Genomic DNA, 115,343 nt, shown 5'->3' on the forward strand with positions numbered 1-115,343 from the left:
TCCATTTGCGACTGGATTAAATCCAGGGGATGTTCGTGTGACAACGAAGTATGATGAAAAAGACTTCCGTACAGCTATATTTGGTACGATACACGAAGCAGGACATGCATTATATGAACAGAATATTTCTCCCGCATTAATCGGAACTCCTTTATGTACAGGAACATCCATGGGGATTCATGAATCACAATCTTTATTTTATGAAAATTTTATTGGTAGAAGTCTATCTTTTTGGAAAGGTAATTTTGACTTGCTAAAAGAATACGCTCCTGCACAGTTTCAAGATGTTTCGATTGAACAATTTTACCGAGCGATCAATGAATCGAAGCCGTCGCTCATACGCATAGAAGCGGATGAACTAACTTATGCATTGCATATTATGATCAGGTACGAAATTGAAAAAGGGATTTTTAATGATGAAATTGAAGTAAAGGACTTGCCTAAAGTTTGGAATGAAAAATATGAACAATACCTAGGGATTACTCCAGATAATGATGCAAATGGTGTTCTTCAAGACGTTCATTGGTCGGATGGAAGCTTTGGGTACTTCCCGTCCTATGCGCTTGGTTATATTTATGCTGCTCAACTAAAACATGCCATGTTATGTGATATTCCCCACTATGAGCAACTACTTGAGGAGGGGAACCTTCTACCAATAAAAGAGTGGTTAACCAATAATATTCATCAGCATGGAAAAATGAAGCTACCTCTTGAATTGATTAAAGATATTACGGGAGAAGGCCTGAACGCTTCCTATTTAATTAACTATCTTTATAGTAAATACGAGAGAATTTATAAAATAAAAAAATAACTACGTAGGATGAAAATTAGTTCGCTTAAAGCAATATGAATTACCTGTTGAAACCACAAACAGCGCCCATTAATAGGCGCTGTTTGTTATTACCATAATTTATAACCTTTTGAACCAATTGGAGCATTCTGAATCATATCTATAAATGGTATGGTGTAAGCGAACAAGATTAATAAAGCAGTAATTCCTAGCCAAAGTTTCCAGTTTTCAAATACCATTGGTGATTTTTCAGCTTTATCACTAACTTCTCCAATTGGAAATTCTTCTTCTCCTTTTGGTGCAAAAAATGCTAAATTCACAAAAATGTAAAGCATTAGAATAATTGCAACGAAAAGGATTGTGCCACCTACAGCTTGAGCGATTTGATACGGTATCCATTCAGTCGCTTGCGCAGCTCCCCCATACTCTGAAAAAGAAGAACGTCGTGGTGCACCTAGTAATCCAGCTGCGTGCATCGCACCTGACATAAAGGTCATACCGATTGCCCAAAGAACACCTTGATAAATTGCAAGTTTATTCATTGCTTTTGTTAATACACGGCCTGTTACATGTGGAACCAGCCAGTAAGAAATACCGAAGAAAGTTAAAACAACGGCGGTTGCAAGTGTTAAATGGAAGTGTCCAGTAACCCAAATTGTATTATGAATTACTTGGTTCAATTGATGGGAAGCATTCACCAGTCCACCTGCACCTGCAGGTATAAATGAAAGCATTCCGATAAAAGGCACTGTAAATCTTGCATCTCCCCAAGGCAGCTTCTTAAACCATCCGAAGAGTCCGGTTGCTCCTTTCGAGCGACCATAGCTTTCGAAAGTGGCAAAGAGGGAGAAGGCGGTCATTAATGATGGAATGACAACTAAAAAGGTTAAGATAACCTGTAAAAACTTCCAAGCAGGATCAATACCAGGCTCCATTAACTGATGGTGAAAACCAACAGGGATAGAGAATAGTAAGAATAAGATAAAGGACAAACGAGCTAGTGAATCAGAGAAGATTTTTGCCCCAATTACTTTTGGAATGACTACATACCATGCCATATAGGCAGGCAATAACCAGAAATAAACAAGTGGATGTCCGAAATACCAGAATAGTGTACGGCTAACTAGAACGTCCACTCGATCAACAATCCCGAGTGACCAAGGAAGTAATTGGAATAAAACGGTTGCAGCAACACCGATTGTTGCGACAATCCATAACATGGTATTAACAACAGCCATAAACGTAATTAAAGGACTTGGCTGACCAGGGTTTTGCTTTCTCCAGCTAATATATTTACCTAGTACTGCAGCTCCATCTACCCAGCTACCTACCACAACAAGAGTTAGACCCAGGTAGTAAATAAAATGTGCTTGTAATGGCGCATAGAAGGTATATAATACAGAAGCTTTATTTAGTAGAATCATTGTGGCTGCCATTAGCGTGCCAGCAGTCATTAACCAAAAGCCGATCCAACCTAATTTTCTTTGAAGATTGGATAATGTACCTGATGTACGACTTGTGGCAGCAATTTGAAAGCCCATAATGAAAAATGTTGTTAAAACCAATCCGAGCACAACACCGTGAACTGTTAATATTTGATAATAGCCAATTCCTGCAGGTAATACAAATTTTCCAGAACGTACTAATGTTTGCAGAAGACCTGCCAGCCCACCCACAGCCAAAGCAATGAATGCCACATAAAAATGGGCCATAACTAATTTTCCATCACGAGGATCAATTTTCGCATTTAATGTATTCATTATTCCACCACCTTGATTTTAGACGTCATCATGTGGTGTCCAGAACCACAATATTCATTACATAAAATTAAGTATTCTCCAGCTTTGTCAAAGGTAGTGACATACTCGCTTATATAACCAGGCTCTAACATCATGTTAATATTTGTTCCAGCAACTTGAAATCCGTGAATGACGTCTTTTGTTGTTGCAATTACCTTTACTTTTGCTCCAAGTGGAACTTCAATCTCCCCTGGAGAATAAGCGAAAGCTTGAGCTACATATACTAATTCATAATCCCAGTCTTTGCCCTCAACTTTTTTAAGTCCTGGCTCGTTGAATGGTGCAGTTGTATCAACTTTTTCAGGATTTATTGTTGCTAAGCAGCTTGGTGGTTGATTTCCGAGATAAAAGGCACTAACACCTAAAACGGTTAGGAAAACTAGAAGTGTCCCAATCCCAAATATCAGCCAAATTTTTTCAAACTTATGCATGTGCATGGTAACTGTATCCCCTTTCTCTCTTAAAAACGATCTAAAAATAAGAAGTAAACGCTCACCCATGTTACTATTAGAAAGAATCCTAATAGGAAAACGGAAGCTAATGTGCCCTTTAAAGAAGAGCTATCCTCTATTTCCGTCTTTGTTTTTCGGTTGAGTTCCATTTTCGCCATAACCCTCACTCCCTCCCCAAGGTTTCACAATAAATAAATGATTACAATTTCATAATACAAGACAATTGTTCCAATTCCATTAGCTTTCATTGATTTCACAAATTGTTCAATTGTTATGTATTTACTATGATAGTAGTGAAAAGTTATTGTGACAGTGATTTAAATCACATTCAGCTTTCTTGAAATGTGAAACATTTGTGAAGAAGATAAATTTTAAAAATATATGATAACGGTTACGAATGTCGTTATAAAAGCATTTGTAGATGAGTGATATTTATTACACAATAAAACACACCCTAGAAACCTAGAGTGTGTTACACGATTGTACTATCCCACTTTGAATAAGATCCTGATCCTTCGCAGCCTTCACAATCAAAGATATGGTTATATGGGATGAATTCTCCTACTGGAGGATGCACATGATACCCTTTCCCGTGACATTGAGGGCACTTATCTTCCTCATACATGGCTTCCAGATGCTCCTGATACTTTCCTTCTCGCCAATTAAAGAAGGCTTGAATGATTCCCAAGATGATTCACCACCTAAAAAACTTTATTTGTTCCTATTATTTCTAATGGGGTTACCTCTATACATATTATTAAGGTAGAGGTGTTAAGGTGCTGTTGATAATTGGTATTTGGATATGGTTATGTTCACCATGGATTTTTCATATTTATTATTATTCTTGAAGCTTTTAGACTGCTTGTAGGAACCTCTTGTATGAAGAATAAATATACTGATAGTAATATTGGTCAGTAAGAAATAGTGAGGGATAATATATGGTGAAATACTATTGTGAACACTGCCGAACCCTTTATGATGGGAAGGTAGTTTGTCTGGTTTGCGGTGAATTGGTGTGTAAAGAGATTTATATAGAGGTGCAAAGACAACAAGACAAGAAGTAATATGATGAAAGGAAAAAGAAACCCTTTTTCCTTTTCTTTTTGCCTATCGTTTGATATGTTGATTCATATATGAATGTAAAGGGGGATCATTGTGTACTTACCATCATTTCAATTAGATAATAAACATGCGATAGTTACTGGTGCTGGAAGAGGAATTGGAAAAGCACTAGCCATTGGTCTTGCAGAAGCAGGGGCAGATGTTGCCTTACTTTCTCGTACCGAGAGCGATTTAAGGGAAACTGCTGAAATCATTCGTTCTCTTGGCAAGAGGGTCCTCGTTATACCAACAGATGTCACCTCAAAAGAGGAAGTGTTAAAAGCTGTTTCTACGGTGGAAAGTGAGTGGGGAGAAATACATATTCTTATCAATAATGCAGGAATGAATATTCGTTCTACAGCTTTTGAGGTTACAGAGGAAGAGTGGCAGACGATTATGGATACGAATTTAAAGTCAGCCTTTATGATGTCACAACAAGTTGGTAAAGTGATGCAGAAGTACGGAACAGCGGGGAGAATCATATCTATTTCATCTGTTGCTGGGCATGTTGCCTTACGAACAGGTGTCGTTTATGCGGCAACAAAAGCGGCCATGATTCAAATGACCAAGGTGCTTGCATTAGAATGGGGTCCTCATAATATTAATGTGAATAGCATAGGTCCATGGTATTTCAAAACACCTTTAACGGAAACCTTACTTTCTAACAAAGAGTATGTAGAAGATATTTTAGCCGTTACGCCTTTAAATCGTGTCGGAGAATTACCAGAACTAGTAGGTCCTGTCGTCATGCTAGCTTCTGAAGCAGGAAATTATATTAGTGGGCAAACCATTTTTGTTGATGGCGGTATGACCATTCACGGATTTTAAAAAAATGTAGAGAGGCAAATCCTCTCTACTTATTTTCTACCATAATAATTAGTTCAATCGTTCCTAAGTCTTGAATATTGATTGGTAAACGGAATGCCTTATCAAATCCGTAAACCTTTGTTTCTCCAACCAAAACTGTAGGTGGGGTAATATCCGTTTCATGACCTTTTTGTGAAATCGTTGTAGATAAATTCCCTGCAATCATATTTCCTAACTCTCCTGCAAAGGACTCTAGCATTTCTCCTTCTAAAGCCATACCGAACATTCCTTCTCCGATCTTACCAAACACCTGTTCATTTCCATCAATAATAATTCGACCTCTAACATCTCCGGTCATTCCAATCAAAACACCAATCGAATGCTGTGTAAAAGGCTGTGTAAAAAGAGATGGTTTTTCAACGGCTAGGTCAAATGGAAGAACGGATTTAACTGAATCGATAGTCCCGTTTAATATATCTGTTACTTGCTTTGATAAAGTCATTTATATTCCTCCAACTAGTCGAATATCTTTATATTATCATAGATACTAAAGAAAATAACATGGTTTTCTCATTTTCAATAGTAAAAAATAATGGGAATTAAAGTAGTTCTTTTGATTCATTTCTATGGTAAAAATTATCTAGTGATTTGAAGCGGAAATCAACTTATAATGAAAGAGCACAGCAACTCCTTCAAGACATGGATGGCTCTCTACTTACTCTAGTAGGGAGTTTTTTTCATGTATAAATCTCCTGTTTTTGGAAAAAGTATCCTTAATATGGTGATCATGGAAGGAGCAAAGCAATGCCAGCAATCCTATCAGTAGGTGAAGCACCCCCGCAATACGAAATAACACAAACTGAAGTGATGAATTTTTCTCGAAAACTTTTTACAGATGCATTTCACGATATTGAAAGATTGCTTCAGGCATTTCAGCACGGCCAAATTATAAAACGACATTTTGCTAGAAGTATTGAATGGTTTGCAAAAGAGAGGTCGTTTAAGGAAAAAAATGATGCATATATAGAAACAGCTATACAGTTAGGTACAAAAGCAATAGAAAATTGTCTGCAAAATAAAGATTATTTGAAGAAACCAATAGATTATGAAGACATAGACGCAATTTTTACTATATCAAGTACTGGTTTAGCAACCCCTAGTTTAGAAGCAAGGATTATGAATATCCTTCCATTTTCGATACATACGAAACGAATTCCTATCTGGGGTCTTGGCTGTGCAGGGGGAGCTTCTGGATTATCAAGAGCATACGAATACTGCCTCGCTTTTCCCACTGCCAAAGTACTTGTGCTTACAATTGAATTATGCAGTTTAACATTCCAAAAAAACGATCTGTCCAAAAGTAACTTGATTGGGTCATCCCTTTTTGCCGACGGAGTAGCATGTGCTCTTGTAGTAGGAGATCAAGTACAAAAGGAAAACATCAGTCAATTAACCGCCTATCCAACGATATTTGCAACAAGGTCAACAACCATGAAGGACTCGCTAGATGTAATGGGTTGGGAAGTAAAAGAAAATGGACTTTATGTTGTTTTTTCTAAGGATATTCCATCTATTATTGAAAAATGGTTAAAGCCCAATGTAAATAGCTTTCTTATGGAGAATGGCTGCCAACTTGAAGAGCTTCAGCATTTTATTGCACATCCAGGAGGAAAGAAGGTTCTAGACGCCTACGTAAAATCATTGCAGTTACCAGCAGAAATGTTAGAAATATCTGCAAATGTGTTAAAGAATTACGGGAATATGTCATCAGCAACCATTTTATATGTTTTGAATCGGACGATGAAAGTGGCAAAAAAACATGATTTGGGGCTTGCAACGGCATTAGGACCTGGTTTTAGCTCAGAATTACTTCTCTTACAATGGAGGGAAACATAATGTTCTTATTATTTCTTACATTCGTGATTTTTCAGCGAATTTGTGAATTAGCAGTCGCTAAAAGAAATGAGAAATGGATGAAAGAGCAGGGTGGGGTAGAATTCGGGAAAACACATTACGTATTTATTGTTCTTGTCCATGCATTATTTTTTATATCACTTTGTCTTGAGGTGTTAGTACAAGAACGTGTAATCTCTCCATATTGGCCAGCGCTGGTTAGCTTGTTTTTGGTCACACAAATAGGAAGAATTTGGGCGCTGTTGTCTTTAGGAAAGTATTGGAATACAAAAATAATCGTCGTACCACATGCTACAGTTATTAAAAAAGGTCCATATAAGTTTCTCAAGCACCCAAACTATTTAATTGTGACCGTAGAATTTTTCGTGATTCCACTTCTTTTTCAAGCATACGGAACACTTATAGCTTTTTCACTCCTTAATGCTCTTATCTTAATGATACGCATTCCAGCTGAGGAAAGGGCTCTTTGTGAACACACAAAATACAATGAGGTATTTCATAAAACAAACCGATTGCTCCCGTTACCGTTTATGAAAAAAATGTGAATGCTCAGAAAGTTTATTGATAGTGATTATCATTCGTGATATAGTGTTCATATGAAAATAATTATCACTCTCATTAAAGAGGACGGTGTTGGCAAATGGTAACGATTTTTATTGGCGGAACAGTTGTCGTTTATGGATTGTTAATGAAGCATGTGTTAAAGAATATAAGCAAACCGCAAGCTATTCAATTAAATAAATAATAAAAATCAGGTGATTGGTAACCTGATTTTTTTTTATTTGGGAAATGCGTGAAAAATCAGTTAAAATAAAGAGGAAAAAGTTTAAACAAGGGGTAGAACCATGTCAAATACAATCTTTCAACATGATACACAGAGTACACTATCACGTATTGCCAATCTACATACATATTTTCTTTCAAGGGGAAACGAAGAAACGGCACAAAAAGCAAAACAATTAGCTATTAAACTTCAAGAGAGAGAATATGCTATTGCATTTTGTGGTCACTTTTCAGCGGGAAAATCCACCATGATTAATACTTTAATTGGTGAAAATATTCTTCCTTCCAGCCCTATTCCAACGAGTGCGAATTTAGTAAAAGTGAAAGCAGGGGAGGACTACGCGAAGGTCTATTTCAACGAAGGAAGACCACTATACTATAAGGCACCTTACGACTATAGCATGGTTAAGACGTATTGCAAAAATGGAGACGAAATAACGTCAATTGAGATAAGCAAGAGTAACACGAAGCTAACATCTGGTACAGCGATATTGGATACACCAGGGATTGACTCAACAGATGATGCTCATCGAATCGCTACAGAGTCAGCTCTACATCTAGCGGATCTTGTGTTTTATTGCATGGACTATAATCATGTCCAATCTGAAGTTAACTTCATGTTCACAAAGGAACTAACCGAAGAAGGAAAGGAAGTTTTCTTAGTTGTTAATCAAATCGATAAACATCGTGAGGAAGAGCTGAGTTTTCTTCAGTTTCAACAAAGTGTAAAAGAATCTTTTGCTTCATGGGGAGTGAAACCAGGTCGTATATTTTATACGACGCTAAAGGAACCAACCCATCCCCACAATGAGTTAAAAGATCTACAATCGTTTATTGCTGAAAAAGTCCTTATGAAGGATCAGCTGTTGGAACTCTCAGTTACAAATTCTCTCAATAAGCTTATTCAAGAACAAATGGTATTCGAGTTCAATCAGAACAAAGATACAATGGAAAAGCTTGAACAAAAATTAAGTGCTGTACCAGAAGGGGAAAGAAATAATTTACAAGATAAAGTAGTAGAGCTACAACAGCAATTAGACATACAAGTGGAAGCACTGACTGAACAAAAGAGGAAGTTAGAGCTTATTATTATAGATATTTTAAAAAATGCTTATTTAATGCCGTTTCAAACGAGAGAACTGGCAGAAAAATTTCTTGAGTCGAGGCAGCGAGAATTTAAAGTTGGATTATTGTTTTCTAAGAATAAGACAGAACAAGAACGCCAGGAGAGATTACATGCATTTTTTTCTGATATGCAAGAGAAAGTAAAATCGCAACTTGAATGGCATTTGAAAGATGCGATTACTCGCTTTTTAAAGCAGGAAGACATCAATAGTGCTGATTTACTAACGAAAATCCAGGAATATTCTGTGCCGTTTACATCAGAGTTTCTATTAAAGGCGGAAAAGAAGGATGCACGACTGTCTGGAGAATACGTTTTGAACTATACAAACGATCTAGCAGAAAGCTTGAAAAACCTTGCCAGGAGAGAACTTGAACCATTTATGGAGGATTTCCTGAAAATTCAAGGTGATAAGATGAGCAGAAAGGCTTCAAAATGGGAGGAAGAGTTAAAAGTCATAAGAGATTTTAATCATACATGGTCAGAGTTAAAAACCATAATGAATGGCCAAAAAATGTCCAGAGATACAATGGAACAAATGGTAACTGAAAATATCAAGAGAGATGAAATAAGAGTTCATGAGATAGAAAAACTTCTTACTGTGAATGAAGAATTTGAAATCATGACTTCTACAGAAAAAGATGAAGCTGTAGATTCACCTAAAATGGTAGAAAAGACAATAGAAACACCTACAGAAGAGATTCAGACAACAGAGGCTGGACTCCAGGTGAGAGATGTCATAAGAAAGCTGAAGACAGCAGCGACCTTGTTAAACGATGTACCGGGATTTAAAACCACTTCAGAGGAACTGACATTAACATCCGATAGATTGGCTCATAGAGGATTTACAATTGCTCTTTTCGGTGCTTTTAGTGCAGGCAAATCTTCATTTGCGAATGCATTAATAGGCCAAAAGCTTTTACCGGTTTCTCCAAATCCAACTACTGCAGCAATAAATAAAATCATGCCTGTTACAGAAGAAAATAAGCACGGTTTAGTAAAAGTAAATTTTAAAAAGGCAGACAATTTACTTGAGGAAGTAAAAAGGTCTTTACACTTGTTTGAGCTTTCGGCGAGGTCATTAGACCATGCAGTTCAAGTAATCCAATCAATAGATCCTACAGATACGTTGTTAGATGTTCAAGGAAAGGTTCATTATTCTTTTCTAACGGCATTTTTACGGGGATACGAGTTTGCAAAAAATCACTTCGGAGAAACCCTTCAAACACAGTTAGAAGAATTTGCTGATTACGTTGCAAAGGAAGAAAAATCGTGTTTTGTAGAAAGCATTGAGTTGTATTATGATTGTGAACTAACTCGTAATGGAATTACACTGGTCGATACACCTGGAGCAGATTCTATAAATGCACGACATACAGGTGTCGCTTTTGACTATATTAAAAACTCAGATGCGATACTGTTTGTGACCTATTATAATCATGCCTTTTCAAAAGCTGACCGAGAGTTTTTAATACAGCTTGGTCGAGTGAAGGACACCTTTTCGATGGATAAGATGTTCTTTCTTGTAAATGCAATTGACTTGGCGCGTGATGAAGAAGAAGTCCAAGAAGTTCTTGGTTACGTAACAGAGCAATTAATTCAATATGGAATTCGTATGCCTCATGTGTATCCAGTCTCAAGCATGTTAGGCTTAAAAGAAAAAATAGAAGAGATACAAGAAGGTTCTCGTTTGGCGCAATTCGAAGAAAGATTCTATTCGTTTATTGAACACGATTTAACCGAGATTGCCCTAAACTCTGCCCTGTCAGATCTAAAACGAGTGAATACTGTACTTAATACTTTTATCCATAATGCGAAACTGAACCTGGAAGAAAAGGAATCTTACTTGTTAACTCTACAGGCTCAAGAGATAGCTATTGGAAATCTGCTTCGTAAAGATGATCAAGAAAAAAATTCTCAAAAAAGATTAAATTTAGAAACAGATGAGTTAGCCTTTTATATTAAGCAAAGAGTATTTTATCGATTTAATGATTTCTTTAAAGAGGCATTTAATCCATCTCTATTAAAGGATGATGGAAGAAGTATGAAACAGGCGCTACAAAGAGGACTTGAAGAATTTTTAACAAGTATTGGATATGATTTTGCTCAAGAATTACGAGCGACTTCATTAAGAATTGAGTCATTCATTGGAAAGCTAGTGGTAGAAGTTGAACAGCAACTAGAGGGCTCGATTGGTGAGATCAATAAAGATATATCCTTTCATTCTTATGAGAAACGTACGTGGAAGAGCATTGAGTTTCATAATGCTTTTGAGAATTTGGAGGCTTCCTTGTTTAAAAAGGCATTGAGCTATTTTAAAAATCCAAAATCATTTTTTGAGAGGAACGATAAACGACTAATGATGGAGGAACTAGAAGCCATTTTGTCTCCACTAGCGAACAGTTACGTGGAGGAAGGAAGTCAACGATTAAAGGAGCATTATCAAACAGTGATGAATTCTGAGATCGATCAACTAAAGGAACAAATTAGTAGAGAGTGCCTTGACTATTATAAAGGGTTACGGTCTGCACTTAACGATGAAACCTCTATTAATATGCTAGAGGAAACAGAAATTAAGCTAGAGGAACTATTAAGGAAATAACAACTGTCATAAATCCCTTTTTTGAAAAGGGATTTATTTTTTATTTTTTATCGCTATAATTAAAATTGTGAAAAAATTCTAATTTTTTGGGGGGTACATATGATTTCTAGTGGATATACTGTTACGAAAAAGAAAAAAACCGACTATACGCAAATGTTAGTTCCGATAGCTATTATTTTAATTCTTGGATCTATCTTTATTGCCTTGTTTTTTCTTCCTCCGATCCAATTTTTACTTTATAAACCAAGTGGGGAGTGGTTTTTTGAGCCTCCTAAAAATGCTTATTATGCCTTTATTGGGGGAATTCTTCTTGTAGCAACAATGTTAATAGGAACAGCAATTGCTATCTATAAAGATAAGATGACTAAAAGAATGAAGGGCTTAATAGCGGTGGGGTATATACTAAGTGTTTTGGTCTTTGTATTGAGTATCAATCAATATCATTATGCAAATCAATCAGGCATAGTCCTAAATCGCTTTTTGAGCTTTGATGATGAGAAATATTCATGGGAGGACATTACTTCCGCAGAAGAAAAAGCAATCGTCAAAAACGGAATGATGAGTAGCGGGACACTTACCCTTACTTTTTCAAACGATAAAAGTTATACTTTTTTGTTGAATGAAAATGTAAGGAAAGCAAAAATGGCTATGTACTATGAGTTAGAGAAACAAGGAATTGAAGTTAAGAGAACACAATAAAGAAAACAATACCATCTTTGATTATTAATTTTCATGATATAATGGGAATTATGCTCTAAGAGGAGGACCATGAATGACAAACCAGTCTACAGATCGTTCCCTTTTACTAGTTGATGGAATGGCACTATTATTTCGTGCATTTTTTGCAACAAGTGTATCGGGTCAATTTATGATAAATTCTAAAGGAATACCTACTAATGGTGTTCATGGTTTTGTAAAACATTTTTTAACTGCGATATCAACCTTTAAGCCAAGCCATGTAGCTGTTTGTTGGGATATGGGAAGCAAAACATTCCGAAACGAAATGTTTACAGATTATAAAGCAAATCGATCAGATGCACCAGTTGAATTGATCCCCCAGTTCGATTTAGTCAAGGAAGTAGTTAGTGCATTTGACATTCCTAATATCGGGTTAGAAGGATATGAAGCAGATGATTGTATTGGTACAATTGCCAAGTCTTCGATGAACGATTTTGAGGTTAGCATATTAACAGGAGATCGTGATATTCTGCAATTGTTAGATGAGCGAATTAAGGTCATATTGCTTCAAAAAGGGTATGGAAATTATGCCGTTCATACCCCTGACTCCTTCTATACAGAAAAGGGAATTCTCCCGAAGCAAATGATTGATGTAAAAGCATTAATGGGTGATCCTAGTGATAATTATCCAGGTGTAAAAGGAATTGGTGAAAAAACAGCCCTTAAGTTAGTTCAACAATTTGAGCATGTTGAGGGGATTGTCTCAAATTTACAATTGCTTACTAAAGGGCAAAAAACAAAAATAGAGCAGGATTTGGACATGCTTTATTTAAGTAGAAAGCTTGCTGAAATCAAATGTGACGTTCCGATTTCCTTCTCACACGAGGAAACTGTATTCCAATTCAACCAGGAAAAGGTTCTAACAAAGTTTAAAGAGGTTGAGTTTAGAGGGCTGGATCGTTTACTGCCAGACCAGCAAATATTAGCATAATCGAAAGCTGCCCGTTAATTAGGGCAGCTTTTTCAAATTAAATCTTAGTATTGCTTTTCTTTGCTCTATTTTCTAATTTACTTTTCGGATTCGGTGTAAATTCAGCATCCTGACCGTATCCTTGAGGATTCACACCAGGAGCTTTTGTACCACGGTTTGTATGTGAGTTTTTTCCTCCCATTTTCATTCCTCCTAATATAAAGTTGTTAAAGCTTTAACGATAATATTATTACCTAATTGCATAATCTCACTCTCCTTTCTTCACAATAAAAAGGAGGTGAGAAAATGTGAATAAAGGTGTCTATATAGCGCTTTCGAGTATAGCTTTAGCGCAGGGATTAAAAATTCCTATTCATTATTGGAGGAAGAAGGAGTTTAGACCGGATTTGTTTTTTCAAACGGGTGGGATGCCTAGCTCTCATTCCGCTGGTGTCGCTTCCTTAACAACATATATTGCCTTAAAGCGTGGCTTACCGACCATTGATTTTGCTTTGTCTCTTGTTTATGGATTAATTGTTATGTATGATGCACAGGGAATAAGAAGGCAAACGGGTGAGCTTACATTAAAAGTGAATGACTTGGATGATTTACTTGATAAAGTGAATCATGAACAACCCGTGCATTTTGAAGAAAAGGCCCCAGATAAATTGAAGGAAATGCTTGGTCATAAGCCAGAAGAAGTAGTGGGTGGAGCGCTTCTTGGGGTATTAACCGGGACTTTAGGCTATTTAATGGATAGAAAAAGATAGAAAAATGTCGATTGATGAGATAAAATCAAGAAGATGTGAAGCAATCATAGGGAGTGTAGAGAACCTTGAGTACGGAAGAGTACGTAAGTCATTTATTAGACAAAGGATTCCTTCTAAAGGATGATGCGATTGGCTTTATTTATTTTGGAAAAAATTATACCGGTGCTTCTGATGAACTAGCAAATGTGGCGATCGAAGTCACACTAAAGGCTCAAAAAAGCTTTGATGGTAGCTTTTATGTGTCTCTACTTGAATGGCTTATGTCAAATCAAATTAAAACGAAAAAAGAGGCTTATCAATTTATAAGAGAAGCCGAGCTGCTGACAATATAGAAAAAGCGTGTGAGATTCACACGCTTTTTCTATATCGCTTGCTTATTTTCGGTATATATGGAGTGCTTTTTTTCACTGGCAGTTCGGCAAAGATCATTCCAGCAAAGATACATATACAGCCAAATAACGCATTGGTTGTTAGTCTTTCATCAGCCCAAATATAAGCAGTAATGGCAGCGAACACAGGCTCCATGGCAAAAATTAAGGCAACTCTTGTTGGGGTCGTATATTTTTGAAAGCTTGTTTGAGCAAAAAAGGCTATAGCTGTTGCGAATATAGAAGTAATAAGTAAAGCAATTTGGACATCTTGTTGTCCAAGAATATCTAGACGAATTGCTAAAGAATAATCTTCAGTAAATAACGCTAATAAACCTGACAAAACAGACACTGTGAAAATTTGAATAACAGTCAGCAACAAAGTGGGGAATTTTTCACTGTACCTACCCGTGAAGATGATATGCATGGCAAAACCGATGGCACAAGCTAGGACAAATGCATCCCCCTTATTTAATGCTGTCATATCTGATAAAGTTAGAAGGTATAACCCAATCGTTGCAATTCCCACTCCGATTAAAGCATTTCTTGTTGGCTTTTGTTTCAGTAAAAATAAAGAAAAGAGCGGAACGAGTACAACGCTTAGTCCAGTGATGAAACCAGCTTTAGAGGATGATGTATAAAGCAACCCAACTGTTTGAAAAGCGTATCCCGCGAATAGGAATCCTCCGAGTAATATACCAGATGTAAGGATAAATCGATTTAGTTGTAGTAATTGTTTACGTTCAAATATCACTAGCCAACCGCCAAGGATAAGTGCAGCGATAAAAAAACGGATGGCATTAAATGCATTTGGTGGTAAGGATGCAATCGCATTTTGAACGAGCACAAAAGTTGAACCCCACACAAGGGCAACCAAAAGTAAACTAATGTCTGCAAATAACGACTTTTTCATATGTCCTCGTTCTCCTTGATGGTTTCATTTTTTCGAATAGCTGCTCGGGCGAGATCATCTGCTGATTTATTTTCTGAACTTGGAATCCATTTCATGAAAAATAAATCAAAATCTTTAGAAAGAGTTAAGGCTTCTTCAAGCAAAGGAGCAAATTGCTTGTTTTTCACAAATTCCTTTTCAACAGCTCGATTAACAAGTTCTGAGTCCGTCCGAAAGGAGACAACTTGATATCCATTCTTTTTACATATTTTTAATGCTTCAATAAAAGCATAATATTCAGCTTCATGGTTGCTCATTACACCCAATGGAATAGAATAGCGTTCTACTTTGCCATTCGCTTTAATGAAAATACCAGCCCCACTAGGACCTGGATTGCCAGCACTAGCGCCATCAATGTATACTTCAATCATTGATTTCCTCCAATAAACGTGATTTTTACATAGTATAAGCTAGTTTAACATATTTTTTGAATAAGCGTAGGAATTGTCAGATAAAGCGCTGTAATCAAAATACCAATCTTTTGTAACTTTTTCTTTAAAAAGGAAAAGATAAAAACATCGTATAAAGCAGCTATTTATAAAGAGAGGATGAAAAGTATGAAATATAAATTAGAGTATAAATATAAAATAAAAAATATTGATCCCCTAGCTTTAATTACTAATGATTTTTTGTCAGCTGAGGATGCAATAATTGCTGGTGAAGAACTTGAGAAAACGGGAAAAGTACTGGATTTAGAATTTCATGATGAAATGGGCTCAACGTGGACCTTTAAGGAATTGAAAAAGCTATCGGAAGAAATTGAGGAGGAACCCCATGATGTTATTGTCTACTTTGACGGGGGACATGACGTAACCAGCAATCGGGCAGGTATTGGTGCAGTCATTTATTATAAACAAGGAAAAAAGAAATTCCGCCTTCGTGCAAATGAAGTAATTGATGAGATGGAGACAAACAATGAAGCAGAATATGCAGCTTTGTACTTTGCTCTTGATCTGTTAGAAGAGCTCGGGGTAACAAAGCTCCCTTGTGATATTAAAGGAGATTCACAGGTGGTTCTGAAACAGCTAGAAGGAGAATGGCCGTGTTACGAGGAAAATTTAAATCGCTGGCTTGATCGGATAGAAGAAAAAATAAAAAAACTAGGCTTACTTCCTCGTTATGAAGCAATTTCAAGAAAAGATAATAAAGAAAGTGATAAATTGGCGACCCAAGCTTTAGAAGGTAAGTCTATTCATAGTAAGATGCAGGTGATTTAATAAAAGGTGGGGATTATGCTGAGTAGGCAACAAATATTACGAGAAGTAGAAGAATTAATGGGCCGTTATTGTAAGGAATGTTTCCTACATAAGCATCACAAAGATGAAAAGGGTAGAAGATACGCACATCGATTTTGTATTACTAGTTGTACCGTTGGGGAGAAAATAAAAGAGATGGGAAAAAGACTAACATAATTAATAAATAAAGGCTGGCAAAAAGCCAGCCTACTAATAGTATATTGGATTATAGCTTAACTACGTTAGAAGCTTGTGGTCCGCGGTTTCCTTCAACGATTTCAAAAGAAACTTCTTGACCTTCTTCTAATGACTTAAATCCTTCACCTTGGATTGCTGAGAAGTGTACGAATACGTCGTCTCCACCTTCAACTTCGATGAATCCAAAGCCTTTTTCATTGTTAAACCATTTTACTTTACCATTTTGCATATAAACTTTTCCTCCTAAGCCTTTCAAGACACATAAGGTCCCCAAGTATATATTACCATCAAGCCGAACATATTTAACTAAATGTAACAAGTAAGGAAATATATTCTGTTTAATGATGCTTCTAATATACACGAAATATATGTGAATAGTCAATAAATTATCGCTAGAAATTCTCTCATTTTGAAAGACTTTTCACCTATGAAAATCATCTTTGAAATGGAAAAAATACCTATTCTACTAAAAAGGAATTTGGTATGATTTAAATAGATACATATCCTTGATAGGAGAAGAGGGATAGCGATGGAGAAAGAGCATTTAACTGTGCAAGAGATAGATGATATACTTGAAAAATTCGGAAATGGTGAGGCAGAGAACCAGATACGATATGGCTACTCAAATAAAGCGGTAATAAAAAACATTACAGAAAAAATCAATCAAGCATCAAAGCAAGTGGAATTAATTTTTTCAAATATAATGCTAGGTGAAGAATTAAATATAAGTGCATTAGAAAAAGAAATCCTTCCTATAATTTCTCAAGCTTCAGAAATCCCTCATATATATCACTTATTTTATGAACTAAACAAATCGGAAGAATATACATACAAACATACCATTGGGGTAGGGATTATCTCCTTGATGATTGGTAAATGGTTAAAGCTCTCGGAAGGAGAACTAAGAGAGTTAGCAATGGGAGCAACATTGCACGATATAGGTAAAACGAGGATTAATCCATTTATTCTAAATAAAAAAGGAAAGCTTACAAAGGAAGAATACGAGGAAGTACAGCTTCATACTAGTTATGGATATGAAATTCTCCGTAAGATGGATCATTTAAGTGACCGAGTGGCTCTTGTGGCTCTTCATCATCATGAGCGTGAGGATGGAAGGGGATATCCTAAGGGACTTGAAGGTAATCAAATTGATCTGTATTCCAAAATTGTGGCGATAGCTGATATGTTTCATGCGATGTTATCTAGACGTGCATATCAAGAGCCGTTGACCTTTTATTCGGCGTTAAGACAACTTCAAGATCATGCATTCGGAAAGTTAGATGCTAAAATTACCCTTTTATTTCTGTATAAATTAATGGACAGTATTATTGGTCGATCCGTTATGTTAAGTGACGGAAGTATTGGGAAAATCCTGATGATTGATCGGTATGACCCTCTCCGGACTCTTGTGCAAATAAAAGATCAAATCATCGACCTCAAGTTGAATCGTGAGTTAAATATTGAGAAAGTAGTAAACGATGAATAAGGTGTAGGCTCTAGCATATATTTTTATAAGGAAAATTTGAAATGATAAGGGTGAGGACATGTACCGATTTTCCATTGATAAAGAGGATTGGATTTTACGATTCTCTCCCAATATCCAAGTTCCGAAAGACGTTCAGTTAACAATAGTGAATTGGATTATTCAGCTAGGAAATCTTCTCCCATCTTATGCGCATGGCCAGTCCTTTCTTATTAAAAGTGAAGAAGAAGGAATTATCGTTTTTAATGTAGAGAAAGTACCATCACTTATCCTTACCGTATCTAACATAATACCTAAAGAAAAATGTTTTCATCAAAAGGGAAAACTTATAAACCATTGGAAGTGGTAAACGGCCTCATATGGCCGTTTCTTTTTTTTCTCTGACATCTGTTTATTGGTTATTTTGACTAAAAGTGAATAAATATTTGGTTAAACTGCCAATGACTTGTTAGAATAATCAAATTATAATAAAAGGAAATGTGAAATGTGATGAAATCTGACATGGGAAGGAAAATCCTAAAGGAGGAAAGAGAAATGGATGACAAATGGAATGCGTTTATGAATGACCACCTAAATATCCAACAAACGGAGTCGGGACAATTAAAAGGGCTTTCCTTCGGTGTAAAGGATGTATTTGAGATTAAAGATTATCGAAATAGTGCGGGAAATCCTGATTGGTTACAGTCTCATCAAGCTTCTAAGCAATATGCACCTGTAATCAATCAACTATTAGAGCAAGGCGCTTGTCTTAAAGGTACGACCCATACGGATGAATTAATGTACAGTTTGAACGGCGAAAACTTTCATTATGGGACACCGGTTAATCCAAGAGCATCTGATCGAATACCTGGTGGATCTTCAAGTGGGTCAGCTGTGGCGGTTTCTGCTGGGATAGTGGATTTTGCACTTGGGACCGATACAGGAGGATCCATTCGTGTTCCTTCATCTTATTGTGGGATATATGGGTTTAGACCGACACATGGACTAGTAGATAGTAAGGGTGTAATCCCGCTAGCTAAAAGCTTTGATACGGTTGGTTGGATGACAAGAGATCCAAATGTATTGCTTGCAGTAGGAGAGGTTCTTATAAGTGAAGGGACGAATGATATGGAGGAGTTTTCCTCTCTGTTTTTTGTGAAGGAAGCATGGTCATATGTTGATAAATTAACAAAAAGTAGATATTTACAAAATATTGAAGTGTTAAAAGAAAATTATAATACTCAATATGTGAATGTTACAAAGGATGGACTTGTAAAGTGGGCAGAACTATTCAGGAATACCCAAGGCATTGAGATTTGGAATGAACATGGAGAGTGGATAAACCGTGTGAAGCCTGCCTTTGGTCCGGGAATTGCTGAACGCTTTCAATGGGCAAGTACACTGAATAAAGAGTACTTAAGTGAATATGAAGAGGAGAGGGAGGTAATCAAGGGTCAGCTGACTGCCTTATTAAAGAGTAATGGTCTATTAGTCATACCTACTACCCCAGGAGAAGCACCGCTGCTAAATTTAACGGTTGAAGAAATGGAACAATACCGTTCGAAGACGATGCAGCTAACATGTATTGCCGGGCTCTGTGGATTTCCACAAGTGACGATTCCTTTAATGAAAGAGAATGGAATACCGCTTGGATTATCTTTCATCGCCAATCATTATTCTGATTTGAAATTATTGCGGTGGGTCCAACAATTAACAAATCTGTATAGAGGGGTTTTCTAATGTATCAATCTTTACATTCGTCCTATCGTCCTACCACTATGGCACTGAATGGCATGATTACCACTCCTCACTATTTAGCCTCTCAAGCAGGTATGAAAGTGCTACAGGAGGGAGGAAATGCTATAGAAGCCGCCATTGCAGCTGCTTCCACCATTGGTGTTGTGTATCCGCATATGAATGGCATAGGTGGTGATAATTTTTGGTTAATATTTAATTCCCGTAACAAGGAACTGAGAGCGTTAAATAGCAGTGGTCGATCTGGTGAACTTGCAACGATTGAATTTTACAGGAAGCAAGGACTAGGAAAAATTCCACCTAGGGGTGCTCTAGCTGCCAATACAATTCCGGGGGCTATCGCGGGCTGGGAAAAGGCATTTCAGTATTCCGTCGAAAATATGAGCGGAAGTTTTCGGTGGAAAGAGTTGCTTCATTCTGCTATTGGCTATGCTAAAGACGGGTATCCAGTTACCCCTAGTCAGGAATATTGGACACGCGTAAATCTTGATGAAACCGATAATCAATTTAGGTGTTTGCAGAAATACTCTGAATTTAAAAAGATATTTACAAAATCAAGTGGCCTTTCCTATTGCACAGGAGATCAAATGAAGCAACCAGATTTAGCAGTTACATTAGAGGGAATAGCCGAAGAAGGTAGCGACTTGTTTTATAAAGGGATGTTGGCAAAGAATATCACCCAAGACCTTATCGCTAATGGGGGGATTTTAACTGCTAATGACTTTGCTTCACATCAATCCGATTGGGTTGAGCCTATTTCGGTAGATTATCGCGGACACACTGTTTATAATCTGCCTCCTAATACACAAGGTTTTGCTTCGTTGTCGATATTAAATATATTAAATCATTTTGATGTACCATCTTTGATAGAGGGTTCTGCCGATTATTATCACTTGCTAATTGAAGCTACTAAACTAGCTTTTGACGATCGTGATCGATATCTAACAGATCCTGACTTCTCCTATATCCCTCTAAAGGAGATTCTTTCCTCGAAAAGAGGAGAAGAACTAGCTCGTAAAATTAGCTTTAATAAATGTAACCAATTAGACAAAAGGTTGGATCCAAAGGGAGATACAGTTTGGCTTGGGGTGGTGGACCGCTACGGAAATTCTGTGTCACTTATACAGAGTATTTATCATGAGTACGGTTCTGGTTTTATCCCTAAAAATACAGGTATTGTCCTACAAAATCGAGGCAGCTTCTTTTCCTTAAATGAGAATGATGTTAATTGCCTTCAACCAAAAAAGCGAACCTATCATACTCTCAATCCTGCAATGCTGTTTAAAGGAGGGAAGCCTTACTTGGTGTATGGGACGATGGGAGGAGAAGGACAACCACAGACGCAGGCTGCATTAGTTACAAGGATCATTGATTATCGCTATCCTGTTCAAGCTGCCATTGAAGCTCCAAGATGGTTATACGGTCGTACGTGGGGAGCTGAATCCAACAGCGTAAAAGTAGAAGGAAGGATCTCTAGTGATATCTGTAGAGAGCTAAAAGAAAAAGGGCATGAGATTGAGAGGGTATCAGATTTTAGTGATAGTATGGGTCATGCTGGCGCGATATTAATCCACCCAGATACCAATATCAAGTATGGTGGTGCGGATCCACGTGGAGATGGTTCGGCACTTGGTTTCTAGCACACCAAAAGTGCGGTGTGATTACAGAAAGTTTTGGGGGATTTTATATGAGACTACAAAGGGATATTTTTGTCGCGTTCTTTAGGTCCGGAATGTTAGGGTTTGGTGGTGGCCCCTCTACAATCCCTCTTGTGCATAAAGAGGTGGTAGGTACATTTAAATGGATGAACGATCAGGAGTTTAGTGATGTATTGGCGTTAGGAAATACTCTACCGGGACCAATAGCAACGAAGATGGCTGGTTATATTGGTTACCGAGTGGGAGGAATCAGGGGTATGTTTAATGCTGTAATTGCTACTATACTACCGACCATTCTTTTAATGTTACTTTTATTAACTTCATTTTATAAAGTTAAAGATCATCCTAGAGTTGAAGGGATGACTAATGGAGTCGTCCCGATTGTTGGAGTTATGATGGCCACGCTAACTTGGGATTTTATCAAAAAAACAAAAGAAGGCTTTGGTTGGAAGAAGGGAGTTTTTCTTTTAATAGGCAGCTATATCGTGATGGAAATTCTAAATATTCATCCAGGTATTGTTATTGGAGGATTATTAGTTTTAGCAGCAACCATGTCTGATAGGAAGGGAAAAATAGATATACAAGTTAAAGGAAATAGTGAGAGCCTATGATCTATATACAAATTTTTATTGCATTTTTCATTCCTGGCATAATTGGATATGGAGGTGGACCGGCATCTATTCCCTTAATTGAACATGAAGTAGTTAGTCGTTATGGTTGGTTGACGACAAGTGAATTTAGTGAAGTATTAGCGTTGGGAAATGCGTTACCGGGACCGATCGCTACCAAAATGGCTGGTTATATTGGCTTTGAGGTAGGTGGAGTGCTTGGTGCGATCACTGGTGTGTTCGCTACAGTTGCCCCTTCATTAATGATTATGATTCTCCTATTAAGGTTACTATTCAAATACAAAGATTCACCGAAAGTGAAAAGATTATCAAAGATTGTCCTGCCAGCAGTTGCCGTTTTAATGGCTAGCCTTACGTTTGATTTTTTTCAAACCTCCTATTCTTCAAATGGTTTATGGTCAACTTTTGTAATATCTATTGTGAGTCTATTACTCATTGAAAGGTGGAAGATACACCCTGCATTTGTGATTGTTGAAGGTTAGCGGTCGGTGCGATTTTCTTAAGTTAATAGTTTGAACCAAGTATCTAAGCCCAGTGTGTATTCACTGGGCTTTATTATCGTCATTTAATCTCCCATAGCCTTTAATGATGATTTAAAACTTTGGTTAAAGTAACTAAAAAGAAATGATAAGTTTGTAAATGTTAGCTAATGTCAAATTAATCTGAAAATTATATAATGAGATTATGTTACATTAAGTGTTATATTTTATAACATTAATAGTTTTTAAGGAATGCAGATGAGTGATTTAAGAAAAATATTAAATATTGTTACATACCAAATAAGTTTTAGCTGTTGAAAGAAGAAGGAGGAGTTGTAATGGGGGCCATACAAAAAGAAGTAGTATCTTTTAAAGGTGTGGATAAGATCTACAACACAGGTACGGTTGCATTAAGTCAATTGGAATTGTCTATTAAAGAAGGAGAGTTTATTAGTTTCCTAGGTCCTTCCGGCTGTGGGAAGTCAACTGCTTTGAGAATGGTTGCGGGTTTAGGTGAAGCGACAAAAGGTAAGGTAGAGGTGTTCGGGCAAAAACCGAAGGACCTGATTCGTAATTCAAATGATATTGCGTACGTATTTCAGGATTCGAATTTATTACCATGGCGAACAGTCCTTGATAATGTGGTTCTTCCTCTTGAATTAAGGGGGTTTAATAAAAATACAAGAAAAGAAATAGCTTTGGGAGTTCTAGAAATGGTTGGTCTGAAAGATTATTTAACGTCCTACCCAAGACAGCTTTCAGGTGGAATGAAAACGAGAGTATCAATCGCACGTGCTCTAGCTGCTAAACCGAAGTTGCTTTTAATGGATGAACCATTTGCTGCGTTAGATGAAATGACAAGGCAATCTCTGCAAATGGATTTATTAGACATATGGAAAAAAGAACATACGACTATTTTGTTTGTTACTCATAATGTATACGAAGCGGTATATCTATCCTCTAAAATCGCTGTTATGTCAGCGCGTCCGGGAAGGTTGGCTTCCTTAATTGATGTAGGTCTGCCTTATCCAAGAGACAGGGTAAATAGTGAATTTACAGAGTATGTGGATTTAGCTTCTCAAAGTCTTGAACATAGCTTGAATCGAAAGGAGTTGGTGTAGGGATGACGAGTCAAACAGCAACAACGAATCGTAGTAAATTGGTAGTTGAATCAAGTATAACAGATAAAAAGAAGATTCGGGGGAAGGTCAAGGGAACGATACTTGGGCCAATTATTGCTTTAGTAATCTTCCTGTCTTTATGGCAGGCAATTCCAATCCTCTTTGATATTAAACCATTTATTCTACCGAAACCAACAGATGTTTTACAGGCGGCAATTGATGACTGGCATCTTCTCTGGCCGGCTATACAAATTACAGTTACAGAATCGATTATTGGATTTATCATTAGTGCAATCGTAGGAATCGGGATCTCGATTTTGTTAGCAAGTTCTAGAATATTAGAAGTAAGTCTTTATCCTTATGCGGTTATTTTGCAGACGATTCCGGTTGTAGCGATTGCTCCGATTATTGTTATTTGGTTTGGATCTGGATTTAACTCAATTGTGATTATTTCGTTCTTAATTGGATTTTTCCCGGTTGTATCAAACACATTGATGGGTTTGAATTCAGTTGATAAAAATATGGGAGATTTATTCACATTATATAATGCTTCGAAATGGCAGATGATGTGGAAACTTCGGATTCCAGCGGCTATGCCGTATATGATGTCTGGATTGAAAATCTCGTGTACGTTGGCGATTGTTGGTGCGATAACAGGTGAGTTTATCGCAGGAATTGGTGGAGGTAGAGGGGGGTTGGGATACGCCATCACTGTAGCGGCTGTACAATTAAAAACACCTTATCTATTTGCATGTGCCATTGCTGGTGCGATATTTGGAATTGGTTTTTACCTTCTAGTAAGCTCGATCTCGAGGTTCGTGCTTAAATCGTGGCACGAGTCAGCGATGAAGGTTGAAAAATAAAGAAAAAGAGAGAAGGGGAGAAGTCGAATGGGAGTGTTAATGAGAGTGAAGTATCTTTTAGTGGGGTTGTTGTTAGTGTTAGCTGCTTGTGGTAACACAGAGTCAAGTAGCTCTACGTCTGAGAATAGTGAGTCTTCTGAAGAGGGAGTAAAAGATGTTAAGGTGGTCCTCAACTGGTTTGCGAAAGCTCAGCACGGAGGAGTATATGCGGCTCGTGAGAATGGTTTGTTTGAAGAGACTGGTCTAAATGTGACCATTGAGCCGGGAGGACCTCAGGTTTCTTCTATTAATATGGTCGCTTCAGGAAAAGCTGAGTTTGGCTTAGCTCATGCAGATCAAATAGTAAATGCAAGAAATGAAGGAATTGAACTAATTGCTGTAGCATCTGCTATGCAAGGTAGCCCGCAAGCATTTATGTTTCATGAAGGAAAGGGAATTGAAGATTTTGATGAATTAAATGGAAGAAAGGTATTTGTACAGCCTGGGATTGTGTACTGGGAGTATTTAAAAACGCAATACGACTTGAGTAAAGTGGAAGAATTAGCACATACAGGTCAACATGGAAATTTTATAGCTGACGAGAATTCTGTAACTCAAGCATTTGTGACGTCTGAACCATATTTTATGAAATTAGATGGTATAGAAGTAGAAACGAAGCTAATTTCTGATGCTGGTTATGACCCTTACAATATAGTGTTATATGTAACGAAGGATTATTTAAAAGAAAATAAAGAAACGGTTAAAGCATTTACAACTGCGTTTGTTGAGGGTTGGAACCTTTATAAAGATTCATATGAAGATATTAACAAAGTCATTCAGGAAGATAATCCAGATATTGAGTTGGAATCATTGAAGTTTGAAGCAGAGGCTCAAGCTGAGTTTGTTTATGGTGGGGATGCAGCGGAACATGGAGTTGGTTATATGACAGAAGAGCGTTGGGCAACTTTGATTGACCAGTTAAACGAATTAAAAATTTTGGAAGAGACATTTGATGCAAAGGAAATTTTTACAACTGAGTTTTTAACTGAGTAAAAAATAAGGGAGTGAATATATTTGACGCTTGTTGTGGAAGGTAGATTACAAGATAAAGTGTTGGAAAATGAATGGCACCCGGTCTATATTTCTGGAGATTTAACTGATAAGCCAGTTGGTGTTATGGTCATGGGAGAAAGAGTATCAATCTATCGGTCACAAAAAGGTGTGCACGCCTTTAGGGATCTGTGTATTCATAGAGGGGCGATGCTTTCTGAGGGGTATGTGGTAGATGGTTGCCTTATATGTCCCTATCATGGTTGGAAATATGATGATGCAGGTAAGTGTGTAAGTATTCCTGCGCAAAGTAAGGATATGAAGATACCGGAGAGAGCAAAAGCGGAAGTGTATCATTGTCAAGAGAAATATGGGATTATATGGGTTTGTTTAGGTGAACCTACGATGGAATTACCTTACTTAGAAGAATTTGAAGACCCGTCACGTAAGCCGTTAGTTTGTGGTCCTTATGATGTTAAAGCAGCTGGGACGCGAGTGGTTGAAAACTTTACAGATTTTGCTCATTTGATGTATGTTCATGGTGGTTTATTAGGACATCCTGATTATGCGGAGTTACCTGATTTTACGATCACAAAAGAAAAAGATCGAATTTTCACTTCTGAAGTACCTATATTTCAGCCTGTAGCGCATTCAGGATCTGAGGCTCGAGAAGGAACAACTTATGTGTATGTAAAAGAAGTGTTTCGACCAATGTCTGCTCGGTTATCCAAACGAGATGCGGACACGGGACAAACTCTTTGGATTTTACTTACGGTACTACCGTTAAGTGAAAAAGAATGTAAGGTATATATGGTCGTATCCAGAAACTACGGTTTTGAAGTGTCAGATGAAGACTTTATTAATTTTCAGGACACTGTATTTCAACAGGATGCTTGGATCATCGAAACACAAAAACCAGAATTACTGCCGTTAGATTTACAAGCGGAACTGAACCACAAAGTTGACATCCTATCTGTGGCCTATCGGAGATGGTTGAAGGAACTCGGAGTTACGGTAGGTACGGTATAAAGTAAAAATGAGATACAAGTCCCTGAGTAGTGGAACTACTCGGGGATATTTGTTTGTGAAAGAAATAAGAAATCACCTACTATTATAGTAGATGATTAGTGGTGTTTAACTTCCTCTATAAACTTGGTAACCCCAAGGAGAGACTAGCAGTGGAACATGATAATGTACGGTTGTATCTACGATATTGAAGCGAACAGGTATCTTATCTAGGAAGGGTGGATCAGGTAAATCGATGTTTTTGCTACGAAAATAAGTACCGATGTGAAAAACTAACTCATAACAACCGGCTTTTATTTCTTTCTCAGATACGAGGGGAGAATCGAGTCTCCCGTCATCATTTGTTACATCGGTTTTTAGAAGGATCCATTCTGTTGAGTTTCCATCTTGGGAATACAATTCAATGGGTACATTACTGGCTGGCAGGCCGTGAGTTAAATCTAAAATATGTGTAGTTAAACCTGTCATTGTTTCTCCTTTTCTGTTTCTGTGTGTTTTGTTGTTGCAACTAATTCTTTTCCTTTGTTCCAGTTTCCTGTAAATTCTACTACTTTATAGTTAAAGAAATTTGTAAGTATTTCTTCCTGATCGTCTAAAAATAGTTGGTCGGCTACGGCTGAAACGAGTTTGGGGATCCCGTATTTCATACCAGAAAGTGCAGAGGCGGAAATTCCGCAACTAACTAATGCAGAGTAATTAAAGGCAAATAGTCCATGTAATAATTTTTTTCCATCCTCATCACGGCTTAAGAATGCGAAACCAGGACTTAAATAAGGATGTGCGTCGAGTATCGGGTTCGCTTCCTCCTCTGTAGGTTGATAGCGATCTTCCCATCTGGCAATATGCTTCTCAACAAGTTTTAATTCTGGACGAAAAGCTGGATCGGTTAGTAGACCTGTGCTGATAATTAAAAAATCAAAATGGAATATTCCTTCTGGTGTTGTGATTTTCGCTCTGTTGTTGCTTGGTTCGACATGAAGCCATGGAGAGCCGAGATGCAGATGAAAGCCTGGCCAGGATGATGCGCGAGCAAATGTATCATTCGTAGGTGGTTGGTTATGTTTAAAAAAGTGAGAGATGATTTTATATTTATTTGAGTCTGTTAAAGAGTGGAAGTGTTCAATTATGCCTGATGTTTCCATTTGTCGAATGGGATTGATTCTTGGAAGTTCCTTTCTCCGAACGAATACATGTGCTTCGGCTACACCTTCTGTAAGAGCAAAATTAGCATTATCAAAGGCTGAGGCGCCGCCACCTAAAATGGCAATTTTCTTCCCTTTTAATCCTTCGAAATCAATTGATTCTGATGTGTGCGCATAAAGATGCTTTGGTAAATTTTCTGAAATCATAGGTGGAACATGCCACTCTCCGCCGCCTTGTATCCCTGTGGCGAGTATGACTTTTCGAGTCAATATTTTTTTCGTTGATGCACCTTTTCCTTCTATATGAAGCTGGTGTATTCCTTCATGTGAAGGTTCGATTAAAGTTAGTTTGATTTCGTTAATAACAGGGAGTTGAAGTACTTGGCGGTACCATCGTAAATAATTCATCCAATCTCCTCTAGGGATTTTGTCGATGTTGTCCCAGCTTTTTGGTTCGAATTGTGCTTCCCACCAAGAGCGGAATGTGAGGGAGGGGATACCCAGGTCAACAGAGGTTAATTGCTTAGGTGTTCTCAATGTTATCATACGAGCATACGTTTCCCATGGGCCTTCGTAGCCTTCGGGATTTTCATCTAAAACAAGAATATTAGCTATCCGTTCTTTTAATAATGCAAAGGCGGCCCCTAAACCGCTTTGGCCACCCCCTACAATGACGACATCATAAACATGTCCATCGGGATGACTGAGAGGGTGGACCCAGTTAGTGCCGCCGAAATTGAGATAAGAGAGATCTCTTTTTACTTGAAGATTTAAAGCTTCCAAACTCATAAAATATCATCCTCTCATTTAATGATCTCTTCTAAGCGAAGAAGGGCAATTTTGAATATTTCAGTCAAAGCTGTTTCGAACTCCATCTCTTTATTAGAAGAAATTCGTATGTTCATAGCTTTGTATATTTCATGTTTGTTCTTTCCACGAACGGCTAAAATAAATGGAAAACCAAACTTCTCCATATACTCTTGATTGGTTTTAATGAATTGCTCGTACTCTTCGTTGGTGAGATTCTGTAACCCAGCACCTTTTTGTTCTTCGGTGGAATGATTTGTCATGGATATCCGTTCCCCTAAATTAGGGTGGGCTTTGATTAGTGCTAATTGCTGCTCCGTGGAAGCGCGTTTGACTATCTCTACCATACATTGGTGTAAATGATGTAAGGAAGAAAAAGGTTTTTCGCTGAAAGCTACCTGAGCAATCCATGGGGAATGTTCGAAAATTCCATGTGTTATGTTCATAAATTCATCCAGATTTGTATCGTTTATGTGGCTAATTGTGTGCATGAGGTTCTCTCCCTTTCTTTCTTGTGTAATATAAAATAACACTAAATGGTACGAATAGTTACATCTTAATCGATATTTTGTTCACTGTCATTGTTTAAAATAACTAAAAATTCAGTTTTAACCTATTCATTTTATATAAGAACAAAAAACTCAAGCCTAATCTTGAGTTTTATATAGAGTATTTAGTTTTGTAGTAAGGCTCTAATCCGTAAAGCTAGCCTTAATTGTAAGGTTGTTTCCGAATCCTTTAAACTTTTTCCTAGTATTTCTTCGCATTTTTCAATTCGGTAAACGACGGTATTTCTATGTATAAATAATCTTTTCGCGGTTTCAGAAATTTGGCAGTGTGTCTCAAGGTATACAGACAATGTATCTAGTAAAGTTTGTTCTTCTTCTATTTTAATATCTGTAAATTTACTAAATGCGAAAGAATAAAAATTTCTTAAGTCTTCTTGAGGTACCATACGTAGCAATTCGGTGATGTCTTTCGCCTGAAACGTTTGGATATAGCCAACCTGTTTTGAAAATTTTCCTTGTGATAATGCATCTAAAGCATCTTTGTAGGCGTTTTTAACATCCATAAATGTGTGGCACAAATTGCTGATTCCGAATGAAATGGTGTTTTCATAGTATTTGAATATTCTTTCCTGAAGCTGAACCAAAATAGACTCGCAGTACATACTAGGATGCAATACCTTTTCTTCAGATTCAAATAGAAGAATGCAAGACTCACCCTTTGTGAAAAAATGAACTTTTGGTGTCATTGTAGAGACTTCGCCTTCTATAAAATCATAAATGACATCTGCTTTTTCGTGACGCTCGGCATAGGAAGGTTGAAATTTATCTCCGTCGATTTTACCTACTACGCTTATATACTTTTGATCATTTTTTAATGAAAATTCAGCTGCTCTCCCGATGATTTCTTCTTGAGATGAAAAAGTACCGTCAATAAAGTGAAGAAAAAAATCGTTACGAATGCTTCGATCTTGTTGTCTTAGAGCACTTTCTTTCATAAGAGAAAAAGAAATCACATTTGTTGCTTGTTCAATAGTTAATGAAGTTAACTGATCTGTTTTTTTAACCTCTCCATAAATCATCAGAAACCCTTTTTTTCTTTCGCTAATATGTATAGGGAATAAAGTATACGTCTCTCTTGAGTCAGAAATAGAAAAAGAAATCGGTGATATTGGAGATTTAGGAAGTGTAATCTCATCTGGAAATATAGGGAATGTACCTTTTGATCCATGCTGGAAAATGGGCTTTAAATACTGATCAATTAAACGGACAGGTCGCTGGATCATTTGTGATAAATCTTGTAGTAACAGTCCAATTCCTTTGCCTTCCATAATGATTTTTGTGAACTGCTTATGTGTTTCGAGTGCAAATGTTAATTCTGATGCGCGTTGATCGAGAATGGCGCGAAGAGAATGATTTACGATTTCGCCTAAAGATAAATGTAAAGGAAGTTCAATCACAGGTAATGAAAGTTCGTTTGCTAGTTCAATTACTTCATCTGGAATTTTATCTAAAAATCGTTTGGTTTTTATTCCTAACCCGGCACAACCTTGTGTAGCCATGGCCTCGACTAATTTGGTTAGCATCTGAGGATGATCCTTAAAATGGTATGCTGTCGTCACAAGGAATTCATTTTTGTTTAAGAAGTGGATGATATCGGGAGCGTCCATCATATTAACAGACTTTACTTCACGTTCAATCCCAGATTGTCCGGCAATCATATTCATTCCTTCTAAATCTGGTACAGTTAAGAGTTGAATTACCTTCAATAGAAACATTCCTTTCGTTTATTATGCAGAAAATTTAGTATTTTTTGTTTAATATTATCATGATTTGGTCAATTTGCATAAAAATCTATCAAATATTTTACATTTGCGCTAATGAAGTACACGGGGAAAATAGGTAAACTAAAAATATAACGTGATGATGTTAAGAAAAATAACATGGTTTTAATTATAGGGAGTGAAGGGGATGGCCATTCAAGTTAATAAACAATTAATCAAAGAAGGACAAGTGGGAGCAGTGATTGAATGGCTTGCTTCTATAGGAGAAACAGAAAGTGGGGGTGTAACAAGACTTCTGTATTCACCTGCTTGGCTAGAGGCACAAGTTGCATTAAAAAATCTGATGGATCAATCGAAGTTATACACGTATTTTGATAGCGTGGGAAATTTATTTGGTAGATTACCAGGTACAGATGGAGATAAAAAAACGATTTTGACTGGTTCTCATATTGATACGGTAGTGGACGGTGGGAAGTACGATGGTTCATACGGTATTATTGCAAGCTTGTTAGCTACCGTAAGGCTGTTTCACAAATATGGATACCCGAAAAAAACGATAGAAGTGGTTTCACTATGTGAAGAAGAGGGAAGTCGCTTTCCATTAACCTTTTGGGGATCAAGGAATATAAGTGGTGCTTACAACCTTTCTAGAGTGGAGAATGTCATGGATGGAGAGGGTATTTCGTTTTTAGAAGCGATGAAGCAAGCGGGCTTTGATCCAAAGGCATATGTTTCACCGGTGCGTACAGATATAGAGAGATTTGTGGAAATTCATATAGAGCAAGGAATGATTCTTGAACGAAATCAAAACCAGATTGGTGTTGTTACTCATATCGTAGGTCAGCGTCGGTATACCATTCGTATTGAGGGTGAAAGTAATCATGCCGGAACAACTCCTATGCAGTTTCGGAAAGATGCCGTTAGCACTGCTTCGCATCTAATTTCCTTTTTAACAGAAAAAGCAAAGCTTACAGATCCTATGTTAGTTGCTACTGTTGGAAGATTATGCGTAAAGCCGAATGTACCTAACGTTGTAGCTGGCGAGGTAGAATTTACTTTAGATATACGGCATCATCAGGAAGAAATTATTGATCAATATTGTGAAAATATTTTTACAGAGTTTAAGCGGTTCTCTGATGTATTAAATACAGAAGTTGACATCGTGCAATGGATGGACGTGAAGCCTGTGAAAATGGATGAAGAAATGTGTGAGTGGGCAAGTGAGATTGCAGAAAGCAAACAATACCGTTATCAAAAAATAATCAGCGGGGCTGGGCATGACGCTCAAGTTTTTGGTGGAATTTGCCCGACTTCCCTGTTGTTTGTCCCTAGTCGAGGTGGAATTAGTCACTCACCACAGGAATTTACGAATTTGGAAGAATTGGAGACTGGTATAGAGTTATTAACGGATGTTTTATATAAATTAGCTTATTAAAGGAGGGAAACATGGTGGCTTTTTCAGAGTTGCATACGCCAATGCGTACCATTATGACGCCTGGACCGGTTGAAGTCGATCCTCGTGTGTTACGTGCAATGAGTACACCCATTTTAGGTCAGTTTGATCCTGCTTTTACAGCAATTATGAATGAAATCATGGTAATGCTTCGTCAAGTTTTTCAAACAAAGAACGCATGGGCTTTTCCAATTGATGGTACCTCAAGATCGGGAAATGAGGCCATTCTTTGTAGCATTATTGAACCTGGAGATCGAGTGTTAGTTCCGATATATGGGAGATTTGGACATTTGTTAGTTGAAATTTGTGAGCGGTACGGAGCAGATGTCTACTCAATAGAGTGCCCATTGGGTGAAGTATTTGATCCTAAAGTGGTCATTGAAGAAATTGAAAAGGTGTCACCTAAAATTGTAGCTATTGTTCATGGAGAAACATCAACTGGTAGACTGCAACCGCTTGAAGAGATTGGAAAGGCATGCCGAGAAAGAGAAGTGCTCCTCGTGGTGGATGCTGTTGCATCTATCGGAGGAGTTGAGGTAAAAACCGATGAATGGTGTATAGATGGAATTATTGGTGGTACTCAAAAATGCTTATCTGTTCCATCTGGGATGGCTCCTATCACGTATAACGACAGGATTGAAAGTATATTATACGCTCGGAAAAAGGTGGAGCGAGGAATTGCTACTGAGCAGGATTTGAATTTTAAGAGAAGCAGGATTTCTATTGCAAGTAATTATTTTGACTTAAGTATGCTTCAAGATTATTGGGGTCCGAGAAGACTCAATCATCATACAGAGGCAACCTCAATGATCTATGCTTTGCATGAGGGTTTAAGGCTTGTTTTGTTAGAAGGTTTAGAGGAACGCTTTACTCGCCATAAGTACCATGAAAGGGCATTAATAGCGGGGATAAAAGCGATGGGGTTGAAGCTTTTCGGTGATACAGCGAATAAACTGCCTTGTGTTACTTGTATAGAAATTCCAAATGGGATAGACGGCGAATCGGTTAGGAAAATGTTACTTGAAGCCTTTAGTATTGAAATTGCTTCCTCTTTTGGTTCTTTGCATGGGAAAATTTGGAGGATTGGAACGATGGGATACAGCTGTCGAAAAGAAAATGTTCTAGCTGTACTTGGCGCAATGGAGGCTGTTTTAATTCGCCATGGAGTAAATGTTCATCGAGGAGAGGCGATTCAGGCGTGCTTGGATGTTTATATGAGTGAGAATCAAAGTTTGCTAAAGTTATAGTAGAGGTGAGGACGGTATGGCTAAATATGATCTTTTAATACGTAATGGTTTGGTCGTATTTTCAGATGAAGTAACTCAAACAGATATAGCAGTAAAAGATGGTATCATTGTAAAACTGGAGGCCGGAATGGTCGCAACTGCACTAGATGAACGCGATGCAACCGGTATGTATATTTTTCCCGGTGTGATTGATGTACATGTTCATTTTAGTGAACCTGGAAGGGAACAGTGGGAAGGGTTTGAGACAGGCTCAAAAATGATGGCTGCCGGAGGATGTACGACCTTTTTTGACATGCCTTTAAATGGAATACCGTCAACTATTAATGATAGGGCCTTACTTGAAAAGGCGGAAATTGGAAAAAGGAAGTCTGTTGTTGATTTTGCCTTGTGGGGTGGGTTAGTCCCTAATCATGAAAAAGATATAAAAGGACTAGCGGAAAATGGAGCTATAGGCTTTAAAGCCTTTCTATCAGAAACGGGAAATGATGAATTCGATCGGGCCGATGATGATACATTATTAAATGGGATGAAGGAAATTGTTTCACTTGGTAAGATTTTGGCGTTACATGCTGAAAGTGCTCCGATTACTAACTGGCTGAAGAAGGAAAAACAGCAAAAAGGTTTAGTAAGCCCAGACGATTACCTGGAATCACGTCCAATCATCGCAGAAGCAGAGGCAGTTGATCGGGCCTTAGCCTATGCAAAGCTGACTGGATGTGCCTTACATTTTGTTCATATTAGTAGTGAAGCTGCGATCATAAAGATTGAAGCAGCTAAACTAGATGGGATGGATATAACGGTAGAGACATGTCCACACTATTTATTATTTTCACATCAGGATCTTGTGGAGAAGGGGCCAGTTGCTAAATGTGCTCCACCATTAAGGGAGAAGAAAGAACAAGAAAGACTCCTTCAATTGTTAATAGATGGAAAGTTTGATATGATCTCTTCTGACCATTCCCCATGTCCCTATTCTATGAAAGACCCATCTGTGTATAATTTGTTTGAAGCATGGGGTGGCATTAGCGGTGGGCAATTTACATTATTATCAATGATTGAGTTAGCACTCAATCATAATATTCCTTTTACACGGGTGGCAGAATGGACATCAGAAGCACCTGCCAAACGATTTCACCTTCAGTCAAAAGGCAGAATCCAAGTAGGAATGGATGCCGACTTTGCAATGGTATCAATGAAAGAATTTAAAGTAACAGAGGATAATTTCTTCGCCAAGCATAAACAAAGTCTTTACTTAGGTCATATCTTTCCGTGTCAAGTAACAGCAACATTCAATAGAGGGAAGTTAATTTATGATAATGGGGTTTTTATTGAGATTGGTAGCTTTGGAAAGTGGCTGCATGAAAGTGATATTAGTTAGTAAAATTATTTTACAAAAAAGCAAAGGAGAAAATCCTTTGCTTTTTTTGTTCACCAAATCTTAAGCCTTACGATCAAATATTGTGGTAAAATAGTATACTGTTCTAGTTTTAGAAAAGTGAAATCACATATGTATGAGGTTGATTTCTTTTTAATAAAGTAGGTGAATTTGTGAGTAAAGTGATTATTGCTGAAAAGCCATCTGTTGCTAAAAATATTGCAGATGCATTGAAAATTAAAGGCAGACAAGATGGATATTACGAAGGTAATGGATATATTATTACATGGGCGTTTGGACACCTTATGCAGCTTTACGATGCAAAGGATTATGATGAAAAAATGGCTAGATGGAATATGGAAAACTTCCCTTTTATTCCTCCTAATTTTCGGTACAAAGTAAAAAGTGATCCAAGAAATAAAGAGAAGGAAGATTTGGGTGCAAGAAAGCAACTAAAAATTATCTACAATCTAATCAAACGAAATGATGTAGAAATGGTTATATCTGCTTGCGACTATGACCGAGAAGGTCAAATTATCGGGGATACGATTATTTATAATCTAAAAACACAAAAGCAAGTGTACAGATTGTTACTAAATGAATGGACACCTGATGAAGTGTTAAAAGGGCTTCAACAAATGAAACCTAATACAGAGATGAAGCCTCTTCAAGATGCTGGGATCGGTCGTCAATGGGCTGATTGGGTAATCGGGATTAATTTGACTTCGGTTGCGACATTAAAGTTCCAAAAGGGGAAGGGAAAGGCACTTAATATTGGAAGAGTTCTTTTGCCAACCTTAAAAATTATTTATGATCGTGATCGAGCAATAGAAAATTTTAAACCGGAAGAATACTTCAAATTGGCTGCTACCTTTAAAACGCAAGCTGGGGAAGAGTATGAAGGTACTTATGTTGAAAACGAAGAAGATAAGTTTTCGAATAAAGAGGACTTAGATAAAGTTCAGCAAGCTTTGGAGGATCCGTCAGCAACCATTGCAGATAAACAAGTGGAGCGGAAGAGAGAGTATCCACCCTATTTATTCAATCTCTCTAATTTACAGGGGTTTATTACAAGTAAATTTAAAGGCTGGACATCAGATAAAGTCTTAAAAGTTGCCCAGTCATTGTATGAGAAAAAATATATTACGTACCCTAGAACCGCGAGTGTCGTGTTAGAGGAAAGCATTGTTGGAAAAACAGCAAAGGTTTTAGAAAATATAACAAAAGGTCTTCCATATGAGAATGAAGTCAAGTTTTCGAAGCTAAAGAGAGTGTTTGATAATTCAAAGGTTGAAAGCCATAGCGCGATTATTCCAACCTATTTACTCCCTAAATCGCTAACAAAAGATGAAGAAATTGTGTACCAGTCTATAAAAAATCGTTTAATCATGCAATTTATGCCGGTTGCTGAACATGAAGAAACCAAGATCATGACAAAAATGAATAACCCTGAAATCAAAGGTCTGTTTGTATCAAAAGGACGGGTCCAGCTGGTTGAAGGGTGGAGAAAGGTGGAAAAAATTGAATCGAAAGATAATCTTTTGCCACTTGTAAAAGTTTATGATCTGGTAGAGATGGTTGATCAAAAGCTTACTTCACATGCTACAAAACCACCAAAGCACCATACGGAAAAGACATTGCTTAAAGTAATGGAGACTTGTGGAAAAGGACAGGGCGATGAAGAAAGTGAAGAAATGATGGCTGCTATTTTAAGTGGTTATAGCATTGGTACTCCAGCTACAAGGGCTGAAACCATTAAGAAGCTTAAGGATATCGGATACATTGAGACGCAAAATAAGAGCCTGATTTGTTCCGAACTTGGTAAAAATCTAGTTGAGACTTTCCCAGTCAAAGAATTGTTTGACTTAGAATTTACAGGCCGTTTAGAAAAAACATTATCAGATATAGAAAAACAAAAGTTTACGAAAGAAAACTTCTTAAATTTAATATTTGATTTTACAACCAGTGCTGTTAACACCATTAAAAATGAAAAAGATATTATTATTAATGAAGTGACTTATGAAAAGAAATCAGTTGACGCATTAGGAAAATGCCCTGCTTGTAATCAGGGAAGTATTATAGAGGGACAAAAAGGTTTTGGTTGTAATAACTGGAAAAATGGCTGTAAATTTGTTATTTGGAAAAATGATAAATTCTTGGCTGCTCTAAAGAAAAAGCCGTCAAAAACGATGGTGAAAATGCTATTGAAGAATGGGACGGCAACGGTAAAAGGTTTAACGAGTAAAAAAGGAAATAAATTTGATGCAAATCTACGCTATGAAAAAAATCCTGACAATGAGTACTATAGTTGGAAGATGGAATTTTTGAAGTAAGAGTGGTTGATTGGAAGGGAATTCCCTTGTCTCCATTTTTTAACTATAGTAAACTTTTAATATTGATGATGCACGCGGGAGGGTCAATGGATGCCAACACCGAGTATGGAAGATTATATTGAACAGATATACAATTTAATTGAAGAAAAAGGCTATGCAAGAGTTTCGGACATTGCGGAAGGTTTATCTGTTCATCCCTCTTCAGTTACGAAAATGGTTCAAAAGCTAGATCGAGATGAGTACTTAGTGTACGAAAAATATAGAGGGCTTGTACTAACTCCAAAAGGTAAAAAAATAGGTAAAAGGCTCGTTTATCGTCATGAGCTACTGGAACAGCTTCTGCGAACAATTGGTGTAAAAGAAGAAAATATTTATGATGACGTGGAAGGAATTGAGCATCACTTAAGCTGGGATGCGATTGATCGGATAGGTGACCTTGTCCAATTTTTCGAAGAGGACGAAAGTCGAATGGAAGCATTAAGAGAAATTCAGAAGAAAAATGAAGAAGAAAACTAAGAAGGAGAGTGCAAAGGCACTCTCCTTCTTCTATTATTCCCATTCATATGGTGTCTGCTGATACACAAAGTAGTTAAGCCAATTTGAAAATAATAAATGGGCGTGGGAACGCCAACGATTTGCTGGATTTTTTTTTGGGTCATTGTTAGGAAAATAATTTTCCGGAACATGGATATCTAATCCCTTTTTTTGATCTCTAGAGTATTCTTCAGATAGGGTTGTCGATTCATATTCTAAATGTCCCGTAATCATGATTTGTTTGCCCTCATCAGCACTAATGATAAATGGGCCTGCTTCCTCTGAACTCGATAACAATCTGAGTGAAGGATGGTTCATGATTTCCTTAACTTCCACATCTGTGTATCTAGAGTGAGGAGCGAGATACTCATCATCAAATCCCCTTAATAATAAATCGACAGGATCATGCACGCGGTGAGTAAAAATGCCGTAACATTTTCTTGATAGTTCAAACTTTCCAATACCGAAATGGTGGTACAATGCCGCTTGTGCCCCCCAACAAATATGTAAGGTTGAAGTGACATTCGTTTTTGACCAGTCCATGATCATCTTTAACTCTTCCCAATAATCAACTTCTTCAAAGGATAATAGTTCTACTGGTGCTCCTGTGATAATCAGTCCATCATACTTGCGATGCTTAATCTCAGAGAATGATGTGTAAAATTGGTCAAGATGTAATTGGCTCGTATTTTTTGCTTGATGAGTAACAGTTTGTAAAAACGAAATATTAACTTGTAGAGGGGTATTCCCTAGAAGTCTAAGTAACTGAGCCTCTGTTTTTTGCTTTTCTGGCATTAAGTTCAGGATGAGAATATTTAACGGACGAATGTCCTGGTGGTTCGCTCTCTCGTCGTCCATAATAAAGATATTTTCAGATTCGAGTATTTCTCGAGCCGGTAAAAGCTTCGGAATTTTGATTGGCAATGAATTTCAACCCCTTTATTCAATATTCAGGCTATTTATATTATATACTGGATTTTTTTAGTATCAACAATAATGATCAAAGAAGTTAAAAAAAGAGTGGATACAGGAACATTCGCAAATGGTACAATATACATTGAAAAAATACGGGCATGGAGGTAACATCATTGAACATCAAGGTTAGCGTAAAAAGTGATATTGAAATTGCACAATCTGCAGAAATGAAACCGATCATTCAAATTGCTGAAAAAATTGGATTAACAGATGATGACCTCGAGTTATATGGGAAGTATAAGGCAAAACTTTCATCTGACACATTAAGTAAAATCCAAGGAAATCCAAATGGTAAAATCATTCTTGTAACAGCAATTAATCCGACTCCCGCAGGGGAAGGGAAGTCTACTGTAACTGTTGGATTAGGAGATGCTTTTTCTCAACTTGGAAAAAAGGTAATGATTGCTATGAGAGAACCATCCTTAGGGCCAACGATGGGAGTTAAGGGTGGAGCCGCTGGTGGTGGATATTCTCAAGTACTGCCGATGGACGAAATAAATTTACATTTTACAGGCGACCTACATGCCATTACGACGGCAAATAATGCATTAGCTGCATTAATTGACAATCATATCCAACAAGGAAACGAACTACAAATCGATCAACGTAGAATTGTTTGGAAGAGAGCACTCGATTTAAATGACCGTGCTTTAAGAAATGTAATTATTGGGTTAGGCGGGCCGATGCAGGGGGTACCTCGTGAGGATGGCTTTGATATTACAGTCGCCTCCGAAATAATGGCTGTACTTTGCTTAGCGAAAGACTTAAAGGATTTAAAGCGAAGACTATCTGAGATGGTAGTAGCTTACAATATAAACAAACAACCGGTAACTGTTTCGCATCTTGGTGTAGAGGGTGCTCTAGCGCTCATATTAAAAGATGCGGTCAAACCAAATCTTGTACAGACGATTGAGCATACTCCTGCGCTCGTCCATGGTGGACCATTCGCCAACATTGCCCATGGCTGTAACTCTGTCATTGCTACTACAGCAGCGTCTAAGCTTGCTGATTTCGTTATTACAGAGGCTGGATTTGGTGCTGATTTAGGAGCAGAAAAGTTTTTACATATTAAAGCAAGAAACGGGGATGTATTACCGGAGGCGGTTGTTGTTGTAGCTACGATTAGAGCCCTGAAGATGCATGGCGGTGTTGGAAAGCAGGATCTTAATAATGAAAATATTGAAGCTTTAATTGCTGGTCTTGATAACTTGAAAAAACATGTACAAACGATCAGAAGCTTCGGATTACCTGTCGTTGTTGCCATAAATAAATTTATTTCTGATACCAATCTTGAAGTGGACACCTTATTAGAATTGTGTGAAAAGGAAGGGGTACAAGTTGCCTTAACCGAAGTATGGGAAAAGGGTGGAAAAGGTGGTATTGCTCTTGCAGAAAAACTGTTAAAAGCCATTGAAGGTCATAATGAAGAATATGCTCCTTTATATAATGTAAGTGACTCAATTGAAGAGAAGATCCGTTCAATTGTTCAAAAGGTGTATGGGGGCAAGGATGTTGAGTTTTCATCAAAGGCGAAAAAGCAAATAAAGGACTTTGAGCAATATGGATGGGACGGCCTTCCAATTTGTATGGCCAAAACTCAATATTCCCTTTCAGATGACCCGAGTAAACTTGGTAGACCAACCGATTTTACTGTTGTAGTTAGAGAATTAAAACCTTCGATTGGTGCTGGTTTCCTTGTTGCTTTAACAGGGGATGTGATGACGATGCCAGGTTTACCGAAGCAACCTGCTGCTCTAAAAATGGATGTTGATGATAAAGGCAATGCAATAGGATTATTCTAATCGAATGATGATGGGTGAGGTATTTCTCCATGTTTGATCCTACGGCTTTTGATAATATAAAGTTTGTTTTAGAAGGTGCTCTTTATGATCTAGATTTAGATGGTCAAATATGCGTCATGGATCGGAACGACATGATAAATGTAGCAAAACTATCACGACAGTTAGAAATGACCATTAAGAAGAATAGGAATAGTAAGAGTAGCTGTACAGTTGTTTTACGGGCAGATATAACGAATTTAGCTGCAGAGTTACATCCAAAATTACAATCTGAAAAGGAAGCGGGCTGCCATATTAAAATGGTGTTCTTAATCCCAGAGCAACGTTCTTTTAATATGAAAATTTTAGAAGATCTTCAATCCATTTGGGGTAACGACAGAGAGTATCATTGTAAGATCATCTCTGACCCGCTTCAAGACCAGTCCCCCAATAAAATAGAGATAGAAGTTATTTTTAAAAGACTTATTTACGAGGAGCAAATAGAGGATCTAACGGTGCTTGCAGATGTTATATTACAATCCTTAGATAAACTTGAACTAGATGGGTAACAATAGGAGGAGTTAAGGGATGACGGTATATCAGTTTGAAGCGAAGAAAATTAATGGCCAAACAATTTCTCTTTCAGAATATAAGGGAGACGTTCTATTAATTGTAAACACAGCTAGTAATTGTGGGTTTACCTCACAATACAAAGAACTTCAAGAGCTTTATGAACAGTATAAAGAAAAAGGATTTACTGTGTTAGGCTTTCCGTGTAATCAATTTATGAATCAAGAGCCTGGTACCGAGTCTGATATCCAGTCTTTTTGTGAAATGAATTTTGGAGTAACGTTTCCATTGTTTTCGAAGGTGGATGTTAATGGGAAAAATGCTCACCCTCTTTTTCAATTTTTAACGGAAGAGGCACCAGGAGTACTAGGGATGAAGGCTGTTAAATGGAATTTCACTAAGTTTTTAGTTAACCGTTCGGGCGAGGTAGTGGAAAGATATGCCCCTAATACGAACCCAATAGAAATATCAGAAGATATTGAAAAGCTGATTTAATTTGAAACCCTTGCAAATAGCAAGGGTTCTTAATTAGATGTAATTTTCTGAATTATCTTTACATAATTAATAATTATTAATACTATAAAGTTTATAGGGGGGATTAAAATGAAGAAAATTGCATGGGTAACGGATAGTACCGCTTGCTTAGATGAAGAACTAACCAAACATCCTGACGTATACATTGTACCAATGACGATTGTTTTAGATGAAAAGGAATATAAGGATGGTATAGATTTAACAGCAGAAGAGCTCTATGAGAAATTGAAACATCTTCAAGTTCCGCCAAAAACATCACAACCATCTGTAGGTGAGTTTGTATCATTGTTTGAGAAGCTAGAAGGAGAGTATGATCACGTGTTCTCTGTTCTCGTATCAGCTAAATTAAGCGGTACGGTCTCTTCGAGTGTTCAGGCGGCCGAAATGGTGAAAATACCGGTTACAACCATCGATTCAAAGATACTTTCTTATCCTCTTTCTCGAATGATAAAGAAAGGAATGGAATGGACGGAAGCTGGTAATTCCGTTGAAGAGCTAAACCAAAAGTTATGTGAGCTTGCCAATACGAACGAGACATTTGTATTAATCGGAAGTTTGGAACAATTACACAGAAGTGGAAGGATGAACGGATTATCCTTTTTCCTAGGCAGCATGCTAAATATTAAACCGATCATTTCCATTGAAGACGGCGTATTACAGGCAAAAGAGAAAATTAGAAGTGAAAGCAAAGGAATGGAGAAAATCATCTCTTATCTTCAAGCTTCCATTGAGAATTATGATACAAAGGAAGCCTATATTTTATACGGACTTCATGATAAGGAAGCAAGAAAATGGCATGATGAATTGTGTGAACGTTTCCCTGATGTGACATTTGGGATATATCCTTTAGGTGCAACGATCGGTGTCCATGCAGGCGAAAATACTATCGGAATTAGCTGGTTTAATAGACTGTAAAGGGAGTGCGTCCTTTGTGCACTTCCTTTTCTTTTTCGAAAAAAAGAAGTTCATGGTAGAATATGAGTGGAAAGAATGAGGTGTTCTAATGAAGCAAGTAATAGCCAAGACAGAAGAGTTTGTCAAACGAGAAATGTACGCAGATTCAACTGGTCATGATTGGTTTCATATTGATAGAGTACGGAATATGGCTTTGCAAATTCATGAAAAGGAAAAGGTGGGAGATCCTTTCATTATTGAGTTAGCTGCTCTACTTCATGATATTTCTGACGAAAAACTACATATCTCGAAGGAAGAGGGAGAAAAGAAGCTTACTTCCTTTTTAAGTCAGTTACCTTTAGATGAATGGAAGAAAAACCATATTAAAGAAATCATTGAAACCATTTCATTTAAAGGTGGAAATAATCGAAACATCACTACCATTGAAGCTGCCATCGTCCAAGATGCTGATCGCTTAGATGCGATCGGTGCGATAGGGATAGCCAGGGCATTTGCTTATGGAGGGAAAAAAGGTCAACCCATTTATGATCCGACAATTACTGTCCGATCAAGCATGACAAACGAAGAGTACCGCAAAGGCCATTCTTCCTCTATTAATCATTTTTATGAAAAATTACTAAAGCTAAAAGAAAAAATGAATACAAAATCAGGAAGTGAAATAGCTGAGAGACGTCATGCATATATGGAAGATTTCTTACATGAATTTTACAATGATTGGAATGGAAAACGTCAATGATTAGTATCGAAAACGTGACAAAAACATATGGAGAAAAGGAATTATTCAATGAAATTTCTTTTACAATAAGTGCGAAAGAGAGAGTTGGACTTATTGGGGTAAATGGAACAGGAAAGTCCTCACTATTAAAAATAGTAGCAGGCGTTGATTTTCCAGATTCAGGAGAGGTAACGGCACCAAAAGATTATCGAGTTGCCTATTCTGAACAAAATCCGGATCTCAACCCAGATTTATCGGTCCTTGATCAAGTTTTTGCTGGCGAGGCACCTGTATTGAAGCTTCTAAAAGAGTACGAAGAAACTCTTCTAGTGCTTCATAGAGTCCCGGATGATAGTAAAGTTCAAGAGAAACTGTTTGACTTACAAAAGAAAATGGATGCTTTAGATGGATGGGATGCAAGTACGAACGCAAAAACGATTTTAAATAAGCTTGGAATTGAAGAGTATGAAAAAAAGATTGGAGAATTATCTGGTGGACAGAAAAAACGGGTAGCTCTTGCTCAAGTGTTAATTCAATCTCCAGATTTATTGATCCTAGATGAGCCTACCAATCATTTAGATTTCGAGTCGGTGAAATGGCTTGAAGATTATTTAAGTAGGTATACAGGTGCCTTATTGCTTGTGACGCATGATCGATATTTCTTAGACCGTGTGACGAACCGCGTGTTTGAACTGGATGGTGGCAGACTATACAGCTATAAAGGAAATTATGCAGATTTTCTGGAATCTAAGGCCATTCGTGAAGAGAATGAAGCGGCGACTCTTGAAAAACAAAAAAATCTTTTTAGACGAGAGTTAGAGTGGATTAGACGAGGGGCAAAGGCGCGAACAACAAAACAGAAAGCAAGAATACAACGTTTTGAAAAGCTGGATGAGAACTTAAGCTCTGTAAAAACCACGGAAAAGCTAGATTTATCTTTATCAGGTAGCCGTTTAGGTAAGCAAGTATTCGAATTAAAAGATGCAACAAAAACGTACGAATCAAAAGTGATCCTTAGGTCTTACGATTTACTAGTGAAACCTCATGACAGAATTGGAATTATTGGAAAAAATGGTACAGGTAAATCAACCTTATTAAATATTCTAGCTGGTAAAATCCCTCTAGATTCAGGTGAACGAATCATCGGCCAAACAGTGAAAGTTGCCTTTTATACTCAAGAAAATGAAGATATGGACGTTTCAAAACGGATGATTGAATACATCAAAGAAACGGCACAGGTAATTCATACATCTGATGGAAAAACCATTTCCGCGACACAAATGTTAGAAAGATTTCTTTTTCCTTCATACACACACGGTACCCCTATTAGAAAGTTATCGGGGGGAGAACGACGTCGCTTGTATTTATTAAAGCTTTTAATGACGGAACCGAATGTTTTGTTATTAGACGAACCAACGAATGATCTAGATACTCAAACATTAACGGTCTTAGAGGACTATTTAGAAGATTTTCCTGGAGTAGTGATTACAGTATCCCACGATCGTTATTTCTTAGACAAAGTGGTGGAACAATTGCTTGTGCTTGAAGGTAATGGAGCAATTGAATCTTATTATGGAAACTACAGTGAATTCCTTGAAAAGCAAGTAGAAAAGCCGGTGGTTCGAGCAAGTGTAGTAGAGAAACCAGTGGAAGAAGAAAAACCAAAGAAGAAACGAATGAGCTATAAGGAAAAGCTTGAATGGGAATCCATTGATTCTGACATTGAGAATGCGGAAAAAAGACTTGAAGAAATTGCTGTAGAGATGGGGAAAACAGGCAGTAATTTTGAAAGGGCTCAAGCTTTAATGGAAGAAGAAAATGCTTTAAATGAAAAGCTTGAATATTTGATTGAGCGTTGGAGCTATTTATCTGAAATTGCAGAGAATAGTTAAATATATGAACAAGGGAAGGATGAAGAGGTTTGAAAATACGATCCATTGAACCAACTCCTAGTCCGAATACGATGAAGGTTATTTTAAATGAAGAGCTTCCAATGGGAAAAAGTAATAACTATAAGAAAGAGACAAGTGCCGGTGCTCCAAAGGTTATTCAAGATATCTTGACCATTGAAGGAGTAAAGGGCGTGTATCATGTAGCTGATTTCCTAGCGGTGGAAAGAAATGCGAAATACGATTGGAAAGAAATTTTACCGAAAGTAAGGCTTGCATTCGGTGAAGAAACGGAAATAGTGGACCAAGAAGAAACGATTAATGAGCATTATGGAGAAATTCAGGTGCTTGTTCAGATGTATAAAGGCATTCCGATGCAAATTAAGCTAACGGATGGTACAGAAGAAAGACGATATGGATTACCAGAACAGTATAAAGAGGCGGTTTCAAAGGCTCAGGATCCAGAGGATAACGTTGTAATGGTTCGACGGTGGAAAGAGTTTGGTGTTCGATACGGAGATTTCGATCAAATTGGTCAGGAAGTATTAGAAGAACTTATGGCTGCTTATACATCAGACCGACTAGATGAACTCATTCAAGAGGCGACAAGTAAGGGAACATCCAAGGTTGTAAAAAGACAGAAACAAAAGCTAAATGTTCATTCTCTTAATGATCCAGATTGGAGAAAAAGATATCAGCTTCTAGAGCAAATGGACCATCCTGAAGTTGAAGATCTCCCAGTGCTAGAAACAGCATTGAACGACGAAAAGGCCTCCATTCGGAGATTAGCTACTGTTTATTTAGGGATGATTGAAGATAAAAAAGTATTACCTCTCCTCTATAAAGCATTAAAGGATAAAACAGTGACTGTTAGACGTACGGCAGGAGACTGCTTATCAGACCTAGGGTTTGAAGAGGCGATGGAAGAAATGATGAAGGCATTAAGTGATGGAAGTAAATTGGTGCGCTGGAGAGCGGCAATGTTTCTATATGAATTGGGAGATGACCGTGCACTTTCTGCCCTTAAGGCAGCAGAAGAAGATCCGGAATTTGAAGTAAGCTTACAAATTAAACTTGCTATCGAAAGAATTGAATTGGGTGAGGATGCAAAAGGATCAGTTTGGAAACAAATGACGGAAGCAAGAAAACAAAACTAAGAAAATTGCATCATTTGAAATAAATATAGTATGCTAACTATGGATATAGATAGTAGGAGGGATTTTTTATGTCAATGGCATATGAGGAATATATGAGACAAATGGTAAAGCCAATGCGTGAAGAACTGGTTCATGCGGGTTTTGAAGAGTTACAATCAGAAGTAGAAGTAGAAAATTTTATGGATCAAAACGATGACACTGCCTTAATTTTTGTTAACTCTGTATGTGGCTGCGCTGCAGGTTTAGCTCGTCCAGCTGCAACTCAAGCAGTTGTTAGAACGGACAAAAAACCTGCCAAGCTGGTTACTGTTTTTGCTGGTCAAGACAAAGAAGCAACGGCTAAAATGCGTGAGTATTTCGAAGGGTTCCCACCGTCATCTCCTTCCATGGTACTTGTAAAAGGGAAGCAAGTGGTTCACTTTATCCATCGCCACGATATCGAAGACCACACAATGGAAGAAATTATGGAGAATCTCCAATCAGCATTTGAACAAAATTGTTAAAGGAAAAGGGATGTCAGTTGACATTCCTTTTTTTCTGAAAGGAAAGAAACTATATGTTTGTCACAACAGCAGGACGAACTAATCCAGACATGATTGAAGAGGCAAAGACGATAGCGTTGGAACTCGAATGTCCCTATCAGGAAAGACGGAAAAAATCGGTTCAGACTCTGCAATCTTTGTATAAGGGAGATTGTATTGTCGTTGGAAAGGAAAGACTGGAGTTATTTTTAATGAATTCAGATGAGCCGTTTTTCTTCCATCCTAACTCCTCTATGTTCAGAATTAAAAGACTGCTAAAATACGAACACGATCCTTTTATTGATGCAACAGGTCTGGTGAAAGGAATGAGTCTCCTTGATTGTACATTAGGACTTGCCTCCGACAGTATTGTTGCTAGCTTTGTTGTTGGAGCATCAGGAAAAGTGGTTGGGACAGAAGAAAATAAATACCTTGCATATCTTGTAAGTCGAGGATTAAAGAGCTGGCAGTCTGGTTTAGCAGGAATGGATGAGGCTATGCGTGCCATTTCGGTACAACATTCAAGTGCATTATCATATATTAAGAAAATTCCTAGCAATGAGTTTGATTGCGTGTATATTGACCCAATGTTTGAAGAAACCATCTTGGAGTCGGACGGAATACGTGCATTAGCTGAGTTAGCGGTGTATTCAGAAGTAAGGGAAGAGTTCATTTCGGAGGCGAAAAGAGTGGCGAGGAGACGGCTCGTGTTAAAGGATCATTTTCGTAGCAAGCGCTTCGAGCAGTTTGGATTCTCAGTTATGAAAAGACCGTCAGCTAAATTTCATTTCGGGATTATTACAAAATGATGATATTTGTTATTTAATCTCCCACTTTCTACTGTAAAAAGAGTATAATATGAGAAAAGAGCCATTATTTTCTAAATATTCTTAAATGCTAGTAGAAAGGATTGGAGATCATGCCAAAATGGTTGCAAAAATCCTTCGTCGTGTTGGTTACAATATTAACTTTTGGTTTGGTAACACCATCCCAAACCTTTCTATATAATCAGGCTTCGGCGGATAAACCAACACGTGAAGATTCAGTTAAAGCGGAAACTACATATACTCAAATAGAAGAGATTACGGAAGAAGAGTTAGATAGTAGCGACCAGATCATACAAAGCTGGTTAAATGAAGCAGAAGAGTTATCATACCTGAAATTTGGAAGCAGAATCAAGCCTGTGATAGAAGACGAATTTAAACAGATTATTCTACCGAATATTCATAAAGCAATTGAAGAAGTTGCCGTACAGTACCCGGAAGAAAAACTATCATACCTAGAATTAAGCGAAGTCCCAACTGGAGGCAACGCTGAAAAAATATTTCACCTGTTTAGCAAAGAAAACAACAAAGACATCATCCGCTTCCACGTAAGAAAGGACCACCCACCCCAAAGTGGCTATTGGTTTAACTTTCACTACCACACAAGCGATGACAATTTCGAAGCCCACCACGACCTAGGATCAATCTATTGGGACACAAACACCCCACCTAAGTGGATGAGCTGACAAGAAATCCCCTTCGACTGGATGTCGGAGGGGATTTTTGTGTCTTGGCAGAAAGGAATATAGTTAGTTGCGCAATGGTAAGTGAACTCTATGACATAGGACAAGAGATTTCCAGAAACTAGTGAAATCGGAGGACCAAGTTGGGCTTTAGGACATGTAATTTCCAGAAACTAGTGGAATAGGTGTGGTAAGTTTGGCTTTAGGACATTTGATTTCCAGAACCTGCAACTCAAAAGAAATTTCACGCTCTTTTACAATCAAAATTTCACATCCCCTCTAGAAATAAAACAAATAGGAAAACCACCGACAATCACTTGAGCCAAAACTCAAATACCTCCAAAATTTTCACCTCCTAATTGACCTAGCCTCCAAAACATTATACCCTTGTAAAAGACTAGTATTTCGTAAAATTTGTGACAGTAGGTGGAAGAATGAAACAATATTTAGAGCTATGTAAGCATGTGTTAGAAAATGGTGTGAAAAAACAAGATCGTACAGGAACGGGCACCATAAGTACATTTGGTTATCAAATGCGTTTTGATTTACAAGAAGGTTTTCCTCTTGTGACAACAAAAAAATTACATTTGAAATCAATTATTCATGAACTACTTTGGTTCCTTCAAGGTGACACGAATATAAAGTATCTACAAGATAACGGCGTTCGCATTTGGAATGAATGGGCAGACGAAGAAGGAAATTTAGGTCCTGTGTACGGACACCAGTGGAGATCATGGACAACTTCGACAGGGGAAACAGTGGACCAAATTACTGAGCTGGTTAATCAAATTAAAACAAACCCTGATTCAAGGCGTTTAATTGTAAATGCATGGAATGTCGGTGATATTGATAAAATGGCACTTCCTCCTTGTCACTGTCTATTTCAATTTCATGTGGCAGACGGTAAGCTAAGCTGTCAGTTATATCAACGTTCGGCTGATGTGTTTTTAGGTGTTCCATTTAATATAGCGTCCTATGCGCTTTTAACAATGATGGTTGCACAAGTATGTGATCTTGAACCAGGTGAATTTATTCATACGTTTGGGGATGCGCATATTTACTTGAATCATATAGAGCAAGTAGAACTACAGCTTACTAGACAGCCACATCCATTACCTACTTTAAAAATAAACCCAGAGAAAAAAGACCTGTTTGGCTTTACGTATGACGATTTTGAGTTGGTTAACTACGAGGCACATCCTCATATTAAAGGGGCTGTTAGTGTATGATTTCCCTTCTTTGGGCAATGGACGAGAACCGGGCGATCGGTCGTAACAATCAACTTCCTTGGCATCTTCCTGAGGATTTAAAGTATTTTAAAAGAGTAACAATGGGAAAGCCCATTGCGATGGGCAGAAAAACATATGATTCTATTGGACGGCCACTACCTGGTCGAGAAAATATTGTTATAACACGTAGTCAAGGAATAACTATTGAAGGCTGTACAGTTATTCATGATGTAAAAGATTTATTAAAGCGTGACGATGAAGAGCTTTTTGTGATTGGTGGAGCTGAAATTTTTAGAGAGATTCTTCCTTTCGCAGATCGCCTTTATGTTACGGAAATTCGTGAAGAGTTCGAGGCAGATACGTTTTTCCCGGAATACAATTTATCCGACTGGGAGCTTATTGAATCCACTCCAGGTGTGAAAGACGAAAAAAACCCTTACGACTATGAATTTCTAGTGTACCAACGTAAGCAGTGAGTAATCACTGCTTATTTTTTATACATAAAATCTATTCAATCAAGTATAATTAGTGTGGTTACATAATGGAGGGATAACAGGATGATTAGGCTGATGGCCGTTTTTTTGTACATGAGTGGGTACTTGGTTTATAGCATACCTAAATTACAAAGAATGAAAAAATTAGACAAACGTTTATCAGTTTCAGAAAGAGATCAGTTAATTCATACGATTCCAAACAAATGGTCGAAAACAATTATGAAATTGACGGGTTCTAAGGTGAAGGTGGAGGGGATTGAGAATCTTCCTGAAGGTGCAGTTGTCATGATTAGCAATCACGAAGGAGACTTTGATATTCCTACATTGCTGGCTAGCATTGAAAAGCCCTTTGGGTTTATATCAAAAGTAGAAGTGAAAAAAGTCCCGATTCTTTCTACATGGATGGAAATCATGAATTGCGTGTTTATTGATCGAAGCGATCGTAGGAAATCGGTTCAATCGATACGGGAGGCTGTTAAGTTATTAAATGAGGGTCACTCCATTGCTATTTTTCCAGAAGGAACGAGAAGTAAAGGGGGACCGGTTGGTGAGTTTAAATCTGGCGGATTCCGACTTGCAAAGGATGCGAAGGTACCAATTGTGCCGATTAGTATTTCTGGTACATCTGACGTATTCGAAAAAAATGGCCGTTTGGTGAAACCAGCTTCCATTCAGGTGAGGATATTACCTAGTGTTCCTTCTACGATATTTGATCAAAAGGATATGAAGGAAGTTTCAGATTACGTCCGAGAGATCATTGTTAATTCTCAAAAGGATGAAAAAATCGCATCATGACATGCTAGGCTTTAGGAGTCTAGCTTTTTTTTCTTTTTCTGAGGATAGGCTAAACCAATTATAACCAGTTCTATAAATTGAAAAATACAAATTTTTTGATAATAAGCTTGAAATGATGGGTGAGAGTGGTATAATGTACTGATTATAACGGGAAAATGGAGGATGGTTATGGAACAGAAAGTGCTGAAAAAAAGATGGGTGCAGGTTGAAGATATTTTAATTGCGCACCACCAACTTAAAGACATCGTTGCCCATACACCGTTACAAAAAAACGAGCGTTTATCAGAAAAATATGATTGTAATGTGTATTTAAAAAGGGAAGATTTGCAGCACGTTCGCTCTTTTAAGTTAAGAGGTGCTTTTTATAAGATGAAAGCACTTGGTAAGGACAATCTCTCTAATGGGGTTGTTTGTGCAAGTGCGGGAAATCATGCTCAAGGTGTAGCATATGCTTGTCGTCATCTTGGTGTACAAGGGAAAATTTATATGCCAACGACTACACCGAAGCAAAAAGTTGGGCAAGTAGAGTTATTTGGTAGAGGGTTTATTGAAATTATTCTTGTTGGGGATACGTTCGATGATTCTTATGCTAAAGCGGTTGAGTGTGCGGAAAAAGAAGGAAGGACCTTCATTCATCCTTTTGATGATGAGCTTGTAATCGCAGGACAAGGAACGGTCGCTGTAGAAATACTGCAGGATTGTGAAGAATCCGTAGATTATGTGTTTGCTAGTATTGGTGGTGGAGGACTCATGGCGGGTGTGAGCACGTACGTAAAAAGCGTCTCTCCTCAAACAAAGCTAATAGGTGTGGAACCTTATGGTGCCCCAGCGATGAAGACCTCTTTTCATAACGAAGTGGTGACTCCTCTTGATGACATCGATAAGTTCGTTGATGGAGCTGCTGTAAAAAGTGTGGGTAGTAAAACATTTGATACTTGCTATGAATTGTTGGATGATATTCTACTGGTTCCAGAAGGGAAGGTTTGCACAAGTATTTTAGAATTATACAACGAGCATGCCATCGTGGCTGAGCCAGCTGGTGCATTACCAATTGCAGCTCTTGATCTTTATAAGGATGAAATTAAAGGGAAAAATATTGTTGTTATTATCAGCGGTGGAAATAACGATATTGGTCGTATGCAGGAAATTAAAGAGCGTTCATTGTTGTATGAAGGTCTACTTTATTATTTCATCGTTAACTTCCCTCAACGTGCGGGTGCACTTCGTGAGTTTTTAGATGAAGTATTGTCACCAACGGATGATATTACACAATTCGAATATACTAAGAAAAATAATAAAGAAAATGGACCAGCACTTGTAGGAATCGAAATACAGAAGAAGGAAGACTACAAAGGATTAATTGAAAGATTAAACAAAAAAGGTTTTGCTTTTACAGAGGTAAATAAAGATAGTAACTTATTTAATTTGCTCATTTAATGTATAATGATAAGAGGAAATGACATCTACTGAAATTGTGAACTTATTATGACAATGTGCTTCATATTGGCTCATTCTCTGTTAAAAGTACTATAATCGTAGTAGATTAGTTATTCTAATTAACCAAAGGGGATGTTCTACAGTGTTTTCAAACATCGGAGTTCCTGGATTGATCCTTATCCTTGTACTTGCTTTAATTATTTTCGGACCTAAAAAGCTCCCTGAGATTGGTCGTGCATTTGGTCAAACTCTTCGTGAATTTAAAAAATCTACTCGTGAGCTAACAAGTGATGTAATGGAAGAGCTCGATGAGGATAAAAAGAAGAATGCTACGAAATAAGGTGTAAGATATTTCTTACACTTTTTTTCTCGATTACATTTTGTTTATGGTAGGGGACTTACATGGAGGATAAAGAATTACAGCTTGTTGATCATCTTGACGAATTAAGAAAAAGACTTATTATCTCTATTGTAGCTTTTTTTGGCTTCTTTGTAGTTGGTTTTATTTATGTTGAAGAAATTTATCAATGGTTTGTACGGGACTTAGACGTTAAGTTGATTGCGTTAGGACCGAGCGATATCGTGTGGGTTTATTTCATGTTAGCTGGTCTAATTGCGATTGCAGGTACCATTCCAGTTCTTGCGTTGCAAATATGGTTGTTTGTCAGACCTGCATTAAAGCCTATGGAAAGAAAAATTACTTTGAGTTATATCCCAGCCTTGTTCATTTTATTTATTGTCGGCTTATGCTTTGGATATTTTGTTATTTTTCCGACCGTAATGGGATTTTTGATTGATCTAAGTGGAGATATGCTTGTTGCTAATTTTACAGCGGACAAGTACTTCCGTTTTATCATGAATATGTCGCTTCCATTTGGATTTTTGTTTGAACTACCTGTTGTCGTAATGTTTTTAACATCTATAGGAATTGTAAATCCGTATGTACTTCAAAAAATACGCAAATATGCATATTTTGTCTTAGTTGTAATATCTGTTGTCATCTCACCTCCTGATTTTATGAGTGATATTTTAGTAACCATTCCACTTCTTTTTTTATACGAAATAAGTATCAATCTTTCGAAAATTGTTTATAAAAGAAAGTTGAAAAAAGAGAAAGAATGGGGTATGGATGAGGATGAGAGAGTAGACTTAGGGTAAAAGATCAAACTCACTTTTTTATAAAAGTGGGTTTTTTGTTTTCAATTGGCCCTCATTTACATTAAAATTAGCTTAAATCGTTCTTGATTAAGAACTATAAAGGTGTAAATGAGGGTTAGTATGGATCAGAAATTATTAGGTTTTCTATTTATTTATCTCGCACTTCTGAACATATTTGACGCTATTGCGACCGCATATGGGTTATCCTTACATACAATAAGAGAAATGAACCCCTTTATGAATGGCATTTATCACATTCATCCGCTTTTATTTTTATCGGTAAAAATATCATTATCAGTACTTCTCATTAGTATGGGAGTTATTTGGGAAAGTTTGATACGAAAAAAAAGAATCATCTCGTTTCTTATTATTCTATCCTCTATCATTTATACACCGGTTTGTTTTACGCATATTTATTGGATGACTCAGTACTACTTATCATAATGATAAAATTTAAATTTTTTCACAACTAGTGTATATTCAGACACACTTCGACAAATAAATATTGTATAATATATACAAACGGGTGAAAAAGAGGATTGATATTTTGCTATTCAAAAGCCTAGAGTTCAAAAATGTTGTTGGACAGAAGGTAAAAGTCATGGAAATTCCAGTATTGGAGGAAGATAGCCCTTATTATTTTTTAATCCAAGTCCGTTTGCAATCATTTATTACGTCTCTATACCGGGACAAACAGCCGAAGAAATGCTATTCTTTTAGAGACTATTTGAAAAAAGCGTTGAAGTGGCCAGTGTACCAGGATGTATTCCAAGTGCCTGAGCTAAAGAATAACGCGTGATCGATGTGTTTGTTTTACTTTGACAGGAGTGTCTTTACATGAAGAGTATCGGTAAATGCCGATACTCTTTCTTTTTTCGACATTAACCTAGAATTCTGTATAATAGGTAGTGAGATTTTAGCATTAGGATGTGAAGGAATTTGAGTAAAATTAAAATAGTGACTGATTCAACGGTGGACATGTCCGATGAATTAATAAGAAAGTATGATATTGAGGTTGTTCCATTATCTATTCAAATTGAAGGTGAGACGTACCTTGATCGAATAGATTTAACTCCAAAGGATTTTTTGAATAAGATGAAGGCAGCAGAGGAGCTCCCTAAAAGTTCACAACCACCAGTTGGAGTATTTGCTGAACTGTATGATCGATTAGGTTCGGAAGGGTATGAAGTTCTTTCAATACATATGACTGGAGGAATGAGTGGTACGGTTCAGTCAGCTGAGACGGCAGCATCCATGTCAAAGGCAAATGTAAAGGTTGTTGACTCTCGCTTTATATCGAAAGCCCTTTCATTTCAGGTGATAGAAGCATCTAAAATGGCTAGAGAAGGGAAAAATATGGATGAGATCTTGGCTAGACTCGACGAAATTCGATCAAATACAAGATTGTTTGTAGTTGTTGATACTCTGGAGAATCTCGTAAAGGGTGGGAGAATCGGTAAGGGAAAGGCAATGATTGGATCCCTTCTTAATATCAAACCAATTGCCTCTCTAGAAGGTGGAGTATATACACCTGTATCGAAAGCTCGAAGCTACAGTCAAGTAGCTAACTATCTTGCAAAGCAATTTGCTGAAGACACCGCTGGTCATACGATCAAAGGTGTTGGACTCGTTCATGCAGAGGCTCCAGAGTTAAATCAAAAGTTGATCTCAGCCTTAAAAAATATAGCTGGTTTCGATTTAATAGATATTGAATATACCACTCCAATCGTTAGTACACATACTGGGCCAGGTGCCATCGGTTTTATGTACTATTTTGAGTAAGTTGCCTGAACAACACCTGTTCAGGTTTTTTTATTTGTTCGACAAATATGAAACGCTGTGTAAAGAATTTATAAAAATATGGAGGAAAGACAAGGATTTTGGATAGTGATGTCGAATAAAAAGGGAGTGAAACCCAATAAAAAGGGAACGGTGTATGTATGAAAAAATGGATCAGGCATCTTTCTTTATACAAGCAAGTTTTATTTTTTTCATTTTTTATTACGTTTGTAGTAATTTTCATGATTTCCAGTTTTAGTTATGCTCTACAGACAAAAAAGGAAATTAAACAATTGACGGATCGAGTTGAGGGTCTGTCAATGCTGTGGACAGCTGTTGTATCACCAGATGATGTAGAGAAAACCATTATGTTAAAGGACCCGAATGATCCTGCGGTAAAGAGATTGCAACAACAGGTTAACTTAATTAACGAGAGGAACTCGTCTTATTTTCATAGTGGAATCGTATCTACTTCTATAAACAAAGATAAAGAAATATATGCCACGGTTGTATCGAATAGTTACGACGGACTGAAGCCTTTTTCTTTTTATAAGTCGGTTGACATTCATATCAATGCTCTTAGGGAAGCTATTGAAGAAAAAAAAGTGGTTAGTACAAAGGTGTATACAGATGATCTTGGGACATGGTTATCTGCGTTTGCTCCAATACAGAACGAAGAAGGAAAAGTAGTCGGGGTATTAGTCATTGATGCAGAAGCATCTTTTATCAAGAATTCGCAGTTAGAAACAATATTATATTTAACGGTTGTCTTTGTCATTACGATTGTTATCGTATTTTTTACCCTTAAGTATGTGTTAAATAATGTGATGGAACCCGTTGATGAGATCCTGTATGGTTTACATGAGGTAAGTGTCGGAAACTTCAATATACATCTAAGTGGTAAGAAAAATTCAAATCTTGACCCATTATATGAACGGTTCAACTTTATGACCCAGCAATTATCCATATTGTTTGATCGATTATCCATTTCAAGTCCATTAAATGGCAAGCAAACTGTTTCGGAAGAACAATTACATACGTTTGAAGTGGCAATTGGGAAAATGGATACAATCATTAAAGAAACAAAATTACTTAAAGAGCTTCAACGAGCTGAGAAAATGAATGCCATTGGTCAATTAGCTGCTTCTGTAGCACACGAAATACGGAATCCAATGACGGTAGTAAAAGGGTTTTTGCAAATCTTTTTAGCAAAAGATGGATTGAGTGAAGAAGAGCATATGTACGTAAAATTAATGCTTGAAGAAATGAACCGTGCCGAGAAAATTATTAATGAATATTTATCTTTAGCGAAACCAGACCTGGAATTTTCAGAAAAGGTTAATGCCGGTGAACTTGCACACAAAGTGATGGATTTAATGAATTCGTATGCACTCATGTCAAAAAGCATTGGGATGCAAACAAAGGTGTCAGGCGATGTGTTTATTAAAGGAAATGTTAGTGAGTTAAAGCAGGTACTTATAAATATTTTAAAAAATGGGATAGAAGCAATGAAGGATGGGGGCACTCTCAGTTTATCTGTACGGGAAGAAGACCATTTTGGTATTTTTGAAATCTTTGATACAGGGATTGGGATGAGTGAGGATGAACTTCAAAGATTAGGAACGGCCTTTTATTCCTTGAAGGAAAAGGGCACGGGTATGGGATTAATGGTTTGTTATCAAATCATTGAAAGAATGAGAGGTTCTATAGAAGTAGAAAGTCAAAAAGGTGTAGGAACAACTTTTCGAATCATTCTTCCGTTATTTAAGGAATAGAGGAATTTTGGTTCTTTTCCCTTTCATCTTATTATTTCGTTTGCTAGAATAAACTTGAAAAGAATGATGAATGCAGGTGGCTAAATGAAGGTTAAGATGTTTAGGTGGGTAAGTATGCTGATGGTATTTATTCTTGCAGCATGTGGGAATAATGGAATACCAGATGCGAAAAATTGGCCAGTGGCTAATTTTACATATACAAATCAGGAAGGCAAGCCCTTTAGTCTAAAGGATCTGGAAGGGAAAATTTGGGTGGCTGATTTTATTTTTACTAATTGTGAGGACGTGTGTCTTCCAATGACGTATAATATGGAAAAGCTTCAACAGATGGTCAAAGATGAAGGAATCGAAAATGTTGAGTTTGTTTCCTTCTCCGTAGATCCTTATGTAGATACACCAGAAGTGTTAAAAGAATTTGGCGAGTATTTCAAGGTCGATTTTGCTAACTGGAATTTTCTAACTGGTTATGAACAAGCGCATATAGAAGAGTTTGCAATGGATTCATTTAAGACAATCGTTAAAAAACCAACAAATCAGGATCAAGTTATTCACGGAACTGACTTTTATCTTGTTAATCAAGATGGTAAAATTATGAAATACTATACTGGTCTTAATGAAATCCCATATGAGGAAATTATTAATGATATGAAAGCCCTTCAATAGACCTTTAAAAAGGTCTATTTTAGTTTATTTGACAAGCAGTTCACCATAGACTATACAAAAAACTATAAAGGCAGGTGTTTTTCTTGAGGTGGGCCTTTATTTTTGTTATTACTTTTGTACTTTCTTCTTGCAGTCAAATACAAAATCAAAAGATACATCAAATACAGCTAAGAGAGACCATGCTAGAAAACAAAGCTCCTATTCCTATCGATTTTATCTCCCAACCTTTTCAAATCGTTTCCATAGGAGATTCGTTAACACAGGGTGTGGGGGATAGTACAAACCGTGGAGGTTATGTGCCTTACCTTAAGGAGTATCTAGAAAAGGAGAAGGGGATAACAGAAGCAGAAATCATGAACTACGGTGTAAAAGGCAATCGAACATCCCAGCTGATTAGCAAACTAAAGACAGATGAAGTCAAGGATTCCTTAACAAAAGCTGATATGGTGCTTATCACCATTGGTGGAAATGATGTGATGAAAGTAGTAAGAGAAAATTTTTCTACTTTAGAGCTGAAGTTGTTTGAAACGGAGAAACAGCAATTCGAAAAAAATCTTCGTACCATAATAGAAATGATTCGTGAAGTGAATCCTTCAGGTACGATTGTCTTGATCGGATTGTATAATCCTTTTTACGAGTGGTTTCCCGATGTAGAAGAGATGGATATCATTATGAAAAATTGGAATTTGACGAGTCGGACGATATTAACCGACTATGAGCGGGCTTATTTTGTCGATATAGCTGATATATTTCAGGAAAGTGAAGAGAATCTTTTATATACAGATTATTTTCATCCTAATGATTTAGGTTACGAAAAAATTGCTGTGAGAATTTACGAAACTCTTGCATTAGGAATATTGACGGAACAATATGAGTTGAAATCGACTGCCAGAAATGAGGCAAACATTGATGAATAGTTGGAAAAAACTTTTTATTGCTTTGATCATGCTTAATATCATCGTTGTAGTTGGAGTGATTTTTTTAATCTTCCTACCTACAAAGGATGAAGAGATAGCTCTAAATGATATTAATCAAGATGATTATGTTCAATTTCATGTTCAATCAAACAAAGCCGATCTAAACAGATTGATCAATCATTATATTAAAGAACAAGGGCTTAATGAGAGAATTAAATACAACGTCACGTTGACTGATCAGGTAGAATTATATGGGACAATGAAGGTGTTTACTCAAGACGTGGAATTAAAACTTACCTTTGAACCAGAGTCTTTAGATAATGGTGATTTGATTCTCAGGCAGAAGACCATATCGATCGGGCATCTACAATTGCCCGTTCCAGTCGTCCTAAAATTCATTCGAGATAGTTATGATATACCTTCATGGATTACGATTCGACCGAATGATGAAGAGATGTACGTAAACCTTCATGATCTAAAACTGAAGAGCGATACAAAGGTAAGAGTAAATACTTTTGATTTAAAACGAGATAATATAGTGTTTACTCTTCTTGTTCCAATAAAATAGGTGGCGATATAGCCACCTATTTTATTCTCTCTCCGTTAAGATAATAGGTTCAATGGATGGTTCACCATTACTTAGCCCTACCGCTACAAGTGTGTACACTTGATTTCTTTGGAATGAAAGAGATGGTAACGGAAGAAGGACATCCTTTGTTCCTGTCGATCTTATTTCAAGATCGACGGTTAATGGAGACAGGGCTAGATAATCACTAGAGCGTCTGAACTCAATATTACGGAAAACTACATCACCGTTCTTTACGGCTACATCAACTGGTTGAGTATCAGGTGAGAGATGTACAAATCGGACTTTCGTTTCACCAGAAGGGATACTAGGGTTATCGTCAATCACTACAAGCTTAATCTTCTCAACCACATCAGCAGCGGCAAGTGTATATTGCTTCCCAGCCTCAACCGTTACCTTTCTACTTAGAACGGTTGATACCATGTCTCCTGCAGGGTATATGTCTACTTGATATTTTCCAGCAGGTAAAGATAAGTAATTACTAGTTTCTTTAAATGAAAAATCTCGTAAAATTCGATTTCCATTTATATATACATCTACCTTTGGTGCATCAGGTGAAGCATGTAGGACGCGAATTCTAGCGGGTGAATTGCTTTGATAATAATTTGCGACGGATTGGGCTCTTAGGGTACTCATTGCTTTAGTCATAGACCTGATGTGTTTTTGGTAATAGTGAATATGCATGGATGGATCTAAGTATTTATAATATTGTGCTAGTAAATCATACATAGCTGCTTTATGCATATAGTCATCATGGTTTCTATAATCTGACAAACCCCTCACTCCTTTAAGGATATTCAGTGTAACATATGCTTTGAAGATAGAAGAGGTGCCTATGTTTGTTTTATTGGTTTACAAATTCCTGAATATGGATTATAATACAAATATTATATAAAAGGTGGTGTTGTGTGATGATGAAATCAAGCATTGTTTATAGTGTTTCTTGTCAATTTCACACAGCCCAATCAGTGACTAGATAATGGTCGTTTATCTATTCCTATTCGTACGGTAAAAACCATGGGCTGTGTATGCCTATGGTTTTTTTAATATGTACTTTAGGAGGATAAAAGTTGAATTTACAAACAATCGGATATAATCAATTTTTTGAACAGGAATTTTCTGCTTTTGATACTAATCAAGTGATTGTAGGGAGAATTGCATTAGAACATAAGCATATGTATCGTGTGTTAACGGAGCATGGAGAATTGCTTTGTGAGATTTCAGGTAAATTTGTCTTTCAAGCTGAAAAAAGAGAGGATTTTCCTGCAGTTGGTGACTGGGTGGTTATTAAGCCTAGTGTTGATGAAGGAAAGGGAATAATCCAAGCCATTCTTCCGAGACAAAGCAAATTTTCACGAAAGACAGCAGGAAATGTAACGGAAGAACAAATTGTCGCTACGAATGTGGATACCGTTTTCTTGGTTAACTCTCTAAATGATGATTTAAACTTACGCAGAATGGAAAGATACTTGCTTTTAGCTTGGGAAAGTGGTGCAAGTCCGGTCATTGTTCTAACGAAAGCAGATTTATGCTCGGATGTTCAAGAGAAGGTAAAGCTAGTGGAAAGTGTTGCTCTAGGTGTACCAATTGTTGTGATAAGTGCGGTAACAGGTATCGGCTTTGAAAAACTAGAGATCCATTTGTTGCCAGGTAAAACGGTGGCTCTCTTAGGGTCGTCAGGAGTCGGTAAATCAACACTCACCAATTATTTATTTGGCGCAGAAAAGCAAAAAATTCAAAGTATAAGAGATGCTGATGATAAAGGACGTCATACAACAACCCATAGAGAACTTGTTGTTTTACCGAACGGATCATTATTAATAGATACACCGGGTATGAGAGAAATCCAGCTTTGGGAAGGAGAAGCTGGAATGGCTGAAAGCTTCTCTGATATTCATGAGCTTAGGAATCATTGCAAATTTAGAGACTGCAAGCATGAAGATGAGCCTGGTTGTGCAGTTGTCGCTTCTATCGAAGAAGGAGTAATGGATTTGGGGCGCTTACAAAGCTTTAAGAAGCTGGAAAAAGAACTGGCTTATCTGGATCGAAAGCTAGATAAAAGAGCTCAATCAGATGAAAAGAAAAAGTGGAAAAAGATTAATAAACAAATAAAACAAAAACGGTGATTCTTCCAAAAACCTCTTTTTATAAGGGGTTTTTTACTGTATGTAAGCTCCTTGTTTGCATTGAAAGTCTTAATGAAATACTCTATATATGTATGAGTTATTTGAAAAGAGGTGCCTTATGGAGAGACTTGCAACATTTGCTGGTGGATGCTTTTGGTGTATGGTAAAGCCGTTTGATGAACAGCCAGGGATTATTTCTGTCATCAGTGGCTATACAGGGGGACATAAGGAAAACCCTACTTATGAAGAAGTGTGCCGAGAAACAACGGGGCATTACGAGGCAGTACAAATTACGTATGATCCTGAAATATTTTCTTATGAAAAGCTTTTAAGCGTATACTGGCAACAAATTGATCCAACCGATCCTGGTGGCCAGTTTTATGACCGAGGGCAATCGTATGAAACGGCAATCTTTTATCATGACGAAGAACAAAGAGTATTAGCTGAACAATCTAAGTTAGAATTAGCGCAAAGTGGTCGTTTTTCAAGGCCTATCGCAACAAAAATTTTACCGGCAAAAGAGTTTTATGCCGCTGAAGATTATCATCAGCAATTTTATAAGAAGAACCCCGTACGATATGGAAGATATTCTGAGGGGTCTGGGCGTGCTGCCTTTATTAAGAAAGCTTGGGGGGATGACCAGTGACAAAGGATGGAGATTTGAAAGAAAGATTAACACCTATGCAATATGAAGTAACCCAAAGAAATGGGACGGAGCCGCCGTTTCGAAATGAATACTGGGATCAGTTTGGTGACGGTATTTATGTAGATATTGTTTCAGGTAAGCCACTCTTTAGTTCGAAGGATAAATATGACGCGGGATGTGGATGGCCGAGTTTTACAAAGCCTATCGACGAGGAAGAAATTATTGAAAAAACGGATCGCAGTCATTTTATGATTCGTACAGAAGTTCGTAGTAAATCTGCAGATTCTCATCTTGGGCATGTGTTTGATGATGGACCAGGGCCATCGAAGCTAAGGTACTGTATCAACTCAGCAGCACTTCAATTTATTCCCGTTGAGGAGCTAGATGAAAAGGGATACGGTAAGTACAAAGCTTTATTTTCATAAATCAAAAGGTAAAAGCCATATGCGGCTTTTACCTTTCTTTTTGAGCTTCTATTAATGTTGTTTTTTTCGAGGTCATGCCACCAGAAAGGATAAATTTCATCGCATCTTCCGGTTTCACATCGATAAATTCAACATCCTCTTTCTTGATTAAAAAGGTGAATCCAGCAACTTGAAAGGTTTGTGGGACATACACAGCGATAAAATCGCTTAACGGTTCGTAAAAAACTTGAAGATCCTCTGCTGTCACAAACCCAAGGCTCTTCATATTTGTACCAGGAACGGTTACAAGTGCCACCTTCGAGAAGGATTTTTTTTCACCTAAGAAGGAATGGACAGTATCTTTTATAACCGAATAAACAGTTTTCACGAAAGGAATTTTCTCTAATAACCTGTCAATGATTCGAAAGATAGTACCTGTTACAAACTTCGTAGACAAATAACCTAAAATGGTAATTAATACTAAGGTTGCCAAAATTCCGATACCTGGAACATATGACTCTTTAAAGTACTGCTTTAGGAATCCACCTAATAGTCCGTCTAAAAACATGAAGGTTTTATATGTTACATAAATCACGAGGATAATTGGTACGATTGTTAAAATACCATTCACAAAGCTCTTTAATATACTTTTCATTTTATTTAACTCCTAACCTCTTAATATAAAAACATTACAATGTTTAATCGCTTTTGACAAGAGATACACTGACCGCCTAAACTTTTTCGAGAAAAATGGGCATATACACATACGGGACAAGAACCTACTACATATCGTGGATAGTGTAAAAGGAAAGCTTAATTAGGAGGTATAAACTTATGCATTACGGACATGGATGTGACCCTTGTTACCCTGGTTACGGGTACCCTGCAGCAGTTGGACCAGTTGGATGTGGATATGGTGGCGGTTTTGCATTAATCGTTGTCCTTTTCATTCTACTCATCATCATCGGTGCGAGCTTCTACGGAAAAGGATGCTAATATAAACAAAAGCTCGAGCGATAGTTGCTCGAGCTTTTGTTTATATATCTATTAAAAATACGAACATTATTTTTATCCATTTTAAAAATGTTCGTATTTATTGTTGACTGAATAATCTATATTTGGTATATTTACACATGGTTAATGAAAATACGAATATAGATAGTAGCCTCGGAGGGAATACCTTGAAAACAAATTATGATGTTATCGTTGTTGGAGCAGGTCCAGCTGGGATTTTTACATGTTATGAACTTACATTGAAAATGCCGGAAGCATCCATTTTACTTATTGATAAAGGTCACGACATATATAAAAGAAACTGTCCGATTTTACAAAAAAAAATTGATAAATGTCCACCAGCTGCTGGTAGGAAGGAATTTGCTGGGTGTCTACCTGCCTGTTCCATTACCAATGGATTTGGAGGAGCTGGGGCATACTCAGATGGAAAGTTTAATATAACAAGTGAATTTGGTGGCTGGATGACGGATTATTTACCAGATTCACAGGTTGTTGATTTAATAAATTATGTGGACCGGATCAACCTCGACCATGGAGCAACAGAAAGTATCACTGACCCTTTAACTGATAAAGTTAGAGATATCGAGAGACGTGGATATGCTGCTGGTTTAAAGCTTCTACGTGCTCAAGTAAGACACTTAGGGACAGAACAAAATCTACAAATTCTTCAAAGCATTTACGAATACTTAAAAACAAAGATTGATATGGTCTACAAGGCAGAAGTTGAGGATTTAATTACTGAAAAAACGCCAGATGGTCATAAGGTAACTGGAATTAAATTAAAGTCTGGTGAGAGCTTATCTGCCGAAAAAGTAGTGGTTGCTCCAGGACGTGACGGTTCAGTATGGCTGGCTAAGTTGCTAAAATCAAGACGTTTAAAAATGATTAATAACCAAGTCGATATTGGTGTTCGTGTAGAAACATCAAATATTGTCATGGAAGAAATTAATGAGCATCTGTATGAAGGGAAATTTACGTTTAATACTTCGGTTGGTACGCGAGTAAGAACATTCTGTAGCAATCCTTCAGGACATGTTGTTGTTGAGAATCACTCTGGAATCATGTTAGCGAACGGTCATGCATACAAGGACCCGAAATTAGGTAGTCCAAATACGAACTTTGCTCTACTAGTATCTCATACATTCTCAGATCCTTTTGATAAGCCAAATGAGTACGCACACGAGATTTCTAGACTAGCCAATAGTTTATCTAACGGTGGATTAATTGTGCAAAAGTACGGAGATATTTTAAAAGGACGTCGTTCCACTGAAAAGCGTATTAAAGAGGGCTTTTTAGAGCCAACACTTAAAGAAGCGGTACCGGGAGATCTAGGGTTAGTGCTTCCATATAATACTCTGAAGAGTTTAATTGAAATGACAGAAGCGCTAAATCATGTATCGCCAGGACTTGCATCTGAGCACACATTATTCTACGGTGTGGAAGCGAAGTTTTACTCTGCACGTCCAAAGCTAAATGATCGTTTTGAAACGGAAATTAGCGGGCTTTATGTTGGTGGAGACGGAGCAGGGATCACTCGTGGACTGGCTCAAGCTAGTGCGTGTGGCGTTTGGATTGCTAGAGATATCGTTGCGAAATCAACTAAACAAACAAACACTGAACCAGTTTTGGTATAATAAGAAGAACCTGTCAATTCATGGCAGGTTCTATTTATCTATCAGAAAAGGGGAAGGATTCAATGGGGATTGTTCCACCACGTTTACAACCAGGTGATGAAGTTCGAGTCATTTCGCCTTCTAGAAGCATGGCAATTATTAAGGAAAAACAAGTTGAAATTGCTCGAAATCGACTAGAAGCATTAGGGTTTCATGTGACGTTTGGGAAACATGTACATACTCACGACGAGTTTTTTAGTACGTCAATTAAAGAGCGGATTGAAGATTTGCATGACGCATTTTTGGACCCTAATGTAAAAGGGGTATTTACAGCAATCGGCGGATATAACGCCAATCAACTGCTCAAATATATCGATTTTGATATCATTAAAAACAACCCTAAAGTATTTATTGGCTATAGTGATATTACCGCATTAAACCTTTCTATTTATCAAAAGACTGGATTGATCACTTACTCTGGTCCACATTTTTCTACTTTTGGGATGAAACATGGCTTGGAGTACACGATGACTTCCTTTATTGAAGCAATCACCAATGATGCACCATATGAAATTGTACCCTCCGAATTTTGGAGTGATGATCCTTGGTATTTAGACCAAGAAGATCGTACTTTCCATGAACAAAAGGATTATCTTATCCTTCAGGAAGGAAGGGCAGAGGGAACCATTATAGGGGGGAATCTGTGTACAATGAATCTTCTTCAAGGAACTGAGTTTATGCCGTCGCTAAAAGGGAGTGTCCTGTTTATTGAAGATGATGACGAATCACATGCACTCACCTTCGACAGGGACCTGCAATCTCTCCTTCACCTCCCAGATGCCTATGATATTCAAGCGATAGTGATTGGAAGATTTCAAAAGGATTCCCAAGTAACCGAAGAAGCTTTAAGGAAAATCATTTCATCTAAAAGAGAGCTTTCACATATACCGATTATAGCAAACGTGAACTTTGGACATGTTAGTCCAATTGCGACACTTCCCATCGGTGGAAAAGCAACCATTGAAGCGAAACAAGGTAGCTGCTTTATTCAGATTGAACAATCATAAGAATGGGCTAACGGTCTTCATATGCGCGATGAAGACCGTTAGTCTTTAAAAAATCAGAAGAAACGACCTTCATAAGACGGATGAAGACCGTTAGCCCTTAAAAAATCAGAGGAAACGTCCTTCATAAGTGCGATGAAGACCGTTAGCCCTTATGAAACCAGAAGAAACGTCCTTCATATGCCTCTTTTTTTGAAAAAGACATCTGTACCTTATCAGGGAAACTTTTTCAGCCCCCTACATTTTATTAGAACTCCATAAATAATTTTGAAAAGCAATAAATAGAAAGATTTCCCCTTCTTACTCATACAATCTTATAAAGCATTGCTTACGCTGGTATGAAACGGGGGAGTCAATTGGAGCATTCATATTTAATTAAACCGTTGCTTGATGCGGTCTATCCAACAATAGATTATGGGAAAGGCATTTATTTATATGACAAGGAAGGGAAGAAGTATATCGATGCTTCATCCGGTGCGGTAACAGCAAATATCGGTCACGGTGTAACTGATATTATCGATGCGATGGTTCAACAAGCAAAGCGGGTGTCCTTTGTCTACCGATCGCAGTTTACTAGTGAAGCAGCGGAAGCACTTGCTGAAAAAATAGCAGAACAATGTGTTGGGTCTTTGAACTGGAGTTTTTTTGTAAATAGTGGCTCAGAAGCTACAGAGACTGCTATGAAAATAGCGATACAGTATTGGCAGGAAAAAGGAGTTAAAACCAAAAATAAAGTCCTTTCTCGCTGGGTTAGCTATCATGGTATCACGCTTGGTGCGTTATCAATGTCAGGTCATACGTTAAGGAGAGCAAGGTTTGTGCCTCTACTTGAGGATTTTCCCTCTATACATCCTCCTTATTGTTACCGATGTCCATATAATTTAGAGCCCACCTCCTGTAAGTTTGCCTGTGCCACTGAACTGGAAAATGTGATTGAAAAAATAGGAGCAGACCAAATTGCTGCTTTTATTGCAGAGCCAGTGATTGGGGCAGCAGGTGGGGCCATCTCACCACCTGAAGGATATTACAAAGTAATAAAAGAAATATGTGAACATCATCAAATTCTGTTTATTGCAGATGAAGTCATGACTGGATTTGGACGGACAGGCAAAATGCTAGCTAGTGAGCATTGGGGAATCGAACCTGATATAGTGGCACTCGGTAAAGGAATGGGAGCAGGTTATGCACCAATTGCTGCTGCTTTGGTCAGTGACAAAGTGATGGAACCAATCTTAATTGGAACCAAAAGTATAATGAGTGGTCACACCCTAAGTGCTAATCCGCAGTCATGTGCGGTTGCGCTAGCGGTCATGGAATATTTACAAAATAATAGAATTATAGAGCAGGTTGAATTTAAGGGATTTTATCTGTTTCATCATCTGCAAGAACTAAAACGAGAATTCTCATTTATTGGAGATATTCGAGGAAAAGGATTGTTAATCGGGATTGAATTTGTTCAATCAGTTGAGGATAAAGAGCCTTTTCCAAGAGAAGATCAAGTTACAAATAAAATGATTCAGCTTGGGGCCAACAATGGCTTACTGCTTTACCCTTCAGCTGCTGGACTTGACGGAATTCATGGTGATGCCATCATCCTTGCTCCCCCACTAACGATTTCCAAGGGTGAGATTGACGAATTAATCATTCTTCTGCGTAAAACCTTCCTAGACTTTTCCAATGAAAGGTTAGAGGGGGGAGATAAATCATGAAAAATCAATTCAATAAAATTACGACGGTAGAAAAAGTATTAGATTTATTTCATGACGGTGGAACCATCATGTTTGGTGGTTTTGGAGGGGTTGGTTCTCCGCCATCTATTATTGAAGGAATGGTCAATAAAGGGATTAAGGATTTAACCCTTATTGGGAACGATACTGGATTTCCACATATAGGGATTGGGAGGCTTGTGGCAAACGGACGGGTAAAAAAAGTCATTGCTTCTCATATTGGATCCAATCCTGTTGCAGGACAACTAATGACTGAGGGAATTCTTGAAGTCGAATTTTCACCTCAAGGAACGTTAGTAGAGCGAATTAGAGCGGGTGGCGTAGGCATTCCAGCTTTTCTAACAGATATAGGAATGGACAGTGAATTTGTGTCAACCAATAAAGAGAAAGTTGTAATTAAGGGAAAAAGTTATTTATTAGAGACAGCATTAAGTGCGCCAATATCGATTGTCTATGCGAAAAAGGCAGATGAATACGGCAACCTTATTTATGATAAAAGTGCAAGAAATACCAATCCTTTGGTAGCGATGGCTGGAGATATTACCATCGCAGAGGTGGAAGAAATCGTTGAAGTGGGTGAACTTCATCCCGATGAAATCGTCACGCCTGGAGTGTTTGTCAATTATATTGTACCGACGGAAGGGGTGAACTGGAAATGGGTATGGGAATAAGTATCCGTGATCAAATGGCAAGAAGAGCTGCGGCAGAAATAAAAGAAGGCATGGTGGTCAACTTAGGGATTGGCATTCCCTCGCTTGTTCCGAATCACCTACCATCTGAAATAAATGTCATGTTTCATGCGGAGAATGGAATTGTAGGGATGGGACCTTCACCAGAACATGGGCAAGAGGATGAAAACCTTTGTAATGCTGGAGGATACCCTGTTAGCTTAGTTAGTGGTGGTTCTTACTGTGATAGTGTCATTGCATTTGGAATGATACGTAGGGGAATCGTGGATATCACCATTTTAGGAGCATTGCAGGTAAGTGAAAAAGGGGATTTAGCGAACTGGATTGTTCCGGGTAAAAAAATACCTGGTATGGGCGGTGCGATGGAGCTTGCACAGAAAGCGAAAAAAGTAATCGTATTAATGAACCATACGGATAAAGCGGGAAATAGCAAAATTGTAAAAGAATGCTCATTTCCATTAACCTCACGGGCATGTGTGGATATGATTATTACGGATATGGCCGTCTTTCATGTGACTGATAAAGGATTAGTTTTAAGTGAGGTTTTTAAACCATATACATTGGAACAAGTTCGAGAGTCTACCGATTGCACATTTTTATGTAAGTAACACAATAGATAAAGGGGCGAAGAGGGATGGATGAGGAGCTTCGCAAAGTTAGAAAGTGGATAAAACGAAATCGCGTACATGCAACTAGACTTCTTCAAAAGCTAGTACAAGAGGGAAGTGTAAGGGGGAAGGAAGCGGCTGCTCAAGCAATCATTATTGAAAAATGTAGAGAACTAGGTCTTCAGCTCGATATTTGGGAGATTGGTGATAAGAACCTTATGAACCATCCTACTTACTGCTCGGATCGAAAGGATTATACTGGGAATCCGAATGTGGTTGGCCTTTTGAAGGGTACAGGAAATGGCAAATCAATAATTCTAAACGGTCATATTGATGTGGTACCAGAAAATAACTTGGCTGAGTGGAAGAATGACCCTTTTAGCGGCTTTATTGAAGAGGGAAGATTATATGGTCGTGGTTCCACAGACATGAAGGGAGGAACGGTTGCCCTACTTCTTGCGATGGAATCGATTATTGCAGCGGACATTCAGTTGAAAGGTGATATTATCTTCCAGAGTGTGATAGAAGAAGAAAGTGGAGGTGCGGGAACCTTGGCTGCCGTGCTAAGGGGATATCGGGCGGATGGAGCGATTATTCCTGAGCCTACCAACCTAAAAATCTTTCCAAAGCAGCAAGGCTCAATGTGGTTTCGTGTGACAGTTAAAGGACGCTCAGCACATGGTGGTACTAGATACGAAGGAGTAAATGCAATTGAAAAAGGAATATTGGTAATCAATCAATTAAATGAGCTAGAAAGGGTTCGGAATAGTAGAATTGTAGATCCATTGTATAAAAATATACCGATTCCCATCCCGATAAATATTGGAAAAATTCATAGCGGGGATTGGCCATCCTCCGTTCCAGATATTTGTATAATTGAGGGGAGAATTGGTGTAGCACCCGACGAAAAAATGTCTTCCGTTCAGGCTGAACTAGAACATTCATTGCAGGAGCTCGAAACGAAGGACAGTTGGTTTAAAGACTATCCAACTACGGTGGAATGGTTTGGTGGAAGGTGGATCCCAGGTGATTTAGAAATAGAACATCCGTTACTTACAACTCTAGAGTCATCGTTTCGAGAAGTTATGGGATCCAATCCTGTTATTGAAGCTTCCCCATGGGGGACAGATGGAGGAGTTCTATCAAAAATTGGAGATATTCCAGTGGTAATTTTCGGTCCAGGTGTAACTGAAGTCGCTCATGACGCGAATGAATATATTATTTTAGAAGATTTATTTACCAGTGCGGATATCATTGCTACTACCATCCTGAATTGGTGTGAAGTAAGTAGACGTGATTAGATAACTTGTATGGAAAAAATGGAGAAAGTCTGACCAAGTATTTGGTTGGGCTTTCCCTTTAGGAGGAGATATGTTGAATCAATTGCCAGCTTTTCGTACCGTTGAGACAAGTGGGATTCGATTCGAAGTTTACATGGACGTTTTTAATAAGCGTGTACGAGTGGATCATTATGTTGGGGACCCCTATCTTGTCATCCAAACCTCCGAAGAAATTGCAAAACAGGAACAAAGTGAAAAAATCATAATTAAAGGGAAACTTGAGGACTACAAAATATTTTTAGAAAAAGGATATCGGAATGAAGCCATCATAGATGGGTATTTTTTAGGATCAGATGGATATTTTTTTTGTAAATATCTTCTGCAGGACAGAGCTTGTACCGCTCATCTCCAAGTAGAAGAAGATATCATTGCTTCTGTTCAGCATCTAAAAAGGTCATCACAAGTGATTATGCCGCCAGCAGATTACAAGATTATGAAAGTAGGTGAGAAGAAAGCGGAAATGCTTTCTGATTTGTATCGAGAGGTATTTCAAATTTATCCTACTCCCCTACATGATCCCGAATATGTGAAGAAGACAATGAAAGAAGGAACCATCTACTATGCCTTTATGTTTCAAAACGAAATAATTAGTGCCGCATCTGCAGAAGTGAATCACATGTTTCGAAACGCAGAATTAACGGATTGTGCGACTAAGAAGGAACACCGGAAATTTGGATTAATGAAAATCCTTTTGAAAAAGCTTGAAGAAGATTTATATCAACATCAAATCTATTGTTCTTACTCTATAGCAAGGTCGCTCTCCTTTGGAATGAATGCCGTTCTCCACCAATTAGGCTATCAATACCGAGGACGGTTAACGAACAATTGTTACATTTTTGATAAGCTGGAAGACATGAATGTTTGGGTGAAAAATTTATCCACCTACCAAGCTGCCGAAAATTAATTTATAGTGACAGTTTTTCGGCACTTAGGCATATATATGCTTTAGGTGGGTGATGATGATGTTTGAGACAAGCAGTATTTCCATCGAAGTAGTAACGGAAATCTTAAAGGGCGTTGATGAGGGTATTCACGTTGTAGATCTAAACGGCAAGACGATTTTTTATAACGAAGTGGCCGCGCAGCACGATGGATTAACCGTGGGTGAAGTAATAGGGAAGCCGTTATTGGAAGTGTTTCCATCGTTAACAGAAGAAACGAGCACGTTATTAAGAGTATTAAAGTCTCGAAAAGAAATTGTGAATGTGGCTCAATCATATTCCAATATTCATGGAAAAAAGATTGAAACGATTAATTCAACGATTCCTATTTGTGTACATGGCGATTTTTTTGGCGCGATGGAAATAGCAAAGGATTATTCCAGCATTAAAAGATTGTCTGAACAATTATTAGATTTACAAAAGGAAAAACAAGAGATACATCCGAAGAAAAAAAGCAAAAGCATTGTTAAGTATACTTTAGATGATTTACTTACAGAAAATAATGAGTTCCTTCAAATAAAAAGAGAAGCATATAAGCTAGCAAAATCGCAATCATCAATATTAGTTTATGGCGAAAGTGGAACGGGGAAAGAATTATTTGTTCAAGGGATACACGACGCCTCTGTTCGAAGAGATGCCCCTTTTATTGTTCAAAATTGCGCTGCCATTCCAGAAACTTTACTCGAGAGCATTCTCTTTGGCACAGCAAAAGGGAGTTATACGGGAGCAGTTGATCGACCTGGATTGTTTGAGCTTGCGGATGGGGGGACTCTGTTTTTGGATGAGCTTCATGCCATGCCGATTGATTTGCAGGCTAAGCTATTACGTGTTCTTGAAGACGGAATGATTCGGCGTATTGGCTCTTCGAAAAGTATCCAGGTAGACGTTCGGGTAATTGCTGCAATGAATGTGCATCCGAGTAAAGCACTGGAAGAAAAGCTGATAAGAACGGACATCTTTTACCGGTTAAATGTATTAACGTTTGAGCTATTGCCGCTTAGAAAAAGACCAGAAGACATTGCATTTTTATCAATTAAATTTCTCGATCATTATAATCACGTTCTTCATAAAAAAATACAAGGTGTGTCTACTGAAGTGATGAACATTTTTCAATCCTATGATTGGCCAGGGAATGTTCGTGAACTCAAGCATACCATCGAATATATGATGAATGTTTGTGAAGAAACAAGTTTGGGTATAGAACATCTACCTGCCATGATGAAAGGAAATACCTCTGCTAAAAGGAAAGTCCTCAGTGGGTATTCTCTAAAGGGGCAAATCGAGGAGTTTGAAAAGAATATGATTTGTGAAGCTCTCGAGCAAACGAGTGGAAACATTAAGCAAGCTGCCAAACTGCTGCAAATTCCAAGACAAACCCTTCAATACAAAATTCAAAAGTACGAGCTGCAAGGTGCCGAGTAATCGGCACCTTTTTGTATGTAGAAGTGCATTATTCTCTTCTGTTTCATTAATTTTAATCTTGGCACAAAACTTGCATGGTTTATGTAAAGCATGTTTGGGAGGAATGAAGAATGAAATATTCATTATATAAACCAGATCGTCATTGGTCTTCGATAGAGCTTTGGAAGGATGTTACGGAAGAGCAGTGGAATGATTGGATTTGGCAGCTGACAAACACGATTCGAACATTGGATGATTTACGCAAAGTGATTAACCTAACCCCTGAAGAAGAAGAAGGAGTAAAAATCTCAACAAAAACTATTCCACTTAATATTACTCCATATTATGCATCATTAATGAACCCGGATGATCCAAGATGTCCGATTAGAATGCAGTCTGTTCCTATTTCACAAGAGATTGTTAAAACAAGATACGATCTGGAGGATCCTCTCCACGAAGATGAAGATTCCCCAACACCAGGTTTGACACATCGTTATCCTGATCGAGTATTATTTCTCGTGACAAACCAATGCTCCATGTATTGTCGCTACTGTACGAGACGCCGCTTTTCCGGTCAAATCGGGATGGGAGTCCCGAAAAAGCAATTAGACGGTGCAATCAGTTATATAAGAAATACACCACAAATAAGAGATGTTCTCATTTCTGGTGGAGATGGACTTTTGATCAATGATAATGTACTTGAATATATCTTAAAGAATTTAAGAGAGATCGATCACGTTGAAATCATAAGAATAGGTACTAGAGCACCAGTTGTATTTCCACAGCGAATCACAGAAAATCTGTGTAATATTTTAAAAAAGTACCACCCAGTTTGGTTAAATACTCATTTTAATACGTCAATTGAAATTACAGAGGAATCTAAAAAGGCGTGCGAAATGCTTGCGAACGCAGGAGTACCTGTCGGAAACCAATCAGTGATCCTAGCAGGTATTAACGATTCAGTCCCAATCATGAAAAAGCTCATGCACGATTTAGTAAAGATAAGAGTTCGCCCCTATTATATATACCAATGTGACCTTTCAGAAGGCATCGGCCATTTCCGAGCACCTGTTTCAAAAGGGTTAGAAATCATTGAAGGGCTACGTGGCCACACATCTGGATACGCTGTACCGACCTTTGTGGTCGACGCTCCAGGTGGTGGAGGAAAGATTGCACTTCAACCGAATTATCTGATTTCACAAAGTGCGGATAAAGTGATCTTACGCAACTTTGAAGGGGTCATCACATCTTATCCGGAGCCTCAGAACTATGTTTCTGGTAGAGCAGAGGATTATTTCAAGAGTGTATATTCTGACTATGAAAAGTACAAATCAGAAGTAGGAATTTCTGCACTTATGAACGACAGCAAGTTCAACCTCGTCCCGGAAGATTTACAGCGGTTGGACAGAAGAGAAAAATATCAAGAAGACCAGAATCACTCTTCGTTAAAGGATAAACGTCAAAAGCGTGATGAATTGAAAGAGAAAAAATTCCAGGCACAGCAACAAAAATCTGGCGGACTCTCTACTCAAGAAACAGACAAAACGGTAAAGGAGTAGTGATTAGTGGATATGAAATGCGAGTGGTGTGAAGGGAAGGCAAAGGTCGGTGAAAGCTCTGTATATTGGGAACTACCAGATGGATCAAGGGCAATTGAAATTACTAAAACACCTGCCATTATCTGTATGGAATGTGAAATGGTCTATCAGGAAGAAAAGGTGATCAAGGAAATAGAGGATCAGTTGTTTTTAGTGGATACAAAAAATATTGGTAGTTCAATAAGTTTTAATGCACTATTTGAATTACCTAGATTGTTGAAGAGAAATTATTTTGATTTTTCTTCTTAGTTTTATTTATAAATGGCACTCAGAAGTGAGTGCCATTTATACTCTTAAAATAGGTCGGTAACATCCATTGAAGCGGTAACAGCCCCTATAATATCCTCCTTCTCATTTAAAAGTGGTTCACCGAAAACATAATAACAATGGGTACCATCGGACAATGGAAAGCAAATTTTCTTCTTTATTTTGATTCCTTCTTTTATCACGGTTCTTTTGAGATCCATTAATTCAAGAATACCTTGATTCATCGCAAGTTCATCATCTCTTTTTCCAATACTACTATTTGGGTTGAAATCTGGATGAGGATTAAATATCCATGTGTATTTTAGTTCTTTATTGCAGTGGGCAATAATCATAGGAGAATTTTTCATAGCTATTTGGAAAGGCTCACTAAACTCTTTTGTAAAGAAAGCTGAGGAACTAAAACCTAAAACTTTTCCAATACTTTTTGCAACTTCAAAGCTTGGATCACGATGTCCATTTTCAATTTGAGTATAAAAAGCTCTGTTAATAAAAGCTTTAGATGCAACTTCCTCTTGTGTAAAACCCCTTTCTTTTCTTATCTTCTTTAACCAATTTCTCATTTTAATATTCCTTTCTGAACTATAAAATGTGGCAATTAGCCACATTTTATAAAACCATAATATAGTAAGATTGTTTTATAAAAGGGAATTTATAGAAAAAATCTTCTTAAGTAGAAGGTATTGTCTCTTAATATCGTTAACATTTATTACAATCCTTTTATTGGGAGTGAGAGATTTTTGATTAGTAACTATTCTAAAGAAATTATAAACGATATTATATTTGCCTTAGATTCTACCACAATCATAGCCTTTATAGACAGCAGTGGGTATATTAAATATGCTAATCACAAATTTTGTGAGATATCCAAATATAACTATGGAGAATTAATTGGAGAAAAATATCAAATCTTTGACTCTACTTTTCTCTATGGAGATTTTTTTTATGGGTTAGAGGATTCTATTAGTAGTGGTAATGTATTGAAAGGTGATATAAAAACTAGAGCAAAAGATGGTACTTTTTATTGGGTTAATACAACTATCATCCCTTTATTTAATGAACAGAGAAAAGCTTATCAATATGTATTCGTTCAAACTGATATAACAGACCGAAAGAAAACGGAAGAAACGTTACAGGAAACTCTTAAAGAATTGGAAAATTCAAATAAAGAATTACAGGATATTAAAAATGCCTTAGATGATTCATCAATTATTGCTATTACAGATATTACAGGAAGTATCACTTATGTAAATGATACATTTTGTGAAATCTCAAAGTATGATCGGGATGAATTTATTGGTAAGGACCTTAGAAAAATAAACTCAAATCATCATTCAAAAGATTTTTTTAAATGTTTATGGAAAACAGTTAAACGTGGGGAAGTTTGGAAAGGTGAAATTAAAAACAAAGCAAAAGATGGTACCTTTTACTGGGTACAATCAACCATAGTTCCCTTTTTTAATAAACAGGGGAGTCCCTACCAATATGTTTCTATACAACATGATATAACTGACAAAAAAAAGGCCGAAGTTATGTTGCTAAGGTCTGAAAAGCTTTCAGCAATTGGTGAACTGGCAGCAGGTATTGCACATGAGATTAGAAATCCGTTAACTACACTAAAGGGATTTACTATATTCTTAAATAGTATGGAAAGTGATGTTAAGAAGAAGGAATATTACACTCTTTTACTAGAAGAAATTGAACGAATCAATTTTATCGTAGGAGAATTTATGGTTTTAGCAAAGCCGCAAACAATTCATTTGAAACGAACGTCTTTGATCCCTATCATTACAAAGGTATGTAAATTTCTTGAATCTGAACTTAATTTAAATAATGTAGTGATCGAGTTGGTTTGTGAAAATGAGGATGTATATGTAGAATGTGAAGAACACATGATTAAGCAAGTATTTCTTAATTTTATTAAAAATGCCATCGAGGCAATGCCTGATGGAGGTACCATAAAAATAAAGGTATTTATTAATAATAATAAAGTGCAAATCACCTTCATAGATGAGGGAAAAGGGATACCAGAAGATCAAGTCAAAAAGCTTGGAGAACCATTTTTTACAACAAAAGAAAAAGGAAATGGATTAGGGCTAATGGTCTGCTTTAAAATTATTCAAATGCATAACGGTAAAATATTTATTCAAAGTAAAGAAAATAAAGGTACTATGATTGATGTATCTTTACCATATAAAGGTCTTACCTGTAAGTAGATTTTGGTGTGCAATAGCTGTGGGACTCAGCTGAACATGTAAAAGACTTGCCTTTTCCAAAATACCTATAGTAAGGTTACAGGGAAACCATTTGTGAAAGGCGTGTCCTAAATTTTGAGAAAATCGTTCTATCACTTCCTAATGAAATATAGACATCCAGCACCAAAGGATGCCATTAGTCGATTTGCTAATGATGCCTATGTAGATCATAGCTTTCCGAAGACATCAACGGATTACAGTGAATTATCCTCCTATTTGGAGTTAAATGGCCCTTACTTAGAGAGCATGGCTGTATTTGATGATGCATGGGATTTATATATAAATGACTAGGTCATAAGCATATTAAAATAAAAAGGGTTGACACGTCTCTTCTATAAAGAGACGTTTTTTTATTGCTTGCATATACTATTGTAATCAAAACTTTAGACAAACATTTGAGGTGAACCATTGACATGAGTGAAAGAAAAAAACCAAAGTTTAAAATCGGTGATACTGTCGTGGTCACCATGTATGGTACGGTAGGCAAAGTAACAAATCTTAAGTGGCTTGATGGCATGTATGTATATGAAATAAATAAGAGTGAAGGTTTATACATGGAATCAAGTCTCCAAATGCTTTCCGATTATGAAGGTGATCCGATCGAAAGAGAAGAGATTGATATAGAATACAAGTTTTTTATTGGTGATCTTGTCCAGGTGAAAGGTTATGGGGCAGATTTGTTTAAGGTAGTTGGTTTTCGAACAGAAATCTGGCGTTATAAAGAGGATGCATGGGAGGACGTCATTTATGAGCTCTCACGTATCAGTGATGGGGAATGGCTAGAAGTGAATGAAGATGAGTTAACGCTGATTGCCGATGCCGATAGCGCAGATACGTTTATAAAAAAACTTGGACTATTGTATTCACTAGATAAGAAGAAAAAGACTCTTAAACTACCTGAACCAAAAAATGTCTATAGAAAAGCGGAAAGAGAAATATTAAATGAAAAAAAACAATCAAGTGAAATGATTGATGCTTTATTAGACTTGTATAATGACTATCGTATTTTGTATGAAATGTTTCATGACGACGAATATGTAAAAGTCATGAAACTAGTATTAAAAAAACTTCAACAATTAAAGACGAACGATGGAAAAAGCAATGTGTAATCATTTTGAAAAAAAGAAGAAGAAATAAATAAAAAGCGGAATTCCTGTCCAAATAGCTCCTTGATAAAAGAAAGACGTAATCTTCTCAAATGAATTCATTACAACACTTTCTTCACTATTAATATCCTCACTAAATGATTGAAGCAGCTTTGTAAAGTTTGTCATAAGAACTCCTCCTATAATCTTTGTTTGTATTTCATCTTTATGCTTGTCCAACGTAGAACATTCCAAACATAGGAAAAGAAAATTTGAACAAAGGTACCGTATTTTTAAGGGAATTAGCATGAAAAGACTTTATGCATCATACATTTTGAACAAAAGGGGGGCGAGTCAATGAAGGAGATTGAGGTATTCATCGACACAGATGAAATAGCAGAGTTTTTCTTTCAAGAGTTGATGAAGAGGGGCTATGTACCCTCAGAAGGCGAAGTGGAAGAACTCGCTGATATTACTTTCGAATACTTAATCGAAAAATGCATTATAGATGAAGAAATCGAAGATGAATAGCTTATGAAAATCATTGTATAACCCCAATAGAAAGGACGAAGTGATTAGCTTCGTCCTTTCACTATGATTCAGAAATATTGTCGAGGGCAGAATACAAAAGATAATGACGCAACGCGACTAACGTTAAATCATAGTTGGTCACCTCTGGAAGATCATTGAAAAACGATAAAACATCTACCTTTTGCTGAAACCAGTCAACTTTATTGGGATACTTATGTGCTACATCATCCCAAACACTTTCAAGGGTAGGACTAAACAGCTTTTCATTGGCATTCTTAAGCTTCGTAAAGAGGAAATCCCAATAGTCGCTTCTAGAACCTGTGTGCGGGTGATTGTGAGCAAATCTAATGGTTTCTGAAATATATCGTTCTTCGAATAATATTTGATAAAGCTCCTTCCCTAGTTCAACTCGCTTTTTCACAAGTTCAAAATCCTTTACCTTCTTTCCGCTTAGGCGATACCGGTATTTTTTTGAAAGTTTGTAAGGAATAAAGATCGTTGTAAATCCAAGATTTTCTTGTAATTTGTAGGGGAGCTCCTGAAGAAGAGAAGTTGAATCATAAATTCCTTTAATTACTCGTTCCTCTAACATAAATTGTTCATTAATAATCATGGCTACGGTTATTCCCTTTGAGTTCTTTTTTAGATAGAATTCGTTCCAAAAGGGTTGCATAAATGTTGATACATGAAATGCAGATAGAAGGTGAAAAAGTGGTTTTCCTATTCTCTTACTGTGTTCATAAAGAAGTAATTGTGGAAAGGCATCTTGAAAAATGAATGCATTTGATCGTTCGAGGAATAAAAAGTAGCGATTTAATTGAGACTCTGATAGGAAGTCCTTTAAATAATCACTCTTTAAGTCGGTCATGTAATATCCTCCATTACGGGACACGATATGTGCCAGAAAGGACCAGTGAACTTCTTGATTTCTGGTGAAAAACTCATAATATGCTTGGGTTCTCGTGATGTTATTTTTGTTGCACATAAGGGTTTCTTTTGTAATTTGTGCGACGATGTCTTTTTCTTTTTGATTTGTAAAAAGGATCGGCGAAGAGGAAAGCATGTTTAATTGTTCGATAATCTTTGTTTTTTCCTTTAAACTATATATCTCTTTACGTCTTATCAATGGAAGCGTCCAGTGGGAAATTTTTTCATGAAGAATTCCCAAAAAAGGAATAGAAGAAAAATTCATGTTTTGCCGCCTTTCTATGAAACCTTCCAGCTAAAGTAACGTATATATTTATATCAACCATTAGGGGGATTAAGTGATGTTAAAAAAAATTCTAAAGTCAATATTGGGAAGTTCTCATCATCGAAAGTATAGTTCAAGTGATTATTACAAGCGTCGGAATATGCATAAACAGAGCCATTACGGTCATGCACATTACAAAAGAAAACATAAAAGCAGCTTTTTTAGCTCGAAAAGCTTTTTTAGCAGTTAATATCATATATGAAAAAAGGTACTAAAACATGATGCTTTTTAAACCTGTTGTCTTGGCCTTCTCTTCGTTAATTGATAAGGAGCTAGCTGAGGGAGAGAAAATCAATGAGCGTTATGTAATAGAAAAATTTTTAGGCATGGGCAGCTATGGCCATAGTTATCTTGTTTATGATTCCTACTTAGAAAAAAAGGTTGTTTTAAAGCTAGTTCGATTTCATAAAAGGATTACGAAAAAGGGATTACGAATTCATCAGTATGAAATTGACCTATTGAAAAGCTTACAACATACCTCCTTTCCTACTGTTTTTGATGAAGGGATGTGGGGAAGGGTTCCTTTTTTTACAATGGAGTATATCCAAGGGAAAACATTTGAACAGCTTATTTTTACCGACGGACAAAAATTTACCGAAGCAGAGTCTTTGGCATATGGATTGAAGCTTCTTGAACGAATTGAGTATCTTCATCATAAAGGCATTGTCCATAGAGATTTAAGAATTCCAAATTTAATGCTTGAGGGAGAGGACTTAAAAGTAATAGATTTTGGATTGGCGAAATGGTTGTCACATGCTGACAATAAAAAGAGGGAACTTAAAAGCGAGATATCTCCTCAGGCTGATTACTTTCAGCTAGGCCATTTTCTTCTGTTTTTGCTTTATTCTAATTATGAAACAAATGGTAGTGAAAAGGAGCGACCATGGGACGAAGAGTTATCATTGTCATTAGAAACCAAACAGTTAATCAAAAGATTACTTCAAGTAGAGGAACCTTTTGAAACGTATAATGAACTTAAAACTTGTTTCTTACATGCAGTGAATAAAGGGAGGAAAAAACATGTCACTTTTTAATAAAGTATTTGCAAGTATTGGGATTGGCTCAGCAACGGTAGATACGAAGCTTGAAAAAGACGTCTTCGTACCAGGTGAGGAAATCAGAGGGATTGTACAAATAAAGGGTGGAAAGCTTGAACAGCTAATTGATGATATTTATCTGAATCTACATACAAACTATTTAAGAGAGTCAGATGATAAAAAGCATATCGTCAAAGGGGATATTGAGAGGTTCCGCCTTACTCAATCAGTTACAATTGGAGCAAATGAGACAAAAGAAATCCCATTTGTTATTAGGGTGCCGTTTGATACTCCAATTAGCATTGGGCGAACAAAAGTATGGGTAGAAACGGGATTAGATATTAAAAATGCTGTTGATCCTTCAGACAAGGATTATATTAATGTAGTCCCTAATCGACTAATGAAAGGTGTATTAGATACAATTGCTGAACTAGGTTTTCGTTTGAGAGAGGCAGATTGTGAAGAACTTCCATACCGAAAAAGAAGAAGATTACCCTTTGCGCAGGAATTTGAATTCGTCGCTGTTTCAGGATCTTTTAGAGGCAAACTAGATGAGCTAGAAGTGATATTCTTTCCGCAATCAGATGAGCAAATGGATCTTGCTTTACAAATAGACCGAAAAGCAAGAGGATTAGGTGGATTCTTAGCAGAGGCTCTTGAAATGGATGAAACAAATATTCATTTGAGTATCCATAGTAGCGATCTTCCGATTCTAAAATCAAAGCTTGAGTCCATTATTAGACAATATTCTTAACTTTACTACAACGCTTTTTTTGTCAAAGAAGTAACTCGACAAAAAAAGTGTTTTTTTGATGAAGGATTCGACAGTGTAAAAGTCTAATCAAAAAGGGAGTGGATTAAAAAGGGGGGCTTGAGGTTGTTAAAGGAACGGAGCAGGCTATTAAAGAAAACGTATGAAGTAATGATCTTTCAAACACCCAAATTCAGGCAGACTAAAGGGTATAAACAAGTGTACCGTATGAATATAACGGGCCATTCACATCTACATATTTTAGAAGATGTGTTTCGTATATTTAATGTAAAAGACAGCATTCCAAATGATTATCAAGGTCGCTATATGGGAACAGGGGATATTATTTATATTGACGAGGGGAGACAGGGGACTAGTTACTATCAGCTTCAGTCAGGTGGTTGGAAAAAAATAAGCCGAATTCATGTACTTTAACAAGACTGTGGAGACGCTCCGCAGTTTTTTATTTTTAGAGTAAATATGGTATAGTTTATTAGGTGAATATTATATCTGTAAATTAAAACGGGAGTGAATACCAGATGAGTGTACATATCGGCGCGAAAGAAAATGAAATAGCGGAAACAGTTCTTCTTCCAGGAGATCCTTTACGAGCAAAATATATCGCAGAAACCTTTCTCGAAGGTGCTACTTGTTATAATGAAGTTAGAGGAATGCTAGGATTTACAGGAACTTATAAAGGGAAACGAGTATCAGTACAAGGAACAGGAATGGGTGTTCCTTCAATCTCAATTTACATAAATGAATTAATGAATAGCTATAATGTTCAAAACCTCATTCGAGTGGGTACATGTGGGGCGATTCAGAAGGATGTTAAAGTAAGAGATGTGATTTTAGCAATGAGTGCTTCAACAGACTCTCAAATGAATCGATTAACTTTTGGTGGCGTAGACTATGCTCCTACTGCGAACTTTGATCTATTAAAGCGCGCATACGATGTAGGTGTAGAGAAAGGTTTGAACTTAAAGGTAGGAAACGTCTTTACTGCGGACATGTTCTATAACGATAACAGCGAACTTGAAAAATGGGCAAAATACCAAATTTTAGCGATTGAAATGGAAACAGCTGCACTGTATACATTAGCTGCCAAATTTGATCGTAATGCTTTATCGGTTCTAACGGTAAGCGATCATATTCTTACTGGAGAAGAAACGACAGCGGAAGAAAGACAAACCACTTTTAATGACATGATTGTTGTTGCATTGGATGCAGCCATTCAATAAAAAATAGAGCAGCTTCGAAAATTAGAAGCTGCTTTTTCTATTCTCTTTTTTCAAAAAGGATGCTGCATTTTTTTATTGATGATAAAATAGAAATATTGTATTAGAAAAAGAAGATAGGTGGAAATAATGCGTAAATATTTATTATCTATTGCAGGGATTACCCTTTTATTATCCGGGTGCGATTTTAGTAAAATCCCATACGTAAATAACAATCACAAGGAAGAAACAGCAGAGACGGACGAACAGAAGGATAACAAACCTATCGTTGAGCAGGAAAATAACGGTCAAAGTGATTCAACAACAGGTGATGCAGGAGAGTCTACTCAGGATCAGGAAATTCCTGAAGGACCTACTCTAGAGGCCATTTATTTTAACGATGTAAAAGAAGTTAATGGAAAACAAGTAATTCAAAACCCATTGAATGTCCTTGCTCTTGTAAATAAAATGTTTGCTTTACCGGAGAGCTATAATCCTACGGACCTTGTGAAACCGAATGTTTCGTTTTCCTTCGGAGATCAAACGATAGAAAAAAGTTTAATGAGGCAAGAGGCGGCAGTAGCACTTGAGAAAATGTTTGCAGAAGCAAAAGCGAGTGGAATAGAACTATTTGCAGTGTCCGGATATCGATCATACGATAGACAACAGCTTATATTTGATGCAGAAGTAAAAAAGAGCGGTGAAGAGAAGGCAGCGCAAGTGGTTGCCGTACCAGGAAATAGTGAGCATCAAAGTGGACTTGCAATGGATATATCAGCAAAAAGTGCAAACTTAGGTCTTACTGAAAGTTTCGGTGAGACCACTGAAGGAAAATGGTTGGCGTCAAACGCTCATAAGTACGGATTTATCCTTCGATACCCAAAGGGAAAGGAAACCATTACAGGATATCAATACGAGCCTTGGCATTTTCGTTATGTAGGTGTGGACGCTGCGCAAACAATCTTTGAAAAAAATATTACGCTAGAAGAGTACTTTGATATTGTCGAAAAAATTTAATTAACAACTTTAAAATAGTAAAATCTTTGTTAAAACAAATGCAAAGATGTTATTCTAAACAATAAGAACAAGCCTATGGAATGAAAGTGGTGAAGCATTTGGAAAACGAACAACGACCAGAGGAACAAACAGGTTCTAGTAAATCAGCCTATATACAAATAAAGAAATTTCATTTCGTTATGTTGTTGTTTTTAGTGGTCTTCTTAGCAGCTGGTATTACTACGTTTGCACTGGCATTTGGTGATGAAAAAGTAGTGACTGCCGGTACAGAGAGAAAAGAATTTGAAAAGCTATACAATGCTTTTGATACAATCCAAGATAATTACTTCAAAGAAGTTGATGAAAAAAAACTAGTAAACGGGGCAATTGATGGAATGCTTCAATCACTAGATGATCCTTATTCGGACTATATGAATGAAGAAGAAGCATCTAGCTTTCATGAGAGTATATCTTCTTCATTTGAAGGGATAGGGGCCGAAATTCAGGAGAAGGATGGTTATATTATCATCGTGTCTCCTTTAAAGGGATCACCTGCTGAAAAGGCTGGTTTAAAGCCGAACGATAAAGTAGTTTCTGTAGATGGAAAAAACATTCAAGGAATGGGATCCACAGAGGCAGTATTACTTATCCGTGGAGAAAAAGGGACAACGGTTAAGCTAGTCGTACAGCGACCTGGTGTGTCAGAACCGCTTAACTTTTCAATTGTAAGAGATACGATCCCAATTGAAACCGTCTACGGAGAAATGGTAACTGATACGATTGCGAAAGTTCAAATAACGACTTTCTCTGAGAATACTTCTACTGAATTAATTACGATTTTAAATGACCTACAATCCCAAGGGATGAAAGGCCTAGTTCTAGATTTAAGGCAAAATCCAGGGGGGCTTCTAAATCAAGCGGTGGCTATTTCAAGCTTGTTTGTCCCTGAAGGAAAAGTATTGTTTAAGGTTGAGGACCGTGACGGAAATATTGAAGAAGTTAAATCAGAACAAAAGGAAAACCCAGATATCCCATTAGTTGTACTAATTGATAAAGGAAGTGCTTCAGCTTCAGAAATACTAGCAGGAGCGGTGAGTGAATCAGCAAACGTTCCTTTGGTTGGAGAGAAATCATTCGGTAAAGGGACGGTACAAAGAGCTCAAGATTTTGCTGATGGTTCGAATATGAAGTATACAACAGAAAAATGGTTAACCCCAGAAGGAAATTGGATTCATGAAAAAGGAATTGTTCCTGATTATGAAGTAGCAATGCCGGAATACGCAAATATTTCTTATGTTGATCCAGAGCAGGAGCTAAAACTCTCCGTTGCTTCCACTCAAGTAAAAGCTGCCCAGCAAATGTTAAAAGCTCTAGGTTTTGACCCAGGTCGAGTTGATGGCTACTTTGATGAAGCCACTCAAAATGCTGTTATTGAATTTCAGAAACAGCAAAATATTGAGCAAACAGGTATTCTAAAAGGTGAGTCAACCATTTTATTAATGGAGAAACTAAGAGATCTCATTCAAGCAAACGATCCACAGGTTCAAAAAGCAGTAGAACTTCTACAACAAGAAGTAAAGTAATAAGTGAAAGCTTTCCCATTATTCGGGAAAGCTTTTCTTATGTAAAAATGTACAAAACGACAAACACTAATCTTTAAGTTGATAATAAAATTAAGTTCCAGCCGAGGTGAATACAATGAGACGTATGATGGCCGTTTTCCTGATTTTTTTATTAGCAGGCTGTGGTTATTACTCCTCGAAAGAGAACATTGAGAATAATCAACCCAATATGAAAAATAAAACCGTTGAAAACACAAGTGAAGAGATGCCAGTGAAACGGTTTCGTCCATTTCAATCCTATAAAAAGGATGTAAATGTCTTATTACTTGGAGTTGACAGTAGAGGGGAATCATCCTCAAGATCAGATACCATTATGCTTGCCAAATACGAGCCATTAAACAAAAAGGTGAAGCTAGTTTCCTTAATGAGAGATAGTTATGTAACGATTCCCGGACATGATAAAAGTAAGTTGAATCATGCTTATTTTTATGGTGGAGACAAGTTATTAAAAGAAACAATTGAAAAAAATTTCAATGTAAAAATTGATCACGTAGCATTGATTGATTTTCAAGGATTTATTGAAGTGGTAAACATACTTGCTCCACAAGGATTAAAAGTAAATGTATCAAAACCAATGATGAAGGACTTACGTATTTCAGGTGAACCGGGAATGCATGTGCTTAAAGGTCAACAGCTCTTAGATTATGTAAGATTTAGGCATGATGCAATGAGTGATTTTGGGAGAGTAAAGAGGCAGCAGGACGTCATTATTTCTTTAAAGGATCAAGCGGTTGAAACACTTGGTTCATTTGATGGAATTGTAAAATTGCCAGAAATTTTAACTGAGGTCGCTAACCATATGGACACCGACATTGCTCTTAAGGATTACTTAACACTTGGAGCCACTTTTATACTAAACCCTGTATCAAATGTCGAAACATTACGAGTACCAGTTGAAAATAGCTACACAAATAAATATACTAAGCATGCAGGTGAAGTATTAAATATGGATATGCAGAGAAATAAGGACACTATTTCTGAATTCTTATTAAAAGAGGTAAGTGAATAGGGAAGTTGATTATACATCTTCCCTATTTTCCTGAAAAATGTAATTATGGTTATGGGGGAAATTAAGATATGAAACAAACGGAAGTTTATATACTATCGGGGTTTTTAGGAAGTGGCAAGACCACTTTACTGAAGAAACTATTGCAAGCGGAGAAGGAGAGAGGCAGGAAGGTTGCCGTACTGATGAATGAACTTGGAAAAGTATCCATTGATTCTGACGTAGTAACTGACGACGTACCATTAAAAGAGTTACTAGGTGGATGCATTTGTTGTACGATCCAAGATAAACTTGAAGCTCAACTTCAGGAGCTATTAATTACTCATCAACCAGATTGTATATACATAGAAACAACAGGAGCTGCACATCCAGTCGAAACCTTAGATGCTGTGCTATCCCCATTATTTGCAACCCAACTTCATGTGAAAGGGATTCTTACCGTTGTCGACGGTAGACTCTGGTTAGAGCGCCGAACCTACTCTCCTCAAATTCAGCAGTTGATTAAAGAGCAAATCAGACATGCGGATTTAATTGTTATAAATAAAACAGATGAACTAAGTGAAGGTGAAAAGGTACTAATTACAACTGGCATTCAATCTCTTAATGAAAAGGCAAATGTTATTTTAACTACCTACTCTAGTGTGTCAATGAAGCAAATCCAGTCTCTGGCACATCAGAAGAAGCCTTTTTCGAACAAGAGTCATGTTGAAAATGATTTGAAATTGAGTACATTTGTTTATTCGTTTTCAAAGGCCGTTGATTTGGATGCGTTTGAGAGCTTTTTACAAGCTTTACCCGACACGATTTATCGAATCAAGGGGTATGTGAAATTTTCATCTACGTCCTTTCCTTACTTATTTCAGTTTTCGTATGGAATGCCGATCTACATAAAAGAAGAAATGAATATGCCGTTAAATCTGGTATTTATTGGAGAAAACATTCGTTGGAATGAAATTTCTAGAAAGCTTCAGGAGTTGGAAAAAAAGTAACTATAGCAAGGGGAATTGGAAAGCTTGAACAAGTGCCCAAGCTTTAATTGTTTTGATTTTGTCCAAATTTAACAAATGTTCTTTCATCTTCAATAAGTCCGCAAGCTGCACATTGAACTTTATAAGATGGACCCTTGTAAGCCATATGAAATGGAGAAAGCTGCTCTTGTGAGTATTCCTCCATCACGTCACCGGTTTGAGGATCTAGCTTTACTGATTGTGGTTCTTGCTTAATAAGATTAAAACGACTTCGATTCGTTTTACAATTTGGACAACGATAAGGCTCAGCCATTTGTGATTCTCCTTTTTCTTCTTTTATGATGTATATTCTTTCCTTTTTGATATCGAATATGTATTCGAATAATAACAAATAGAATGGTTGTGAAAATAAATGGAGAAAGTGTTAGAAGCATATCGATCTCTTTGGAATAATCGTCTACTTAATGAGGGAGATAGTGAGGACGTGCTTAGAGAGGCAATATCACGTGAACTTAAGGATGAGTTTTCCCATCCTCGAGTTCGAAAACAGCCCCATGAAAAATATTACTTTGCAACAAAAAGGGTGATTGATTCTGACATAGAATCTGAATTAAAAATCGCACTCCTTACCATCCATGTGGAAGAAATGGAGAAGATATTGTCCGTAACAAGGAAGCTTTAGCTTCTTTTGTTACGGAAGTAAGGTAAGTACTGAAAAGAAATGAAGAATGGTCCCAGCAATAACAAAAAGGTGCCAAATGGCATGGTGGAATTTAAACCCTCTCCATACATAAAAAATGGATCCAAAGGTATATAACAATCCTCCGATAACTAGTAAATACCAGCCAGTTGGCTGCATGCTAGTAGAGATCGGCTTATAGGCAAATACTATTAACCACCCCATCACTACGTATAGAGCGGTAGAGATGAATAGGAACTTCTTTACATAAAAGGTTTTAAAAACAGTTCCCCCAATCGCTAATCCCCAAACGATTCCAAACAAAGTCCAGCCTAATGCACCTTTGACTAGTATAAATAAAAAAGGAGTGTAGGTTCCAGCAATAAAAAAGTAGATGGATGAATGGTCGAAGATTTCAAATAAATCCTTTACCCGTCCTTGTGGAAAGCTATGAACCAATGTAGAAGAAATATATAAAAGAACCATTGTTGATCCATATAAAGTAAAGCTAACAATATGCCACACATTTCCGTATAGAGATGAAAAGACAATAAGAAGAACGAGAGCAGTGATGCTAAGTAGGGCTCCAATTCCATGGGTAATTGAATTTGCTATTTCTTCTCCTTTTGTAAAAACATGAGTTTCAGCCAAGATCATCACTCCATTTCGTTATACAACATTATGTTCTTACTTTACTAAAGTTTGACCAACAAATAAAACATTTTAAGATATTTTTGTATTTCACACTTATTTCACACACAAGTCGTATAATAAGCGGTATTCGAACTGTAATGAGGAGTATTATAAAAATGAAAGTAAATAAAGTAATGCTAATTACTATTTGGGCGCTTCTTTTTATCATTTCGGGCTGTTCTAACGATCAACCCGTCATTCCGGAAAATAAGTCGCTAGCTATTACAGTCAACATAAAAGATATGTCACTTTCTTTTGTTGATCTTGAAGAAGCAATAGTAATCGAAACTTGGACAATGGACAAGCCCTATACTGGGGGTGTTTTATTACCAGATAATGATTCTCTTCTTTTATACGGAAAGCAGGTCGAGACAGTTGATATTTACTCTTTACGAACAGGAAAGCTTATTAACAGTTGGGAAACAGGTAGAGGAATTGTCGAAGGTGTTTTGCTGTCTGATAGGGAAGAAATTGCTTTGTCTGATCAAGAAAGACAGTCTGTAAGGTTCTTTCGGTTTGATGGGAAGCCAATCAAAGAAGTAGTTAAAACGGGTAATCCACTAGCATTAATCCCTACTAACTCTCAACTATACGTAGTAAGTTATAATTCCAAAAAGCTTACAACAGTTGATCTTCAAAGTAAAGAAATAACGAGTCAATTTTCGATTCATTCTGCGGCTACTGGGGCGATTATTCAGGAAGATAAGAATGAAATATGGATTGGTGGCCATGGGCTAGGCTCGGAGCTCGAAAGTTATATCCATGTTTATAATAGTAAGACAGGTGAGTTAAAACGGAAAATTTCAGCACCTATTATGCCCATTAATTTATTACATAATAATGACGGGACATTTGCTCTAAGTCATGGTTCTAATAGTCTGTATAAAATATCAGATGAAGGAGTTATACAAGCCAAGATTACTGTGGGAGCAAATCCCTTTGAGATAACAGAGTACAAAGATCAGCTACTTGTAGCGGGCTATGATAGTAATGATATTCATTTCATCACGGAAAAAGATTTAAGCATAGGAAAGTCAGTCAAGGTTGGCAAAGGCCCCTTTCAAATAATCATTAGGGAGATTGACTAATGGATAAGCAAATTCGAGTTCTCATTGTGGATGATGAGGAGGATATGAGGCAGTTACTGAAAATGTATCTTGAGAATGCTGGTATGATTTGTACACTTGCCGCAAATGGCGATGAGACATATAAATATGTTAATGGCAACCTCTTTGACATTATCTTACTGGACATTATGATGCCAGGGGAAGATGGTTTTGTTGTTTGTGAAAAACTTCGTCATGTATCAAACACCCCTATTATTTTTCTATCGGCAAAGGGTGAAGAATGGGATAAAGTGAAGGGACTTAAGCTTGGAGCAGATGACTATATTGTGAAACCGTTTAGTCCAGGAGAACTGGTTGCTAGAATACAGGCGGTTCTTAGAAGAAGTCATACATTTAAGAATGAAAATGAAATGATTAAGTCCGGTATTATTTTCATAGATAAGAATGCTCGTAAGGTAATGGTTCAACATGAACCTATTGTTTTGACATTAAAGGAATATGAAGTACTTCTTTTCTTGATTGAGCACCACGGTCAAGCACTGAGTAGAGAACAACTTCTTGAACATGTGTGGGGCTTAGGTTATAGCGGAAGTCTTCGTACGGTTGATACACATATAAAAACATTACGTATGAAGCTTGGAAAGGCTGATTACATAGAAACAGTCTGGGGAATCGGATACAAGTTTGAGGTGCCTGCTCATGAAATTTCTTCCTAATACCCTGTCAAAGAAATTATGGTTTTTTGTTACAACAACAATAATTATTACCATTGGTTTATCGTTTTTATTATCAAATTATTTTTACGAGAAATTATATGTTGAAAATGTAAGAAGAGGGTTATTGGAAGAAGGAACAAGGCTCTCTGATGAATACGAAGGTGGATCTTTATCAAGTGAATTAATTGAAAAAGTAGAATGGTACAATACAAAGAACGAATCAGAGGTTTTTATTGTTAGTAATCCAAAAGAGTTAAGCGCTTGCTTACCATATGAAATCGATTACGATACAATTATTGGGCCGGAAGAAAGAGATCAGTTACTCGATGGTCAATCTGTAGAAAAAATGGGGTATGAAGAACGTTTTGACCGAGACGTTATGGCCGTGATTGTCCCTTTAACAGATTCGAATCGGCTTGAGGGGATCATATATTTATATGTTCCCTTAGCAAGAATCTCAGAGCTTACAAACGATTTTTCGAGCATTGGTCTGGTGGTCGGATTACTCTTTATTATTATGTCAGTATACATAGGAACAATTTTTGTGAAAAAAATGACAAAACCCTTAGAAATTATGAAAAAGGCCGCTGAAAAAGTAACAGCTGGGGACTATTCAGTTAGAGTGCCTGTCTTTTCTAAAGATGAAATCGGCCAATTAGGAACCGCCTTTAACCTCATGTCTGTATCCATACAAAAAGAAGATGAAAGAAAAAAAGAATTTCTAGAAGATGTATCTCATGAGCTACGAACCCCGATTAGTTATGTGAAGGGGTACAGTGAGGCACTAAAAGCTGGTCTTGTTAAGACGTCCCAAGATCAAGAGAGATACTTAGCAATCATACATAGAGAAGCATATCGAATGGAAAGGCTTGTTGGAGATTTACTTGATTTATCGAGATTTGACTCAGAAGATTTTCGATTAGAATTATGTCCAATACCATTAGCACAGCTTGTTGAGGATTGCCTGGAAAAATACATTCCGACACTTCAACAGAAGGGCTTACTCTTAAACTCCGAACTAGATCCTGATATTATCGTAAATGCTGATGAGGGCAGAATAGAACAGGTGATTCAGAATATCGTAGATAATGCAATTAATTATACGGAGCAAGGTTGTATTACTGTTCTACTTACAAAACATGAAAAAGGGTGTATCCTTTCCATAAAGGATACAGGAATTGGAATTCCTAAGGAAGATATTCAAAGAATCACTCAAAGATTTTTCCGTGTGAATAAAGCAAGAACTAGAAGTGATGGTGGTACGGGACTTGGGTTGGCTATATCCAACAAATTGATTTCACTACATGGTGGCGAACTTGAAATAGAGAGTGACCTTGGAGAAGGAACATGTATTGCCATCATTCTTCCCGTTATATAAAAAATGAGTTAGGTAATATGAAAGGAGTAAAAGTAAATGAAAAAAGGATTAATTTTTATGATGATCACATTTCTAATTATGAGCTTAGTGTCTTGTGCGCAAGAAGAGGATGAGACCCCACAGTTTTTAGATGTACAGCTGACGATTACTCCGGAACATGCTGAAAAAGGGCAGCAGGTTTTATTTGAAGCGAAAGTAACCTATGGGGAAGAAGAGGTAACCGATGCAGATGAAGTTGCCTTTGAAATATGGCGTGCAAACGACGACAATCATGAAAAAATAGAAGTAGAGCATAATGAAAACGGAGTGTACTCTCTAGAAAAGACGTTTGATAGGGATGGAACGTATTTTGTATACGCCCATGTTACTGCAAGAAGTATGCACAATATGCCAAAAAAAGAGTTTGTTGTGGGTACAGCAAGTGAAAAAGAAGAGGACACATCTTCCTCAATGATGGATGAAGAAGAGGACCATAGCGGTCATTAATCCTCTCTTTGTATAACTAAAACGACCTCTTCGTTTTCTTTGGGCAGTGTAATAGTTAATAGCCCATCTGTTAGAGAATAACGTATTCCTTCTTTGGTAATGTGAGAAGGAAGCGTTATTCTTTTTTCGAATGTAAGATGTGGTCTTTCCTTCAAATGATAACGTATGCCCGCTTTCATAGTTTGGCATGTGCCGCTTATGATACAAACATTGTTCTCTAATTTTACATGTATATCAGCTATTTCAATACCAGGTATCTCTGCTTCTAGAATAAAGCCTTCATCCTCTTCATATAAATCACAGCGAGGAAAAGTTTTTTGTTGCAGCTCCATCGTCCACTTCATGGCTGACTCAGCTTCTTTTCTCCAGGATGATTCTAAGTTACTGTCATAATTAAAAAACATCTCATGGTCACCCTTTAATAAATTTCTTTTACATCAATTTCTGAGTACTGAAAATCTGCACTTTTTGGGATTTTTACTTCAAGTACACCATCTTTATATGTTGCTAATCCACCTTTTTTCTTCACTGTTGCTGGTAAGGTGTATACTTGACGATCCGATTCAATTGGGTGATTTTCAATGATCAGCTGATTCGACGTATGACAGACCTTAATTTTCTTAAGACTGTCTTCGTCCTTAATGGGAATCATAGCAAAAACGAAGTCATGTGTTTCAAAAATATGTGCAGAATGAGTGTCCCTTTTTAAAGGGTTCGAATTCTGGTTACTGTGTGAATTTGTAGCAAACTCAGGAGAAAATCCGGCTCCATTCATTCCTTGGCTAAACACTTTACTCATAGTCTCCTGAACGTATTTCTCTACATCCTGAGGTTTCATTCCTTGAAAACTGCCCTTCATTTCCTTACCGAAAGGGAACATATTCCATGGAAACATTTGTACCACCCCTAATTATAAAAAGTCTCCACTACATCTTATGCAATAACATAGGTATGGTTAAATAAGATTTAGACACTTTATATTTGCATTCAAGCAGACTTCTTTTTAGTATATTTATTAGAGAAAACAAAATTTAGTTATTGTGAGGTTATTGATTTGAAATCAAAAACAGCTTTGATTACAGGGGGAGCGACGGGTATTGGGAAGAAAATTGCCGAGGAGCTTGCTCAAAGAGGAATAAATCTCGTTGTTAACTATCGAAGCAGTGAATATGAAGCGATTAACCTTGCAGAAGGATTAATCGCCGAATATGGAATCAGCATTGAACTCATTCAGGGTGATGTTTCTAGTCAGCAGGATTGTATAAAAATTTGTGAATATATCAAACAAAAAAATATAACGATAGATATACTTATACATAACGCGGGGCCTTATATTCATGAGAGAAAAAGACTAACAGATTACTCTGTTGATGAATGGAATTATTTAATCAATGGTAATTTAAACGCGGTGTTCTATTTAACAAAAGATTTACTTCCTAAGATGAGGGAGCAAAAGTGGGGAAGGGTCATCACCATTGGATTTGACCGGGTGGAAACAGCACCAGGCTGGGTTTATCGTTCAGCTTTCGCTGCTGCAAAAACGGGGCTAGCAAGTTTAACAAGAACCCTTTCTCTTGAGGAAGCTGAAAACGGTATTACAGCAAATATGGTGTGTCCGGGAGACATTACTGGTCTTTGGAAAGAGACGAATATACTTGAGGCAACCTCGCAAGTCTCAACAAGTATACCAGTTGGTAGGCCTGGGACGGGAGAAGATATCTCTAGGGTTGTTGCTTTTCTTGTTGATGACCAGTCTAGCTTTATAACCGGTAGTATTATCCCTGTAACAGGAGGGGTGGACGTTCTCGGGAAGGTTCATAATAAATGACTCTTTACAGAATGGTCGAAGAGGTATAGTATATTTTATTATTTACGATATCATTGGAATACTATTCCAATGATATTTTGCGTTTTATATTTTAATAAAAGAAGGGTATTTATGAACAAAACCATAAAATTAACGCCTGCTCAATTATTGATTTTTGTTTTTATCTTTTTTATCTTGTTAGGAACGTTTCTTCTGCTATTACCGTTTTCAACAAATCAACCAATTACCTTTATTGATGCGTTATTTACCACCGTTTCAGCCATGACAGTAACAGGATTAGGTGTAGTTGATACAGGGACACACTTCACATATGTAGGACAATTTATTATCGCATTGCTCATACAGCTTGGTGGATTAGGGATTATGACTTTTTCTGTGTTTATTTTTATTGTTCTAGGAAAGAAGATTGGTTTTAAACATCGACTAATCATGCAACATGCTCTGAACCAAGTAAATATTGGTGGGGTAATAAAGCTAGTCAAGAATTTGTTCTTTTTTTCTATCACCATTGAATTTATTGCCATGATTATTTTAGCGCTTCGTCTTGTTCCTGAATTTGGTTGGAAAAAAGGACTGTTTTCAAGCTTTTTTCATTCTATATCAGCATTTAACAATGCTGGTTTTGCCCTGTGGCCGGATAATCTTATTCAGTTTGTGGGAGATCCTATCATCAATATTATTATTAGTGCTCTTTTCATTATTGGTGGAATAGGATTCACCGTTTTAGTTGATCTAAAGGAAAAGAACTCTTTTTCAAAACTTAGCTTACACAGTAAGTTGATGATCGTAGGGACGTTAGTCATTAATATCGTGTCCATTTTGCTCATTTTTGCGTTAGAGTATAGAAACCCTCATACTCTTGGCGGTTTAACAACGGTTGAAAAGTTTTGGGCATCTTACTTTCAAGCGGTATCACCAAGAACAGCAGGATTTAATACCATTGATATTGGTTCAATGAATGATCCAACGATCTTTTTTATTACCATTTTAATGTTTATTGGTGCTGGTAGTGCTTCCACAGGTGGTGGGATTAAGTTAACTACCTTTATGGTTATTTTGTTTTCCACGTTTTTCTATTTAAAGGGACGAGATGATATCCAAATTTATCGGAGGAATATTCCTTCTGGATATATTGCACGTGTGACAGCAATTGCAATGACCAGTGTGCTTGTAGTGGTACTAGCTGTATTGCTTATTAACATAATAGAACCTATCCCTTTTTTACCATTGTTGTTTGAAGTAGTATCTGCATTTGGAACAGTCGGGTTGTCTATGGGTATAACAGCTAGCTTGACTGTTCTCGGAAAATTGATCATCATCATTGTCATGTTTATTGGAAAAATCGGACCGTTAACATTAATGTTTATGCTTGCAAGACCACAAAAATCGAATTATAAATATCCAGACGAAGAAATATTAACTGGGTGAGGAAAAAAGAAGGATCCTCGGATCCTTCTTTTTTCTTATCATTATTTATAGTAAAATAGTATGAGGTAGTGAAAAAATAGTGAAAGTACTAGGTGAAGGAAATGACAACGTACAAACAATTTATTAAACAACTAATCACCAATTATATCATTGGTTCCTTTTTAGCCGTCTTTGGAGTCGGGGGAACGCTTATGTTTTCAACTATTGATATCACTGTAAATGACCAGTTTTATTTATTATTAATCATGATTCTCTCGGTTATTTGTATGTTCATATGTGAAGCTATTACGTTTTATTATCATATAAAGCCTATTAAAGTTGTATTTACTTCCACTTATGTAAAAGACGAAGAAGTAAGAAAAGGTCTTAGACAGCTATATCAGTTTCCTATCCTTACGGTGAAACGAATTATGCTGCCCCATTTCTTAGGACTATCCATCCCCGCAACATCGTTAGCAGCTATTTTTATTTTGATGGGGAAACTTCACCTCCCCATGATCTATATCCTTTATTCAACTATCGCAGCCATATTTGTAGCGATTCTTCATGCATTAACGGAATTTTATCTCACTCTTCGAGCGATACAACCCATGTCGATAGCGATGAAAGAGATGCTCCAATTAGGTGAAAACTCTTTATTTTTGGAAAATGATATGGTTGTAGCTATTCAGAAGAAATTTCAGTACACCGTATTAATTATTGGGGTTCTCCCTGTCCTCCTTTTCCTTTTAGCAGCACAAATCAAATGGTCGCAACTAACGGGACTAGAAATGCAAGTCTATTGGCAATGGGCCGGACTAATTATTGTTTTTACCGTTATCTATTCCGTATTAGTGTCAAGGTTTATGACAAGAGATATTGAAAGTCCACTTCGTCAACTACAGGAATTAATGGAAAGTGTTAAAAATGAAAACTATAGCTTTATAAAAACAAATGTGTATACAGATGAATTTTCAAAGGTATTTATTGGATTTAATCATATGGTAAATGCTATTAATGAACGTGAATCAACTAATAAACAACTATTAGAAAGTTTTATGACATCTCTTTCAACCACTCTTGATGCGAGAGATCCATACACGTCAGGTCACTCTTCCCGTGTAGCAAAATTCTCCCTTGAGATTGGTCAAGCCCTTGGCTTAGATAAGGATAATTTAGAAATGCTGTATCAAACAGCATTATTACATGACATAGGAAAAATTGGTGTTCCTGACCATGTATTACTTAAAGAAGGGAAATTAACGGAAGAAGAGTTCGCTCATATTAAAGCTCATCCAGTGATTGGAGAGCACATATTAAAGCAAGTACAACCCGCAAGTAAAGTTGCTGGGATGCTACCAGGTATTAGACATCACCATGAACGAATGGATGGAAAAGGGTATCCAGACGGGTTAAAAGGACAAGAAATTCCTCTTTATGGCCGAATTATTGCAGTTGCGGATAGTTTTGATGCGATGACATCTGATCGTCCATATCGAAAAGGAATGATAGAAGAAAAAGCATTAAATATCCTTCTTTCAGGGAGAGGTACCCAGTGGGATAGTGAAGTGGTGGATATATTTATTTCTAATAGGAATCGTATAAAAGAAGAAAGAAGGCCAGCTCGTTAGTTAGAACTGGCCTTCTTTCTATATATTTTTCTTTGTACATAGATCAGACGACTTGATAAACATATAGCGCCAACGGCTAATCCTGAAATGAGGCCAATCCAGTAACCAAAAGCACCCCAATCAGTATAATTGCCTAAATAGTAGCCGAATGGAAGGCCCACTATCCAATAAGAAACAAGTGACATAATAAATGTGATATTAACATCCTTGTAGCCGCGTAGAGCACCTTGAACAGGTGCTTGAATGGCATCAGAAAGCTGGAAAAATAATGCATACAATAAGAAATGTGCCGTTAATTGTAATACTTCATGATCGCTTGTATAAATAGAGGCAATTTCTGTTCGTAATAGAGCTAAAATAATTCCGCATACAAGAGCCATACTAACAGCCATTATTAATCCAATCCAGCTATAGATTTGAGCATCACGGTACCGTTTTGCCCCCACTTCAAAGCCAACAACGATTGTTAGAGCCATGGATATGCTGAGAGGAATCATGTAAAGAAAAGACGCGAAGTTAAGAGCCGCTTGATGAGAAGCAATCGTAACGGTATTAAAGGTACTCATCAAAAGAGTAACAGCTGCAAAAATACTGGTCTCAAAAAATATCGCTAAGCCAATCGGAATGCCAATCATAAGTATTTCTTTCCAAGCTTTTAGTGCTAATGGATAAATCTTACTGAACACATGGAAGGTTGAGAAAGACTCTTTAGTAGTAATAATCCATATCGCAATCCCTGTTACCATCCAATATGTTATGGCCGTCGCATAGCCAGCACCAACTCCCCCGAGCTCAGGAAACCCTAATTTTCCATATATAAGTATATAGTTAAAAATAATATTAATAGGAAGGGAGGAAAGAGCAATAAACATGGTAACTCTAGTTTTTCCAAGTGCATCGATAAATGAACGCAGTACTTGATAGACAAATAGGGGGATAATCCCAAAACTAAGAGCTACTAAGTAGTCATGAGCAATAAGTTCAACAGCTGGTTCAAGACTCATAGATTGAAGAATATAGTCTAATGTAAACGCACCAATGATAAGAACAACTATTGCTAGGGTGATTGATAGATAAACGCCTTGAATGACCTGAAAAGGTATTTCCTTGCGTTTCTTTGCTCCAATTAGTTGGGATACAACTGGAGTTATTGCAAGCAAAATCCCACTTAAACCTGTAAATACAGGAGTCCAAATACTCGTACCAATGGCAACACCTGCTAGATCAATCGGACTGTAATGACCTGACATGGTGGTATCAAAAAAATTCATTGAAAATAAAGCAAGTTGAGTAACGAGAATGGGTAAAAGAATGTACAAAAGTTGGTTGATTTTTTCTTTCTTTGTTTGTGTTTGATTCATCATGTTTTTCCTCAGTTTCTTTTCAAGTAACGATTGAAATTATAACACATTTACTTCTGTTGCCGAACAAATTTTTGACACAAACCTGTCACTAACATGTCATAATATTTTTTAATTTTATGAACAGTTTGATAAGGGTGAATGAAATCTAATTCTATTGTGAAAAATGAAGACAACATCTTTTGAAAGGAAGCGACCTGCATGAATTTCAACTTAAACCGTATTAATCCCAATCAAACTCAGGTAATATACATGGATGGACGTTTTGAAACACTCACAAATGAAGAACTTGATGAGCTGCTTACGACCGACTTTTTGTATCAGGAGGAAATCCCTCAACAACCACAATAAAAGAAACGCTCCTATATTAAAGAGCGTTTCTTTGATGAATTTACGTTTATGCTTCTAATAGGTGTGTTGAATCTTGATGTAATGGTTGTTGCGATTGATGATGACTTTCACGCTTAACATGCAATGTGTATAAATCTTTTGGTATTTCGTATAAGTTATAAAGATCTTCATCTTTGTTTAATTGGTCAAGTAAAGCTTTTCTCGTTTCATTAGCGCAAATCACATAAGGTAATTTCTCTGCTGCTTTTTGCGAGCGTACGTTAACCTTTCTTATTCGCATATAAATGGTCTCTATCCCTAACTCATAAAATAGCTCTTCAAAAAAAGCTTCTTTAGCTATCTTATTGTATCCTTTTCCATGAAATGGTTTTCCTAGCCAGGTGCCAAGAAAGCCTGCATTGTCCTCGATATCAAACAAATTAATTGTTCCTATTGGAGATCCCCATTCATCAAGGATCGTACGAGAGATTATTTCTCCACGTTCTTCTGCTTCAATTGTTTGTTTTGTAATAAATAGATATTCGTCATAACAACGTGCTTTTTGACGCACAAAAGGAAAGACTTCTGGATGCGTCATTAAATCGTAAAGTGCATGGCAGTCGTGAAGCTCGCGCTTCTTGATCATGTGTATCCCTCCAATATGAGGACAGTCCGACTCCATGACAAATAGAGACTCCGATCCTACCCTCGAAATTTTTTGTAGTGCTAAAAAATTTCGGGGTGGGAATCGAACCCACTAGAACCAGATACCTGGTGGCGCACCATTTGCCTTCCCTAGTCTTGCCTATATTTTATTCTAATAAAATAAATTACATATTACTCACTAAAGTATCATACTAAAATTTATTCCCGATTGGAATAGGAAAATGCATAGAAATTGATCTATTTTTATCGTCAATTTTTGACAGACAAAATCCTACAAAAATCATGCTTGACTATATACAATAACGCCTTTTATCATTGTCCATTTTGGTTTTGATAAAAAATGGAATGGATGATGACTCCAAAGAACAAGGTCTGCTTCTTTACCAATTTCTATGCTTCCGATTTTATCATCGAGGCGTAAATTTCGTGCTGGTAATATAGTAATTCCTTCTAATGCCTTTTGCTCTGGTAATCCTTCTCGAGTAGCAATCGCTGCACAGATATTTAAGTACTGGATAGGGGTATATGGATGATCCGTAGTAATGGAGACTTCCACTCCGTGGTCCGTTAATTCTTGATACGTTTTCCAGCTTTTGTTTTTTAGTTCTACTTTTGAACGCCTTGTTAGGGTTGGGCCAACACTAACCTTAAGACCAATCCCTTGCAATTCTTCTGCAACAAGATGGCCTTCTGTACAATGTTCAATTCGTAAATCAAGGTTAAATTCTTCAGCAAATCGAACCGCCGAAATGATATCATCTGCCCGATGAGCATGTATACGAACTGGTATTTCCCGCTTTAATGCCATAACAATCGGGGCAATCCGTAACATATCTGGATTGTCACAATATTGAGCTTCTCTAAACTTTTCACGAAGCATTCCCATGATTCCCATTCTGGTGATCGAATCATTATTCCCTTGACTATGGATTCTCTTTGGATTTTCACCTAATGCAATTTTTAGTCCGGCTGTTTCTTGTGCAATCATCTTTTTAATGTTTTTTCCAAATGTCTTAATGACAGAGGTCGTCCCGCCTATAATGTTTGCGCTGCCTGGCATAACATGAGCCGTGGTGATTCCATGCTTGATTGCATCAGAAAAGGCAGGGTCAAGTGGGTACACACCATCTATGGCACGAACATGGGGACTCATCGGATCGATTGTTTCGTTTGCATCGTTTCCTGCCCAGCCTGTTCCTTCATCGTAAAGACCTAAGTGGGTATGAGTATCAATAAAACCCGGTAATAAAAAATAACCATTACAATCAATGATCTTTGTTGCACTATCTGAAGCAATTTTAGGATGTATTTTACTTATTTTACCATCTTCAATTAAAATATCCCCACAATAAATGGGTTTTGAAGTAATGGGATAAATATGAGCGTTTTTTAATAGTATTTTATTCATCTTTTCAACCTAACTTTCATTTATAATCTTTTACGAGTCAATCTCTCAAACTAAAAAGAATGGAAAAAACCCACCAGAAGGTGAGTGTATTAAAAAATTCTCATCAACTGTAGTATGATGATTAATAGTCCTAATATCCAAACATACACAGCAAAAAAACGTAAGGAGTGCTTCTTTAAGAAATTTATCATCCATACAACGGCAATATATCCAAATAAAGCAGAAGCAATGGTCGCAATAAGGAGACTGCTAAAGCTGATATTTTCAACCTGTCCCGATGCTAATTCTCCGAATTGTAAAACCACTCCACCAGCAATAGCAGGAATAGAAAGTAGAAATGAGAAGTAGGCAGCTGTTTCGCGATCAAGTTTTCTGAATAGACCCGCGGCAATAGTTAACCCTGAACGGGATACGGCAGGAAAGATAGCTGCAGCTTGGAAGGTTCCGATGAATAAAGCATCTCCGTATGTGATTGAATGTAGCGATTTTTCACCTCGACGTACACCCTCAGCAATCCATAAAATAATTCCAGTAATAATAAATTCCCAGCCAATGGTGATACCTGTCTTAGAGATAGAATCAAATAAATCACTTAATAAGAGCCCAACTATAACCGCTGGGATCGTACCAATGATAACAAGTTTAGAAAGCTTTCCAAAAGGATTCTTTATGATCGTAATGAGTTCATTTTTATAAATGACTAAAACCGCTAATAGCGTTCCGATATGTAGCATCGTATCTAAGAAAATACCCGCCTCATCAAGTCCAAATAAATGCCTTCCTAAATACAAGTGACCAGTACTAGAGATGGGAATAAATTCAGTTAATCCCTGTATAATACCGAGTACCAATGCTTCTATTTTAGACATCATTAGCTGCTTCACCTCTTTATAAGTTGACTACTATATATCTATGGCAGCATGTCCTGAACAAGAACTATCCAAGCCGGAATATTTGTACATAAATCTCCTGAAACCTTTCATAATTTCAACCGTAAATAATACTATAGGATAAAAAGGAGTGAATAGAATGCCAACAAATGAAGAAAGAACCTTGGCTGCTGCCATTTATGTGATTAGCTTTTTTACGGTGTTTATCGGGCCATTACTGATCTGGCTTATTAAAAAAGATTCTTCCCCATACATTGATTACCATGGAAAAGAGTACATGAACTTTTTTATCTCTTACACCGTCTACACGTTTGTTAGTGTTATTTTAATGATGATCTTAATTGGATTTTTAACCATTTGGGTAGTTGGACTGGCTGGATTTATCTTTACGATTATTGGGGCAATTAAAGCGTACGAGGGAACATCTTATCGAATACCGTTTATTTTCCGCCTCCTCCGATAATGTTCCACATATAAAGCCTAGAGGAATCTGGGCTTTTTTGTATGTAAGAAAAATAAAATTTGTTATAATATGTAAATGAAGGGTATGTAGAAAGGAAGTAATGATGTGTTTGTAGATGGAACAGGTCTTGTATTAGAAGGCGGCGGAATGCGCGGAGTATATACGGCAGGTGTGTTAGAAAGTTTTTTAGAAAATGGATTATCCTTTCCTTATGTTATAGGAGTGTCTGCAGGTGCTTGTAATGCTGCCTCGTATTTATCACAGCAAAAAGGGAGAAATAAAAGGGTGAATTTAGAGTATATATCCGATTCCCGTTATCTCTCTTTGCAAAATTATATAAAAAAACGGGAGTTATTTGGCATGGATTTCATCTTCAATGAAATTCCATCAAGGCTAATACCATTTGACTTCGAATCCTTTTATCAAAATAATACAGAATTTGTGATTGGAACAACCGACTGTGCATCGGGTGAACCTGTGTATTTTAATAAAAGTGATTATGGTCAAGAAATGCTGACCGTATTGAAGGCGTCGAGCTCTCTTCCATTTGTATCACAAGAAATATTTTATAAAGGTAAATACTTACTAGATGGAGGAATTAGTGATTCAATTCCATTAAAAAAGGCTAAGAGTGATGGTTATGAGAAGAATGTTGTTGTATTAACTAGAAACGATGGGTACACAAAAAAACCATCCCGATTTGGTTTTCTTGTAAAAAAGAGGTATCCTCACTATCCCGGTCTTCAACGAGCATTAACACGCCGGTATCAAATGTATAATGACACAATAAATGAAATTATTCGGGAAGAAAAGAAAGGAAATATAATGGTTATCCGACCATCAAGCCCAATAAAGGTTGGCCGATTAGAGAGAAATGCGACGAGACTAGAAGAATTATATCAACAAGGATACGAGGATGGCCTTGCTAGTATCCATGCTATTATGAAGCTTTAAGCAATTACAAAAAAATGAGTTTCATAGATTGGTTTTGTTTTGAATACACTGTAAAACATTAGCAGGGAGGAGATTAAAATGACGGTATGGGTCTTACTTGCACTTACACCTTTTATTACTCTCTTGTTTCTTGAAGAGGTTATTCAATTCTTTTATCAGCGTTATGTGTATGGGGCTGGAAAGGTAGAAAAGAAACTATCATTTTATATTGGGATATGTTTGAAAAAAGTGAAGAATGTAATTCAACGCACAAAAGTAAGGGTGCAAGGTTAATAAGAAGTATCATGAATAGAGAAACAGTTTCATAGAATGAATTAGGGAAATTTTTTCTAAGGAGACTGTTTTATGAAAATCCATAACTATTATCACTACGCAGCAATAACGAGTTTACATGCGAGCATTGTTGCACTAATACCACCATTTTTATTAGTTTGTATCGGAGTTACTCTAAAACAACATCAAAGTGTGCTCCTATTAACTCTGCCTTTTATTGTGTATAGTTTCATATCTTATCAAATATTTTTAGTCAATAAACATAGAATGGGAGATTCGGATGAGCCGGTTATTGAGACAACAGGAGAGTCAATTGTAGGTTCTTCCATGGCTATTCAGTTTCTTCCTGCCCCCTCTTTAAGGATGCTTCTATTTAACAAAAACGGTCAACTTAGTGCGGAAATAAAGGATCTTTATCAATACAAATTTAGATGGCTTCTCCCTTATTTTATAGATCAATTTTTCCCGAAAACGTATACCTTTTCAAAGTCTCATGGAGGAGAGTTATACACATTTATACTTAAAGGTAAGAATATATTAATAATGAATAATATGGATGATAAATGTATCGCGAGTATTCAAAGGAAGTCTATTAAAAGGTATGTTGTAGAAACAAATATTGCTAATAAGGAAGTAATCGTTCAATCCTCTTCCTTTTTTATGGACATCAAACTATACAATTCTCAAGGAGAAATATTGGCAAGAGTGAGACGAGGTTTTCTACCGCGTATATATGACAAGCATATTAAAGATGAAAATACACCCATTCTTACATTTAGTGAAGAAGTAACCGACCTCGATAAAGTGATACTCCTTTCTATTTTGACCAAGATTTATCGCTATAGAAATCATTGAGCAGTGAGATAGAATAATTCAAGTAGTTATAGTATGATGAAACCAACTTCAACCTGGGGTTGGTTTTTATTGTGGGGGATTTGCAATGAGAAAATTTATGATCATCATTACGTTGATTGTCTTAGTACTGTTTGTCGTTGACAAGTTTGTATTAAAAGAGAAGGGTTTAATTAACAAAGTAGAAGAAAATAAATACGAAGTAATTAAAGATGCTGACACCCTTCCAGTAGGAATAAAAGTGGAGAATCAAGCACCTAACTTTCGAGTGAAGGATTTAAGCGGGAACCAAGTGAGCCTGGCAGATTATCGAGGAAAAAAGGTTCTGTTGAACTTTTGGGCAAGTTGGTGTCCACCTTGTAAGGCTGAAATGCCACATATGGAAGAGTTGTATAAAGAACACAAGGAAGATGGATTTGTTATTCTTGCGTTGAACATGACAAACACGGAAGATAGCCTTGAGGACGTAACTACCTTCGTGGAGGAACAAAAGTTGACCTTTCCCATTTTATTAGATGAAAAAGGAGAAGTCTCTGCTGAATATGAAATCTTGGCCTATCCAACAAGTTATTTTATTGATTCTTCAGGAGTCATAAGAAATAAAGTGACCGGTGCTCTTGATAAAGAAAAAATGGATAAAGAATTGATGCGACTACCATAACTAGGAATTGGCAGTAAGGGCAAAATGTGATAAAATATCTGTTTGTGGCTGACTCATATTTACTGAGTGAAAGCGGGTAGGGAGAGGGCTAATTAAATAGATTGGAATCCATATGATAAGTGCATGGTTACACCGTTTTTTTAGGATTGAAGCGCATGAATCATCCATTCAAAAGGAGATAGCTGCAGGAACGATTGGCTTTTTCACGATTGTGTATATTGTTGCTGTTAATTCGCTTATCTTATCTGAAGCAGGTATTCCGCTTGAAGGAGCAATAATCGCGACTATTCTTACGTCAGTTGTCGGTTGTCTTCTCATGGGCTTGTGGGCGAATGCACCAATTATTCTTGTTCCAGGAATGGGAATTAACGCACTGTTTTCTTATACCCTCGTGCAAACAATGGGTCTTACCTGGCAGGAAGCTTTAGCGGTTGTATTTGTATCAGGAATTATGTTTATGATTGTTGCCTTTACTAGCTTATCTATTAAACTTAGTCAGGCAATCCCACAGTCATTGAAGGAAGCAATAACGGTAGGCTTAGGGCTATTCCTCATGTTTATTGGTCTAGAAAAAGCCGGCTTAGTTGTAAAGGGAACCAATAGTTTAATAGCACTTGGTGCGTTAAACGAACCTAGTGTATTGGCTTCTATTTTTACCTTTGTTATTGCCGTTATTTTGTTTTTAAGAGGAGTTCCGGGAAACTTCCTGATAACGGTAGCGTTTGGAACAATGATTGCTTGGGCTTTTGGAATCATTGATGTTTCTGGGGAAAATCAAGCAAGCTTCACCATCAGCGAATATCTAGCAGTTTTTGGGGCTATGTCGTTTGCTAAGATCCTTACTTTTTCTTTTTGGGTTGCAGTATTTTCATTATCGATGGTACTAATATTTGAAAATATCGGATTGGTTCATGGCCACGCTCAATTTATCAATCGTCCAGAAAAGTTTTCCAAAGGTTTACAAGCGAATTCTGTTTCTGCTTTTGTTTCAGCAATTTTCGGAACAAGTCCAACCGTTTCGACAGTGGAGAGTATATCGAGTATGGCTGCAGGTGGAAAAACAGGGTTAACTGCTGTAACAACAGGTCTTTTATTTGCTGCATCTGCATTTTTTATTCCGGTTTTTAAGTGGATACCAGATTCGGCAATCGCACCTATTCTCATTATTATTGGTGGACTAATGCTTCAAAATATCCGAAACCTTGACATGAAGGATTTAAGTGAGAGCTTTCCTGCGTTGATAATGATTGTGATGATCCCATTCACGTATAGCATTGCGGACGGAATAGCAATCGGATTTATTTTATATCCGCTCGTAAAAATTTCAATAGGAAAAGCAAAAGACGTGTCAGTTCCCCTTTATGTTATCGCCTTTTTATTCCTTGTAAATTTCTTTACACATTATATATGATTAATAAGGAGCATCTCTTTTTTTGAGATGCTCCTTATTTTTATTTTTAGGATAATAAATATTTTCTTTCCTACAAACTTCGACAGTATCTATGATTTACCTCCGATAAAATATAAATATTCGCCAAAGAGCAATGGTCGGAGGGAGTAAAGATGGAAGTTTTTGTTGCAAGGCAGCCGATATTTAATCAGCAAGAAGGGATATTTGCTTACGAGCTGCTTTATCGAAATAATCATGTTAATGAATTTCCAAATGTAGATGGTGACCAAGCTACCACTGAGTTAATTATTAATAGCTTTTTAAATATTGGGATAGATGCTCTTTCTGAAGGAAGGCCTTGTTTTATTAATTTTACAGAGAAGCTTTTAGATATGAAGTTACCTTCCTATGTAAGTTCAAAGAACATAGTCGTAGAGCTTGTTGAAACTACACGCCCCAGTAGAAATCTATTAGAAATTCTAAAAGAAATGAAGAAAAGTCATTATAAAATTGCGATTAATTCTAGCTTGCTTGATGAATTGAACCCCTATTCTAATATCATTTTAGAACAGGCGGATTTTATAAAAGTAGACTTCCAAAAAACAGATAAGAACTTACGCCAGTGCATAAATAAAAAGGCATTGAATACTGATACAACCTTAATCGCAGAGAAAATAGAAACCAATGAAGAATATTTGGAAGCGAAATCTAGTGGTTATAGTCTGTTTCAAGGCTATTACTTTGCAAAACCTGCAATTTTCTCAACTTTTGATATCCCTGCTTGTTTTACCTCTTATGTTGATATGAGAGCATTTATATCGAAGGAAAAGACTTCTGTTCATGATATAGTTGACTTTATTGAAAGAGATCCTTCACTATCATATAAAATATTAAAATTGATTAATTCACCGGCTAATAAATTAAAAGAAAAAATCTATCATATTCGTCAAGCGGTCGAACAGTTTGGACCTTTTGAAATAGAGAATTGGATCTATGTTTTGGCAGCAAGAGAAGAATTAACCCAAACCTCTAGCATCTCCTTAGACGTGGCAAAACTATGCTTAACAAGAGGGAGGCTGTGCGAAGAAATTGGGAGAATACGGAATGGTCAATCCGAAAAAATACCAGGGTACTTTATGACAGGTATTTTTTCTTTTATGAATGGGGTCAAGGCCATTCCAATAGAGAAAATGATTGATTCACTTCCGGTAAATGAGGAAATGGTCCAAGCGTTAATGGGAGTGCAAAACGAGTATAAAGATGTGTTGGACCTCGCTGTTGCCGTTGAAAAAGCACAATGGAAAATGATCGGAGATATATGTAAAAAGCTTGAAATCATGGAAACAGATTTATTCAAACTATATGCTGAAGCAATCAATTGGTCTAACCGCATGGTTGTAGAAGATATTTGTTATCTTTAAAATACAAACATAATGCTCTACACGAATACTTTATTGTACAATAGAGGAAATGTAGAATATTAATATGTATGTTTACGGAGGTTTGAATGTGATTTTAGAATTATTAAAATGTCATGGATCAAATAATGACTTCCTCATCATTGATGAAATGACAAATCCATTATTTACTGAGCAACAGCGTTCCGAGCTGGCACTACTTCTTTGTAATAGAGAAAAAGGAGTAGGAGCTGATGGGATCTTATTTGTACTGAGTAGTGAAGATTTTGATGCCAAAATGAGGGTATTTAATGCAGATGGCTCAGAGGCGTCTATGTGTGGAAATGGATTACGCTGTGTAGCCCGTTATGTTTGTGAAAAACTTTCCATCCAAAGTGCGGTCATAGAAACGATGAAAGCAAATTTGGAAGTGAATGAGCAAGAAAGCATACTTGGAGAAATCCCAACCTATCAGGTAGAAATCTCTCCGGTTTCTTTTGAACTTAAAGATCTTCCATTAAATTTGAATCAAAAAACATTAATAGATGAATCAATTCAAGATCTTTCAGAAATTAAGTTTACTGCTGTAGCTGTACCAAACCCTCATCTGATTGGAATTGTGACAAAAGATCAAATACAATCAAAAATACAAAAAGAGTTGAGTGAAAAGGTAAATGGCCCAAACGAGTTTTTTCCAGATGGAGTAAATGTGAGCTTCGTAAAGCCGCTTCAGGAAGGCAGTATCTTTGTCCGTACATTTGAAAGAGGAGTAGGGTTTACGAATGCTTGCGGAACAGCGATGTCTGCTTCTACGCTGGTTACTTGTTTACTTGGCCTAAATGAGTTTGAACAGCCGGTAGATGTGTTTAACCCAGGTGGCAAGGTGCGTTGTGTTGCACATAAAGTGGACGAATCTTTTAAAATTGACCTAATCGGAAATGCTACCTTTACACATCGCTTCCAAATAGAAGTTCAGTTGGAACAAAAAGTATTTTCTTATGTGAAAATGGAAGAAATCACAAAAGAAATCAGTCAATATAAGACCTTGGAAGAACATTCAAAACAAGTATTAAATGAATGGATGTAAGGTAAGCCGGGTATCCCGGCTATTTTTTTTGTTTTAAAAATTCAAGAATGGGTGAAAAGTTTTGCTTTTCTTTCGTCTCGAAATAGGATTGAAACGGGTCACCTTTTTCATTGATACGCTTCACCATGTTTAAAATCGTAAAATCCTCCATACGAAGTTCGTCGGTTACTTCATCCCAAAATAAGGGAGTTGCTAAAGCAGCAGTCTCATTTCCCCTAGCAGAATAAGGTGCCACAATGGTTTTCCCTTCGGCATGTTGAATATAATCAATATACAATTTGTTTTGCCTATTTTTCTTTAAGCGTTCAATAGTGAATGAATCAGGAGCTTTCGAGATTAAATATTCGGCGATGAATTCTGTAAACAGTCTTGTATCATCGTAAGAAAATTCATTTTCAGGAAGTGGGAGATAAATCTGTAGCCCTTTATTTCCTGACGTTTTTACAAAACCAGTAAGATTCAAATGGTCGAGAACTTCTTTTATCATTTGAGCAGCTTTAATAGCAAGTTTAAACTCCTTCCTAGAAGGTGGATCCAAATCTAACACAATTTCACTTGGTCCGTGACTAGATAGAGTTTGAAAAGGGATATGGAACTCAAATGCCAGCTGGTTACCTAACCATAATAACGTTTTTAAATTATTGCAAACGATATAATTGATTCCCTCGTGTAAGGTGGTTTGAACGAAATTAGGTGCATAGTCAGGGCAATTTTTTTGATAGAAAGCTTCACCGAACATCCCATGTGGATAACGAATAACGGTTAATAATCGATTATGTAAAAATGGCAATAAATATGGTGAAATTTCCTGTAAATAACGAATAAAATCAATCTTTTTTACCGATGGCTTCTCCCACAACGGCTTATCTGGATGTGTAACATCAATATCCTGAGGCATATTCTTTTGCTGATGAACAAATTTATCAAACGTACAATCCTCAGGTGAAAGATCAAATCGAAACCGTTCAAAATGTGGTTCGCGCATTTGTTCATCATAAAGTTCTAAATACTTGATCTCTAAGCAGATCGCGGGTTGAACGAAGATGAAACGGTCATCCTCATTTGTTTTATTTTCTTTAATAATTTGAAAAAGAGCTTGTTTTTCCTCAGGCTTAATCCCAAATAAAAATTGTCCGATTGGATATATATTGGTATCTTTGTATACTCCAACATAAAAATACCCATTTGACTTTTCATATGCCGTTACAAAGCAGGAAACGTATTTAAAGTTTTTAAACTTCAGCCAAAGAGTAGTTCGTTTGCCTTCCTCCCATTGATTTGTATCTTGCTTAGCCACAATACCTTCACCATCATGTAAAACGACTTGTTCCCATACGGCTTGATAATCTCTAGAAGCGGGAATTAGCTGAATTAAATTTGTACTTGCGGGGTTGGGAGTAGTGGGCAAGTGGCAATCTTCAAAAAGCTTAAGAAGTGCTTTTTTTCGATCAACATAATGCTTATCTCTGTATGATTTTCCGTTTAATGATAATAAGTCAAATACAAGGAACCGGCATGGGTGATGTAATGCTTTTTCAAGTATTTTTTTTTCGCTGCGCATTCTGCCACGAACTTGAATGCTGCTAAACTGTGCTTTATATTCATTTTCAAGATATACTAACTCCCCGTCGAGCACCAGGGGTAGAAATTCTTTAAACAATTCATTGTTTTTTTCTAAATAGAGTTTAATTTCTGGGAAAATTTCAAGTAAGGAGTTCCCGTTTCTGCTTATTAATTTTATTTCCTTATCCCAAAATAATAGGGCACGAAAACCATCGTATTTTACTTCGTAATTCCAATTATCACCCTGTGGTACATCGAATGTTAAAGTAGGTAGCATTGGTTTCACACGAATCACTCTCCTTACCTTTTAGTTTTCCTATATCATCATTTCCTTACTCTTTTTCCAAATAGTAAGTAGGATAATGTGTTAGTTAAAACAAAAAATAATAAAAATGGCTAATAGGAATGGAGAATGTACATGCATACAATTTGGAAAGGGAGTATTAGCTTTGGGCTTGTAAATATCCCCATCAAGCTTCATTCGGCAACAGAAGATAAGGACATCAAGCTTCGGACATTACACAAGAAATGTCACTCTCCAATTAAATATGAAAAAACTTGTCCTGTCTGCGATGAAGAAGTGAAGCAAGAGGAAATTGTTCGAGCTTTTGAGTATACAAAAGGGAAATTCGTCATTCTAGAAGATGAGGATTTCAATAAATTAAAAAAAGAGAATGAAGAAAAGGCTGTTGAAATTATTGATTTCGTAAAAATGGAGGAAATCGATCCAATCTATTATGATCGAAGCTATTATATGTCCCCTAGTGATGGTGGTGGAAAAGCATATTCCTTACTCAGAAAGGCGCTTCAAGAATCAGAAAAGGTGGGTCTAGCAAAAATTATCATTCGTTCAAAAGAACAAATGGCTGTCATACGAGTGTATGAAAACTCATTAGTAATGGAAACCATTCATTTTCCAGATGAGGTAAGATCCGCTGCTGATGTACCAAATGTACCCGCGGAAGACAAAGTAACAGAAAAGGAACTTGATACCGCAATTATGTTAATCGATCAGTTAACTACAACGTTTAATCCGGAAAAATACACGGATGATTATCGAACCGCATTAATGGAATTGATTGAATCCAAGCGTTCAGGTAAGGAAATTGTCACACCAGTTGAAAAAGAACAAAAGTCAAATGTCACAGATCTAATGGCTGCGCTACAAGCGTCAATTGATAAAACAAAACCGAAACAAGCGACCACCGAAGCTCCTAAGAAAAAACGAACAACAGTCAAAGTAAAAAAACAGGCATAAGAGAAAAAGTCAACCAGCTATAAGGTTGACTTTTTTATTTGCATAGTATTAACGTTTGAAAAAGTCCTTGAGAATTACGTTCATACAAAATAAGATAATAATTAAGGATGTGAGAAGATGAACCAAAAAATTTTGCCGGCATCATCAAATTTAAAGGATTTTGAGTTATTTTTAAAAAGCTCGTATCGAGTAGGAATATTCCTTGAAACGCATATCGCCCAGTTGAAAAATATTAATCAATTGGCAAAGGCACATGGAAAGGACATGATCTTCCATGTTGATATGATTCATGGTCTGAAAAATGATGATTATGGAACAGAATATATTTGTCAGGAAATTAAGCCGTATGGAATTATTTCTACCAAATCAAGTGTCATTTTAAAAGCAAAACAAAAAGGCGTAATTGCAGTTCAAAGAATTTTTTTGATTGATTCCCATGCACTAGAAAAAAGCTATAAACTAGTGAATAAAACGAAGCCAGATTATATTGAAGTACTCCCCGGAGCTATGCCCTGGATGATAAAAGAAGTGAAAAATAGACTAGATACTCCAATTTTTGCTGGTGGTCTTATTCGTACGTTCGATGAAGTAGATAATGCATTAAAGGCAGGTGCTACGTCTATTACCACTTCGAAAAAGGAACTTTGGGACTTATTTTAAACTATTAAACTATTTATAAATTTTAGCAAATTTTTCATATAGTTATTGACAGCGTTTTCAAAGGTTTGTATACTGTAAATACAAGTTAATCATTTGTGACGGAGAATAGGAGACTCACGCAGATACCTAAATGGTGTATTCTGTCGTGGGTCTTTTTTGATGTTTCAAAGTGGTGGCTTGAGATTTTCAAAAATAGAAAGGGGTATGTGTATGTCGCCGTTTTTAGGTGAAGTGATTGGAACAATGATCTTGATTGTATTTGGTGCGGGAATTGGAGCGGGTTCTTCTCTAAAGGGGAGTTACTCCAACAATCCTGGTTGGATTGTGATTACTCTAGCGTGGGGGCTAGCAGTAACAATGGCTGTTTTTGCAGTAGGCTCTATTAGTGGGGCGCATTTAAATCCTGCTGTAACGGTTGCACTTGCAGTGAATGGAAGTTTTCCTTGGGCAGATGTACCGAGTTACATAATTGCTCAATTGCTTGGTGCAATAATAGGTGCTGCTTTAGTATTTTTACATTATCTTCCTCATTGGAAAGGTACAGAAGACCCTGGAACGAAGTTAGGTGTATTTGCAACTGGTCCTGCTATTCCGCATACATTCTCAAACGTATTTAGTGAGATGTTTGGTACTTTTATATTAGTATTAGGATTATTATTTATCGGAGCTAATAATTTCACAGAAGGACTTAATCCGATTGCAGTGGGGATGTTAATTGTGGTAATTGGAATGTCACTTGGAGGAACCACTGGGTATGCAATAAACCCCGCTCGTGATCTAGGTCCAAGAATTGCGCATTTTCTACTTCCTATTCCAGGTAAGGGTGGATCGAACTGGACCTATTCCTGGATTCCAGTTGTTGGCCCAATTCTTGGTGGTGCATTAGGTGCAGTTTTTTATAAAACAGTCTTTCTAGGAGAAGCAGGTACCTACACTTGGCCGGTAGTAGGCGCTTCAATAGTGGTTCTTTCATTATCATATGTTTTTGGTAAAAAACAATCAAGTAATTCGACTGCCTCACAAGCAGCTTAAATTTTATCTATTATTAGGGGGAACTTTTAATGGAAAAGTACATCTTATCGTTGGACCAAGGTACAACAAGCTCGAGAGCAATTTTGTTTAACAAAGAGGGAGAAATTGTTCACGTAGCTCAGAAAGAATTTACTCAAATTTTTCCTAAGCCAGGTTGGGTTGAGCATAATGCAAGCGAAATTTGGGGGTCTATATTAGCTGTTATTGCGAGTGTTTTGTCAGAATCGAATGTGAAGCCAGAGCAAATTGCTGGATTGGGGATTACAAACCAACGTGAGACTGCTGTTGTTTGGGATAAGGAAACAGGACTTCCTGTCTACAATGCGATTGTTTGGCAATCAAGACAAACAAGTGGAATTTGTGATGAGTTAAGAGCGAAGGGATATAATGATTTATTCCGTGATAAAACGGGTCTTCTTATTGATGCTTATTTCTCCGGAACAAAGGTCAAATGGATTCTTGACAATGTAGAGGGTGCGCGTGAAAAGGCAGATCAAGGAAAACTCTTATTTGGTACTATTGATACGTGGCTCGTCTGGAAGCTGTCTGGTGGGAAAGCCCATGTTACCGATTACTCGAATGCTTCTCGTACATTAATGTATAATATATACGATTTAAAATGGGATGAGGAACTTCTTGAAATTTTATCGGTTCCAAAATCAATGCTACCTGAAGTCCGTCCTTCGTCAGAAGTGTATGCACATACGGTTGATTATCATTTCTTTGGACATGAGGTTCCGATTGCAGGGATTGCTGGAGACCAACAGGCTGCTTTGTTTGGTCAGGCTTGTTTTGGCGAGGGAATGGCTAAGAATACGTATGGAACTGGTTGCTTTATGCTTATGAACACGGGTGAAAAAGCAGTGAAATCCGACAATGGCTTATTGACAACGTTAGCATGGGGTGTTGACGGAAAAGTTGAGTATGCGCTTGAAGGTAGTATCTTCGTTGCAGGCTCTGCTATTCAATGGCTTCGTGATGGACTTAGAATGTTAAAAAATGCTGGTGATAGTGAAGGTTATGCGTCAAAAGTAGAATCAACGGAAGGCGTGTACGTAGTTCCAGCTTTTGTTGGATTGGGTACACCTTATTGGGATAGCGATGTTCGTGGTGCAGTGTTTGGGTTAACAAGAGGAACTTCGAAAGAGCATTTTGTCCGTGCTACGCTAGAATCATTAGCTTATCAAACAAGGGATGTTCTTTCTGCAATGGAAGCGGATTCCGGTATTGAACTTAAAGCGTTAAGAGTAGATGGTGGGGCTGTAAAGAATGACTTTTTGATGAGGTTCCAATCGGATATTTTAAACGTACCAGTGGAAAGGCCTAAAGTAAATGAAACAACCGCACTTGGTGCTGCTTACTTAGCTGGATTAGCGGTTGGGTATTGGGAAAGCAAAGATGATATCGCTAAGCAATGGGCGGTGGATCGTGCTTTTGAACCGGCAATGGATTCTGATAAGAGGGAAGAGCTTTATTCTGGATGGAAAAAAGCAGTTCATGCAACAATGGCATTTAAATAATAGTTTGAAGTGATAAATGTTTACCAATGACAGACAGTTTGGTATACTAAAGATAAGTTAATCATTCAGGTTGGAGAAATCGGAGAGACCACAAAATCATTATCTTTTGGATAGTGTATTTTGTGGTCTTTTTTATTCGTTCTAAGATAAAACTAGGAGGAAAAGGAATGAGATTTTCAAATAAAAATCGACAAGATTTAGTAAGTGACCTTTCAACAAAGCTTTATGATGTCTTAGTTATTGGCGGTGGAATCACAGGTGCTGGTATTGCGCTAGATGCCTCCCTTCGCGGAATGAAAACGGCGGTAGTTGATATGCAAGATTTTTCTGCTGGTACTTCCAGTCGATCAACAAAACTTGTTCATGGTGGATTGCGGTATTTGAAACAATTTCATGTAA

Annotated in this window: 124 protein-coding genes and 1 pseudogene (2 of these 125 cut by a window edge); 97 read left to right on the forward strand and 28 right to left on the reverse strand. The window is 37.1% G+C overall.

The window, feature by feature from the left end; all coding sequences use genetic code 11:
* Positions 1 to 811 carry the 3' portion of a carboxypeptidase M32 gene (locus M3175_RS03755; RefSeq protein ID WP_251514793.1) on the forward strand. Its footprint begins 713 nt before the window's first position, so 811 of the gene's 1,524 nt are visible here — the last part of the coding sequence; the start codon falls outside the window, past its left edge; the stop codon is at positions 809 to 811.
* Positions 812 to 900: 89 nt separating this feature from the next.
* Here M3175_RS03755 and M3175_RS03760 read toward each other — a convergent pair whose 3' ends face one another.
* The 4 genes from M3175_RS03760 to M3175_RS03775 all read right to left on the reverse strand — a co-directional run bounded on the left by M3175_RS03760 (position 901) and on the right by M3175_RS03775 (position 3,729).
* On the reverse strand, positions 901 to 2,550 hold the full coding sequence (locus M3175_RS03760; protein WP_251514794.1) for a b(o/a)3-type cytochrome-c oxidase subunit 1: 1,650 nt from the start codon (positions 2,548 to 2,550) through the stop codon (positions 901 to 903).
* Positions 2,550 to 3,026, reverse strand: coding sequence for a cytochrome c oxidase subunit II (locus M3175_RS03765; protein ID WP_251514795.1), 477 nt, complete (start codon positions 3,024 to 3,026; stop codon positions 2,550 to 2,552). The genes M3175_RS03760 and M3175_RS03765 overlap by 1 nt, the downstream gene beginning before the upstream one ends.
* Positions 3,027 to 3,049: 23 nt before the next feature.
* Complete coding sequence (locus tag M3175_RS03770) at positions 3,050 to 3,199, reverse strand: cytochrome c oxidase subunit 2A (protein WP_119708897.1); 150 nt, start codon at positions 3,197 to 3,199, stop codon at positions 3,050 to 3,052.
* A 314-nt stretch (positions 3,200 to 3,513) separates the two neighbouring features.
* Positions 3,514 to 3,729, reverse strand: coding sequence for a methionine aminopeptidase (locus M3175_RS03775; protein ID WP_251514796.1), 216 nt, complete (start codon positions 3,727 to 3,729; stop codon positions 3,514 to 3,516).
* A 467-nt stretch (positions 3,730 to 4,196) separates the two neighbouring features.
* Here M3175_RS03775 and M3175_RS03780 point away from each other — a divergent pair, with 467 nt between their 5' ends.
* On the forward strand, positions 4,197 to 4,970 hold the full coding sequence (locus M3175_RS03780; RefSeq protein ID WP_251514797.1) for an SDR family NAD(P)-dependent oxidoreductase: 774 nt from the start codon (positions 4,197 to 4,199) through the stop codon (positions 4,968 to 4,970).
* 25 nt (positions 4,971 to 4,995) lie between these two features.
* Here the strand turns inward: M3175_RS03780 and M3175_RS03785 are convergent, their stop codons facing one another.
* Positions 4,996 to 5,451 (reverse strand): chemotaxis protein CheX, encoded by a 456-nt coding sequence (locus M3175_RS03785; RefSeq protein ID WP_251514798.1) that lies wholly within the window; start codon positions 5,449 to 5,451, stop codon positions 4,996 to 4,998.
* A gap of 302 nt (positions 5,452 to 5,753) precedes the next feature.
* Between M3175_RS03785 and M3175_RS03790 the strand changes: the two genes are divergently transcribed.
* The 5 genes from M3175_RS03790 (at position 5,754) to M3175_RS03810 (ending at position 13,040) form a co-directional block, all read left to right on the forward strand.
* Positions 5,754 to 6,845 (forward strand): type III polyketide synthase, encoded by a 1,092-nt coding sequence (locus M3175_RS03790; protein ID WP_251514799.1) that lies wholly within the window; start codon positions 5,754 to 5,756, stop codon positions 6,843 to 6,845.
* Positions 6,845 to 7,408 (forward strand): isoprenylcysteine carboxyl methyltransferase family protein, encoded by a 564-nt coding sequence (locus M3175_RS03795; RefSeq protein ID WP_251514800.1) that lies wholly within the window; start codon positions 6,845 to 6,847, stop codon positions 7,406 to 7,408. Before M3175_RS03790 ends, M3175_RS03795 begins: the two co-directional genes overlap by 1 nt.
* Before the next feature lie 300 nt (positions 7,409 to 7,708).
* Positions 7,709 to 11,371, forward strand: coding sequence for a dynamin family protein (locus M3175_RS03800; protein ID WP_251514801.1), 3,663 nt, complete (start codon positions 7,709 to 7,711; stop codon positions 11,369 to 11,371).
* A gap of 99 nt (positions 11,372 to 11,470) precedes the next feature.
* Positions 11,471 to 12,070 carry an MFS transporter gene (locus M3175_RS03805; RefSeq protein ID WP_251514803.1) on the forward strand — a complete coding sequence of 200 codons (600 nt, stop codon included), beginning with the start codon at positions 11,471 to 11,473 and terminating at the stop codon, positions 12,068 to 12,070.
* Positions 12,071 to 12,143: 73 nt separating this feature from the next.
* Positions 12,144 to 13,040 carry a 5'-3' exonuclease gene (locus tag M3175_RS03810; RefSeq protein WP_251514804.1) on the forward strand — a complete coding sequence of 299 codons (897 nt, stop codon included), beginning with the start codon at positions 12,144 to 12,146 and terminating at the stop codon, positions 13,038 to 13,040.
* A 37-nt stretch (positions 13,041 to 13,077) separates the two neighbouring features.
* Here the strand turns inward: M3175_RS03810 and sspL are convergent, their stop codons facing one another.
* The gene (gene sspL / locus M3175_RS03815) at positions 13,078 to 13,221 is read right to left on the reverse strand and encodes a small, acid-soluble spore protein L (RefSeq protein ID WP_119708888.1); all 144 of its coding nucleotides are present in this window, start codon (positions 13,219 to 13,221) and stop codon (positions 13,078 to 13,080) included.
* A 106-nt stretch (positions 13,222 to 13,327) separates the two neighbouring features.
* On the opposite strand from sspL, the gene M3175_RS03820 reads away from it, so the two are divergent.
* Together M3175_RS03820 and M3175_RS03825 are read left to right on the forward strand one after the other, a co-directional pair.
* Entirely contained in the window at positions 13,328 to 13,789 is a 462-nt protein-coding gene (locus M3175_RS03820) for a divergent PAP2 family protein (RefSeq protein WP_251514806.1), read from the forward strand.
* Positions 13,790 to 13,854: 65 nt separating this feature from the next.
* Positions 13,855 to 14,121: a DUF6123 family protein gene (locus M3175_RS03825; RefSeq protein ID WP_251514807.1), complete on the forward strand. Its 267-nt coding sequence runs from the start codon at positions 13,855 to 13,857 to the stop codon at positions 14,119 to 14,121.
* A 16-nt stretch (positions 14,122 to 14,137) separates the two neighbouring features.
* On the opposite strand, the gene M3175_RS03830 is transcribed toward M3175_RS03825, so the two are convergent.
* Complete coding sequence (locus M3175_RS03830) at positions 14,138 to 15,070, reverse strand: DMT family transporter (protein WP_251514808.1); 933 nt, start codon at positions 15,068 to 15,070, stop codon at positions 14,138 to 14,140.
* Complete coding sequence (locus tag M3175_RS03835) at positions 15,067 to 15,480, reverse strand: reverse transcriptase-like protein (protein ID WP_251514809.1); 414 nt, start codon at positions 15,478 to 15,480, stop codon at positions 15,067 to 15,069. Before M3175_RS03835 ends, M3175_RS03830 begins: the two co-directional genes overlap by 4 nt.
* 186 nt (positions 15,481 to 15,666) lie before the next feature.
* On the opposite strand from M3175_RS03835, the gene M3175_RS03840 reads away from it, so the two are divergent.
* Both M3175_RS03840 and M3175_RS03845 read left to right on the forward strand, forming a co-directional pair.
* Complete coding sequence (locus tag M3175_RS03840) at positions 15,667 to 16,326, forward strand: reverse transcriptase-like protein (protein WP_251514810.1); 660 nt, start codon at positions 15,667 to 15,669, stop codon at positions 16,324 to 16,326.
* Between the two features lie 15 nt (positions 16,327 to 16,341).
* On the forward strand, positions 16,342 to 16,521 hold the full coding sequence (locus M3175_RS03845; protein ID WP_371321649.1) for a zinc-finger domain-containing protein: 180 nt from the start codon (positions 16,342 to 16,344) through the stop codon (positions 16,519 to 16,521).
* Positions 16,522 to 16,570: 49 nt separating this feature from the next.
* On the opposite strand, the gene cspD is transcribed toward M3175_RS03845, so the two are convergent.
* On the reverse strand, positions 16,571 to 16,771 hold the full coding sequence (gene cspD / locus M3175_RS03850; RefSeq protein ID WP_066047720.1) for a cold-shock protein CspD: 201 nt from the start codon (positions 16,769 to 16,771) through the stop codon (positions 16,571 to 16,573).
* 300 nt (positions 16,772 to 17,071) lie between these two features.
* On the opposite strand from cspD, the gene M3175_RS03855 reads away from it, so the two are divergent.
* The 10 genes and pseudogenes from M3175_RS03855 (at position 17,072) to M3175_RS03900 (ending at position 26,567) form a co-directional block, all read left to right on the forward strand.
* Positions 17,072 to 18,028 (forward strand): HD-GYP domain-containing protein, encoded by a 957-nt coding sequence (locus M3175_RS03855; protein WP_251514811.1) that lies wholly within the window; start codon positions 17,072 to 17,074, stop codon positions 18,026 to 18,028.
* 58 nt (positions 18,029 to 18,086) lie between these two features.
* A complete protein-coding gene (locus M3175_RS03860; RefSeq protein ID WP_119708881.1) occupies positions 18,087 to 18,374 on the forward strand; it encodes a hypothetical protein in 288 nt (95 codons plus the stop codon).
* A gap of 185 nt (positions 18,375 to 18,559) precedes the next feature.
* A complete protein-coding gene (locus tag M3175_RS03865) occupies positions 18,560 to 19,744 on the forward strand; it encodes an amidase (RefSeq protein ID WP_251514812.1) in 1,185 nt (394 codons plus the stop codon).
* Positions 19,744 to 21,399 carry a gamma-glutamyltransferase gene (ggt, locus tag M3175_RS03870; protein ID WP_251514813.1) on the forward strand — a complete coding sequence of 552 codons (1,656 nt, stop codon included), beginning with the start codon at positions 19,744 to 19,746 and terminating at the stop codon, positions 21,397 to 21,399. Before M3175_RS03865 ends, ggt begins: the two co-directional genes overlap by 1 nt.
* A 47-nt stretch (positions 21,400 to 21,446) precedes the next feature.
* On the forward strand, positions 21,447 to 22,028 hold the full coding sequence (locus M3175_RS03875) for a chromate transporter (RefSeq protein ID WP_251514814.1): 582 nt from the start codon (positions 21,447 to 21,449) through the stop codon (positions 22,026 to 22,028).
* Positions 22,025 to 22,554 (forward strand): annotated as a pseudogene (locus M3175_RS03880) (chromate transporter). Before M3175_RS03875 ends, M3175_RS03880 begins: the two are co-directional and overlap by 4 nt.
* Positions 22,555 to 22,863: 309 nt before the next feature.
* On the forward strand, positions 22,864 to 23,646 hold the full coding sequence (locus tag M3175_RS03885; RefSeq protein ID WP_251514815.1) for an ABC transporter ATP-binding protein: 783 nt from the start codon (positions 22,864 to 22,866) through the stop codon (positions 23,644 to 23,646).
* Positions 23,647 to 23,648: 2 nt separating this feature from the next.
* Positions 23,649 to 24,509, forward strand: coding sequence for an ABC transporter permease (locus tag M3175_RS03890; RefSeq protein ID WP_251514816.1), 861 nt, complete (start codon positions 23,649 to 23,651; stop codon positions 24,507 to 24,509).
* 27 nt (positions 24,510 to 24,536) lie between these two features.
* On the forward strand, positions 24,537 to 25,541 hold the full coding sequence (locus M3175_RS03895; RefSeq protein WP_251514818.1) for an ABC transporter substrate-binding protein: 1,005 nt from the start codon (positions 24,537 to 24,539) through the stop codon (positions 25,539 to 25,541).
* 21 nt (positions 25,542 to 25,562) lie between these two features.
* Complete coding sequence (locus M3175_RS03900) at positions 25,563 to 26,567, forward strand: aromatic ring-hydroxylating dioxygenase subunit alpha (protein WP_251514821.1); 1,005 nt, start codon at positions 25,563 to 25,565, stop codon at positions 26,565 to 26,567.
* 105 nt (positions 26,568 to 26,672) lie between these two features.
* Here the strand turns inward: M3175_RS03900 and uraH are convergent, their stop codons facing one another.
* The 4 genes from uraH to M3175_RS03920 all read right to left on the reverse strand — a co-directional run bounded on the left by uraH (position 26,673) and on the right by M3175_RS03920 (position 30,788).
* Complete coding sequence (uraH, locus tag M3175_RS03905; protein ID WP_251514854.1) at positions 26,673 to 27,032, reverse strand: hydroxyisourate hydrolase; 360 nt, start codon at positions 27,030 to 27,032, stop codon at positions 26,673 to 26,675.
* Positions 27,029 to 28,495: an NAD(P)-binding domain-containing protein gene (locus tag M3175_RS03910; protein ID WP_251514921.1), complete on the reverse strand. Its 1,467-nt coding sequence runs from the start codon at positions 28,493 to 28,495 to the stop codon at positions 27,029 to 27,031. The genes uraH and M3175_RS03910 overlap by 4 nt, the downstream gene beginning before the upstream one ends.
* 14 nt (positions 28,496 to 28,509) lie before the next feature.
* Positions 28,510 to 29,004 carry a 2-oxo-4-hydroxy-4-carboxy-5-ureidoimidazoline decarboxylase gene (gene uraD, locus M3175_RS03915; RefSeq protein WP_251514924.1) on the reverse strand — a complete coding sequence of 165 codons (495 nt, stop codon included), beginning with the start codon at positions 29,002 to 29,004 and terminating at the stop codon, positions 28,510 to 28,512.
* 182 nt (positions 29,005 to 29,186) lie between these two features.
* A complete protein-coding gene (locus M3175_RS03920; protein ID WP_251514927.1) occupies positions 29,187 to 30,788 on the reverse strand; it encodes a PucR family transcriptional regulator in 1,602 nt (533 codons plus the stop codon).
* 202 nt (positions 30,789 to 30,990) lie between these two features.
* Here M3175_RS03920 and allC point away from each other — a divergent pair, with 202 nt between their 5' ends.
* The 5 genes from allC (at position 30,991) to mntR (ending at position 37,727) form a co-directional block, all read left to right on the forward strand.
* Positions 30,991 to 32,238 (forward strand): allantoate deiminase, encoded by a 1,248-nt coding sequence (allC, locus tag M3175_RS03925; protein WP_251514930.1) that lies wholly within the window; start codon positions 30,991 to 30,993, stop codon positions 32,236 to 32,238.
* Between the two features lie 11 nt (positions 32,239 to 32,249).
* Positions 32,250 to 33,503: a pyridoxal-phosphate-dependent aminotransferase family protein gene (locus tag M3175_RS03930; protein WP_251514932.1), complete on the forward strand. Its 1,254-nt coding sequence runs from the start codon at positions 32,250 to 32,252 to the stop codon at positions 33,501 to 33,503.
* Positions 33,504 to 33,519: 16 nt separating this feature from the next.
* Positions 33,520 to 34,881, forward strand: coding sequence for an allantoinase (locus M3175_RS03935; RefSeq protein WP_251514935.1), 1,362 nt, complete (start codon positions 33,520 to 33,522; stop codon positions 34,879 to 34,881).
* Between the two features lie 170 nt (positions 34,882 to 35,051).
* Positions 35,052 to 37,211, forward strand: coding sequence for a type IA DNA topoisomerase (locus M3175_RS03940; RefSeq protein WP_251514938.1), 2,160 nt, complete (start codon positions 35,052 to 35,054; stop codon positions 37,209 to 37,211).
* A 90-nt stretch (positions 37,212 to 37,301) separates the two neighbouring features.
* Positions 37,302 to 37,727, forward strand: a complete 426-nt coding sequence (gene mntR / locus M3175_RS03945) for a transcriptional regulator MntR (protein WP_251514941.1) — start codon at positions 37,302 to 37,304, stop codon at positions 37,725 to 37,727.
* Between the two features lie 33 nt (positions 37,728 to 37,760).
* Here the strand turns inward: mntR and metA are convergent, their stop codons facing one another.
* Positions 37,761 to 38,669, reverse strand: a complete 909-nt coding sequence (gene metA / locus M3175_RS03950; RefSeq protein ID WP_251514945.1) for a homoserine O-acetyltransferase MetA — start codon at positions 38,667 to 38,669, stop codon at positions 37,761 to 37,763.
* A 164-nt stretch (positions 38,670 to 38,833) separates the two neighbouring features.
* Between metA and M3175_RS03955 the strand changes: the two genes are divergently transcribed.
* From M3175_RS03955 to M3175_RS04065, 23 genes are all read left to right on the forward strand, one after another.
* Positions 38,834 to 40,522: a formate--tetrahydrofolate ligase gene (locus tag M3175_RS03955; protein WP_371321650.1), complete on the forward strand. Its 1,689-nt coding sequence runs from the start codon at positions 38,834 to 38,836 to the stop codon at positions 40,520 to 40,522.
* A 29-nt stretch (positions 40,523 to 40,551) separates the two neighbouring features.
* Positions 40,552 to 41,067, forward strand: a complete 516-nt coding sequence (locus M3175_RS03960; protein ID WP_251514951.1) for a hypothetical protein — start codon at positions 40,552 to 40,554, stop codon at positions 41,065 to 41,067.
* A 19-nt stretch (positions 41,068 to 41,086) separates the two neighbouring features.
* A complete protein-coding gene (locus tag M3175_RS03965; RefSeq protein WP_251514954.1) occupies positions 41,087 to 41,563 on the forward strand; it encodes a glutathione peroxidase in 477 nt (158 codons plus the stop codon).
* Between the two features lie 108 nt (positions 41,564 to 41,671).
* Positions 41,672 to 42,517, forward strand: coding sequence for a DegV family protein (locus M3175_RS03970; protein ID WP_251514957.1), 846 nt, complete (start codon positions 41,672 to 41,674; stop codon positions 42,515 to 42,517).
* A gap of 88 nt (positions 42,518 to 42,605) precedes the next feature.
* Positions 42,606 to 43,253, forward strand: coding sequence for an HD domain-containing protein (locus M3175_RS03975; RefSeq protein ID WP_251514959.1), 648 nt, complete (start codon positions 42,606 to 42,608; stop codon positions 43,251 to 43,253).
* Positions 43,250 to 45,124 (forward strand): ABC-F family ATP-binding cassette domain-containing protein, encoded by a 1,875-nt coding sequence (locus M3175_RS03980; protein ID WP_251514962.1) that lies wholly within the window; start codon positions 43,250 to 43,252, stop codon positions 45,122 to 45,124. Before M3175_RS03975 ends, M3175_RS03980 begins: the two co-directional genes overlap by 4 nt.
* A gap of 29 nt (positions 45,125 to 45,153) precedes the next feature.
* The gene (locus M3175_RS03985; protein ID WP_251514964.1) at positions 45,154 to 46,278 is read left to right on the forward strand and encodes a conserved virulence factor C family protein; all 1,125 of its coding nucleotides are present in this window, start codon (positions 45,154 to 45,156) and stop codon (positions 46,276 to 46,278) included.
* Between the two features lie 68 nt (positions 46,279 to 46,346).
* Positions 46,347 to 46,781 carry a BrxA/BrxB family bacilliredoxin gene (locus tag M3175_RS03990; protein WP_251514966.1) on the forward strand — a complete coding sequence of 145 codons (435 nt, stop codon included), beginning with the start codon at positions 46,347 to 46,349 and terminating at the stop codon, positions 46,779 to 46,781.
* 53 nt (positions 46,782 to 46,834) lie between these two features.
* Positions 46,835 to 47,608, forward strand: coding sequence for a class I SAM-dependent methyltransferase (locus M3175_RS03995; protein WP_251514968.1), 774 nt, complete (start codon positions 46,835 to 46,837; stop codon positions 47,606 to 47,608).
* A gap of 110 nt (positions 47,609 to 47,718) precedes the next feature.
* Positions 47,719 to 48,309 (forward strand): YpjP family protein, encoded by a 591-nt coding sequence (locus M3175_RS04000; protein WP_251514970.1) that lies wholly within the window; start codon positions 47,719 to 47,721, stop codon positions 48,307 to 48,309.
* A 431-nt stretch (positions 48,310 to 48,740) separates the two neighbouring features.
* A complete protein-coding gene (locus tag M3175_RS04005; protein ID WP_251514972.1) occupies positions 48,741 to 49,535 on the forward strand; it encodes a thymidylate synthase in 795 nt (264 codons plus the stop codon).
* On the forward strand, positions 49,532 to 50,011 hold the full coding sequence (locus M3175_RS04010; protein ID WP_251514973.1) for a dihydrofolate reductase: 480 nt from the start codon (positions 49,532 to 49,534) through the stop codon (positions 50,009 to 50,011). Before M3175_RS04005 ends, M3175_RS04010 begins: the two co-directional genes overlap by 4 nt.
* 81 nt (positions 50,012 to 50,092) lie before the next feature.
* Positions 50,093 to 50,824 carry a lysophospholipid acyltransferase family protein gene (locus M3175_RS04015; protein ID WP_251514975.1) on the forward strand — a complete coding sequence of 244 codons (732 nt, stop codon included), beginning with the start codon at positions 50,093 to 50,095 and terminating at the stop codon, positions 50,822 to 50,824.
* Between the two features lie 168 nt (positions 50,825 to 50,992).
* A complete protein-coding gene (gene ilvA, locus M3175_RS04020; protein ID WP_251514977.1) occupies positions 50,993 to 52,261 on the forward strand; it encodes a threonine ammonia-lyase IlvA in 1,269 nt (422 codons plus the stop codon).
* Between the two features lie 142 nt (positions 52,262 to 52,403).
* Positions 52,404 to 52,601 (forward strand): twin-arginine translocase TatA/TatE family subunit, encoded by a 198-nt coding sequence (locus M3175_RS04025; RefSeq protein WP_119708849.1) that lies wholly within the window; start codon positions 52,404 to 52,406, stop codon positions 52,599 to 52,601.
* Positions 52,602 to 52,663: 62 nt separating this feature from the next.
* Entirely contained in the window at positions 52,664 to 53,419 is a 756-nt protein-coding gene (gene tatC / locus M3175_RS04030) for a twin-arginine translocase subunit TatC (RefSeq protein WP_251514979.1), read from the forward strand.
* Between the two features lie 120 nt (positions 53,420 to 53,539).
* Positions 53,540 to 53,863 carry a DUF5658 family protein gene (locus M3175_RS04035; protein ID WP_251514981.1) on the forward strand — a complete coding sequence of 108 codons (324 nt, stop codon included), beginning with the start codon at positions 53,540 to 53,542 and terminating at the stop codon, positions 53,861 to 53,863.
* Between the two features lie 103 nt (positions 53,864 to 53,966).
* A complete protein-coding gene (locus M3175_RS04040; protein ID WP_251514983.1) occupies positions 53,967 to 54,218 on the forward strand; it encodes a DUF2535 family protein in 252 nt (83 codons plus the stop codon).
* A 140-nt stretch (positions 54,219 to 54,358) separates the two neighbouring features.
* Positions 54,359 to 55,201 (forward strand): DegV family protein, encoded by an 843-nt coding sequence (locus tag M3175_RS04045; RefSeq protein ID WP_251514985.1) that lies wholly within the window; start codon positions 54,359 to 54,361, stop codon positions 55,199 to 55,201.
* 158 nt (positions 55,202 to 55,359) lie between these two features.
* Positions 55,360 to 56,973, forward strand: a complete 1,614-nt coding sequence (locus tag M3175_RS04050) for an ATP-binding protein (protein ID WP_251514987.1) — start codon at positions 55,360 to 55,362, stop codon at positions 56,971 to 56,973.
* Between the two features lie 96 nt (positions 56,974 to 57,069).
* Positions 57,070 to 57,636, forward strand: coding sequence for an SCO family protein (locus tag M3175_RS04055; protein WP_251514989.1), 567 nt, complete (start codon positions 57,070 to 57,072; stop codon positions 57,634 to 57,636).
* A 179-nt stretch (positions 57,637 to 57,815) separates the two neighbouring features.
* Complete coding sequence (locus M3175_RS04060; protein ID WP_251514991.1) at positions 57,816 to 58,553, forward strand: SGNH/GDSL hydrolase family protein; 738 nt, start codon at positions 57,816 to 57,818, stop codon at positions 58,551 to 58,553.
* Positions 58,546 to 59,121: a YpmS family protein gene (locus M3175_RS04065; protein ID WP_306663939.1), complete on the forward strand. Its 576-nt coding sequence runs from the start codon at positions 58,546 to 58,548 to the stop codon at positions 59,119 to 59,121. The genes M3175_RS04060 and M3175_RS04065 overlap by 8 nt, the downstream gene beginning before the upstream one ends.
* A gap of 21 nt (positions 59,122 to 59,142) precedes the next feature.
* On the opposite strand, the gene M3175_RS04070 is transcribed toward M3175_RS04065, so the two are convergent.
* Positions 59,143 to 59,913: a DUF4397 domain-containing protein gene (locus M3175_RS04070; RefSeq protein ID WP_251515005.1), complete on the reverse strand. Its 771-nt coding sequence runs from the start codon at positions 59,911 to 59,913 to the stop codon at positions 59,143 to 59,145.
* Between the two features lie 296 nt (positions 59,914 to 60,209).
* Here M3175_RS04070 and rsgA point away from each other — a divergent pair, with 296 nt between their 5' ends.
* The 3 genes from rsgA to msrB all read left to right on the forward strand — a co-directional run bounded on the left by rsgA (position 60,210) and on the right by msrB (position 62,336).
* Positions 60,210 to 61,265: a ribosome small subunit-dependent GTPase A gene (rsgA, locus tag M3175_RS04075; protein ID WP_251515007.1), complete on the forward strand. Its 1,056-nt coding sequence runs from the start codon at positions 60,210 to 60,212 to the stop codon at positions 61,263 to 61,265.
* Between the two features lie 118 nt (positions 61,266 to 61,383).
* Positions 61,384 to 61,911, forward strand: coding sequence for a peptide-methionine (S)-S-oxide reductase MsrA (gene msrA, locus M3175_RS04080; RefSeq protein ID WP_251515009.1), 528 nt, complete (start codon positions 61,384 to 61,386; stop codon positions 61,909 to 61,911).
* Between the two features lie 35 nt (positions 61,912 to 61,946).
* Positions 61,947 to 62,336 (forward strand): peptide-methionine (R)-S-oxide reductase MsrB, encoded by a 390-nt coding sequence (gene msrB / locus M3175_RS04085; RefSeq protein WP_251515311.1) that lies wholly within the window; start codon positions 61,947 to 61,949, stop codon positions 62,334 to 62,336.
* A 28-nt stretch (positions 62,337 to 62,364) separates the two neighbouring features.
* On the opposite strand, the gene M3175_RS04090 is transcribed toward msrB, so the two are convergent.
* Positions 62,365 to 62,970, reverse strand: coding sequence for a DUF502 domain-containing protein (locus M3175_RS04090; protein ID WP_251515010.1), 606 nt, complete (start codon positions 62,968 to 62,970; stop codon positions 62,365 to 62,367).
* 179 nt (positions 62,971 to 63,149) lie between these two features.
* Here M3175_RS04090 and M3175_RS04095 point away from each other — a divergent pair, with 179 nt between their 5' ends.
* From M3175_RS04095 to M3175_RS04145, 11 genes are all read left to right on the forward strand, one after another.
* Positions 63,150 to 63,311, forward strand: a complete 162-nt coding sequence (locus M3175_RS04095; protein WP_251515012.1) for a YjcZ family sporulation protein — start codon at positions 63,150 to 63,152, stop codon at positions 63,309 to 63,311.
* A 185-nt stretch (positions 63,312 to 63,496) separates the two neighbouring features.
* The gene (locus M3175_RS04100; RefSeq protein ID WP_251515013.1) at positions 63,497 to 64,963 is read left to right on the forward strand and encodes an NAD(P)/FAD-dependent oxidoreductase; all 1,467 of its coding nucleotides are present in this window, start codon (positions 63,497 to 63,499) and stop codon (positions 64,961 to 64,963) included.
* A gap of 68 nt (positions 64,964 to 65,031) precedes the next feature.
* Positions 65,032 to 66,009: a S66 family peptidase gene (locus M3175_RS04105; protein ID WP_251515313.1), complete on the forward strand. Its 978-nt coding sequence runs from the start codon at positions 65,032 to 65,034 to the stop codon at positions 66,007 to 66,009.
* A gap of 353 nt (positions 66,010 to 66,362) precedes the next feature.
* Positions 66,363 to 67,715 (forward strand): aspartate aminotransferase family protein, encoded by a 1,353-nt coding sequence (locus M3175_RS04110; RefSeq protein WP_251515015.1) that lies wholly within the window; start codon positions 66,363 to 66,365, stop codon positions 67,713 to 67,715.
* Positions 67,712 to 68,404, forward strand: coding sequence for a CoA transferase subunit A (locus M3175_RS04115; RefSeq protein WP_251515017.1), 693 nt, complete (start codon positions 67,712 to 67,714; stop codon positions 68,402 to 68,404). Before M3175_RS04110 ends, M3175_RS04115 begins: the two co-directional genes overlap by 4 nt.
* Entirely contained in the window at positions 68,389 to 69,030 is a 642-nt protein-coding gene (locus tag M3175_RS04120) for a 3-oxoacid CoA-transferase subunit B (protein ID WP_251515019.1), read from the forward strand. The genes M3175_RS04115 and M3175_RS04120 overlap by 16 nt, the downstream gene beginning before the upstream one ends.
* Positions 69,031 to 69,056: 26 nt before the next feature.
* A complete protein-coding gene (locus M3175_RS04125) occupies positions 69,057 to 70,331 on the forward strand; it encodes a peptidase (RefSeq protein WP_251515022.1) in 1,275 nt (424 codons plus the stop codon).
* A 73-nt stretch (positions 70,332 to 70,404) separates the two neighbouring features.
* A complete protein-coding gene (gene ablB / locus M3175_RS04130; RefSeq protein ID WP_371321651.1) occupies positions 70,405 to 71,274 on the forward strand; it encodes a putative beta-lysine N-acetyltransferase in 870 nt (289 codons plus the stop codon).
* Positions 71,275 to 71,332: 58 nt separating this feature from the next.
* Positions 71,333 to 72,733, forward strand: coding sequence for a sigma-54 interaction domain-containing protein (locus M3175_RS04135; RefSeq protein ID WP_251515318.1), 1,401 nt, complete (start codon positions 71,333 to 71,335; stop codon positions 72,731 to 72,733).
* 110 nt (positions 72,734 to 72,843) lie between these two features.
* On the forward strand, positions 72,844 to 74,271 hold the full coding sequence (gene kamA / locus M3175_RS04140; protein WP_251515025.1) for a lysine 2,3-aminomutase: 1,428 nt from the start codon (positions 72,844 to 72,846) through the stop codon (positions 74,269 to 74,271).
* A 6-nt stretch (positions 74,272 to 74,277) separates the two neighbouring features.
* The gene (locus M3175_RS04145) at positions 74,278 to 74,559 is read left to right on the forward strand and encodes a YokU family protein (protein WP_371321652.1); all 282 of its coding nucleotides are present in this window, start codon (positions 74,278 to 74,280) and stop codon (positions 74,557 to 74,559) included.
* A gap of 44 nt (positions 74,560 to 74,603) precedes the next feature.
* On the opposite strand, the gene M3175_RS04150 is transcribed toward M3175_RS04145, so the two are convergent.
* Positions 74,604 to 75,137 carry a helix-turn-helix transcriptional regulator gene (locus M3175_RS04150; protein WP_251515026.1) on the reverse strand — a complete coding sequence of 178 codons (534 nt, stop codon included), beginning with the start codon at positions 75,135 to 75,137 and terminating at the stop codon, positions 74,604 to 74,606.
* Positions 75,138 to 75,314: 177 nt separating this feature from the next.
* On the opposite strand from M3175_RS04150, the gene M3175_RS04155 reads away from it, so the two are divergent.
* The 3 genes from M3175_RS04155 to yodN all read left to right on the forward strand — a co-directional run bounded on the left by M3175_RS04155 (position 75,315) and on the right by yodN (position 77,938).
* Positions 75,315 to 76,790: a PAS domain-containing protein gene (locus M3175_RS04155; RefSeq protein ID WP_251515027.1), complete on the forward strand. Its 1,476-nt coding sequence runs from the start codon at positions 75,315 to 75,317 to the stop codon at positions 76,788 to 76,790.
* 114 nt (positions 76,791 to 76,904) lie between these two features.
* Positions 76,905 to 77,120: a YozE family protein gene (locus M3175_RS04160; RefSeq protein ID WP_285852127.1), complete on the forward strand. Its 216-nt coding sequence runs from the start codon at positions 76,905 to 76,907 to the stop codon at positions 77,118 to 77,120.
* Between the two features lie 122 nt (positions 77,121 to 77,242).
* Positions 77,243 to 77,938 carry a germination protein YodN gene (gene yodN / locus M3175_RS04165; protein WP_251515053.1) on the forward strand — a complete coding sequence of 232 codons (696 nt, stop codon included), beginning with the start codon at positions 77,243 to 77,245 and terminating at the stop codon, positions 77,936 to 77,938.
* On the opposite strand, the gene M3175_RS04170 is transcribed toward yodN, so the two are convergent.
* Positions 77,939 to 78,103 carry a hypothetical protein gene (locus M3175_RS04170; protein WP_251515061.1) on the reverse strand — a complete coding sequence of 55 codons (165 nt, stop codon included), beginning with the start codon at positions 78,101 to 78,103 and terminating at the stop codon, positions 77,939 to 77,941. It abuts the gene before it with no gap.
* Between the two features lie 168 nt (positions 78,104 to 78,271).
* On the opposite strand from M3175_RS04170, the gene M3175_RS04175 reads away from it, so the two are divergent.
* On the forward strand, positions 78,272 to 78,445 hold the full coding sequence (locus M3175_RS04175; protein ID WP_084361903.1) for a YozD family protein: 174 nt from the start codon (positions 78,272 to 78,274) through the stop codon (positions 78,443 to 78,445).
* Between the two features lie 61 nt (positions 78,446 to 78,506).
* On the opposite strand, the gene M3175_RS04180 is transcribed toward M3175_RS04175, so the two are convergent.
* The gene (locus M3175_RS04180) at positions 78,507 to 79,637 is read right to left on the reverse strand and encodes a DUF2515 family protein (RefSeq protein ID WP_251515064.1); all 1,131 of its coding nucleotides are present in this window, start codon (positions 79,635 to 79,637) and stop codon (positions 78,507 to 78,509) included.
* Between the two features lie 278 nt (positions 79,638 to 79,915).
* On the opposite strand from M3175_RS04180, the gene M3175_RS04185 reads away from it, so the two are divergent.
* From M3175_RS04185 to M3175_RS04220, 8 genes are all read left to right on the forward strand, one after another.
* Positions 79,916 to 80,731: a serine/threonine protein kinase gene (locus M3175_RS04185; RefSeq protein ID WP_251515066.1), complete on the forward strand. Its 816-nt coding sequence runs from the start codon at positions 79,916 to 79,918 to the stop codon at positions 80,729 to 80,731.
* Positions 80,718 to 81,488 (forward strand): sporulation protein, encoded by a 771-nt coding sequence (locus tag M3175_RS04190; RefSeq protein WP_251515069.1) that lies wholly within the window; start codon positions 80,718 to 80,720, stop codon positions 81,486 to 81,488. The genes M3175_RS04185 and M3175_RS04190 overlap by 14 nt, the downstream gene beginning before the upstream one ends.
* A gap of 123 nt (positions 81,489 to 81,611) precedes the next feature.
* Positions 81,612 to 81,920 carry a YodL domain-containing protein gene (locus M3175_RS04195; protein ID WP_285852128.1) on the forward strand — a complete coding sequence of 103 codons (309 nt, stop codon included), beginning with the start codon at positions 81,612 to 81,614 and terminating at the stop codon, positions 81,918 to 81,920.
* A 104-nt stretch (positions 81,921 to 82,024) separates the two neighbouring features.
* A complete protein-coding gene (gene deoD / locus M3175_RS04200; RefSeq protein ID WP_160549058.1) occupies positions 82,025 to 82,726 on the forward strand; it encodes a purine-nucleoside phosphorylase in 702 nt (233 codons plus the stop codon).
* A 126-nt stretch (positions 82,727 to 82,852) separates the two neighbouring features.
* Positions 82,853 to 83,719, forward strand: a complete 867-nt coding sequence (locus tag M3175_RS04205) for a M15 family metallopeptidase (protein ID WP_251515072.1) — start codon at positions 82,853 to 82,855, stop codon at positions 83,717 to 83,719.
* Between the two features lie 80 nt (positions 83,720 to 83,799).
* Positions 83,800 to 85,281 carry a lmo1851 family serine protease gene (locus M3175_RS04210; protein WP_251515075.1) on the forward strand — a complete coding sequence of 494 codons (1,482 nt, stop codon included), beginning with the start codon at positions 83,800 to 83,802 and terminating at the stop codon, positions 85,279 to 85,281.
* A 115-nt stretch (positions 85,282 to 85,396) separates the two neighbouring features.
* Positions 85,397 to 86,329, forward strand: a complete 933-nt coding sequence (locus M3175_RS04215; protein ID WP_251515078.1) for an LCP family protein — start codon at positions 85,397 to 85,399, stop codon at positions 86,327 to 86,329.
* Positions 86,330 to 86,397: 68 nt separating this feature from the next.
* On the forward strand, positions 86,398 to 87,315 hold the full coding sequence (locus tag M3175_RS04220) for a CobW family GTP-binding protein (protein ID WP_251515081.1): 918 nt from the start codon (positions 86,398 to 86,400) through the stop codon (positions 87,313 to 87,315).
* A 43-nt stretch (positions 87,316 to 87,358) separates the two neighbouring features.
* On the opposite strand, the gene M3175_RS04225 is transcribed toward M3175_RS04220, so the two are convergent.
* On the reverse strand, positions 87,359 to 87,607 hold the full coding sequence (locus M3175_RS04225; protein WP_119708815.1) for a DNA alkylation repair protein: 249 nt from the start codon (positions 87,605 to 87,607) through the stop codon (positions 87,359 to 87,361).
* Positions 87,608 to 87,706: 99 nt separating this feature from the next.
* Between M3175_RS04225 and yoyC the strand changes: the two genes are divergently transcribed.
* Positions 87,707 to 87,976 (forward strand): protein YoyC, encoded by a 270-nt coding sequence (yoyC, locus tag M3175_RS04230; protein ID WP_251515084.1) that lies wholly within the window; start codon positions 87,707 to 87,709, stop codon positions 87,974 to 87,976.
* Between the two features lie 9 nt (positions 87,977 to 87,985).
* On the opposite strand, the gene trhA is transcribed toward yoyC, so the two are convergent.
* Positions 87,986 to 88,624 (reverse strand): PAQR family membrane homeostasis protein TrhA, encoded by a 639-nt coding sequence (gene trhA / locus M3175_RS04235; protein ID WP_251515087.1) that lies wholly within the window; start codon positions 88,622 to 88,624, stop codon positions 87,986 to 87,988.
* Positions 88,625 to 88,782: 158 nt separating this feature from the next.
* On the opposite strand from trhA, the gene M3175_RS04240 reads away from it, so the two are divergent.
* From M3175_RS04240 to M3175_RS04255, 4 genes are read left to right on the forward strand one after another with little or no spacing between them, the layout of a single operon-like run.
* Positions 88,783 to 89,754: a YncE family protein gene (locus M3175_RS04240; protein WP_251515090.1), complete on the forward strand. Its 972-nt coding sequence runs from the start codon at positions 88,783 to 88,785 to the stop codon at positions 89,752 to 89,754.
* Positions 89,754 to 90,449 carry a response regulator transcription factor gene (locus M3175_RS04245; protein ID WP_251515093.1) on the forward strand — a complete coding sequence of 232 codons (696 nt, stop codon included), beginning with the start codon at positions 89,754 to 89,756 and terminating at the stop codon, positions 90,447 to 90,449. Before M3175_RS04240 ends, M3175_RS04245 begins: the two co-directional genes overlap by 1 nt.
* Positions 90,433 to 91,827 carry a sensor histidine kinase gene (locus M3175_RS04250; protein WP_251515096.1) on the forward strand — a complete coding sequence of 465 codons (1,395 nt, stop codon included), beginning with the start codon at positions 90,433 to 90,435 and terminating at the stop codon, positions 91,825 to 91,827. The genes M3175_RS04245 and M3175_RS04250 overlap by 17 nt, the downstream gene beginning before the upstream one ends.
* Before the next feature lie 36 nt (positions 91,828 to 91,863).
* Positions 91,864 to 92,313 (forward strand): FixH family protein, encoded by a 450-nt coding sequence (locus M3175_RS04255; RefSeq protein ID WP_251515099.1) that lies wholly within the window; start codon positions 91,864 to 91,866, stop codon positions 92,311 to 92,313.
* On the opposite strand, the gene M3175_RS04260 is transcribed toward M3175_RS04255, so the two are convergent.
* Together M3175_RS04260 and M3175_RS04265 are read right to left on the reverse strand one after the other, a co-directional pair.
* On the reverse strand, positions 92,310 to 92,717 hold the full coding sequence (locus M3175_RS04260) for an Hsp20/alpha crystallin family protein (RefSeq protein ID WP_251515101.1): 408 nt from the start codon (positions 92,715 to 92,717) through the stop codon (positions 92,310 to 92,312). The two genes, M3175_RS04255 and M3175_RS04260, sit on opposite strands and share 4 nt — an antisense overlap.
* A 14-nt stretch (positions 92,718 to 92,731) precedes the next feature.
* The gene (locus tag M3175_RS04265; RefSeq protein WP_251515104.1) at positions 92,732 to 93,208 is read right to left on the reverse strand and encodes an Hsp20/alpha crystallin family protein; all 477 of its coding nucleotides are present in this window, start codon (positions 93,206 to 93,208) and stop codon (positions 92,732 to 92,734) included.
* 159 nt (positions 93,209 to 93,367) lie between these two features.
* On the opposite strand from M3175_RS04265, the gene M3175_RS04270 reads away from it, so the two are divergent.
* The 3 genes from M3175_RS04270 to M3175_RS04280 all read left to right on the forward strand — a co-directional run bounded on the left by M3175_RS04270 (position 93,368) and on the right by M3175_RS04280 (position 97,179).
* The gene (locus M3175_RS04270; RefSeq protein WP_251515106.1) at positions 93,368 to 94,141 is read left to right on the forward strand and encodes an SDR family oxidoreductase; all 774 of its coding nucleotides are present in this window, start codon (positions 93,368 to 93,370) and stop codon (positions 94,139 to 94,141) included.
* Between the two features lie 111 nt (positions 94,142 to 94,252).
* Positions 94,253 to 95,569, forward strand: a complete 1,317-nt coding sequence (locus M3175_RS04275; protein WP_251515109.1) for a TrkH family potassium uptake protein — start codon at positions 94,253 to 94,255, stop codon at positions 95,567 to 95,569.
* A 101-nt stretch (positions 95,570 to 95,670) separates the two neighbouring features.
* Positions 95,671 to 97,179, forward strand: coding sequence for an HD domain-containing phosphohydrolase (locus M3175_RS04280; protein WP_251515112.1), 1,509 nt, complete (start codon positions 95,671 to 95,673; stop codon positions 97,177 to 97,179).
* Here the strand turns inward: M3175_RS04280 and M3175_RS04285 are convergent.
* Positions 97,176 to 98,540: an MATE family efflux transporter gene (locus M3175_RS04285; protein ID WP_251515322.1), complete on the reverse strand. Its 1,365-nt coding sequence runs from the start codon at positions 98,538 to 98,540 to the stop codon at positions 97,176 to 97,178. The genes M3175_RS04280 and M3175_RS04285 overlap by 4 nt on opposite strands.
* Positions 98,541 to 98,741: 201 nt before the next feature.
* On the opposite strand from M3175_RS04285, the gene M3175_RS04290 reads away from it, so the two are divergent.
* A complete protein-coding gene (locus M3175_RS04290) occupies positions 98,742 to 98,891 on the forward strand; it encodes a hypothetical protein (protein WP_251515115.1) in 150 nt (49 codons plus the stop codon).
* Between the two features lie 46 nt (positions 98,892 to 98,937).
* On the opposite strand, the gene M3175_RS04295 is transcribed toward M3175_RS04290, so the two are convergent.
* From M3175_RS04295 to M3175_RS04305, 3 genes are all read right to left on the reverse strand, one after another.
* Positions 98,938 to 99,516 (reverse strand): GNAT family N-acetyltransferase, encoded by a 579-nt coding sequence (locus tag M3175_RS04295; RefSeq protein ID WP_251515117.1) that lies wholly within the window; start codon positions 99,514 to 99,516, stop codon positions 98,938 to 98,940.
* Positions 99,517 to 99,816: 300 nt separating this feature from the next.
* A complete protein-coding gene (locus M3175_RS04300) occupies positions 99,817 to 100,944 on the reverse strand; it encodes an amidohydrolase (RefSeq protein WP_251515120.1) in 1,128 nt (375 codons plus the stop codon).
* A gap of 89 nt (positions 100,945 to 101,033) precedes the next feature.
* Positions 101,034 to 101,813 (reverse strand): undecaprenyl-diphosphate phosphatase, encoded by a 780-nt coding sequence (locus tag M3175_RS04305; protein WP_251515323.1) that lies wholly within the window; start codon positions 101,811 to 101,813, stop codon positions 101,034 to 101,036.
* Between the two features lie 160 nt (positions 101,814 to 101,973).
* On the opposite strand from M3175_RS04305, the gene M3175_RS04310 reads away from it, so the two are divergent.
* The 8 genes from M3175_RS04310 to dapF all read left to right on the forward strand — a co-directional run bounded on the left by M3175_RS04310 (position 101,974) and on the right by dapF (position 108,911).
* Complete coding sequence (locus tag M3175_RS04310) at positions 101,974 to 102,297, forward strand: DUF4870 domain-containing protein (protein WP_251515122.1); 324 nt, start codon at positions 101,974 to 101,976, stop codon at positions 102,295 to 102,297.
* A 105-nt stretch (positions 102,298 to 102,402) separates the two neighbouring features.
* Positions 102,403 to 103,251 (forward strand): patatin-like phospholipase family protein, encoded by an 849-nt coding sequence (locus tag M3175_RS04315; protein WP_371321653.1) that lies wholly within the window; start codon positions 102,403 to 102,405, stop codon positions 103,249 to 103,251.
* A 78-nt stretch (positions 103,252 to 103,329) separates the two neighbouring features.
* Positions 103,330 to 103,524: a hypothetical protein gene (locus M3175_RS04320; RefSeq protein WP_251515124.1), complete on the forward strand. Its 195-nt coding sequence runs from the start codon at positions 103,330 to 103,332 to the stop codon at positions 103,522 to 103,524.
* A 72-nt stretch (positions 103,525 to 103,596) separates the two neighbouring features.
* Entirely contained in the window at positions 103,597 to 104,379 is a 783-nt protein-coding gene (locus tag M3175_RS04325) for a hypothetical protein (protein ID WP_251515127.1), read from the forward strand.
* 85 nt (positions 104,380 to 104,464) lie between these two features.
* Positions 104,465 to 105,037 carry a TlpA disulfide reductase family protein gene (locus tag M3175_RS04330; protein WP_251515130.1) on the forward strand — a complete coding sequence of 191 codons (573 nt, stop codon included), beginning with the start codon at positions 104,465 to 104,467 and terminating at the stop codon, positions 105,035 to 105,037.
* Between the two features lie 115 nt (positions 105,038 to 105,152).
* Positions 105,153 to 106,448, forward strand: coding sequence for an NCS2 family permease (locus M3175_RS04335; RefSeq protein ID WP_251515325.1), 1,296 nt, complete (start codon positions 105,153 to 105,155; stop codon positions 106,446 to 106,448).
* A gap of 152 nt (positions 106,449 to 106,600) precedes the next feature.
* On the forward strand, positions 106,601 to 107,848 hold the full coding sequence (locus M3175_RS04340; RefSeq protein ID WP_251515133.1) for an EAL and HDOD domain-containing protein: 1,248 nt from the start codon (positions 106,601 to 106,603) through the stop codon (positions 107,846 to 107,848).
* Positions 107,849 to 107,936: 88 nt separating this feature from the next.
* Positions 107,937 to 108,911 carry a diaminopimelate epimerase gene (dapF, locus tag M3175_RS04345; protein WP_251515136.1) on the forward strand — a complete coding sequence of 325 codons (975 nt, stop codon included), beginning with the start codon at positions 107,937 to 107,939 and terminating at the stop codon, positions 108,909 to 108,911.
* Positions 108,912 to 108,930: 19 nt separating this feature from the next.
* Here the strand turns inward: dapF and M3175_RS04350 are convergent, their stop codons facing one another.
* Positions 108,931 to 110,760 (reverse strand): DNA ligase D, encoded by a 1,830-nt coding sequence (locus M3175_RS04350; RefSeq protein ID WP_251515137.1) that lies wholly within the window; start codon positions 110,758 to 110,760, stop codon positions 108,931 to 108,933.
* Positions 110,761 to 110,892: 132 nt separating this feature from the next.
* On the opposite strand from M3175_RS04350, the gene ku reads away from it, so the two are divergent.
* The 5 genes from ku to M3175_RS04375 form a co-directional block, all read left to right on the forward strand.
* Positions 110,893 to 111,732, forward strand: coding sequence for a non-homologous end joining protein Ku (gene ku / locus M3175_RS04355; protein ID WP_251515139.1), 840 nt, complete (start codon positions 110,893 to 110,895; stop codon positions 111,730 to 111,732).
* 117 nt (positions 111,733 to 111,849) lie between these two features.
* On the forward strand, positions 111,850 to 112,392 hold the full coding sequence (locus M3175_RS04360; protein WP_251515141.1) for a glycerol-3-phosphate responsive antiterminator: 543 nt from the start codon (positions 111,850 to 111,852) through the stop codon (positions 112,390 to 112,392).
* Positions 112,393 to 112,602: 210 nt separating this feature from the next.
* Positions 112,603 to 113,424, forward strand: a complete 822-nt coding sequence (locus tag M3175_RS04365; RefSeq protein ID WP_251515143.1) for an MIP/aquaporin family protein — start codon at positions 112,603 to 112,605, stop codon at positions 113,422 to 113,424.
* Positions 113,425 to 113,453: 29 nt separating this feature from the next.
* Positions 113,454 to 114,944, forward strand: coding sequence for a glycerol kinase GlpK (gene glpK / locus M3175_RS04370; protein ID WP_251515145.1), 1,491 nt, complete (start codon positions 113,454 to 113,456; stop codon positions 114,942 to 114,944).
* 167 nt (positions 114,945 to 115,111) lie between these two features.
* Positions 115,112 to 115,343 carry the 5' portion of a glycerol-3-phosphate dehydrogenase/oxidase gene (locus M3175_RS04375; RefSeq protein ID WP_251515147.1) on the forward strand. Its footprint extends 1,448 nt past the window's final position, so only the first 232 of its 1,680 coding nucleotides appear in the window; the start codon lies at positions 115,112 to 115,114; its stop codon lies off the right edge, out of view.

Origin of the sequence: Robertmurraya korlensis (assembly GCF_023715225.1) — a bacterium.
GTDB lineage: Bacteria > Bacillota > Bacilli > Bacillales > Cytobacillaceae > Robertmurraya_A.

Coding starts and splice junctions, on each gene's coding strand:
- M3175_RS03760 (WP_251514794.1), bottom strand. CDS start 2,550: ATGAATACATTAAATGCGAAAATTGATCCTCGTGATGGAAAATTAGTT.
- M3175_RS03765 (WP_251514795.1), bottom strand. CDS start 3,026: ATGCACATGCATAAGTTTGAAAAAATTTGGCTGATATTTGGGATTGGG.
- M3175_RS03770 (WP_119708897.1), bottom strand. CDS start 3,199: ATGGCGAAAATGGAACTCAACCGAAAAACAAAGACGGAAATAGAGGAT.
- M3175_RS03785 (WP_251514798.1), bottom strand. CDS start 5,451: ATGACTTTATCAAAGCAAGTAACAGATATATTAAACGGGACTATCGAT.
- M3175_RS03790 (WP_251514799.1), top strand. CDS start 5,754: ATGCCAGCAATCCTATCAGTAGGTGAAGCACCCCCGCAATACGAAATA.
- M3175_RS03795 (WP_251514800.1), top strand. CDS start 6,845: ATGTTCTTATTATTTCTTACATTCGTGATTTTTCAGCGAATTTGTGAA.
- M3175_RS03800 (WP_251514801.1), top strand. CDS start 7,709: ATGTCAAATACAATCTTTCAACATGATACACAGAGTACACTATCACGT.
- M3175_RS03805 (WP_251514803.1), top strand. CDS start 11,471: ATGATTTCTAGTGGATATACTGTTACGAAAAAGAAAAAAACCGACTAT.
- M3175_RS03810 (WP_251514804.1), top strand. CDS start 12,144: ATGACAAACCAGTCTACAGATCGTTCCCTTTTACTAGTTGATGGAATG.
- sspL (WP_119708888.1), bottom strand. CDS start 13,221: ATGGGAGGAAAAAACTCACATACAAACCGTGGTACAAAAGCTCCTGGT.
- M3175_RS03830 (WP_251514808.1), bottom strand. CDS start 15,070: ATGAAAAAGTCGTTATTTGCAGACATTAGTTTACTTTTGGTTGCCCTT.
- M3175_RS03835 (WP_251514809.1), bottom strand. CDS start 15,480: ATGATTGAAGTATACATTGATGGCGCTAGTGCTGGCAATCCAGGTCCT.
- M3175_RS03840 (WP_251514810.1), top strand. CDS start 15,667: ATGAAATATAAATTAGAGTATAAATATAAAATAAAAAATATTGATCCC.
- M3175_RS03845 (WP_371321649.1), top strand. CDS start 16,342: ATGCTGAGTAGGCAACAAATATTACGAGAAGTAGAAGAATTAATGGGC.
- cspD (WP_066047720.1), bottom strand. CDS start 16,771: ATGCAAAATGGTAAAGTAAAATGGTTTAACAATGAAAAAGGCTTTGGA.
- M3175_RS03855 (WP_251514811.1), top strand. CDS start 17,072: ATGGAGAAAGAGCATTTAACTGTGCAAGAGATAGATGATATACTTGAA.
- M3175_RS03860 (WP_119708881.1), top strand. CDS start 18,087: ATGTACCGATTTTCCATTGATAAAGAGGATTGGATTTTACGATTCTCT.
- M3175_RS03865 (WP_251514812.1), top strand. CDS start 18,560: ATGGATGACAAATGGAATGCGTTTATGAATGACCACCTAAATATCCAA.
- ggt (WP_251514813.1), top strand. CDS start 19,744: ATGTATCAATCTTTACATTCGTCCTATCGTCCTACCACTATGGCACTG.
- M3175_RS03875 (WP_251514814.1), top strand. CDS start 21,447: ATGAGACTACAAAGGGATATTTTTGTCGCGTTCTTTAGGTCCGGAATG.
- M3175_RS03885 (WP_251514815.1), top strand. CDS start 22,864: ATGGGGGCCATACAAAAAGAAGTAGTATCTTTTAAAGGTGTGGATAAG.
- M3175_RS03890 (WP_251514816.1), top strand. CDS start 23,649: ATGACGAGTCAAACAGCAACAACGAATCGTAGTAAATTGGTAGTTGAA.
- M3175_RS03895 (WP_251514818.1), top strand. CDS start 24,537: ATGGGAGTGTTAATGAGAGTGAAGTATCTTTTAGTGGGGTTGTTGTTA.
- uraH (WP_251514854.1), bottom strand. CDS start 27,032: ATGACAGGTTTAACTACACATATTTTAGATTTAACTCACGGCCTGCCA.
- M3175_RS03910 (WP_251514921.1), bottom strand. CDS start 28,495: ATGAGTTTGGAAGCTTTAAATCTTCAAGTAAAAAGAGATCTCTCTTAT.
- uraD (WP_251514924.1), bottom strand. CDS start 29,004: ATGCACACAATTAGCCACATAAACGATACAAATCTGGATGAATTTATG.
- allC (WP_251514930.1), top strand. CDS start 30,991: ATGGCCATTCAAGTTAATAAACAATTAATCAAAGAAGGACAAGTGGGA.
- M3175_RS03930 (WP_251514932.1), top strand. CDS start 32,250: ATGGTGGCTTTTTCAGAGTTGCATACGCCAATGCGTACCATTATGACG.
- M3175_RS03935 (WP_251514935.1), top strand. CDS start 33,520: ATGGCTAAATATGATCTTTTAATACGTAATGGTTTGGTCGTATTTTCA.
- mntR (WP_251514941.1), top strand. CDS start 37,302: ATGCCAACACCGAGTATGGAAGATTATATTGAACAGATATACAATTTA.
- M3175_RS03960 (WP_251514951.1), top strand. CDS start 40,552: ATGTTTGATCCTACGGCTTTTGATAATATAAAGTTTGTTTTAGAAGGT.
- M3175_RS03965 (WP_251514954.1), top strand. CDS start 41,087: ATGACGGTATATCAGTTTGAAGCGAAGAAAATTAATGGCCAAACAATT.
- M3175_RS03970 (WP_251514957.1), top strand. CDS start 41,672: ATGAAGAAAATTGCATGGGTAACGGATAGTACCGCTTGCTTAGATGAA.
- M3175_RS03975 (WP_251514959.1), top strand. CDS start 42,606: ATGAAGCAAGTAATAGCCAAGACAGAAGAGTTTGTCAAACGAGAAATG.
- M3175_RS03980 (WP_251514962.1), top strand. CDS start 43,250: ATGATTAGTATCGAAAACGTGACAAAAACATATGGAGAAAAGGAATTA.
- M3175_RS03990 (WP_251514966.1), top strand. CDS start 46,347: ATGTCAATGGCATATGAGGAATATATGAGACAAATGGTAAAGCCAATG.
- M3175_RS03995 (WP_251514968.1), top strand. CDS start 46,835: ATGTTTGTCACAACAGCAGGACGAACTAATCCAGACATGATTGAAGAG.
- M3175_RS04000 (WP_251514970.1), top strand. CDS start 47,719: ATGCCAAAATGGTTGCAAAAATCCTTCGTCGTGTTGGTTACAATATTA.
- M3175_RS04005 (WP_251514972.1), top strand. CDS start 48,741: ATGAAACAATATTTAGAGCTATGTAAGCATGTGTTAGAAAATGGTGTG.
- M3175_RS04010 (WP_251514973.1), top strand. CDS start 49,532: ATGATTTCCCTTCTTTGGGCAATGGACGAGAACCGGGCGATCGGTCGT.
- M3175_RS04015 (WP_251514975.1), top strand. CDS start 50,093: ATGATTAGGCTGATGGCCGTTTTTTTGTACATGAGTGGGTACTTGGTT.
- ilvA (WP_251514977.1), top strand. CDS start 50,993: ATGGAACAGAAAGTGCTGAAAAAAAGATGGGTGCAGGTTGAAGATATT.
- tatC (WP_251514979.1), top strand. CDS start 52,664: ATGGAGGATAAAGAATTACAGCTTGTTGATCATCTTGACGAATTAAGA.
- M3175_RS04035 (WP_251514981.1), top strand. CDS start 53,540: ATGGATCAGAAATTATTAGGTTTTCTATTTATTTATCTCGCACTTCTG.
- M3175_RS04050 (WP_251514987.1), top strand. CDS start 55,360: ATGAAAAAATGGATCAGGCATCTTTCTTTATACAAGCAAGTTTTATTT.
- M3175_RS04055 (WP_251514989.1), top strand. CDS start 57,070: ATGTTTAGGTGGGTAAGTATGCTGATGGTATTTATTCTTGCAGCATGT.
- M3175_RS04060 (WP_251514991.1), top strand. CDS start 57,816: ATGCTAGAAAACAAAGCTCCTATTCCTATCGATTTTATCTCCCAACCT.
- M3175_RS04065 (WP_306663939.1), top strand. CDS start 58,546: ATGAATAGTTGGAAAAAACTTTTTATTGCTTTGATCATGCTTAATATC.
- msrA (WP_251515009.1), top strand. CDS start 61,384: ATGGAGAGACTTGCAACATTTGCTGGTGGATGCTTTTGGTGTATGGTA.
- msrB (WP_251515311.1), top strand. CDS start 61,947: ATGCAATATGAAGTAACCCAAAGAAATGGGACGGAGCCGCCGTTTCGA.
- M3175_RS04090 (WP_251515010.1), bottom strand. CDS start 62,970: ATGAAAAGTATATTAAAGAGCTTTGTGAATGGTATTTTAACAATCGTA.
- M3175_RS04095 (WP_251515012.1), top strand. CDS start 63,150: ATGCATTACGGACATGGATGTGACCCTTGTTACCCTGGTTACGGGTAC.
- M3175_RS04115 (WP_251515017.1), top strand. CDS start 67,712: ATGAAAAATCAATTCAATAAAATTACGACGGTAGAAAAAGTATTAGAT.
- M3175_RS04120 (WP_251515019.1), top strand. CDS start 68,389: ATGGGTATGGGAATAAGTATCCGTGATCAAATGGCAAGAAGAGCTGCG.
- M3175_RS04125 (WP_251515022.1), top strand. CDS start 69,057: ATGGATGAGGAGCTTCGCAAAGTTAGAAAGTGGATAAAACGAAATCGC.
- M3175_RS04135 (WP_251515318.1), top strand. CDS start 71,333: ATGTTTGAGACAAGCAGTATTTCCATCGAAGTAGTAACGGAAATCTTA.
- kamA (WP_251515025.1), top strand. CDS start 72,844: ATGAAATATTCATTATATAAACCAGATCGTCATTGGTCTTCGATAGAG.
- M3175_RS04150 (WP_251515026.1), bottom strand. CDS start 75,137: ATGAGAAATTGGTTAAAGAAGATAAGAAAAGAAAGGGGTTTTACACAA.
- yodN (WP_251515053.1), top strand. CDS start 77,243: ATGAGTGAAAGAAAAAAACCAAAGTTTAAAATCGGTGATACTGTCGTG.
- M3175_RS04170 (WP_251515061.1), bottom strand. CDS start 78,103: ATGACAAACTTTACAAAGCTGCTTCAATCATTTAGTGAGGATATTAAT.
- M3175_RS04175 (WP_084361903.1), top strand. CDS start 78,272: ATGAAGGAGATTGAGGTATTCATCGACACAGATGAAATAGCAGAGTTT.
- M3175_RS04180 (WP_251515064.1), bottom strand. CDS start 79,637: ATGAATTTTTCTTCTATTCCTTTTTTGGGAATTCTTCATGAAAAAATT.
- M3175_RS04185 (WP_251515066.1), top strand. CDS start 79,916: ATGATGCTTTTTAAACCTGTTGTCTTGGCCTTCTCTTCGTTAATTGAT.
- M3175_RS04190 (WP_251515069.1), top strand. CDS start 80,718: ATGTCACTTTTTAATAAAGTATTTGCAAGTATTGGGATTGGCTCAGCA.
- deoD (WP_160549058.1), top strand. CDS start 82,025: ATGAGTGTACATATCGGCGCGAAAGAAAATGAAATAGCGGAAACAGTT.
- M3175_RS04205 (WP_251515072.1), top strand. CDS start 82,853: ATGCGTAAATATTTATTATCTATTGCAGGGATTACCCTTTTATTATCC.
- M3175_RS04210 (WP_251515075.1), top strand. CDS start 83,800: ATGAAAGTGGTGAAGCATTTGGAAAACGAACAACGACCAGAGGAACAA.
- M3175_RS04215 (WP_251515078.1), top strand. CDS start 85,397: ATGAGACGTATGATGGCCGTTTTCCTGATTTTTTTATTAGCAGGCTGT.
- M3175_RS04220 (WP_251515081.1), top strand. CDS start 86,398: ATGAAACAAACGGAAGTTTATATACTATCGGGGTTTTTAGGAAGTGGC.
- M3175_RS04225 (WP_119708815.1), bottom strand. CDS start 87,607: ATGGCTGAGCCTTATCGTTGTCCAAATTGTAAAACGAATCGAAGTCGT.
- yoyC (WP_251515084.1), top strand. CDS start 87,707: ATGGAGAAAGTGTTAGAAGCATATCGATCTCTTTGGAATAATCGTCTA.
- M3175_RS04240 (WP_251515090.1), top strand. CDS start 88,783: ATGAAAGTAAATAAAGTAATGCTAATTACTATTTGGGCGCTTCTTTTT.
- M3175_RS04245 (WP_251515093.1), top strand. CDS start 89,754: ATGGATAAGCAAATTCGAGTTCTCATTGTGGATGATGAGGAGGATATG.
- M3175_RS04250 (WP_251515096.1), top strand. CDS start 90,433: ATGAAATTTCTTCCTAATACCCTGTCAAAGAAATTATGGTTTTTTGTT.
- M3175_RS04255 (WP_251515099.1), top strand. CDS start 91,864: ATGAAAAAAGGATTAATTTTTATGATGATCACATTTCTAATTATGAGC.
- M3175_RS04260 (WP_251515101.1), bottom strand. CDS start 92,717: ATGTTTTTTAATTATGACAGTAACTTAGAATCATCCTGGAGAAAAGAA.
- M3175_RS04265 (WP_251515104.1), bottom strand. CDS start 93,208: ATGTTTCCATGGAATATGTTCCCTTTCGGTAAGGAAATGAAGGGCAGT.
- M3175_RS04275 (WP_251515109.1), top strand. CDS start 94,253: ATGAACAAAACCATAAAATTAACGCCTGCTCAATTATTGATTTTTGTT.
- M3175_RS04280 (WP_251515112.1), top strand. CDS start 95,671: ATGACAACGTACAAACAATTTATTAAACAACTAATCACCAATTATATC.
- M3175_RS04285 (WP_251515322.1), bottom strand. CDS start 98,540: ATGAATCAAACACAAACAAAGAAAGAAAAAATCAACCAACTTTTGTAC.
- M3175_RS04290 (WP_251515115.1), top strand. CDS start 98,742: ATGAATTTCAACTTAAACCGTATTAATCCCAATCAAACTCAGGTAATA.
- M3175_RS04295 (WP_251515117.1), bottom strand. CDS start 99,516: ATGATCAAGAAGCGCGAGCTTCACGACTGCCATGCACTTTACGATTTA.
- M3175_RS04300 (WP_251515120.1), bottom strand. CDS start 100,944: ATGAATAAAATACTATTAAAAAACGCTCATATTTATCCCATTACTTCA.
- M3175_RS04305 (WP_251515323.1), bottom strand. CDS start 101,813: ATGTCTAAAATAGAAGCATTGGTACTCGGTATTATACAGGGATTAACT.
- M3175_RS04310 (WP_251515122.1), top strand. CDS start 101,974: ATGCCAACAAATGAAGAAAGAACCTTGGCTGCTGCCATTTATGTGATT.
- M3175_RS04320 (WP_251515124.1), top strand. CDS start 103,330: ATGACGGTATGGGTCTTACTTGCACTTACACCTTTTATTACTCTCTTG.
- M3175_RS04325 (WP_251515127.1), top strand. CDS start 103,597: ATGAAAATCCATAACTATTATCACTACGCAGCAATAACGAGTTTACAT.
- M3175_RS04330 (WP_251515130.1), top strand. CDS start 104,465: ATGAGAAAATTTATGATCATCATTACGTTGATTGTCTTAGTACTGTTT.
- M3175_RS04340 (WP_251515133.1), top strand. CDS start 106,601: ATGGAAGTTTTTGTTGCAAGGCAGCCGATATTTAATCAGCAAGAAGGG.
- ku (WP_251515139.1), top strand. CDS start 110,893: ATGCATACAATTTGGAAAGGGAGTATTAGCTTTGGGCTTGTAAATATC.
- M3175_RS04360 (WP_251515141.1), top strand. CDS start 111,850: ATGAACCAAAAAATTTTGCCGGCATCATCAAATTTAAAGGATTTTGAG.
- M3175_RS04365 (WP_251515143.1), top strand. CDS start 112,603: ATGTCGCCGTTTTTAGGTGAAGTGATTGGAACAATGATCTTGATTGTA.
- glpK (WP_251515145.1), top strand. CDS start 113,454: ATGGAAAAGTACATCTTATCGTTGGACCAAGGTACAACAAGCTCGAGA.